Source organism: Acetobacter indonesiensis, assembly GCF_000963945.1.
Taxonomy (GTDB): Bacteria; Pseudomonadota; Alphaproteobacteria; order Acetobacterales; family Acetobacteraceae; genus Acetobacter; species Acetobacter indonesiensis.
The window spans coordinates 171,283-286,625 of record NZ_BAMW01000045.1; the positions used below are offsets into that span (position 1 = coordinate 171,283).

Consider the following 115,343-nt stretch of genomic DNA (forward strand, 5'->3'; position numbering starts at 1 on the left):
TCTTACGGCGTCCACTTCTTCACGCTTACGGTATTTCGCCGGGTCAGACATGGAGTGGCCACGGTAACGGTAAGTCATCATTTCAAGCAGATAAGGCCCCTTTCCTGCCCGACAATGGGCTACGGCTTCTTCTGCTGCTTCATGGACTGCGGCAATATCCATGCCATCCACCCTGCGACCAGGGACGCCCCAAGGTTCCCCATTGCGCCACAATTCATGGGAGGCTGAGGCACGCTCAATACTGGTGCCCATGCCGTAAAGGTTGTTCTCGATCACAAAAATGCAGGGCAATTTGTGCAGGGCCGCAAGGTTGAAGCTTTCGTAAACCTGTCCCTGATTGGCTGCACCGTCACCGAAGTAAGCGATGGAAACTTCGTCAGTGCCGCGATATTTATTGGCAAAAGCAAGGCCAATTCCTAAGGCTACCTGCGCACCAACAATTCCGTGGCCACCATAAAAATTCTTTTCACGGGAGAACATGTGCATGGAGCCGCCTTTCCCGTGGGAATAGCCGGTTGCACGTCCCGTGAGTTCAGCCATCACACCCCGGGCTGTCATGCCCGCGGCCAGCATCTGGCCGTGGTCGCGGTAGGAGGTAATGATTTTATCACCATCCTTAAGAGCCATCTGAATGCCGACCACAACGGCTTCCTGACCGATATAAAGATGGCAAAAGCCGCCAATCAGACCCATGCCGTAAAGCTGGCCTGCCTTTTCTTCAAACCGGCGAATAAGCACCATGTCCTGGTATGCTTGGAGGAACTGTTCACGGGTCAATGACGGCCCGTTACTGCCGGTTGTCTGAGCGTTGTTTGTACCCGCCTCCATGGGCTGTTCCTTTTATATCCTGAGTGTCTCAATGAAGGCCCGCATTGAGATCGTGAGCACAGTGTCACGATAATGCTGGCGGCTTATCAGCTATGCATTAATTTCGCGTGATCTGTTTGCCTACTGGGCGTCATAGTCTCCAGACTGCCCGCCGCTTTTGTGCAGTAGGCGGATTTCACAAATACGCATCCCCCGGTCAACGGCTTTGCACATGTCATACAATGTCAAAGCGGCGGCAGAGACTGCGGTCAACGCTTCCATCTCTACGCCAGTTGTCCCTGTTGTAACAACAGTAGCCGTGATCTCAATCGTGTCATCTGTGGGTTTGAGATCAACTTTGACACTGCTTAGTGCCAGCGGATGGCAGAGTGGAATAATATCTGATGTCTTTTTAGCAGCCATAATTGCGGCGATACGGGCCGTTGCCAGTACATCGCCTTTAGACGCTTCCCCCGAAACAATCATTTCCAGAGTTTCTGGGCGCATAGCCACAAAGCCGGTTGCCACGGCTTTACGTCTGGTAGCCTGTTTGTCAGAGACATCTACCATTCTGGCCTGCCCCGCCTCATCCAGATGGGTCAGGGTGGGAACGGCCGTCACCTCAAGAAAACCCGAGAAGAGCGCGAGCAGCCTTGCCGGGGTCAGGTTGGCGCAGAAGCGATTCGCCGACCAGAAAACCAGTGGCCCCAATTTCTGCCAGTTTCATGACGTCATCATGTGTTTTGATGCCGCTTTCAGAAACGATAATCCGATCAGGCGGTACCAATGGGGCTAGTTGTCTTGTTGTCTCAATATCAGTCTTTAACGTCTTGAGATTACGGTTATTTATCCCAATCAGGAACGTATCAAGGGCAAGCGCACGGTTAAGCTCTTCTTCATCATGAACTTCGACCAGCACATCCATATCCAGCCCTTTTGCGTGATCAACCAGCGCCAGAGCCTCTTCATCCTGCAAAACGCTCATAATCAGCAAAATGCAATCAGCACCTAAGATACGGCTTTCATAAACCTGCCAAGGGTCAAGAATGAAATCTTTGCGCAATACAGGCAGCGAGCAGGCTGCGCGTGCAATCTGCAAGTCTTCGTTTTGACCATGAAAGCAGGAGCTTTCTGTCAAGACAGATAAACAGGCCGCGCCCGCTTGCTCATAGCTGGCTGCTATTTTTGCGGGATCATAATCTTCACGCAAAATCCCGGCAGAAGGTGACGCCTTCTTTATTTCAGCAATCAGTCCGATACTGCGGTCTGCTGCCTTTTCCTTTAAAGCCCGGCTGAAGCCCCGAGGCGCATCTTTGCATTCCTGAGCTTTTGCTGTGATGTCCTTAAGCGGGAGCAAAGTAGAACGATGCTCGACCTCAACTCTTGTGCGTGCGCAGATGCGGGACAGAACGTCTGGCAGTTCCTCGGCATGGATGCAGGCATCAACGTCTGAAGTGCAAGAGGTGGACGGAGTGGATACTTCGTTCATGATCATCCTGTCATGTTTTCGGCATGCGTATCAGAAGATAATTTACGCAGATCATTGAGCACAGCCAGTGCTGTACCATCGTCAAGCGGGCGACTGACTTCGGCAATGCAGTTTTTTAACGCATGTGTGTCAATTTCTGTGCCCCGCACAATCGTCTTGCGCCCGGCGACATGCAGAGCACAAGCGGCATTAAGCAGCACTGTATCACGATAAGGCCCCGGCTCGCCATGAAGAAGAGCTTCAAGCGCCTGAGCGTTGAAAGAGGCGTCTCCCCCTTTGATGGCTGAAATAGGAGCGCTTTTCAGGCCTGCCATTTCTGCTTCAAGGATTAAGGCTTTGCGCGCGCCATTTTCAAGAGCTTCAATGCGGGTCGGCCCAGCCAGAGTAACTTCATCAATACCCTGCCCGCCAATTATGGGCAGGCCGCAGACAGCCCAGACACACTCAGATCCCAGTTTCGCCAAAACATCCACCATTGGCGCAAGCCAAGCAGGAGAGAACACACCAACCAACTGGCGTTTAACCCCAGCGGGATTCACCATAGGGCCGATCAGGTTAAAAAGCGTACGGATACCCAGCGCTTTTCTTACAGGAGCCGCGTGGCGCATGGCGGGGTGATGATGCGGTGCTGCCATGAAAACAAGGTTATGCGTTTTTAGCTGCTGTGAAAGTCTTGCTGGGTCACTGAAGAGTGGCACACCTAATGCAGACAAAACATCTGACGCACCTGCTTGCGATGAAACAGCCCGGTTACCATGCTTTGCGACTGGAATGCCAAGACCGGCAAGTACAAACGCCACCGCGGTAGAAACATTCAGCGTACCGTATTTATCGCCACCAGTGCCACAAACATCAATGGTATCAATTGGCGCTAAAGGGACTGGCAGCATGCGGCTGCGTAGCGCAATGACGGCACCTAAAAGTTCCTCAGTGCTTTCTCCGCGCACACGAAGCGCCATCAGAAAGGCAGCAATCAGTTCAGGGGGAATGCTGCCATCGACAATCGCTCCGAAGGCTTCTTCCGCTTCAGATGCTGTCAGTTTCTGACTATCGCTAAGTTTATGCAGAACAGCAGAGAAAAAGCTGGCCTGTTCACTTTTCGACGATAACTCTTTTTCTGACATCGATCAGGCAGCAGCTTTTTTCGCAGCCCATGTCCGAGACTGGGTTAGAAAATTGCGTATCAATTCATGCCCATATTCAGATGCGATGCTTTCCGGGTGGAATTGAACACCTGAGATTGGATAGTGCTTATGCCGGACACCCATGATGATACCATCTTCTGTCCATGCTGTAACATCTAGCACATCTGGAATACTTGACGGTTCAAGCGTCAGGCTATGGTAGCGGGTCGCGTTAAAAGGGCTTGGGATCCCGGAAAAAACGTCCGTATTATTATGGAACACGGGACTGATTTTACCATGCATAGGCATTGGTGCCCTGACAACGTCTGCACCAAAAACCTGCCCAATGGCCTGATGGCCCAGACAAACCCCGAATATAGGAATTTCACCGGCTGCTTTAGCAATCAGGTCGCAACAGACACCCGCTTCATTCGGAGAGCAGGGGCCGGGAGAAAGTACAATAGCATCCGGTTTAAGCGCTATAGCCTCTTGCGCTGTGAGGGCGTCATTCCGGCGGACGTCACAGACCTCGCCCAACTCGCCCAGATAATGCACGAGGTTGAACGTAAAGCTGTCATAATTGTCGATCAAAAGGATCATGATGATATGATGACCTTATGCTGCCTTCGGGTCAAATGCTGTAATAGGAAATATCACTTTTCCCCCTGCATGGCGTAATGAACGGCTTCCTCGGCCGCTCTGAAGACGGCGCGGGCTTTTTGCTGTGTTTCCGCATATTCGGCTTCAGGCACACTATCTGCCACAACGCCACATCCGGCCTGAACGTGCATCATGCCATCTTTGACAACGGCCATGCGTAAGCCGATGCAGGTATCCATGTCTCCGCCAGCCCCGAAATAACCAATACAACCGGCGTATGTTGCCCGTCTTGTACGCTCAACTTCGTCAATAATTTCCATAGCCCGGATTTTTGGAGCTCCCGTAAGGGTTCCGGCAGGAAACGCAGCAATCAGGGTGTCCAGCGCTTCCAGATCTGGTCGCACCATTCCTTCCACATTTGAGGAAATGTGCATGACGTGGCTAAACCGCTCAATGACAAAGCGTTCCGTCACCTGTACAGACCCCGGCTGGCAGACGCGGCCAACGTCATTGCGGCCCAGATCAATCAGCATCAGATGTTCTGCCAGTTCTTTTTGATCTGCCAGTAGTTCTTGCTCAAGACGTAAATCGTCTTCTGCGTCTTTTCCGCGTGGGCGTGTACCTGCCAATGGTCGAACCGTCATTTTTCCGTCACGGAGACGGACTAGAATTTCGGGTGAAGATCCGACCAGAGAAAAATCACCGAAATCGAGGTGGAACAGGAATGGCGCAGGGTTGATACGGCGCAAAGCACGATAGAGAGCGAGGGATGGCAGTGTGAATTTGGACGAAAAACGCTGGCTGGGCACAACCTGAAAGGCATCTCCGGCGGCGATATAGTCCTGAATTTTTTCGACTGCCGCGCAGAATTCAGGCTTGGTAAATGTCGAAGTTGGAGCCTGAAATGGCTCAGTCACGTTAGGGCGGGATACCGCGGCAGGAAGTGCACCATTGAGACATTCTCTGGCGCGAGCAAGGAGAGCTTGGGCTTCGTCCCATGCATTCCCTGCGTTCTGTTTAGCGTTAGGGCGGATTGGCGCGGCCAGAATCAGTTCGTCGCTTACCGTGTCGAAGACGGCAAACAGACGGGGCCGCATAAGAATGGCTTCTGGTAGCTCAAGGTCATCTTTTGGAGCATGGGGAAGCCGCTCCATCTGACGGACCATATCATACCCCAGATACCCGAAAAGACCGGCAATCATGGGCGGAAGCCCATCCGGAAGATCAAGCTTGGTGTCGCGGATCAGGGAGCGCAGGTTATCAAGGGCAGGCTCAGAAATAGTCTCTGCGCTGTGGGTAATATCTTCTGGCGCTGTGTTCAGCGTGACTGTGCCAGCATGGCAGATCCAGACCAAGTCGGGCTTGAGCGCAATAACAGAATAACGCCCACGGGAAACACCACCCTCTACACTCTCCAGCAGCAGTGTATGTCGACCGTTGTTTCCGTCAAAATTTGCCAGTTTCAGGTAAGCCGATACAGGCGTGAGTATATCAGCGGGCTCAATTGAGAAAACAACAGAGCCGTGCCCTTCGCTCCACAGGGCTTCACAGTCTTGACGGGATGGTGACGCAGCTAGTCTTGCTTGAATGCTCATTGGGCAGTGTTCCCGTCAAACCCTAGTGAAGAAAGGGTTGCTGTAACTGCGCGCTCGTTGATTGTGGGGGGCGTGCGTTTGGCCAAGGCATCGACATAGGAGGCTACCAGATCATCGCCTTCGGATTGAGAAAGAGCATCTTTCACGCGTTGAAATGCCACTGGGTCAGCTTGCGGGTCAGGTGTGAAGACCTTGGTAACAGTCGCCACAAAAAAGCTGTTGCCATCTTCGCTCATGATAGACTGGCCTGCTTTCATCTGCGGCAAATAGCTCATTAACTCAGTGGGAATGGACGCATTCGGCACGGAGCGAGAGAAAGATAGTCCCTTTGAAACTGGTGCGCCCCCCGCAACATTAGCAATCCCCCCTTTTTCACGGGCTGCCGTATAAAGCTGCGTCGCATGCTCGTCAGCAGCATGCTTCCGGGCCTCTGTCTGCCAAGCGGTAAGCACGTCGGCGTGAGCTTGCTCGAAGGAGCGCGGTGATTCTGGTGTGATGGCATCGACCTGGACAGCGTACCAGCTATTATCCGGCCCCTCTAACAGATTGGGTTGATTGCCTTTTTGCACGGAGAAAATTTTCTGGATAATCGCTTCACGCAGTTTTCCAGACGCTGGAAGTGGTGCTGGTTCTTTGTCTTGCGTGTAACCTTGTGCATCCAGAGTGCCAGCGGCTGCGGCAGCCCCAATATCCGTTGGGATAGAATCAAGACCACTCCCCGCAATGGCATCCTGCAAGCGGCGGCTGCGCTCGCTGACAACTGAGGGGGCCTTTGCTTTGCGGTACTGCTCCAGAATGTCCAGTTTTGCGACATCGAAAGGTGTGTCTTTGGGTGGAATAATTTTATTCACACGAAAGACGACCCAGCCTCCTTCGGTTTTTAAGGGCCCCTGAATCTGAGTAAGCGGTGCTGCGAAAATCGCTTTGCTAAGAATTTCCGACGGAATGGTAGAGGGGCGTGCGCCCGGCATATCAACAGCGGCACCGCCTTTTGATGCAGATTGCACCGCGTCCCAATCTGCCCCTTTTGTCCATTTATCAGCAACGGCGCGCGCCTCTGCCTCGGTTGCCATTGTAACAACCTGCACGTCGCGTGTTTCGGGAACGTGGTAGCGTGAACTTTCTTCGTCATAGACGCGCTTCAGGTCTTTATCGTCGACCATAATGGTATCAGCCACAGTGGTCGGAGAAAGGACAACGACGCGTGCATGACGAAATTCGGGAGAGCGAAACAGCCAAGGGTGGTTGGCATAAAACCGATGTAGTGTTGCGTCATCCGGTGTGGCAGGTGTCTGCTGGTCAACAAATGGAATACGCAGCAGATCAACCACGCGTGTCTGCAGACCGAAAGCAGAAAGCCGTGTAGCCATGGTGGTTGACGCACTGGCACCTTGAGCAACGGGCTGAAGAAGCGTGCGCGTTGTCAGGTCATCACGAATAAGATTGAGAAAACGCTGCTCGTTCATATCGCGTTCGCGCAGGCGTGCGTTGAAGACATTTCGATCAAACTGACCGTTAGCCCCTTTGAAATATGGAAGGGAAAATACTTCATCACGCACAGCAGAATCAGGCACATTTACATTCAAACGGCGCGCCGCTTCCATCAATTCAGCCTGCCCGATCAGGCGCTGAAGGATCTGATAGGCAACCTGTCTGCGCATTGCGGGCGGAATTTGTGACGCGTCAGAGACGCCCATCTGTTTGGTAATGGCTGGCATTTCTGATTGAAGCGCCTGAGCGAGATCAGATGAACTGATACGGCGCTGCCCAACCTTGGCAACAATGTCTGTTTCCGTACCCATGTAGCCCATGACATCCCCAACGCCCCACCCAATAAAAGCAAGGAAAATGGCGATAGCGGCCACGCGGCCAAGCCAGGATTCAACAAAGACACGACGCAGATAGGAAATCATGAAGCCAGGGATCCATAGGAGGCAGAACATCGCGCCGCAAAGTGCGCACGAACGCGGCACCATAAGCGTCCCGTTCGTTCTTGACCAGTCTGAGGATTAAAGCTTCAGGCGTGAAAGGTATGAGTCATATCTTGCCCCCAAGGGGGTGGGTATGGTTAAGCCTGTTGACATCAGCCGGATGGCGAAAAGCTGGCCAGCCTGAACAACAGGATGAAGGAAGCAGACATGAGCAGACAGATTATCGTCGGCAACTGGAAGATGAACGGCACAAGTCGTGATTCGCTGGCGCTTGTGCAGGCTCTTGTGGCGGGTGTTCCCGCCTCGGCGGCAGATGTCGTTGTGTGTCCGCCTTTTACGCAACTTGCCTTGTTGACGGATACGCTGAAGCCTTCAACCATCGCTCTTGGTGCACAGGACTGCCATAAAGACAGCGCTGGGGCGCATACAGGCGATATTTCCGCACCTATGCTGACTGACCTTGGCGTTTCTTACGTGGTTCTTGGCCATTCCGAACGGCGTCAGGAACACGGGGAGTTGGATGAAACCGTTCGAGAAAAAACGGTAGCCGCGATAAAAGCTGGGCTGACCCCGATTGTCTGTATTGGTGAAACTGAAGATCAACGCGAAAGCGGAGATCATTTCGATATCTTGGGGTGGCAGATCAAAGGATCACTGCCTGATGGTTTTGCCGGTATTCTTGCCTATGAACCGATTTGGGCCATTGGCACAGGTCGTGCCGCCACAACTGAAGAAATAGCAGAAACCATGACGTTCTTGCGTGAAGAACTGGTGCGTCAGTTTGGCGAGGCTGGAAAAAATATCAAAATTCTGTATGGTGGTTCCGTTAATGACAAGAACGCGGCTTCCATTCTTTCCATTACGGATGTAGCAGGGGCGCTTGTTGGGGGCGCAAGCCTGAAAGCAGAAGCGTTTCTATCCATTATCAGTGCGGCCTCGGCTGCCTGATTTCAGCATATTATCTGGAACACAACATGACCACAGCCCTGCTGATTCTGCATTTTTGCGTAACCATTGCTTTGATTGGCACTGTGCTTATCCAGCGTAGTGAAGGCGGTGGTCTGGGCATTGGAAACAGTCAGGGCATGGGTGCTTTCATGTCCGGCCGCGGAACGGCAAACCTGCTTACGCGTACCACTGCGGTTCTTGCCGGGCTTTTCATGCTTCTGTCTCTTGTCCTTGCTGTTCTTAATCGTGGTGCCGTGACTGGTGACGGGCATGACATTCTGGCGCAGCCGCCTGCCCCGACAGTGACAGCGCCAGCCCCGCCTCCAGCACCAGCGGCTTCTGCTCCGGCCCAGCCCGCTCCGCAGCCAGCTGCACCATCCAAGCCATAAAATGAATGATACTCTCTCCATTCCCGAAAGGATTGGAGGGAGAGCCTGCCCCTGCTCCTCCGGGCTTTTTAAAAGCTGCGGAGGATTTCGTGTGTCCATCTTTACCCACCCGGTCTTGTCCGTGTAGGAAGTCTGCCCATGACTCGTTTTGTATTTATCACCGGCGGTGTAGTGTCCTCTCTTGGGAAGGGTATCGCCTCAGCTGCTCTTGCTGCCCTCTTACAGGCGCGGGGCTACAAAGTTCGTCTCCGCAAGCTGGATCCGTATCTGAACGTTGATCCTGGCACGATGAGCCCCTACCAGCATGGTGAGGTTTTTGTCACGGATGACGGAGCGGAAACAGATCTTGACCTTGGGCATTATGAGCGCTTCACCGGTGTAAATGCCACCAAGGAAGACAATACAACCACGGGTAAAATCTATTCAGATGTGATCGCGCGTGAGCGGCGTGGTGACTATCTGGGCGGAACTGTACAGGTCATCCCACATATTACGGATGCCATTAAAGATATTGTGGTCGCCAACACGGATGATGTTGATTTCGTTCTGGTCGAGATTGGCGGTACTGTAGGCGATATTGAAAGCCTGCCTTTCCTTGAAGCCATTCGCCAGTTACGCAATGACCTTGGGCCAGCCAAGACAATGGTTGTGCACCTTACCCTGCTGCCGTGGATCCCATCTGCGGGTGAGTTGAAAACCAAGCCGACGCAGCACTCCGTTAAAGAACTTCAGAACGTTGGTATTCAGCCGCAAATTCTGCTGTGCCGCTGTGATCGCGCCATTCCCGATACAGAGCGCCGTAAAATTGCGAATTTCTGTAACGTGCGCCCAGAGGCTGTTATTGCAGCACGGGATGTGGACACCATTTACTCCTGCCCCCTCGCCTATCATGCGGAAGGAATGGATAACGAGGTCCTGCGGTATTTTGGTCTGCCTTTTGAATCTGAACCAGATCTGTCGGGCTGGAACAAAATTGTTGATGCTATTCGCCATCCAGATGGGGAAGTGCGGATTGCAGTGGTCGGCAAATACACAGCGCTACTGGATAGCTATAAATCTCTGAATGAAGCACTTCTGCATGGGGGCATTGCCCATCGCGTCAAGGTGACGCTAGATTGGGTTGAAGCCGAAGCTCTTGAAAAATCAGAAGCGGCACTTGATCGTCTTGCTGGGGCACATGGTATTCTGGTTCCAGGCGGGTTTGGTGAGCGTGGTTCTGAAGGCAAGATTGCTGCGATCCGGTATGCGCGTGAAAACGGCATTCCGTTTCTAGGGATCTGCTTCGGGATGCAAATGGCGGTGATTGAGTGTGCCCGTAATCTGGCCGATTTGCCGGATGCGTCTTCAACCGAATTTGGATTTACGAAGGAGCCGCTGGTTGGTCTGATGACGGAATGGGCGCGTGGTAACGAGCGTCTGCGTCGCAGTGAAAGTGGCGAACTTGGTGGCACCATGCGTCTTGGGTCTTATCCGGCCAGTCTGGTAGACGGTTCACGAGCCGCTGCAATTTACAATGCGACTTCCATCCGTGAGCGTCACCGTCACCGGTACGAAGTTAACATTCACTATCGTGAAAAGCTTGAAGGAGCAGGTCTGAAATTCTCCGGCCTGTCACCGGATGGTATTTTGCCAGAAGTTGTAGAATATCCAAATCATCCCTGGTTTGTGGCGGTTCAGTATCATCCGGAACTCAAGTCCCGCCCATTTGCGCCGCATCCGCTGTTTTCAGGCTTTGTGGGTGCAGCCCTTGAGAAAGCACGTCTTGTATGACTGTTAATGCTCATACCTTCCCACTGAAGACACTGACTATTGGCAACGATCAGCCATTTGTGCTGATCGCGGGGCCTTGTCAGATTGAATCTGCTGCTCATGCTATGGAAACAGCGGTAGCCCTGAAAGAGATCTGTCAGAATGCAGGTGTGGGGCTGATTTATAAAAGCTCCTACGACAAGGCCAACCGCACCAGTTTGTCCAGTGCACGTGGGGTGGGCATGGCACATGGTCTGGCTATTCTGGCCGACATCCGGGAAAAGCTCGACTTGCCCGTGCTAACCGATGTCCATTCTGCAGGCCAATGTGCTCCCGTGGCGGAAGCCGTTGATGTCTTGCAGATACCAGCGTTTCTCTGCCGGCAGACAGATTTACTTCTGGCTGCAGGAGAAACGGGCGCTGTCGTGAACGTCAAAAAAGGACAATTTCTGGCGCCGTGGGATATGCAGCATGTTGCTGCTAAAATTGCGTCCACCGGAAATCGGAAAATCATGCTGTGCGAGCGTGGGACCAGCTTTGGCTACAACACGCTGGTTAATGACATGCGTGGCCTGCCAATTATGGCGCAGACGGGTTATCCTGTCGTTTACGATGCAACACATTCCGTCCAGCAGCCGGGTGGCTTAGGAGGCTCGTCTGGCGGGCAGCGAGAGTTTGCTCCTATTCTGTCCCGTGCGGCATTGGCTGTTGGTGTGGCTTCTCTTTTCATTGAAACCCATCAAGACCCAGACAGCGCCCCAAGCGATGGGCCCAATATGCTGCCTATAAAAGCCCTTCCTGCACTTCTGGAGCAGTTTCGTCAGATTGATGCGCTTATCAAAGCCTAATCAGGCTGTAAGAAGATATCGTTTATTAAAAAAGGAGACTTTTAGCCTCCTTTTTTAATGTTCTATCAAGAATGTCGCGTCCGTCGTTATTTAGACATCCAGGTTCGCAACTTTCAGAGCATTCCCGACAATAAAGTCACGACGCGGCTCAACTACATCGCCCATTAGTGTGGTAAACACCTGTCCCGCTTCTTCCGCATCGCCAACTTTTACCTGCAAGAGGGTGCGCATTGCAGGGTCGAGAGTCGTTTCCCAAAGCTGGGCATCATTCATTTCGCCCAGACCTTTAAAGCGGTTGATGGCAAGCCCGCGCCGGCCTTGGGTCAACAGACGTGTATAAAGTTCGGATGGACCGGCAAGCGTTGTTTCCGTCGTTTCGTAACGAAGAACCACGCCCTTACTGAAGTCGTTCTGGAGTTTTTCAAGCTGGCTTGTCAGCCAGCGGGCATCATTACCGGACAAAGCCGCTGGTTCAATGCGATAGACTTCACCAACACCGCGGACATTCCGCGCAAGTTCCAGCCCATCTTCGCTGGCAACGGCTTTCCAGCCCCGTTCTGTTTCCGCAGATGCCTGATCCAGCCGTTTCTGAAGGTCTGGTACCAAGCTTTGAAGAAGCGGCAGATCAGAAGTTAAAGCCCCAGCTAGCGCTGCCTGCTCCACAACCCATTTGGGAACCTTGTTTGAAAGACGTCCAATAGACTGTGCTGCCTGTCTGATGAACGGTAGATCAGCTTCCAGATCTTCCGATGTAACCTGATGCCCGTCGCTGTAGACGAAGGTTGCGTTACTTAAGGCTTTATCAAGAAGATACTGTTCAAGTGCCGCATCATCTTTCAAATAACGCTCTTCATTCCCACGCTTGGCGCGGTAAAGCGGCGGCTGTGCAATGTAGAGATAACCGTTTTCAATGAGTTCCGGCATCTGACGGAAGAAAAACGTCAGAAGCAACGTGCGGATATGAGAGCCATCCACGTCAGCGTCAGTCATGATGACAATACGATGATAGCGCAGTTTCTGGAGCGAAAAGCCGCCTTGGTCGGCTTCTCCGCGGCCAATGCCAGTGCCAAGCGCTGTAATCAAGGTGCCGATTTCGGCAGATCCAAGCATACGGTCAAAGCGAGCGCGTTCGACGTTCAAAATCTTACCTTTAAGCGGCAAAATTGCCTGGAAACGTCTGTCCCTACCCTGCTTGGCTGTGCCTCCTGCCGAATCACCCTCAACGATAAAGATTTCAGCTTTGCTCGGATCACGTTCCTGACAATCTGCCAGTTTGCCCGGCAAAGAGGAAATATCCAGAACCCCTTTACGACGTGTCAGTTCTCGTGCCTTGCGAGCAGCTTCGCGAGCAGACGCTGCATCCAACACCTTGGAGACAACAATTTTTGCTTCTTTAGGATGCGTTTCAAACCAGTGGCCAATCATGTCGGCTGCAGCCGCATGCACCACAGGCTGAACTTCGGAAGAAACAAGCTTGTCTTTAGTCTGGGACGAGAATTTCGGGTCTGGAACTTTAACTGATAGAACGGCCGTCAGCCCTTCGCGCATGTCTTCGCCGACAAGGGATTGGGCATCTTTCTTGGCAATGCTTTCTGCATATTTACCAACAATACGGGTCAGAGCCTGCCGAAACCCTGCCAGATGAGCCCCACCATCACGCTGTGGGATATTGTTAGTGAAACAAAGCATCGTTTCGTGGAAGCTGTCGTTCCAAGTGAGTGCAAACTCAACCTTGATGCCGTTATCCTCATTTTCAAGACTACCTGTAATAGGTGGCGTCACCAGAGGAGTACGGGCACGATCCAGCCATTGAACAAAGGCTTCCAAACCGCCTTCATAATAGAATGTTTCTTCACGTTTTTCGTCTGAACGATGATCGCGCAAAACGATTTTCATCCCTGAATTCAGGAATGCGAGTTCGCGCAGACGACGCTCTAAAATTGTAAAATCAAAGTCGGTTTTGGGGAAAGTCTGATTGCTTGGTTTGAAGGTGACCTGCGTACCACGCTCATGATCAGAGGGGCCGACAACTTCCAGAGGCGCGTCTCGTTCACCATGCTGAAAACGAATGACGTGCTCGATACCACCGCGCCAAATACGCACTTCCATTTTTTCAGAAAGTGCGTTGACCACAGCCGCGCCAACGCCATGCAGACCGCCAGAAACCTTATAGGAATTCTGGTTGAATTTACCGCCTGCATGCAGCTTTGTCAGAACAACTTCTGCGGCACTGATCCCTTCTTCAGGGTGCATATCTGTCGGAATACCGCGCCCGTTGTCGCGCACCGTAACGCTACCATCGGCATTCAGGGTAACGACGCATTCAGATGCAAAACCGGCCTGAGCTTCATCAACAGCGTTATCAATAATTTCAAAGGCCATATGATGCAGGCCTGAGCCATCATCTGTATCGCCAATATACATACCAGGACGTTTTCTGACGGCATCAAGCCCCTTCAGAACGGAGATGGATGCGGCATCATATTCTTCTTCCATACCGGTCGATGGCGTGGGCTGAGAAACGTCAGTCATAAGAGATAGGTACTCCGGTGAAGAAAGAATAGAACCTGTTTGAATTGTTATACTCCGGCCATTCAGCCGAAGCCAGATTGGAAGAAAGCTTTTCTTACTTTATCGCAGAAAATCACCGTTTTTAAGCCCGATAAACTGGGCATTATTCCGTAAAAATCCAAACGGTGTGGCATCTGTTCCTGTGAGGATGACAGAGGTATCAAATGTTCTGACAGTTTCAAGGAAAGCAGTGCGTCTGGCTTCATCTAGATGGACCAGTGGTTCATCAAGCAGGAGGATAGGGGGCGTGTCACGATGATCTGTTACCAGTCGGGCATGTGCAAGAATTAGGCCAAGAAGCATGGATTTCTGTTGGCCCGTACTGGCTATTGATGCGCTTTGCCCTGTTGTGAAGTCAGATAACGCAAAATCGCTTTTATGCGTCCCAATGGTGGAGCGTCCTCTCTCCTTATCCACGGGTCTTGATAAAGCGAATTGTTCTTTTAACCAGTCTTCAACCCATAAGGCCGGGTGGTTTTCCAGTTCTCGCGTTATGCTGCACTCAAGGCGAATATTTGCAATTGGGAAATGCCCAGACTCATTTTGTGCAAATGTGCAGAGTTGCTGTGCCAAATCTGCACGTGCGGCGGCAATGGCAACAGCGTGTCGTGCCATTAAAACTTCAAGACCTGCAAGCCAACTCTGTTCGGAATAGCGCGTTTGAAGAAGCTTATTTCTTTGAGCCATAGCGCGATCATAAGCCATAAGCTGTTTGGCATGATTGGGCGTTACGGCCATGACCAGTCGGTCAAGGAAGCGCCGCCGGCCTGACGCGTTTTCGCTGAACAGGCGGTCCATTTGCGGGGTTATCCAAACAGCAGAGAGGTTATTATCCGTAGCGTCTCGATTGCGTATGGTTTTACCATTGAGCAAAACTATACGCCTGCTGCCGTCCGTTTCGGGGGTTACGCCTGTTGCTAAGTCAACAACATCGCCGTCGGGGGACGATATGCGGGCGGAAATCCCCCACTCTGCGGCTCCATTTTGCCCGAGAAGAGGAAGGGCTGCCCGGCGTAGACCTCGCCCTGGTGTCAGTAGCGAAATGGCTTCCAGTAAATTGGTTTTGCCGCTGCCATTTTCACCAGTAAGAACAACAAGGGGGTTTTCTGGCTCCCAGACAAGTCGTTCATAGTTACGGAAATGAGTAAGCGTAAGTTTCAGAAGACGGGGCATATTTGATTATGCTGCTTTTTTCAAAAGCGTCACCAAACATGCCTTTCTTTGGTTCTTCCGTATTTTTAGTCGATGCTTCAAAGCGTTAGAGCGTGTATTAAGGGCAAGGCGTTCTTTTACACGCGCATAGGCATCAGCACATATAAAGCTGATGGAGCATCGACATCCCGGACAATGGTTGGGGCTGCGCTATCAGAAAAAGCGAATTCGACATCTTTTTCAACCTGATCTGTGATGTCATTCAGGTAGCGTGCCTGAAACCCTATTTCCAATGGCTCTGAATCATAAGAAATACGATTATCGTCCAATTCTTCTTTGGCCATTCCTTGCTCAGGGCTGCTGGCTGAAAGTGTGAGCAGACCGGGTTCAAGAACAAGCTTAACCGGACGTGAACGTTCCTGACTAATGGCGGCGACACGTGCCACAGCATCGGAAAAGTCTTTTTTGCCGACACGGAGGATGCGTGTGTTATTTTTAGGAATAACGCGATCGTATTCTGGGAATGTGCCGTCAATCAGCTTGGACGTAAGCATAATGGAGCCAGCAGTGAACTGAACGCGTGTTTCAGACAGCGCTACTTCAATTTCTTCAGGTGCTTCGTCAATGAGTTTGCGCAATTCAGCAACCGTTTTGCGCGGAATGATAATTCCCGGCATAGACGCGGCACCGTCAGGCAGGTCAGTCTCTACGCGCGCAAGACGATGCCCGTCTGTTGCAACAGCTCGTAACAAGGGCGCGCCATCGGCCTCTGTTGAGTGAAAGTAGATCCCGTTCAGGTAATACCGGGTTTCTTCCGTAGAAATAGCAAAGCGAGTGCGATCAATTAGAGAGCGCAGAACACTCGATTTCACCTTGAAACGGCACGGCAGTTCCCCTGCCCCCATGGATGGAAAGTCATCCACGCTCAATACGTTCAGGCGGGTTGCATATCGGTCAGCACGTAGATGAAGCGGTGTATCACCCTCAGCTTGGTCCAGTTCAACCTGAACATTGTCGGGCAGTTTACGAACAATCTCATACAGAACTGACGCTGGTGCAGTGGTAGCCCCTTCCCGCGTAATGGTTGCGGGAATAACTTCGACAACTTCAATTTCCATGTCAGTCGCCTTCAGGCTTAACTGACCATCCGCCGCGTGAATAAGGACATTGGCGAGGATCGGGATCGTGTTGCGCTTTTCCGCCACACTCTGGATGTGCGCCAAAGCTTTGAGCAGTGTTGCGCGATCAGCCGAAAACTTCATCTCTGTCTCTTCCCTGCATACCTGCCCCCAGCGGGAATTCTCGGGAGGCGGACATATTCTTGCTGAAACCTATCAGCAGGCCTGATTCAGTCAATCCTACAGCCTGCAAATAGAAGCGGCAACTCTTAGAAAATATTGGACAATCAGCTTTCCAGCATCCGGCGCATCAGTTCCACGTCTTCTGCAAATGCCGCATCTCGCTCCATCAGTTCCGCTACACGAGAGACAGCATGCATTACTGTTGTGTGGTCACGGTTGCCAAATTTGCGTCCGATTTCAGGTAGGGAGCGACTTGTAAGCTGTTTGGCCAGATACATGGCAACCTGCCGAGGGCGAGCAACGGCACGTGCGCGGCGGGCAGAAGACATATCCGTCAGTCGGATATTCCAGTGTTCTGCCACTTTTTTCTGAATTTCTTCAATCGTGACGCGCCGGTCGTGTGCTTTCAGAATGTCATGAAGGACATCTTGGGTGGCTTCCAAGGTAACAGGCCGCCCAAACAAATTCGCATGAGCAATCAGCCTATTCAGTGCGCCTTCAAGCTCACGGACGTTAGACGTGATTTTATGAGCCAGAAATTCCAGTACCTTTGCAGGCACGACAACGCCAGATGCAGCTGCTTTTGCTTCCAAAATGGAGATACGCAGTTCAAAAGTTGTGGCGTGAATATCAGCAACCATACCGCACCCAAGGCGCGTGCGTAGCCTGTCTTCAAGGCCAGATAAATCAGAAGGCGATTTATCCGCCGAGACAACAATCTGGCGTCCTGCATCAACCAGAGCATTGAAGGTATGGAAGAATTCTTCCTGCGTGTTGTCTTTGCCGATCAGGAATTGCAGATCGTCAATCATCAACACATCAACCGAGCGAAGTTGCTCCTTGAATTCCATCGTCGACTGGGAACGAATGGCTGCAATAAAGCGGTACATGAACTTTTCAGCAGACATATAGGCAACAGAAACATTGCCTCGCTGAAGCAATTCGGCTCCGATTGCATGCATCAGGTGTGTTTTACCCAATCCAACACCGCCATAGAGAAACAGTGGGTTGAACCCCACGCTTGATGGCTTTTCCGCAACGCGTCGGGCGCATGCATAGGCAAATTCGTTTGGTTTCCCGACCACAAAAGTATCAAACGTGAAACGCGTATCAAGGGACGCGACAATATCGCTTTTGACCTCAGGAGTGGTGCGGCCAGTATCTTCAGGTTCTGAAGGAGTGTTCGCTGTTGCTGGTGTGGGATTTTCTTCAAGCAGTAGCGCGGTTGGGGCTGTTGGGTCGCCGGGACGGGCAACCTGAAGCTCAACGCGCCGAATGGATGAGACCTCCTGGTTCCATAATTCGCTCAGGCGGTCACCATACTGACTGCGGACCCAATCCCGCAGAAAACGGGTAGGCAGAAGCAGAGTGATTTCGTCGCCATCTACCGGGCCAAGAGCAATTTTGGTCAGCCAAGTACGATACTCGACCTCACCAACTTCTCCCTTAAGCTTTGAACAAATGCGTAACCACGATTCCTCGGTAGCCTTGCTGTCGTCCAGATGTGAGAAGGCGCTTTCATCATCGTCCACTCCGATTGTCATCTATGCTCCCGAGCGGTCATAACGCACAGTTTCCTATGCATGATTTACGATAACGGTTCCGCTTGTGCGAAAACCAGGCGGCCTTTTCCGGCAAATCTCATAGCCGCCATGAATGGCAACAGTACCGAATAACTGCAGGTTGTTTCTGCCTTGAGACTATCTGCCAGAAATAATGCAGTGGCGGCGGGCGGGCAACGAAAAATTATCGTCATTTTTCATCGCATCCGCAGTGCCAACTGAATGCCATAAAAAACAAAGCCGAATCATCTATCCGATGATTCGGCTTTGTTTGAACGTAAATTAAGGCAGCCGTTTACACGGCCTCCAGAACTCAGGCGCTAGCCAGAGCTTTTACGCGGGCAGAAAGGCGAGAAATCTTACGAGCAACCGTATTGTGGTGGATAACACCTTTGGTTGCAGCACGCTGGATTTCTGGCTGTGCTGCACGAAGGGCGGCACGTGCTTCTTCCTGATTGCCAGAAGCGATTGCGGTTTCAACCTTCTTGATGAAGGTGCGCATACGAGACTTGCGAGCAGTGTTACGAGCAGTCCGCTTAGCGGTCTGCCGGATGCGCTTACGCGCTGAAGCGATATTCGCCATGAGTTCTATTCTGTCCAGCACAAAAAATGAGCGGCGTCGCGGCGTAATGCCACGTCGGCCAAAAGAGTAGCGGTGCTGTAATCCACAGCAGTGTGTGCAGTCAAGTATCTTCCTGAATGCCAGCCTGAAAATTAAGCAATTTTCTGCCGTATTGGGCAGAAAAAGGTTGAGCGCCCGGCCTGTGTAATCTGCTCCACCCCAGTGCACCCTGGGTGTTTTGGGCAGTCGGGGCATGGTAAGCCTTTGCGGCCATATACGCGCCAGGCATGTTGAAAGTAACCAAGACCTCCTTCTGGCCTTACATAATCTTTAAGGCTTGAACCGCCAGCCGCAATGGCTTCTTCCAGGACAGTCTGAATGGCTTTGGTTAACAGCTTGATCTGCTGCTTTTTTAGAGATCCCGCTTCGCGCTCAGGATGGATGCCGGCACGATATAGTGCTTCGCACACATAGATATTGCCAAGACCAGCAACCACTTTCTGGTCAAGGAGCACCGTTTTTATAGAAGCGGATTTTTTAGCAAATGCCTTTTCCAGTGTGGTGGAGGAAAAAGCAGGCTCCAAGGGTTCTGGTCCCATCCCCTTTAGTAGCCGATAGGACTCTTCCTGCTCTGTCTCTACCAAATCGATCATGCCAAAGCGTCTGGGGTCGATGAAAGCACATCGTTTCCCGTCCTCGGTTACGAAAACGACATGCTCATGCGGTGCGGCCATCGCCGCAGAATCGAGTACGATGCGTCCAGACATCCCAAGATGAAGGACAATCGTTCGATCTCCCGATAAGCGAATGAGAATATATTTTCCCCGACGACGAAACCCGATGACGCGTCTGCCTGAGACCGATTGTGAAAAATCGGCAGGAATCCGCCATCGCAAATCGTCCCTGCGCACGATGACGTTCTGAATTATGTGGCCTTGCAGAGCAATCTGCATTCCACGCATCACGGTTTCTACTTCTGGGAGTTCCGGCATGAGTAAAAAGCAGGGTATAGGGTATGTCCATGACCGACAATAGCTTTGCGCCCTCCCGTGTTTCTTCCGCATCGCAGGCAGAAGAAACTGATTTCGGCTTCCGCTCCGTTCGGAAGGAAGAAAAGAAACCTCTTGTCCGTGCGGTGTTTGATAGCGTCGCAGGAAAATATGATGTCATGAACGACATTATGTCTCTCGGCATTCATCGTGTCTGGAAACGTATTTTCGTGACTGAACTGGGTCCTCAACCCGGTCTGTCTCTGCTTGATCTGGCTGGCGGCACGGGGGATATCACATTCGGGTGGCTCAATGGCGGCGGTGGCCCTGCTATCATGACAGATATCAATGCCAGCATGCTTTCGGTCGGACGTGACCGAGCTGTAAGCCGGGGATTTGTGTCTGACCTATCCTTTTGTGTGGTTGATGCGGAAGCTATTCCATTGAAAGACATGTCGGTTGATCGCGTATCCATCGCCTTTGGCTTGCGGAACTGCACAGATAAGTTAGCGGTTATTCGTGAAGCTAAGCGCGTTCTACGGCCGGGAGGCCGTTTTATGTGTCTGGAATTCTCGCGAGTTCAGGTCGCAGCGCTCGCCCCAATTTACGATGCATGGTCTTTCAAGGTGCTGCCAGCAATGGGCAATCTGGTTGCGAAAGACCGTGATAGCTATCAGTATCTGGCAGAAAGCATCCGTATGTTTCCAGATCAGGAAACCTTGGCCGACATGTTCCGTGAGGCAGGCCTGTCTCATGTGCGGTATCAGTCGCTTTCTGGCGGAATAGCGGCCATTCATTCCGGCTGGCGTCTGTAACAGCTTATGTCCGAGCAACCTCGTCGATCCGTTCTCCTGATTGTCAGCGGGAGCATTGCTGCCTTTAAGGTGCCGGAACTGATTCGGTTGCTTCTATCTGACCATATAGATGTCAGATGTCTTTTGACTAAAGGAGGGAGTGAGTTTGTCACCCCTCTGACGCTTCAGGCATTATCTGCTAAACCTGTGCACACTGACCTGTTCTCTCTGACTGATGAACAGGAAATGGGGCATATTGCCCTTTCGCGATCGGCTGATCTGATTCTCGTTTGTCCAGCCTCAGCCAATCTTCTGGCGAAAATGGCAGCCGGAATAGCAGATGATTTAGCAAGTACCGTTCTATTAGCGACCGATGCTCCGGTTATGATCGCACCGGCCATGAACGTGCGCATGTGGCAACATCCAGCAACACAGTCGAATGTTGATGTGCTCACTCAACGTGGTGTCAATCTTGTGGCACCTGTTGAAGGCGCGATGGCCTGTGGGGAGTTTGGTCCGGGTCGCATGGCAGAACCTGTGGACGTGCGTGATGCTGTTGTCAGTTTCTTCCGTCATAAACAGCAGAACGAGGGTGCTCTTGCGTTCAAGCGTATTGTCGTGACCGCAGGGCCGACGCATGAGCCCTTAGACCCAGTTCGATATCTGGCCAACCGTTCTTCTGGTCGGCAGGGCTATGCCATCGCAGAGGCGCTTGCAGACTTGGGGGCTTCCGTCACTCTGGTTACAGGCCCAACAGACCTTCGTTCGCCGGCGGGTGTGACGATAATCCGGTGTGAAACGGCTCGTGAAATGCAGGCTGCGGTGAGTCGTCTTGAAAATCTGGATGCCGCGATTTGCACTGCAGCAGTCGCGGATTGGCGACCAGCCACGGAAGCTGGCCAAAAAATGAAAAAGAAGGAGCGAAATGATGCCCCTGCTCCCCTCCCCCTTGTTGCGAACCCAGATATCCTGGCAGAGATCTCTAGTTCCGGCTCCAGCAGGCCAACTCTGGTAGTCGGATTTGCAGCCGAGACGGAAAATGTTGAAGATTACGCGCGGGCCAAGCGTCTTCGAAAAGGATGCGACTGGATTGTCGCGAATGATGTCAGCCCAGCAGCAAATGTTATGGGCGGGCACGAAAATCAGGTCATTCTTATAACGTCTGATAGCAGCGAGCATTGGCCGCGTCTGACGAAAGAGGATGTCGCCCGTAGGCTTGCCATGACCATTGCAGACTGGTTTTCTAGCAAGACAGAGTATTAGAAAAATGAATGGAGTAGTAGATGCCCGTATCTGACCCCCGGTCTTCCGGCCTGACAGTGCGGGTACAGCGGCTTGCTCATGCTCAGGATTTGCCGCTGCCCAGCTATGCGACTGCGGGAGCGGCCGGAATGGATCTGATTGCGGCGGTTCAAGAGTCGTTAACTCTTCATCCTGGTGGTCGTGCTTTGGTGCCAACCGGTTTACGTATAGCATTGCCACCTGGTTATGAATTACAGGTGCGGCCTCGTTCTGGTCTGGCATTTAAAAATGGTATTATTCTGCCGAATTCTCCCGGTACCATCGACGAAGATTATCGTGGGGAGGTCGGGGTCATCATGCTGAATGCAGGCGATCAGCCGTTTGTCATCACGCGGGGTATGCGTATTGCGCAGGCCGTTGTTGCCCCGGTTGAGCGTGTGTCGTGGGATGAGTGTGACGAACTGGACGAAACCGAGCGCGGAACCGGCGGTTTTGGTAGCACAGGTACCGGCCTGCCATGACATCGGGCCGACCAGAAGTCCCCTTTAGGCCACAGGCATCTTCTTATGCGCTCCCTTTACGACAGTTTAATGGGGTTGATGCATTTTTACTGGTGTGTGTCGTCGGTGTGGCTGTTCTGGTCGGCAATAGTTTGGGGCACATGCTTACTCCCCTTTCTGCGCCCAATAATGTTGCGCCTCTTAATTTGGATTTATTCAATCTTCCAGGGTACGCATTTCGGACGACATTGCGCATGTTTGCGGCTTTAGTCGCAGCCCTCGCTTTCACGTTCTGTTATGCGACATTAGCGGCAAAAAATCGTCTGGCAGGGCAGATTTTGATCCCTTTGCTGGATGTCTTGCAATCTGTTCCAATTCTCGGATTTCTGGCTTTTACAGTCACATTTTTCCTGGGGTTGTTTCCGGGACGAGTTCTGGGTGCTGAACTCGCTGCGATTTTCACAATTTTTACCAGTCAGGCCTGGAACATGGCTTTTGGCATGTTTCAAGGCTTAAGAAGCGTTCCAACCGAGTTGGAAGAAGCGGCGCAGTGCTATGGTTTGACCGGTTGGCAGAAGTTCTGGAGACTGGAAGTCCCATGTGCCATTCCCTCTCTTGTCTGGAATTCGATGATATCCATGTCAAGCGGTTGGTTCATGGTTGTCTATTCTGAGGCAATTACCGTTGGTCACACCCGTATTATGCTGCCGGGCATAGGATCTTATGTAGGTGTTGCGATCAGTGAGCAAAATATAACAGCGATAATGGCAGCGGTGGCTGCAATGCTGGTGGTTATTCTTGCTTACGATCAGATCCTTTTCCGTCCTTTAGTCGCGTGGTCTGCTCGTTTTCGGCTGGAGGCCTCCGAACTATCTGAAGGGGCACCTGAACCGTGGGTTCTCAGGCTTTTACGGCATACACGCTTTCTCAATATTATTAGTGAGAGTGTTTTGCGTGGTGCTCGCAAGTTTGCCTCTTTGCCTTTAGGACGACGTTTTGCTCCATTGCGAGTTGGACACTCTGGTAAGCAGTCGAAAACACGAATGTGGGTATGGCGCGGTTTCGCAGCGCTTTGTTTTATTGCGGCACTCGAACAGGCAGTAATGTATGCGGCTACCTCTTACACATTCCACCAGCTTTTACAGGTCGGCCTGCTAGGGGGTATGACGCTTCTGCGCGTGATTAGCATGCTAGTGCTTGCCTCAATACTATGGGTGCCAGTCGGCATCTGGTTAGGCTTGAATCCGTCTCGTGCGCGTCGGGCGCAGTTAATTGTTCAATATTGTGCTGCGTTTCCTGCTAATCTTTTCTATCCAATATTTGTCTGGGGAATTGTACATTTCCAGCTTGTACCTGATATCTGGCTTACACCCCTCATGATATTGGGCGCTCAGTGGTATATTTTATTTAACATCATCAATGGTGCGTCTTTATTTCCCGGTGCGCTGCTTGAGGTTGGGCGTAATTTCAACGTGCGCGGCTTTTTGTGGTGGCGGAAAATCATTTTGCCGGGTCTGGTTCCCTACTACCTAACAGGGTTACTGGCCGCCTCGGGTGGAGCATGGAATGCCTCCATTGCATCAGAAATGGTGCAGTGGGGAAGTGTAACGTTAAGAGCCCATGGACTAGGCGCTTATATTGCGCAAGCTACCATAGATGGCTCGACCAGTCAGGTGGCGTTAGGTGTTGTGATGATGTCCATGATTGTCATATTTATGAACATTTTCGTATGGCGTCCGTTATCCGATTACGCTTATCGGCGTCTGAAATTTAGCTGACAGGATCTGTCATATGACTTTACCCTCTCCTGAATTTCAGAACGCACTGCGTAGGCCTGTTCTGGTCGAAGCGCGGCATGTGTCCCAAGCCTATCACAAGGACAGCGCTGTCGATCTACAAGTTCTGGATGACGTTAATTTCTCCATTCATGCAGGCGAAATTGTTGGGCTGCTTGGTCGTTCCGGGTCGGGAAAATCGACATTACTTCGCATTCTGGCGGGCTTATTGTCGCCAACATCTGGCGAAGTCGTGTGGAAAGATCACCCTATTGAAGGGCCACAATCCGGCATTGCCATGGTCTTTCAGTCTTTCGCTCTTTTCCCATGGATGACCGTTGAAGAAAATGTGGCTCTGGGATTGGATGCTAAAGGTATTCAGGGTCAGGAACGTGATCGTCTAGTAGAAAATGCGATCAACCTGATTGGTTTGGGGGGGTACGAAAACGCGTGGCCGAAAGAACTGTCAGGCGGTATGCAACAGCGCGTCGGGTTGGCCCGAGCCCTAGTTGTACAACCTGATCTTTTGTTAATGGATGAACCGTTTTCTGCTTTGGATGTACTGACCGCTGAAAATCTACGCACTGATTTGGTTGAGTTGTGGTCAGAAAAGAAGCTACCTGTTCAGGGTATGCTGGTGGTGACGCATAATATTGAAGAAGCCGTCTTGATCTGCGATCGAATCATGATTTTTTCTTCTAATCCGGGCCGTATAGCCCATAACCTGACCGTACCGTTCGCTCATCCGCGCAATCGTGAAGATTTAGCCTTCCGTCAGTTTGTGGATCAAATCTACGCCCTTATGACGCAGAGGGCTCCGATAGTTTCTGAAGCAGATATGGCAATTGGTGTGAAACAGTCTAATTCCGGCACACCAGCTTTTATGGCGCTTCCCTCGGTTTCCATCACCATGATGATTGGCATGATGGAAGCACTTGCTGCGCCGCCATTAAATGGGCGCGCAGATCTGCCTATGTTGGCTGAAAAATTGCAGCTTGAGTTAGATGATCTCTTCCCACTGGGAGAGTCATTGGAGCTTTTGCGGCTGGCTGAGCTAGAAGATGGGGACATCATTCTAACCAATGAAGGTGTGCATTTCGTATTAAGTGACATGGATGAGCGTAAGGCGATTATGGGGCATGCGCTCATCCATAATGTGCCTTTGGTCAAAATGATCCGGAATGTGCTGGACGAGCGCCCGACTCATAGTACGTCAGCCGAACGATTTCGTGATGAAATGGGGGCAACTATGTCCCCCGATTATGCACGTCAAACGCTTCAGACAGTCGTTGGATGGGCCCGTTTTGCTGAACTGTTCGACTTTGATGAAGAAGGAGATCGCTTCTATCTTGAAGAAGATAATGCAGAATAAAGCGAATTTCTACGCTGCATAACGATCGGAGAAAAGCTTACGCATTTTTGCAACTTTTGGTGCAATGACAGCAGTGCAGTAACCCGTATTGGGGTTAAGCTCATAATAGTTATGATGCATTTGCTCTGCTGACCAAAATGCTGATAGCGGAGCAATTTCAGTAACTAATTTTCCATCCCATATATTGGCAGTTTCGATTTCTGACTTTACCTGAAGAGCGGCTGTTTTTTGCTGCCCATTCTCGTAAAAAATGACAGAACGATATTGTGTTCCAACGTCATTGCCTTGCCGATTGAGTGTTGTTGGATCATGCAAGGTAAAGAAAATTCTGAGAAGATCCTGATAGCTTATTACAGTAGGGTCGAAAGTGATCTGAACAACCTCGGCATGACCCGTATCACCTGAGCAAACCTGTTTGTAAGTCGGGTTTTCTGTATGGCCACCGGCATATCCTGGGACCATGGACAGGATTCCCTTCATGCCTTTTAAGGCTGCCTCCACGCACCAGAAGCATCCGCCACCAATGACTGCAACTTCGGACATTTTTCTTCTCCTGAAAGGTTAAAATCTCTTGCTGCGTGGTTGGCCGGAGCAAACTTACGCTACTCCGGCAAAATAATTTTTTAGCCTATCCGGGCAAGAGCTGCTTTCAATCGCTGACATTCCCCTTGCTGTGCCGTCAGGCGCTCATGCATCTCTTGCACGATTTCTGGTTTTGCGCGGGCAACAAAGTTTTCGTTCGACAGTTTTTTCTCTGTCTTGCTTACCTCATCTTCTGCTTTTGCTAAGTCTTTTTTCAGGCGATCCTGTTCTGCTTGAATGTCAATCAAACCTTCAAGCGGAATAATGACAGTTGCCTCATCAACCACAACCTGCGCGGAACCGCGAGGAACATCCCCTTCTAGTGCAGCAATATGAGACACACGCGCCATTCGGCCGATTGCCTCTTTCCAATTTTCCGCACGAGCAACTGTTTCAGGCGTAGCATCTTTCAGAAAAACGGGAGCCATTTGTGAAGGTGGTACGTTCATTTCTGAACGAACTGCCCGAATTTCCGAAATCAAACGAATAATCTGATCACATTCAGAACGTGCAGAAGATGCGTCAGCCAGGTTAACGGGGGTAGGCCATGTTTCGTTAATCAGGCTTCCTTCCGGTCCATAGCCAAAAGCATGCCACAGATCATCCGTCACAAACGGCATGACAGGCTGCAAGAGCCGTAGAATGACACCTAGAATATAGGCCGCCACCCCACGGATTTCCGCAGATTCTTCGGTATTGCTTGAAGCGAATACGGGTTTGGCGAATTCCAAGAACCAGTCACAGAAGCGATTCCACACAAACCGATAGCAAGTCAGTGCATAATCGTCGAAACGGTAAACTTCTAACGCGTTCGTTGCTTCCTGAATAGCGACAGACGCTTCCCCAATAATCCATCGGCCCAAGGCTGATTTCACGGTTGTTGGGTCAAAATCTTGCTGGGCTTTTACACCGTTCATTTCGCAAAAACGTGCAGCATTCCAGATTTTCGTAACGAATGCCCGGTAGTCTTCAACCTTTTTACGGCCGAGTTTGACGTCTCTTCCAATCCCTGTCAGTGCGCAAATGGTGAAACGCATAGCGTCCGCCCCATAGGCATCAATCAGTTCAAGCGGATCAATACCATTTCCTTTGCTCTTGGACATTTTCTGTCCACGTTCATCGCGGACCAATCCATGAATGAAAACATGCCGAAACGGCACATCTTTCATGAAATGCTGGCCCATCATAACCATCCGGGCAACCCAGAAAAAAATGATATCAAACCCTGTGACCAGCACATCGGTGGGATAGTATCGGTCAAGCTCTGGTGTTTTGTCTGGCCATCCCAACGTTGAGAATGGCCACAGGCCAGATGAAAACCACGTATCAAGAACGTCTTCGTCTTGAGTGAGTTGTTCCAGCTTCCCGTAATGTTTTTCGGCCTGTTGTTGAGCGTCTTCTTCATCGTGCGCAACAAACACATGACCATCGGGCCCATACCACGCAGGAATGCGGTGCCCCCACCATAACTGGCGGGAAATGCACCACGGTTGAATATCTCGCATCCATGCAAAAAACGTATTTTCCCACTGCTTGGGAACAAACGTTATTTTACCGCTGGTGACAGCTTCCACCGCTGGGCCTGCCAGTTTCCCTGCATCACAATACCATTGCGTTGTAAGCCGAGGTTCAATGACAGCTCCCCCACGTTCAGCATGAGGTACCTGATGGCGATGAGGTTCTATTTTTTCCAGATATCCGAGGGCTTCGAGTTCGGAAACAACTGCTTTCCGAGCATCTTCGCGTGACAGGCCGCCAAGGGACTTCACAAATTCTGGATAAGCCACCCCTTCAACGGCGACAAGTTCCCCTTGAACGTCGTCCAATGTAATGCGGGCTTCTTCATCAAGCACGGACAGCATTGGTAAGTTATGTCTGCGGCCAACTTCAAAATCGTTAAAGTCGTGTGCAGGAGTGATTTTAACTGCACCAGTGCCTTTTTCTGGGTCTGAATAAGAGTCTGCAACAATAGGAATCAGGCGGCCTGTCAGAGGAAGACGAACTGATTTACCAATAAGCCTCGAATAACGCTCGTCATCCGGATTTACCGCGACGGCAACGTCCCCCAGCATTGTTTCTGGACGCGTAGTGGCAACCGTAATGCTGGCGTCATCCATCCCATCTATAGGATAACGAATATACCACAGGCTGCCTGATACATCTTTACTTTCAACTTCAAGGTCGGAAATGGCCGATCTGAAAACAGGATCCCAGTTTACCAAGCGGCGATCACGATAGATCAAGCCTTCTTGATAAAGGGTTACAAAGACTTCCCTTACAGCCTTTGAAAGCCCTTCATCCATAGTGAAACGCTCACGCGGCCAGTCAAGGGAGGCGCCCAAGCGACGCAACTGACGGGTAATTTCACCACCTGACTCTTCTTTCCATTGCCAGACCCGTTTTGTAAATGCGTCTCGGCCTAGTTCCTGCCGTGTTACGTTCTCTTTGGTCAGAGCACGTTCCACAACCATTTGCGTAGCGATGCCAGCATGGTCAGTACCGGGTTGCCAAAGAGTGTCGAAACCGAGCATTCTTTTCCAACGTACTAAGGTGTCCTGCAGCGTCATGGTCAATGCATGACCCATATGAAGCGTACCGGTTACGTTAGGCGGCGGGATCATGATGGTGAAAGGTTTTTTCCCACTTTCAGGCTGAGCTGAAAAAGCGCGCTGGCTTTCCCACAGGGCATAAAGGCGCTTTTCAGTTTCAGCAGGTTCAAAAGTCTTATTCAGCATCATATCCAACCAGATAACGTAAAAAAGGCGGAAGGCATGCTATGCCCCCGCCCCAGCAGAGTCGAACAACCCTGCCTTGCATGCAGGAAATACAGGATCACTCTCTCCTTCCCAACTACCAGGATAATCAGGAAGGAAAAGATGAGAGGCTTAAAGGCCGCGTTGTGTAAGCCGCTCAACTTCCTTACGGACAGACGCCTGCACAATGCTGGCAAGGTTCGCATCCAGCCATTTTTTCAGGAAAACGCGGACTTCCTGACGCACAATATCTTCAACGGTCAGAGAACCTTCATGTGTGATAGCCACTTTTCTCTCCTCATGCTCTCTCAGGTATTTTTCCTGAAGGGTTTTCTGCAGAACGGCAAATGAATTTCCGGTGTCGGAGATTGTCTCGTCATTCAGCGGGATAGGCAGGGAACCGGACATGTTTTGAGCCTTTTCAATCAGTTCAATTTGTCTGAGGTCAGTAACAGACAGAACCTCGTTGTCATCGGCATGTTCTGACAAAGAGAGGGACGACAAGCCCCTGCCCCCATCAACACCTGCGGTTCCATCCAGGCCATCTGCATGACTGTCATGCTCATGATTTATTGACCCTGAACCGGCTTGCTGTCCAGCCCGAGTTTTATCGTCTGTAATAGCAAACGATATTTTCTGACTTTCCTGCGATGATGCGGTGTCCATCATTGCAGGAGAGAGAACTAAAACCGCATCATCTTCTTCAGGGGCGTCTGGCTCAGTCGTATGTTTCTTTTTATCGGGCAGTGATGAAGCCGGTTGCTCATTTTGTAGAATCTGCCTGATTGAAGACAGCACATCGGCAACTGATCGATCGCTACCGTCAGGGCTTTGAGATGATGCCATCAAGAAAATTCCTGTAAAAACAGCGTCAAAAAATTATCGACCCGGTTGATTGGTCGCGTAATCGTTTATACCCCATAGCCGGTCTTTCACAGCCTGATAATAAGCTTTGTCGTCATAAAGGGGAACATTAAGTTTGAGATCAGCAGCCGTCAGCCGCCCTACAGCCGATGCCACGTTGTAGGATGCCAGAACCATGTTACTAAGGCTTTGAACAAGCGCAACTTGAGCCTGGAGTAACGTCTCTTGCTGCTGCAGGACTTCTAGAGTCGTGCTGGTACCTACAATTGCTTGTCGCTCAACCCCATCCAGCGCGATGGTGCCTGCTCTGATAGCAGCGCGATTGCTGGATATTGCGGCTTGATAGGAAACCAACTTCTGCCAGTTTGAAACCGCGTCCTGCGCGGCTGTGCGTCGTTGAATATCAACCTGCCGGTGGGCAACTTGGACTTGCTGCTTGGCTTGCCTTACCGCTGCATATTCAGAGCCGCCCTGATAAACGGGAATGTTGAAGTTCAACATTGCATATTTATTTTCGTCGATCTGGTGATTTAGGCTCTGGTTGATTTGCCGGGTATAGGCGGCTGTCGCAGAAATTTTTGGCATGATGGCTGCAATTGCTACCGATACAGCATCTTTTTGCGAGGACTCAGTAAATAGGGCGTTAATGACGTCAGGGTTATTTCGAACAGCCATAGCTGCAGCAGTTTGTTCGTTTTTAACAGGAAGAACAAGAGGTTGCGGCGGAACAAGATTTGGTGGTGGGGCCATGCCCACAATTTGCATGTAGGTAGCCTGTGCCGTCTGCAATGTCCCTTCAGACTGCTGTCTTGCGGCCTTCGCCGTGGCGTAAGCTGATTCTGCCTGAGCAACGTCTGTACGCGTGATTTCGCCTACCCGGAAACGTTCATTGGTAGCGCGCAACTGCTGCTGCAGAACGCGTTCGTTATTAATGTTCAACTGTAGGAGTTGTTCATCCTCAATCACGCTGACGTAGGCGTTCACCACATTCTTGAAAACTTGCTGCTCAACAGAGATCAGGTTTGCGCGGGCTGCCATCACCTTATTGACAGCTTGGTGAGTTGAGGCAGTTGTTTTCCCCCCTGTATAAAGGGGCTGGTTAATAGTTACACCCGCAGTGTAACCGGGTGTATCATATTTTCTAAGATAGCCAGGTTGGTCAGCAGTGCCCTGATAATCATTAACCCCCTTATAGTAACTAAGGCCTACGTTCCCTGTTACAGTGGGGCGCCAGCCAGCCAAGGCTGTAGGCACTTGCTCGTCCGTTGCTCTCAGCGTGGCCCGAGCCTGCTGTAAAGTGGGATTGGTCAGATATGCAGACGCCAGAGCCTCTTGCAGGGTATGCGGTATAAAAGTCGGAGATCCACTGCCGTCATATTTCTGAGCCCAAGCTGTAGAACTGCATAGCAGGGCTGTCAGTCCTATGCTCACGCCGCAAATACGCTTCATGTGCGTCTCCTACTCAAATTACGCATCGTTTTTTAACCATGCACTACATGGCACGATGTGCTGTCTATTTCTATCATTATTCACGTTAAGGAAATACGAAACAGGTTTGCTGAAAAAATTAAAGTTTGAAATCATTAATTTGTTCGAAATTCGGCAATAAAGGTAGTGAGCAATCAAACAAATTTAATATAGAAAACACATCAATATTATTAAGATCAAGGGTGGCCAGAAAAGCTTTCCCTGTTGACGCTTGTATTGTCATTACACCTGCAAGCTGTCCATTTTTGCTTAATTGATGGATACAGAAATTGGGAATTTGATTAATCCCACCTTCAAAATAAATCAGATCAAAAGGAGCTGAACTTTCTGCTCCATCGTTTAAATCATTCTCTAGCCATTTTACTAATGGGGCATGGCGTGAACAGAACGACTTACCCATTTTGGAAATGCGACTATTGTTTTCCAAGGCAACCACTTGAGCACCAAGCTGTTGAAAGATGGCTGCTGAATAACCGGTAGCGGCCCCTACAACCAATATTTTTTTTGATAGCACCGGCAGGCATGCTTGTATGATCCGAGCAGTCAAGAGTGGCTGCGGCAAAAACCGGTTATCACCAAGTGGGATGGTGATGTCGGCATAGGCTGTAGAGCGTTGATTTAAAGGAATACATTCTTCCCTAGGAAGGGTGCGCATAATCTGTAAAAGTTGCGGGTCTGTGATTTCGGAAGGGCGAAGCTGATCATCAACCATGTAATTGCGTGCTTGTCGCAGGTCGGTCTCTTGGTAAGCATTCCGGCGATCCAAAAGGTCAGAATTCAACTGTTCTAAATTCATATTCTCCAAGCCTGCCTTCGTTCCGAGCCGTTGTAAAAGTAGCTTCATACTGCCTTTGCCGCTTTTGCCAGAATTAGGTGCAAGACACATCACACAACGTCTTGACCAACCCCTAAAGAGACGGCATAAGCTGCTCATCCCACCGGTCCGGTGGCAGAATGGTGATGTAGCGGACTGCAAATCCGCGTACGTGGGTTCGATTCCCGCCCGGACCTCCAAATCTCCTAAAAATTAAATCTTTACAGTGTCTTTTGACGCTAACCTATTCTGTAATGAAAATTTCAGAAAGCAGTGACTTAAGATGTATGCTTAAATCACTGCTTTCTGATTGCTATTTTTGTTTTGCGTCGATTTTGCTCAAGATAGCTTCTCTCGCGATGCGTGGGAGTAGTCTTTCCCAGACACGAAGAGCGCGGAATGGCCAAGGAAAAATATATTCCCGTTTGTTCTTCGCGATAGCGGTCATTATCAGTCGGGCCGCCTTCTCAGCCGGAACAAGAAATGGACGATCTCCTTCCAGGCGTTGACTCATAGGTGTATCAACAAAGCCTGGTGCTATCAGCGTTACCTGAATATTTTTTGGGCCCCATCCAAGTCGTGCCGCCTCGGCAAAGCGGGCGAGACCTGCTTTCGAGCTACTGTAGGATGGCGCAAATGGGAGTTCATAATATCCTGCCACAGACCCGATAAAGCTGATTTTACCGTGTTCGCGCGGAATCATCCGCTCTGCTGCAGCCGTGGCGAGTGCTACTGGCGTGGCATAATTGACCTGCGCAAGCTTCAAAGCGCTTTCCGGTCGTTCTGTAGCGCATCCTTCAGGCTGGATGTCTGATAGCCCTGCGCCCAAAATAATGAGATCAAGGGGATATTGGGTATCATCTTCATGGAACGCAGCCAGTGCAGCCTCGCCGTCTGTCAAGTCAATCTGGCGTGGCAGCACAATGGCTCCCTTTGAACAGCAGAAGGTTGAGAGTTGTTGCAAGCGCTCGGTATTTCGACCCCACAATATGAGGATGCGACCAGGTTTTGCGTAGCGTTTGGCAAGTTCTGCTCCGATTCCGCCTGTGGCACCTGTAATTAGAATCGAACGGAGTTCTGACCTGCCGATAGAGACCTCGTTCACACTTCCCCCTTTTCCATTTGGTCGGAATGATGCATCACCATCCGGTTTGAAGGCGCAGTTTATGGAGCACCGATGACTAACTCTGACCAGATTGTCGTATCCCCGGTTTCGGGTGCACGTCAGCTTGCGCTATTTATCCGCCTTCCCCGGCTTCTGTATAGCAATCTTCCCAGCTATGTTCCTCCATTGGATATGGAGCAGAAGAATATGCTTCATCCGAAGCGGTCACGTTTTTTTGATCACGGAAAAGCCTGTTATTTTCTGGCGTGGCGTAATGGCAAGCCTATTGGTCGAATCTCTGCGCAGGTTGATAGTCTTGCACTAGAGCAAGATGGTCCCCGTACGGGCTTTTTCGGTGCTTTAGATGCACTCGACACCCAATGCGTGAAGCCACTGCTGGACGCTGCAGAAACATGGCTCCGGTCACAGGGCATAGAACGTATCCGTGGGCCTTGGACCCTTAATCCACACGGCGAATCAGGCACGATGATTGAGGGGCAGATGGAAGCCCCCATGATCGGAACCGGATGGCATCCTGAAACACTGGGGCCTGCAATAGAACAGGCTGGCTTTGCAAAGGCCATGGACCTTCTCTCCTATAGTATGGAAGTAAGCCCCGTCGCCGAACAGGCCAATAGTGTGCCTGCAAATCTGCGTCAGCGATTAGGGGCTGTAAAAATAAGAGGTTTGCGGAAAAAGCATATAGCCGAAGACGCTGATATTCTTCGTGATATTTATAATGACGCATGGGCAGGTACTTGGGGTAATATCCCGATTACGCAGGCAGAAGTGCAATCGCTGCTTGCGTCTCTCAAGCCAGTTCTTAAACCTGAACAATATGTTCTGGTGGAGTTTAACGGGGAACCTGTGGCGATTGCCTTGGTTGTTCCCAATATTTTCGATATTTCAGGTGATCTAGGTGGAGCCCCCTCTCCTCTTGGGTGGATCAAACTAGGCTCTCGCATTCTCACGCACGATTTTCAGTCAGCACGTGTGATTCTGTTGGGGGTAAAAAAGAAGCTGGCAGGTACGGCTCTTAGCGCAATTGTACCAGCGCTTCTCATCGATGAACTGATGAAAAGAGGGCATACTCTGCCGTACCGGACCATCGAACTGGGGTGGGTTTTGGAAACCAACACAGGGATTCGCAACCTGATTGAAAGAATTGTGCCTCATCCCTACAAGCGTCACCGCATGTATGAGAAAACACTTTCCAACTGATGAAGCAGAAAGAAAAAACTGCTTTTCATCTGTGATTTTGTTTTTTGACGGGCTGTGAGATCTTTTTAGGAGCGACAAAATTAAATGTGGCTCCATCCTTTTTTCTGGAAAGTAAGAGGAGTTCCTCCGGCCTGAAGAACCCGAACCCCCTTATAATCTGAATGGAATCGACCAATCCGTGTGACCGGAACCTGCCCTAACACCGTTCCTAGTGAGCCAGTGTGTTCGAGATCGGCTTCATGTTCAGGGGGGACAGAAAAAAGAAGTTCATAGTCGTCTCCCCCTGTTAGGCACGTTTCAAGCCACTGAGGACCACAGTGGCGGGCTGCGGCAGAGAGAGGAACCTCTGCTGAAAAAATCTCAACACCGAGATCGTTTTGTCTCGCAAGGTGCTCTGCGTCTTGTAGGAGGCCGTCAGAGATATCCATGGCAGCAGATGCCAGCCCGTAGAGAGGGGCCCCGACGCGTGGCTGTGGCAATCGATACCGGGCACTAAGATATCCTGACGGATCAGACAGGTGCCCTTGCAGCGCCCTTAAGCCTAATGCACCGTCGCCAATCGTCCCCGTTACCCAGAGACCATCTCCTGCCTGAGCGCCAGTTCGCGTGATAGCCTGCCCAGGCAGAACTGACCCTATGATGGTCAGAGAGAGTACTAAAGGCCCCTTGGTCGACGTGGTGTCTCCGCCTAACAGACTAAGGGAAAAAAGCTTCTGATCCTCTTTAAGGCCTTTGCAGAACCCCTCGAACCATTCGTCTTCGAGGTTTTGCGGGCGGGCAAGCGTTAGAAGCCAGCCTTCAGGACGCGCACCCATCGCAGCAAGGTCTGAAAGATTACATCGTAAAAGTTTACGACCTATGGTCTCGGGCGGATCATTTGGTAGAAAATGAACATTTTCCACCATCGCGTCTGCTGCCACGACCAGCTCCCGCCCTGCTGGAGGCATAAAGACCGCAGCATCATCTGTCAGGGCCAGTGAGCCTGGCCCGGCAAGCTCTGAAAAATAATGGTGGATGAACTTGAATTCAGCAGGCAGATCAGTCAGCTGCGTCGCCCTTTTCCACCGGTGTTTCATCGGAGGCTGAGGCAAGACGTTTCATAACGGTGTCAAGCACACCGTTCACCAGCTTTGGTTCTTCGCCGGAGAAAAAGCCGTGCGCAATATCCATATATTCGTTGATAACAACGCTTGCAGGGACACTGCCTTCAAGCGCTTCCCCAATGGCTGCGGCAAACAGCGCTCGTAAAACAGGGTCTAGCCGTGCAACCGGCCATGTGGAGGGTAAGGTTGCGGCTAGCTGCTCCAGAATGGCACTGTTCCGTGATACAGCCTGTTTCACTATATCGGTGAATAGGTTGGTATCTGCCTCAGGAACGTAACCTTCTTCGAAAGAGTCGTTATTCAGGGTTGTTCCAAAGCGATGCACAAGAAACTGCTGCACAACAGTTTCTGCGCGGTCGTTATTCTGCTCAATCTGAAAAAGAGCCTGCACGGCCGCAACACGGGCCGCCGTACGCGGACGCTGTGCCCCTTTAAGTTCTGAATGGTCGTGCAGCTCTGTCATACCTAATATCTCTCCAGCTTGCCCTTTTGGGGGAGCGGGGTTTCATGACTTCTTTATGGCAAAAGGTCTAGTCTTTTTCCGTCTGCAGGGGAGCTGGAGCGTCCATTGCGGTCAGAATTTCGGAAAAATCTTTTGCCTCTGTGAAGTCTCTATACACGCTGGCAAAACGAACATAACCGACCGTATCGACATCTCGTAACACGTCCATTGCCAGCTCCCCAATGCGGGCAGAAGAAACCTCGGTTTCTCCTGATGCCTCAAGTTGGCGTACTAAGCCTGTTACAATCAGTTCGATTCTGCTTTCTGTCACCGGGCGTTTGCGTAACGCTATCCGAATTGAACGAACCAGCTTGTCTCGCTCAAACGGAGTTTTTCGTCCATCGGCTTTTACAACTGTCAAATCACGTAACTGAACACGCTCAACTGTGGTGAAGCGTTGCCCACAGGAAAGGCAGGCACGTCTACGTCTTATGGCCGAGCCTTCTTCATTCGGGCGGCTGTCTCTGACCTGGCTTTCAAGATTTCCGCAAAAAGGACAACGCATAGGGTGGTAGATCTCTTACAAATCTGACTGCCGAAGCAAAAGCTTGAACGGGGGTTGCTCTCCAGCTTAAACCCTGCGGTATAGTGCCTGCAACAAACAGAGTGACCTTTTTAGAATATACTTCTTCCAGATCAACCATCACGAGAGACATAATGAAAATTCGTCTACGTTCTGGCATCCTTTCACTTGCTCTCGGGGCCATACTGACTTGCGGGTCTGCTTGGGCGGAAGATCGAGATCCCGGGACATCAATTCCCGGCCAATCGGACGCGCAAAAAGATGTTCAGATTACCGATACCAGTATGGAACTGGTGCGTAATGCTGGCCGAATTTCAGTGGTTTATTTCACATTGCGCAACAATGGCGAAAACGCACACCTCGTTACCAGTGTGTCTTCTCCATCATGCAGAACGCTTGTTGGCCATCACTCTGATCAGGAGAGCACTGAAGGAACGCTCAATCTCTTTACGCATCTATCTCTGCCAGCAAAAACGACGCTGGTTTTCCCGCATGGTGGGTATCATCTGCTTTGTCTGGATACGGACAGTAATCTTGCTCCGGGAAAAGTGGCGACGTTTACGTTTTCGTTTTTGGGAGGATCGTCAAAGACTGTGAGTATCCCGATGGGAAATTCCCAACCAGTTGAATGAGGCGGTAGGTAAATCAGAGCCAATAAATGATGTGACCGAGAGAAAAACTTTCTCCGGTCACATCAATATGATTTAGCTATTGGATGGTGCAGTCAAAGTGCGTTTTACCGCCTGATGCCATCCTGCAATCATGGTGCGGCGCTGCTCATTTTCCATTGACGGTTCAAAAAGTGAGCCTCTTTCCCATTCAGCAGCAACAGTGGTCTGGCTATCCCACACACCAGTTGCCAGCCCAGCAAGGAAGCCTGCCCCAAGCGCTGTCGTTTCCACATTCTTGGGACGCTCTACCTTTGCCTGCAACATATCTGCCAGAAATTGGCAGAACCAGTCGTTTGCAGCCATGCCGCCATCTACGCGTAGAGCATCGGTCGTGCCACCGCCGTCCTGCATCATGGCTGTAACCAGATCAAGTGTCTGATATGCAACGGATTCCAGGGCTGCGCGCGCAATATGGGCAGCAGTGGCGTCAAGGGTGAGACCGCAGATAAGCCCGCGGGCGTCCGGGTCCCAATGGGGTGCGCCAAGACCAACAAAGCCCGGGACCATATAAACACCATGACTATGCGGAATACGGGTCGCCATATCGTCAGTTTGCGAGGCATGAGTAATCAGATGGAGCCCGTCACGCAGCCATTTAATGGCTGCGCCAGCCACAAAAATGGAGCCCTCCAAGGCATAGGTCGTCTGCCCGCCAATGCGATAGGCAATGGTTGTCAGCATTCGGTTCTTTGATGCGACAGGTTTTTCGCCCGTGTTCAGCAGTACAAAGCAACCGGTGCCATAGGTCGCCTTGGCCATACCTGGCGTAAAACAGGCTTGCCCTACAACTGCGGCCTGCTGATCCCCTGCCATGCCGGCAATCGGAATGGCGCGACCGTACAGGGACGTCTCTGTTTCCCCGAAAATTGTACTGTTATCTTTAACTTCGGGGAGAAGGGCTGCGGGAATTCGGAACAGGCGCAGCAGATCGTCATCCCACTTCTGACGATGGATATCGAACAGCAGAGTGCGGGCCGCATTTGTAATATCGGTTGCGTGAACTTTGCCGCCGGTCAGACGCCAGAGAATGAAGCTATCTATGGTGCCGAAAGCCAGCTTGCCCTGCTCTGCCTGCTCTCTTGCGCCAGTAACATTGTCCAGAATCCATGCCAGCTTTGTGGCAGAAAAATAAGGGTCTAGCAGCAGCCCAGTGCGTTCGCGCACTAAAGCCTCGGCACCTTCTTCACGCAGCTTCTGACATGTTGCGGCAGTCCGCCGATCTTGCCAGACAATCGCCCGGTGGATAGGTTTTCCCGTCGCGCGGTCCCACACTACAATGGTTTCTCGCTGATTTGTAATGCCAATGCCAGCGATCCGAGCCGGTCCACCGGCTTTTTCAATGGCCGCTTTCGACGTCGCCAGAACATCGTTCCAGATATCTTCGGGGCAGTGTTCTACCCATCCAGCGTTTGGGTAGTGCTGAGCAAATTCCTGCCGCGCGCTTGAAACCTCGTGAGCCTGCTGGTCAAACACGATTGAGCGAGTTGAGGTAGTGCCTTGGTCAATCGCCAGTACGTAGTCTTGCTTGCTCATCGAGGATTATCCTTCTTGATTGGAGCGGATTAGTCTTGTGTTTCGGCAGACGCACGAAGTGTGCGTGGCTTCGGCATAAAGGGTTTCAGCAGCCCTTGATAAAAGGCCGCCCCGACAACCCCGCCAATTAGCGGCCCTGCAATGGGCACCCACCAATAATTATTCGGAGACGGTAAAGCAGATTGTCCCCACCCCGCAAAATAACAGAACAAACGGGGACCAAAGTCACGGGCAGGATTAATGGCCCATGCTTCAAGATATCCTGCCGACCCACCAATCGTTGCAACAAGCAACCCAATGATGAGTGCGCCTGAATTCGCCTGCGGAGCCTGAGTATTGTATTCGCAGGTTACGGCAAAAATACCGAGCAGCAGCATGGCAGTAAGAATAATCTCATCGACAAATGCATGCATGGGCGTAACAAAATCACCGGGATGTGTGAAGAACACCCCTGCCCCGGCCCCATCATGCAGTCGGTCTAAATGGTTAACCGCAGCGTAATGGTCAATTACTGGAGAAAACAGCGTATAGACAATTACGGCCCCCAGGAAACCACCGATGACTTGGGCAACCCAATACGGCACGACTTTTTTCCATGAAAATCCACGGAAGCATGCCAAGGCCAGCGTGACGGCCGGGTTGGCGTGTGTACCGGAAACAGCGCCAGTAACATAAATGGCAACCGTGACTCCCAGCCCCCAGACAATGCAAACGCCCCAATAAGCCAGCTTATAAGGGCTTGGATCGTAGAGCGAATACATCGCTGCTACAGAATCCCCAAAAACAATAATGATGAAGACTGCCACGCATTCAGCAATCAATTCACCTACAAAGGCACGGTTCGTGCTTGTCATACTTCCCTCATCTTATTTTTCTTTTCAGGAAAGGATTGGCTTGTTTCGCAGGTATCAGCCAGCCTTCTGTTTTACATATTCTGCGACTTTTGCTCTTTCTACTTCGTTCAGATGCAGGCCGAGCTTGCTGCGACGCCACAACACGTCCTCAGCAGATCGCGCCCACTCACGCTGCATCAGATAGTCAACTTCACGCGTAGTGAGATCTCCGCCCAATACGTCTCCCATTTCTGCCAGATTATTGGCTTCCCCAATAATTTCATAGGCACGGCTGCCATAGTTTCTCAACAGGCGCCATGCAAGGGACTCTGGCAGCCATGTGGCTGCGCGCCGCAGGCGGGCTAGCGCGGCATCGAAGCCGCCGTCACCAATATCGCCACCTGGCAGCACCTCATTCGCTGTCCAGCTTGCCCCTGCCACAGCAGGAAGTACAGGAGCCAGTTTTTCAAGCGCGTGCTCGGCCAGCTTTCGGTAGGTGGTAATTTTTCCGCCAAAGATCGACAGGAGAGGTGCACCGTCCTGGGTATCGAGATCAAGTACGTAATCTCGTGTCACTGCGGACGCATTGGCCGAGGCATCATCGTAAAGTGGCCGGAGGCCAGCGTAGCTCCAGACAACGTCGCTTTCTTTGACTTCTGCCTTAAAGTAGCGATTCACACTTTCACAAAGATACGTCACTTCGTCAGGCGCAATCCCGACTTTACCCGGCGCTTCATTCCACGGAATGTCTGTAGTGCCGATCAGGGTAAAATTCTGTTCATATGGGATTGCGAAAACAATACGTTTGTCAGGGTTCTGGAAAATATAAGCCTGCGGCCCATCAAAGACCCGCGGCACAATAATGTGGCTTCCTTTAACCAATCGTACAGACTTTGAATTGGGAATTTTAAGTGTGTCAGCCAGCAAGCGTGCTACCCACGGGCCAGCCGCATTGACAAGAGCCTTTGCGTGGACCGTCTGTGTTTCGCCCGTTTCACGGTTTTCTATAACGGCATGCCACACACCATTGACACGTTCGGCCTTGATCAAGCGTGTTCGTGTCCGAACATCCGCTCCCCGTTCGGCTGCATCCATGGCATTCAGAACAACAAGACGGCTATCCTGAACCCAGCCATCTGAATAGACAAACCCTTTCGTATAGTCAGATTTCAGAGGTCGACCGGACGAATGGGTGCGGAAATCGACAGCGCGCGATTTCGGTAGGGTCATATTCGACGCAAGATGGTCGTATAAGAAGAGTCCTGCCCGAAGCATCCATGCGGGCCGAACAAGCTTTGAATGAGGCAGCACAAAACGCATGGGCCACATGATGTGGGGTGCCATTTTAAGCAGCCGCTCACGCTCTGTTAGCGCTTCCCGAACCAAGCGAAATTCATAATATTCAAGATAACGGAGACCGCCATGGATCAGCTTTGTGCTGGCAGAAGAAGTGTAACTTGCCAGATCATCCTGCTCGACCAGCAAGACAGATGCGCCACGCCCTGTTGCATCACGGGCAATCCCTGCACCGTTGACCCCTCCGCCAACAATAAGAAGGTCATATAGGCGCGCTGGGGAGGTTGTAGACTCTGACATTTTCTCTTCCGATACCACCAACTAGAAATCAGTTTGAATCTTCGTATCCGAAAACAAGAGCCAAAAACAATGGCCTTAATATGACTTTTTGTCGGGTATTAGTCTTTTTTGTTTTCTTTTCCGAAAAAGAATTACGTTTCAATGACATGCAAAGCCACGCCAGCTTTTTGCAAAATGGCTTTTATAGCTGCTGGAGGCTGCTGATCCGTAAAGAACGCACTTATCTCTGAGATATGGCCAACACGGGCCATGGGGCGGCGTTTGAATTTTGTGTGGTCAGCCAAAAGAAACACCGTGCGCGCGTTACGGATAATGGCCTGTGCGGCGGCAATTTCATCCACGTCAAAATCAAGCAAGGTACCATCTTCATCAATGCCACTGATGCCAATCACCCCGAAATCGGCCCGATACTGCTCTATCATGGCTGCTGCTGCTGGGCCGACAATGCCGCCATCACGTAACCTGACAGTGCCCCCGGTAATCACCAGATTACAGTCTGGTGCCGGAGCCAGAAGAGTCGCGACATGTATGTTGTTTGTAATAACGCGCAATGCGCGATGTGTGCGTAGTGATCGGGCGAAAGCTTCGGTTGTGGTGCCAATGTTGATAAAGAGAGACGCTCCATCAGGTATTGCTGTCGCTGCACCCTGACCAATTGCCTCTTTCTGTTTCAGATTCAGAATCTGACGGTCTGAATAAGCAATATTTTCCGCAGCCGAAATGGCAGAAGCGCCGCCGTGATGGCGGGCTATAATACCATCTGCGGCCATGCTGTTAACATCCCGTCGCACGGTCTGAACCGTGACGTTTAGCGCTTTTGCCAAATCTTCATTAGCCGCGTAGCCCTGTTGCTGCACGAACTGGAGAATACGGGCTCGTCTTTCTGATACTGAGGCCATTAATCGGAATTCTTTTCCTGAACTGAGGCTAAAATCTCTAAAACTGCTTCTCCGTAGCGTTCAAGTTTTGAGCGACCAACGCCTTTCACGTTTCCAAGCTCTTCCAGGCTAGCGGGCGACTGAAGCGCTATATCGCGCAGTGCTGCATCATGAAAAATGACATAGGGTGGAATTTCTTGTTCACGGGCTTCGTCCAGCCGCCATTTTCGCAAAGCCGCGAAGACGAGTTGTTTATCTTCGGGTAAATCGGACAACGTATCGCTTTTCCGTTCCCGATTAGCCGATCCTTTCTCCAACTCGGCGGTCGCATCTGCACGCAGTTGAATGGTTTCTTCCCCGCGAAGGATGGGGCGCGCCGCGTTCTGGTTTAAGGCAAGGCCACCGTATTGTCCGTCAGATCGCAAGGCCCCACGCGCAATCAGTTGCCGTGCAACGCTTCGCCAGAAATGCTCCGGCTTATCTTTGCCAATACCCCATACAGATAATATTTCATGCTGATTTCTGTCTGTGGCTTCCGTACGTTTACCCCGCAAAACAGCAATGACATGCAATGCACCGTATTTCTGCCCGGTACGATACACGGCCGAAAGAAACTTGCGGGCGGCCTCGGTTCCATCAAATGTGACGACGGGATGCCGACAGTTGTCACAGTGACCGCACGGTTTCTCCAGTGTTTCGCCAAAACTGTGGAGTAGAGCCTGTGTGCGGCAGCCTGTCGTTTCTGTAAGGGCGATCATGGCTTCAAGCCTGCTGCCCATAATGCGCTTTTCGGTGTCGGGCGCGTTTGACTGATCCAGCCAGTATCTGGCCCGCGCCATGTCCTCCCCGCCATACAGGAGAAGGGTATCAGATGACAGGCCGTCTCGCCCTGCCCGTCCAATCTGCTGATAATACGCTTCAGGTGACGCTGGCATATCGAGATGGATGACAGCCCTGACGTCTGGTCGATCTATCCCCATACCGAAGGCAACGGTAGCCACAATAACGATAGGTTCACCCGAACGGAAGCGAAGGAGTGCTGCTCGCTTTTCAAGGGGAGAAAGGCCGGCATGAAACGCCAATGCCGCCCAGCCTTTGTCCCGTAATGAGGCTGCAACGCGCTCTGTCCGGGCGCGGCTACCGCAATAAACAATGCAGGCTTCTTCCCGATGCCTTTCCAGAGCGATGACAAGTTGCCGCATTTCTGAGGCTTTGGGTAACGCAGCGATGTTCAGATTGGGGCGATGAAAACTGGAAAGCAACACCAGCGCATGAGGCATATCCAATGCTGTGAGAATATCATCACGTGTTCGTTGGTCTGCTGTCGCCGTAAGCGCAATGCGCGGGGTATTTGGAAAATAGCGAGGAAGAGCTGCAAGAGCCCGGTATTCGGGACGAAATTCATGTCCCCAAGCGGAAATACAATGGGCTTCATCAATTGCAATTACGGAAATGCGCTGCTGTGTCAGTTGTTCAAGCGTACCCTCTGACAAAAGTCGTTCAGGCGACACATACAAAATGTCGATTTTGCCAGCAGTAAGCTCCGTACGAATTCTGAAGGCGTCTTCGCTCTCCAATTCAGAATGAAGCGCTGCAGCGTTGATGCCAACCTGCCGTAGACTGGCCACTTGATCATCCATCAGGGCGATTAATGGCGAAACAACCAAGCCCATCCCCGCCCTACATAAGGCAGGAACCTGATAGCAGATACTTTTACCGCCACCCGTAGGCATTAAAACAAGCGTATCATCTCCGCGCATGATGCAGTCAACGGCCTGTACCTGAAGGCCACGAAAATCAGGATACCCAAAAACGGAATGCAGCACCTCTTGCGGGGTGCTGCCGACATACCGGTCTCGTCCTGTGAAGCCATTTTTTGGTAAGAGAGGCTTCTGCGTCAAATCAACGAGACTTTCTGCCATAAGATCAATCAGGGGCTAACCAGTTCGATTTCTACGCGACGTGAGCCAACAGCAGATGCTTCTGTAGTTGAAGGCGCGCGTGGTGTCTGACGAATGCGATCGCCCGAAACGCCATCATCATGCAATTGCTGTGCCACAAGCTTGGCACGTTGTACTGCCAGAAGAGAATCCGCAGACAGGTCGTTCCCTGCTGTTGCGTAGCCTTCAACCTGCACTACACGGGACGGGTGTCTTTGTGCCTTGGCGGAAACTTCAGAAATAACGCTACGTGCAGAGTCATCCAGTTCGACCGAACTGTTAGAGAAGAAGACAATATATTTGCGCGGCGGCTCTGTCGCGCATCCGGCAAGAAGAGAAAGGCCCAGAACTGGCAGCAGGCGACGCATGGTTTTAATCCTCGATTGGATTGGTTAAGATTTAACTTCATTCAAATATAAGCCTGCATAGACCAAAAATGTCTTGGCAGACTTATATTTGGTGCCCTTTGGCCGTCGTTCCGTCAACTACTGCTTAGGCTGTTGCTGCCGTGGCAATGCCGTTCGAGAGCCGATATATCCGGTCCAGACGTTCAACACCCGTTAACCGGTGTGCAATCAGAATAACAGTGCGCCCGTCTGCAACGGTATTCAGGGTTTGTAAAAACTCCTGCTCTGTTTGTGCATCCAAGCCGGTTGCAGGTTCATCCAGAATAAGAATTGGAGCCTGCGTTAACAAAGTCCTTGCCAATGCAATCCGGCGGCCCTGACCACCAGACAGTTTTATCCCGCCTTCCCCTAACCAGGTATCCAGTCCCTCGGGCAAATTCTTTACAACATTCGCAACTGCGGCATCGTCCAGCGCCTGCCAAAGTTGATCTTCTGTCGCATCAGGTTGACCCAAAAGGAGGTTGGCGCGAATTGTGTCGTCAAACAAATGCGTAGCCTGTGACAACCACGCCATTTTTTGTCTGAGTGACTCTGTGCGGATATCTGACAGAGGGATACCGCCCAAGGTGATGGTGCCTGCTTCTGGTGTTGCCGCTTTAAGCATAAGCGCAGCAAGACTTGATTTTCCGACACCGGACGGCCCTAAAAGAGCAACGCGAGCTCCGGCAGGAATATCTAACGTGAGATCACTAAACACGTAAGGTCTATCCACACTCCATCGAAACGCCAGATTTTGGACATGAATATGGGTATCTTCTGGCGCCTCAACCGTAGGAGTAGCGGAGCTCGTCAATCGTGTGTCCTGAGCGATTTCCACAACACGTTTGGCGGAGGCTCCCATTGCTCCGGCTTGCAATCCTGCACGAGTCAATGTTGCCGCGCTTTCAAATGCGGCAACGGTCAGGAAAAGAACTCCTACTCCCGCAATAGGCGTTACCTTGAAGAACCAGACGCCGGAGACAGCAAGCAGAATAAGAAAAATAGCAATTTGCCCGGATAGGAAAGCGGTCGCATTTGCAAACGCTGCCTTACGTGCAAGCCGCATTTGCCCCCTTAGCAACGTGGCATCCGCGGCCTGTACGCGTGCTAGTATGCGTCCTTCAGCGCCGAAAGCGCGGATTTCGCGCAGTCCGCCTACTAAATCGAGAACATTAATACGGAGGGAAGCCAAATTTTTAGTAAGTTGTTCGGCCTCCTGCCGCCCGGAGCGAGCAATTAGGTAGGGCAGAAAAAAAGCCGTGCAAGCAAAAAGCACCCCAATGCTGGCACCAAGCACGATGCTCTGTTTACAAAGCTGTATCAGAAGAATTGGGAGCGTCAGACAGGCACACGTAAAGGGAACCAGGATACGCAGATAAAGGCCATCCAGAGTTCCAATATCCGTTACCAACCGAGAAAGCATGTCCCCGGCGCGACGAAAGCCCAGTCCAGCGGCCGCACCATGTGCCAGAGACCGAAAAAACCAGACACGTAAATCAGCAAGAGCCCGGAACATGGCATCATGGGCAAAAAGTCGTTCAGCGTAGCGGAGAACAACCCGGCCTGCCCCCACCCAGCGTAACAGGGCTGTCGCAATGACGACTTCACCCAAGACAGTTCCTGCCAACCGCAGCCCTGAAAGTTGCATCAGAACGAGCGCCATGCACAGAGCAAGAAGTGCCAGCATAATCCCTATGACAAGCCGGGGGGCCTGTCGTCCCCAGAGCTTGAGGATGTGCAGAAGTGCTTGGCCGTTTGTGACTGAGGGAGACGTTTTGTGGAGTTCAGTCATTTACGCGGCTCCCTGTCGGCTGACAATCTGGCCATTCTGCAAATCAATCCGCCGACCATTGAACATATGAACCGCTGCCGAATGTGTGGCCAAAACCACCGTTTTGTTCAGCGCTAACCGTTGCAGGCTCTCGAACACACTTTTTTCTGTTGCTGGGTCCAAATGAGCGGTTGGTTCGTCAAGGAGAAGAACAGGAGCATTTTTTAAGTAAGCTCGCGCAATCGCAATACGTTGGGCTTGGCCTCCGGAAAGACCAAAGCCGCCTTCCCCAAGGTAGGTTTCAAGACCATGGGGTAGATCGGGTAGAAACTGGTCAACCGCAGCGGCTTTGACAGCTGCCATCAAAGCCACATCGTCGGCATCTGGATTGGCAAACAGGATATTTTCTTTCAATGATCCTGCAAAGAGAACCGGTTTTTGGCCAATCCACGAAATCATTTTAGACAAGGCATCCGGGACTATGGTTTCAAGCGGCGCTCCGTTAAAGAGGATTTTTCCACTATCGGGCTGTATGAAACCCAGCAGTAATTCCATGATGGTGGATTTACCGGACCCCGATGTGCCTGCCAGAATAAGAGTTTCCTGTGCTGGGACCGTAAAGGTGATGTTTTGCAAGGCTGGCCCGCGGGTGGCATCCCACGTAAAGCTTACATCATCAAACGAGATAGTAACCCCGTGCGCATTGACGGTTCTCGCCTCCTTCGGCGTGCTTGTCTGTTGCGCAACGGGAAGTTCCAAAATTGCTGTTGCTGCTCCCTGTGCGTGGGCTCGGTCTTGATAGGCAAGAGCCAAGGCGCGGAGTGGAGCAAAAAATTCCGGAATAACGAGCAAAACAAACAGCCCGCATGTCAGGGTATGGGATAATTGCTCACCGGAGCCATCAGGATGAAGCGCCAGTGCGATGCGACCGTTCAGAACGGCTACCAGAATAAGCGCCACCACCATTGCGCAATCAATGGACGCTGAAGATAGAAAGGCCACCCGTAACACTTTCATTGTGCGCTGACGGAGTTCATCTGCGGCCTGAGCAAGGCGCTGTGTCTCATCTTCTGTTCTGCCTGCCAGAACGATGGTGGCAATCCCTTTTACGCGGTCCAGAAATCTGGCCTGCAATCGTGTCATAGCCAGAAACTGGTTACGTGATGCAACAGCAGCCCCGATACCGAATAATGCCTGACCAAAAGGAACGGAAAGACCGCAGAGTGCCAGCACCAGACCGGAACGTGGCTGCACTATACAAACAGGCAATAGAATAAGTAACGGGCTTATAATCCAAGTGATGGAGGCAGGAATCCACCGGCCAAAAAAACCATCCAAGGCCTCTACCCTATCCACGGCGGTATTAGTCAAAGCTCCACTGTGAGATTGTCGTAGCAAGGCAGGACCACCTGTAAGGATAGATGCCAGAACACTGCCCCGCAGCTGTCGGCGCGCATCAATTCCAGCTTTGGCAGACGCTGTGTCCCCTAAAGCCATCATACCGGCCCTTAATAAGGCGAGCAGAAGAAAGCCGACGAGAGGCACTACTAGGGAAATAGAATGACTGGCGACTGTCGCATGAAGGTCAGTAAGCGCATAGCCTAAGATGCTGGCAATGCACCAAGCCTGCCCTACGCCCATCATGGAGGACAGAATATTGAAGACCACGACAGGACGGGCCGCACGACGCCCTAGTCGAGATTGTGTCCGCGTCCAGCCGCGTATCGCTACTTTTTCACCGCTCATGTTGTAGGCATTTATACTGGTCAGGGCGAGACGGAAACAGTTAAGCGCGCTGCCCCCCTACTGCAAACACGGCATAGCAGTGATTTCATACATACAAAGGGATGGGTAGCAGGAATAAATCAGTTTTTTTCGAGAGGAAACGTCAGGGTGTAATGGGTTCCGTTTTCACAGCTTTGCTGAAGATCAGCGTTAAGCTGGCGCGCAAACCCTTTAATAAGTTTTAAGCCAATGCCGTGTTGGTCTGCAAAAGCGCCCGGTTCAATTAAACACCCGATTCCATTGTCTCCGATTTTAAGTGTCGCAATGCCATTGGCCACGCTCAGATTTACGCTGATTGTACCAGCGCGTCCTTCTGGGAACGCATATTTAATGGAGTTTGTGACAATTTCTGTGACGATGAGTGCGAGTGGTACAGCCTGATCCGGATTCATTGAAAAATCGTCAGACATCACATTGACGCTTATGCGGCCTTCATCGCCTTCTCCTGCGATATGAACCGTTTGTTCGCAGAGTTCCTTAAGGAAAACAGCCATATTCAGGCTATCGAGCCGGTCTTCCGCATAGAGGGTACGGTGGAGTGTTGCCAAAGCCCTCACTCTATCGCGGGCAAGGGCAAACTCGGCTCTCACTTCAGGGTTTGAAATGCGGCTGGCCTGTAGATTTAAGAGGGAAGCAACAATCTGAAGGTTGTTTTTAACTCGATGGTGAATTTCGCGCATTAGGAGTTCCTGATGCGCCATGGCTTTCTTTAAGCGTGCCTCATGCCGGGAAAGTCGGCGTGTTGCCCGTGTAAACGCCTGCCCCAATCTTTGCAGTTCCAGAGGCATCGATCTGGTGATTCGGGCATCAAAAACACCCTCCATCTGCCATTTCTGAACGGAATAAGTCAGAAGCCTAAGTGGCCATACAAGTACAATGTTGGCAGCCAATGTGACGCCGACCAGTCCCAAAACCAGAAGGAACACCAAAGCCGAAATTTCAAGGATCATTGTCCTCAAAGCCCCTGCTTCACGAGGCGTGCGTTGAGTAGAGACCAGAATGTCGGCTCCGCCAGCAATCGCCCCAAGCGCATACCCGCCGCCGGGAGTGGGAAGTGAAACAACTGACCCTGCACTGGCTTCTAGACGCTTCTGCAACTCTGTTACGATATAGTTAGGTGGGGCAGTCCATTTACAATCAGTACAGACCGAACTTAGCGTTCCATCCTGATTAACAAGCCACGCTTGCATGGGGTTGCTTTCATCAGAAAAAGCCTGCCAACCTGCACTGCTCGCAAGATAAGCGGCCTTCCGGGAAAGTTGTAACACCCCCACCAGATACCCGTGGGTTTCCGGGATGGATAAGAACACCGCTGGAACGGTTATTCTTAGAAATGACCCGTTTGCATCTGCGGCCCCGTCCCTCTGAATGGCTTCGAGCAACGTACCTTGAAAAGAAGGCGGTGGGGTCGTCTCTCCTACTTTTTCACAATTACTTCCTTGGGGCGCGGTTGCCTGAATAGTTTCTCCGTCAGCACTGATGACGCCCAGATAACAGTAGCGTTGGCCGCTCATGGTTTCAGCGAGCTTAAGCGCGTGACCAATCTGGTCTGGGGTCAGACCCATACCGCCAATGGTTTCCAATGCGCTTCGAAGTCGGTCAGTGTCATGCCTGAATTGGAGATCAAGGCGAGAGATAGCGTTGGCAGCCCTTTGGGCACTGCCAACCATGAGTTCATTGTAATTGTGAATAGCCAACACTGACCCGATAGCGACTACAGGCACTGCCGAAAGGCAGATCAATAGACGCATTCTGGCACTGGTGGTGCTAAAAATATGCCCTAAACCCGAAAGGAGAGAACTGACGAAACCCCGAACAGGGTGTAAGCGTCGTTCTCCCTCTTTATCCGAGCCAGGCTTAGTCTCGACGGTCTTCTTCAATGAGCTTCAGCAGTTCTTCTGGTATAGGCTCGTTTGCCACGTCATCGAAAAGCTGGTGCAACCCTCGTTTAAGCCATAGGTCAAACGCCTGATCAGACGTTTTTTTGGGTTTCTTTGCTGGACTTTCATCCATGAATTTTTCCATCCGGTGGTGCATCAAAACGCCGCCCGACAGAAATGTCACGTTGCCCGTTGCTATAGCAAACATCTGACATGCCTACGCCTGTTAGCCAATCTTAATGCATGGGCTAATAAAGCCCATGTCACATCTTTCTTAAAGTCTGTTTGGAACAGTTTTTTCTTCAAGACGACGATCACTCTGCTGGCGCAGTGTGGATGCCTTGGCTTTCAGGCGGTCTTTGCCAACGTGTTCTTCACCAATCATCCAGGCTTCAAGTTGACGACGGGCACGGAAAACGCGGCTTTTTGCTGTGCCGACAGCACAACCGGCAACATCAGCCAGTTCCTGATAGCTCATGCCTTCCAGCACTCCCAGAACTAGAGCCTCCCGCTGATCGTCTGGCAGGCGTGCAAGCGCTGCATCCAAATCCTTCAACACAATACGGTCTTCGTGCGCGGCGTTCGTTGAAAGGAAAGATGCGGGCATATCGTCAATATCGGTGGTTTCCCGCTTCTTTCTCAGGTCTGAAATAAAGCGGTTACGGAGGATACGATGCATCCATGCCGGAAAGTTCGTGCCGGGAGCAAAGCTATCCTGAGCAGAAAGAGCATTGCATACGGCGTCCTGAACAAGATCTTCAGCGGCTGCACGGTTGCGGGTTAGTGCAAGAGCCTGAACACGCAGCTTTGGCAGAATGGCGATAACCTGATCGTGGAATGACATCGTCATGGGATTTTTTCCTTCACCTTATGCATTCTTGAAACAGGAATGGATGAGGGCAGGAAAAGGTTACAAAAAACTTTTAGAAAAATTATCACGAAAAAATGAGCAGATATTTTTCTATGCTTTTCCAGCGGCGGTCTGGGTTAGTTCCAACAACTGCGTTCTGGCACGGGAAACACGTGTTTTCATGGTTCCGACCGAAACGTTGCAGATAAGAGCAGCTTCTTCATACGTCATTTCCTGTGCACCGATCAGGACCAGAGATTCTCGTAGCAAAGGAGAAAGTTGCCATAAAAAATGGTCGAGATCTCTAATGGCTTCTCTATCGGGTGCAGACGGCTGATTCAGGCTTTCTGTTCTTGAGGCATAATGATCCAGAACCTCCTGCTCTTTCTTGCTTCGTCGTGCCTGTTCAAGAAAAAGATTACGCAGTATGGAAAATGTCCATGCTTTCAGATTGCTGCCTTGAGAGAACTGATCTGCCTTCGCCAATGCCTGAAGGATGGTTTCCTGCACCAAATCATCTGCCTGACTGGCATTTCGTGCCAGAAAACGTGCAAAAGCACGGAGCGCGGGCACTAATGCCAACAGGTCTTTCCGAAAATATGATGCATCGGCGCTACTGTCAGGCTGTTTATCGTGTTTCAGAACACTTATCCCCTTCCTGCACGCGATGGAGCATGTCATCGTTATGGCCCTGCGTGTTAACGTCCTTACTCCACGCGAAGGAGATTTGTCATGCCTGAGTCACAGCGCGCTGCTTTAATTCAAGCACTTCCTTACGGCAGACGCTATGCCCGTGCATTGACCCGCAGTCAGTCTCGCGGTGATCTTCTGGTTGCAGAAAGCCTTCGGACGCTTACCACCAGCCGCCCTACCGATAATCTTCCTGCGCTCTGTCGGCTTTATCAGGAAATTTCTAGGCACTTTACTGCGCAGACGGAGCATGTTCCGGCAGATGATACCAGTCTTTCTCTGGTGCAACGCCAGTTACTCTTGCTGCTGACACTGGAAGAAGTATCTCCTCCCATGGCAGCAAAAATTCTAGATCTTTCTGAAGCACAGGCAGCGCAGGAAACAGAAAGGGCCTATACTTTCTTGAAGACCGGCATCCAGACATCTGTGCTTATCATTGAAGATGAACCCATTATCGCAATGGATATTGAAGAGCTGGTTCTTCAATGTGGCCACAAAGTTGCGGGGGTTGCCCACACGCAGGAAGATGCAATCCGTATTGCACGCGAAACCCGTCCGGGTCTTATTCTTGCAGATATTAATCTGGGTGCTGGCGGTGACGGCATGCGGGCCGTTGCCGAGATTACCAAAACACATGATGCGCCTGTTATTTACGTAACGGCCTATCCGGAACGCCTTTTAACCGGCGAAACATCTGAACCCAGTTTCGTTATCACCAAACCGTTTGAGCCTTTGACACTGGCCGTAGCCACATATCAAGCCGTGAGCCGTTTCGATTTAGCGCGCCCCTGATTTCCAATATTGCAAGCAGTTTTTATAGGGCAGGAATAAGAATACACTCTTGCGTCTGCCGTTGCTGTGCCACAGAAACAGAACATGGCACTTCCTCCCCTTCTCCACCTTCAGGATATCTCTCTTACGCTCGGCGGCAGGCCTTTGCTTGATAAGGCCGGTTTTGCTGTGGCTGCGGGGGAACGGGTATGCCTTGTTGGGCGTAATGGCTCGGGTAAATCGACCCTCTTGAAAATTGCAGCCGGTGTTATCCAGCCCGATTCAGGGGCGGTCTTTTTACAACCGGGGGCTTCCTTGCGTTATCTGTCGCAGGAGCCAGACCTCTCCACACATGAAACGACAGCGGATTACGTCCTTGCCCAGATTACAGAGCCTGAAAATTCATGGCGGGCTGCCGCTATGCTGGATGCGCTTGGACTAACCGGGAAAGAGAAGACATCGCATCTTTCCGGTGGCGAAGGCCGTCGGTGCGCTATTGCTGGCGCTTTAGCTGCCGCACCTGACATTCTGTTACTTGATGAGCCAACCAACCATCTTGATATGCCAACCATCGAATGGTTGGAACGCGAACTTCTCAGTCTGAACTCAGCCATGCTGATGATCAGTCATGACCGGCGTCTTCTCTCAACGCTATCGCGCTCGGTCGTATGGCTTGATCGGGGCGTGACGCGACGGTTGGATCAAGGCTTCAGTCGCTTTGAGGAGTGGCGTGAAGAAGTTTTAGAGCAGGAAGAACGCGACGCGCACAAACTTGATCGCCAGATTGCGCGAGAAGAAGACTGGATGCGGTATGGTGTAACAGCGCGCCGAAAGCGAAATGTCAGGCGCGTTGGTGAACTTGCAGCACTTCGTGCCGCAAAAAAAGATGCTGTTCGGGCTACCGGCACCGTGACACTTAAAGCGCAGGATGCTGGCACATCAAGCAAACTGGTGGCCGTCGCAGAAAACGTCAGTAAATCGTGGGGTGAACGGACCATAGTTCGGGATCTGGATCTCAGGTTGCTCCGTGGCGATCGTCTGGCTATTGTGGGCGCAAATGGTGCCGGCAAAACAACCCTGCTTCGTTTACTGGTCGGACAAGATCAACCTGATAGTGGTTCAATCGCGCTTGGCCCGTCGCTTTCCATGGTCACATTAGATCAGCAACGCAAAGCTCTTGATCCTAACAAAACACTCTCTGACACCCTGACTGGAGGTGGTGGAGATATGGTTCAGGTTGGCGAAGAAAAGCGTCATGTAATTGGTTACATGAAAGATTTCCTGTTTCGCCCAGAACAGGCGCGCACTCCTGTCGGTGTCCTGTCTGGGGGAGAGCGAGGACGCTTAATGCTTGCGTGCGCCTTGGCACAACCGTCGAATCTTCTTGTGCTGGATGAACCAACGAACGACCTTGACCTGGAAACCTTGGATCTTTTGCAAGAGATGCTTGCCAGTTATCAGGGAACGGTACTGCTGGTTAGCCATGACCGTGATTTTCTTGATCGGGTTGCCACGTCTGTTCTCGCAACCGATGGTGGTGGCTTATGGTTGGAATATGCTGGTGGTTACAGCGATATGCTTGCCCAGAAAAAAGGAGGTATTGAAGCTGCAATCACCTCTGACCGGCCGGTTGTAAGAGCCCAAAAAACGTCGGAGACTGGAAGCTCAACAGGAAAAACCAGCAACAAGAAATTAAGTTATAAAGATCAATTCGCGCTTGATACATTACCAAAAGAAATTGCAAAACTTGAAAATAAGGCGAAAATTTTGCGAAACAGGCTTGCAGATGCAGATCTCTATGCCAAAGATCCAAAATCATTTGAAAAATATAGCGCCGAATTGCAAAAAATAGAGACTTCTATCGCAGAAGCTGAAGAGCAATGGCTTGAACTAGAAATGAAGCGCGAAGCACTGGCAACGGGTTGAAATTATACAAAATAGTGCCTTGCCAACCCCTCCCCTGTCGGTTAATACCACCCACACAAACCGGGTGCGTAGCTCAGCGGTAGAGCATCGCCTTCACACGGCGGGGGTCACAGGTTCAATCCCTGTCGCACCCACCACGATAAACGGCAGTTTTCTGCGGGTTTTGAGTGGTTTCCGGTTCTCTTTCTAAAGTCATATTGGTCCGATCCGGTAGGCAATAGTGCGCCTTGGGATATATGAACCTGTGCCAAATCCGTGCCACTTTTTGCGATTTATTCTCCCTTGTACCGTGCCCTCACCCGTAATATCCTCAGGAGGGTGTGGTCGTATTAACACGCCCATCAAAGAGAGGCATTTTACGGACGCTGGTTGCAAACGCCGCAGACCAAATATCCGGCAAAACTCCGCAAGCAAGGGCGAGCGAAGGAGCGTAATGCTAATTGAGAGGCAAGCGTGTCGTTACAGACCTGTGATAGTTCGCGCTATCAATTTCAGATCCCAATTGTTTCCAATTTGGAAATGGTTGGGAGAGGTAAGAAAGCTCAAGCTCAGCGCCATACCACAGGCAGTGGAAGCACATCGTTTTGCCGTTAAAATTATAACACTAACTCAGTTTGGTGCTAACGAAATAGCGTTTTGCTAACATCAAGCTGCGCCAATCCGACCGTAATCTGTTGCAAAAATGGCTGTGCGCAATACCTAACCAACAACTCTTAGTTATTGCACCGCGGCCCCAGCCAGAAACGCAGCGTTATCAGCCAGTAGTTGGGCAATAGTCGTTTATATTAAATAGCTTATGCTCGATATTAAAATCATAATACAAAACATGAAAACTCGCGACTTCTCATATTAAAATAAATATGCAACGCTTGATTAGGCAATAGCCTATTCTGCACTTTTTTGAGAGTGCTTTGACACAAGAGGCATTAACATGAAGCTTTATTTTGCACCTGGCGCTTGCTCGCTTGCGGCACATATCATGCTGAATGAGGTAGGGCTGTCGCATGAGCTTGAGAAAGTTAACCTCAAAGACAAAATAACGGCAGACGGACAGGACTTTAATCAAATTAATCCACGAGGGGCTGTGCCTGCTCTTGAGATTTCCTCTGGTGTGGTTTTGACACAAAATGTTGCTGTGCTGACATACATTGGTCAGAAATCAGAAAGTAAAGCGTTTAACCCAACGCCAGATAGCGTAGAGTTTTTTCGTCTGCTGGAAGCAATAGGTTTCTGTGAAGATGTGCATAGCACAATCGGACCATTATTTGCTTCCGATTTGCCGGATGTAACACGCGAAAGGCTGATTGGTCTGGTTGGTCGCCGCTTGTCTCAAGTAGAAGCGCTTTTGGAAAAAACTGGAAACGGTTATCTGCTGCCCGTTGGCTTTACACAGGCAGATGCTCTGATGGCGGTCATCGTTAATTGGACGGCACCGCTCAAGATCGATATTTCAGCGTACTCACTTACATCCGCATTACGTGACAACGTCTTTGCTCGGAACGCTGCTCAAAAGGCATTGAAGGAAGAAGGGCTAATTTAATAATCTAGCCGCGCCATTTTTAAACATTTTGATGGTGCAGGACTATCATAAGATCAAGACGTTTTTGCATATGAAAAAGCCTTCCCAATTTATCTTGGGAAGGCTTTTTTAGTCAGTCAGCAGTTGCTACCGTTGTTTCGGGATTAAGACGATAGCCTCCCCCCTCCGTGATGAGTAATGACGCGTTGGCCGGGTCGGGCTCAATTTTCTGGCGTAGACGATAAATGTGCGTTTCAAGAGTATGGGTCGTCACGGCAGCGTTATAGCCCCATACCTCGTTCAGCAGCACCTGACGCGGCACAGGCCGGGTGCCCGCCCGATAAAGAAACTTAAGAATGGCTGTTTCTTTTTCGGTCAGGCGGATGCGGCGGTTTTTTTGAGGTTCTTGTAGCAGCTTGGCTGACGGTCTGAATGTATATGGCCCAATGGTGAAAACAGCATCTTCACTATTTTCGAACAAGCGCAACTGTGCACGCAAACGCGCCAGTAGTTCTGCAATACGGAACGGCTTGGCGACATAGTCATTCGCCCCAGCATCCAGCCCGCGAACGATGTCAGCTTCATCATCTGAACCAGTCAGCATGATGATAGGCATGCGTAGCCCTTCCTTCCGCAGTTCTGCGCAAAAATCACGACCGTCACCGTCGGGGAGTGTGACGTCCAGCAGAATGGCGTCGAATCTGGAATCGGGCGCTTTCAGCTTTTCACGCGCCTCGGCAAGTGAGGATGCTTCCTGAACAATAAATTCCCCGTCAAGCTGCAATTGCTCAACGAGAGTCTGGCGAAGTATCCGGTCGTCATCAACAACCAATATCGGACGTGCACCCGTCATGGGGTTTTCATCTCCTTGTGTCAGCCTCTACTGTTTGGCTGTCTGAACTGTCTACTTTTACAAGCTTGTCACGATTCTGGGCTCAAACCAATAGTCTGAGCATGATACGCCAACTGCATGAAAAATCTACAAACAGGACACCTATTGATATGATGATACACGTTAAGCCCGATACATGCAGTGGTAGCCGCGCACAACTGCATTGCAGACACAAAACGATGAGCGCAATTCTAGGCAAAAGCGGTGTGACATATTCCAAGCAAGAGGGGGACAACGCCACACCCATTGGCAATTTTAGCTTGAGAAAGATTTTTTACCGGGCAGATCGAGTGGCAAAACCTCAATCGATTTTGCCGGTAGAACCTTTATGCCCTCAAGACGGTTGGTGCGATGACCCGGCCGACCCGCGCTATAATCAGCATGTCATCCTGCCCTATTCTGGCCGTCATGAGCAGCTTTGGCGCGAGGATCATGTTTACGATATCATTGTTGTTATTGGGTATAATGATCAGAAGCCTGAACCTTATCGCGGTTCAGCAATTTTCATGCACTTACAGCGCCCCGATCAAAACCCGACCGAAGGGTGCGTTGCCCTTACGGAGCAAGACCTTCGGTACGTTTTAAGCGAAGGGGCGGACAGTATCCAGATTCACGCACCAACCTGATGGGTATTGGGGTGTGAAAAATCCTCTTCAGAATAGTCTGGCGGAGTAAGCGCAATTACAATGAAACCGCTATCCAGTTGTGGCTGGCTAGCGTCTTCTGCTGAAACGACAGTAATTGAAATGCCGCTTTGTAGCACGAGGAACGGAAGAAGATTGCTGCTTTCATGCATGATGTTTTCGCGGTTTTCGGGCGTAACGTTTAGCGCGATAAAACGCCAGCCCTCGCGTACCAATGTTTCCAGAAGTGTGAAGTTCCAGGATGGCTCTCCAAGCACCTTGCCGCGCGCTTCTCGACTCAACCCCCGGTACTGATCCAGACGGGCAATGCCCGGGGAGACCTGATATACGCGCTGGCGACCGAAGTGTGGCGCAAGATGCGCGCAAACAAGACCATTATAAATTGCGTCCGGGGTCGAGCAGATCAGATAATCGGCAGGCCTTTCCTCGAGGCTCTCTGCTCCTTCTTCAGACAGAACTTCGGTCGCCAGAATAGGTACGCCAGCAGCCTGTGCCCGCAAAAGATCGGCAGAGGAGTTATCGACCAAAAGAACCGGTGCCCCCGCTTTATGAACGGCAATGGCCAGCTTGGTTGACCAGTCGCTTGCCCCCACAATGGCAAGAGCCGGTTCATCTGACAGCGTCAGCTTAAGCCTGCGGCCCAGAGGTCTAAGAGAGAACCCGTGTAGAATCATGGTGGATGCAATGACGGCAAAAACAGCAGGCATCACCTGCCCTGCCCCCGGATAGCCTGCATCCTGTAGCCGAATGCCCGCAATACCAGCGACCGCAGCTGCCACAATGCCGCGCGGGGCAATCCAGCCTACGAAAATGCGCTCTGCCCAACTCAGGTTGGATTTGGCGGTTGCCAGCAAAATACCAACCGGTCTGACAAGGAATAAAACAGCCAGTGTCAGTGCACCAATAGACCATGATAGATGTGTCAGTTCTTCGCGCTGAAGATCTGCGGCTAAGAGAACAAACAGGACAGAGACAATCAAAACAACCAGCGCTTCCTTCATGCGCTGTATTTCAGCCATGCCGGGAATACGAAGGTTGACCAAGGCCATACCAAATACGGTAGAGGCCATCAGGCCGGCACCATCCATAGCAAGCGTGCCCAGGACAAACAGCACCAGAGCAGATGTTGTCAGCACCGGAATTTTCAGGACTTCTGGCATCATATCCCGCACCCAGAGCCACCGCATTCCCCATGCTGCGCCAAAACCGAGGACCATCATCAAGCCAGCACTGGCCAGCATATGAGGCAGGATAAAACCAAAAAATGTTCCTGACCCTTCGTCCGGGCGCATAAGCAAGACTTCAAGAACCAGTGTGGCCAGAATTGCACCGACAGGGTCGTTAAGAATAGCTTCCCAGCGCAGAAACGCGGCTACTCTGGGTTGAAGCTTCGCATGACGCAAAAGCGGCAAAACGACTGTAGGGCCAGTAACAACAATAATGGCACCAAACAGAAAAGCTGGTCCCCATCCCATGCCACCGATGTAATGTGCGGCGGCACTACCCAAGATAAGGTTAATGGGTAAGGCAAAGAGCGTGAGTCTAACAACGCCCTCACCTGATTCCCGTAACTGCCGGAAATCGAGAGCCAGACCGCCCTCGAACACGATCATGGCAACAGCCAAGGAAACAAGAGGATGGAAAGCAGCGCCAATCATGGCTGACGGATGGAGAATTTCCAGGCCCGGCCCATAGAGCAATCCGAGGGTAAAAAGCAGTACAATAGCGGGCAAGCGAAAGCGCCAAGCAGTCCATTGAGCAAGCATACTGCCGCCCAATACGCAAAAAATGCAGAGGATTACGCTTTCGGTCATGACTATCCATCTTCTTGAGGCATGAAGGCTTGGAGCTTACGCAGTCCTTACCCTCATGACTTAAATACATGCTTTACATAGCGCATGCGAAGCCCAAGGAGGATACTCAAAAATATTTTCAGTTTAGCCGAGGTATTTAGGCGGTTACTGTTTCTGCTGTACGTTCCAGCATTGCTGCGAAAAACCCATCTGTTCCATTTTGTTTTGGAGTAAGTGAGAACATCTTAACACCCTTCATGCTTTCTGGCAGCGCAGGGCTGTCAGAAGCAACCAACTTAAATTCCGGGCGGCGTGCTAGAAAAGCTTCAACTTGATGCGTGTTTTCAGCGTTCAAAATCGAGCAGGTTGCGTAAACAAGTTTGCCGCCCGGCTTAACCAGAGACGCGGCTCGGTCCAGAATTTCAGCCTGCTTTACCAGTAATTCGTCCAGATCCTGTTGTGTTGTACGGAGCCGGGCATCGGGGTTGCGCCGCCATGTTCCGGTTCCACTGCAGGGGGCATCGACTAGAACCCGGTCAAACGAACCAGACCGTCTTTTTGCCCATTTATCGCCAGCCTGCAGCAAATGCTGTTCAACATTATGGACACCTGCACGACGCAGCCGCTTTACCGCTCCTTCAAGACGTTTTTCAGAAACGTCACAGGCGGCAATGTGTCCCTTGTTCTCCATCATCATTGCAATGGCGAGCGTCTTTCCGCCAGCACCAGCGCAATAATCTAGCACTCTGGTTTGAGGTGTTGCGCCAAGGATGGCAGCAACTAACTGGCTGCCTTCATCCTGAATCTCCACAATTCCTTCTTTGAAGGGAGAGGTGGAGGTAACGGGCTGGCGTCCATTTAAGCGCAGCCCCCAAGGAGACAAAGGGGTGGCAGCTGCGTGAAGCCCCTCACGTGCGAGTGCTTTCTGTGCTTCGGCGCGGGTCGTACGAAGCATGTTGACGCGCAGGTCAAGCGTTGCTGGCTCAGAAAGGGCCGCAAGCTCTTCCTCCAGCGCATCACCAAATGTCTCCTCAAGTTTTGGCAGAAGCCAGTCAGGCAGTTCAAGCTTAACGGCCTGCGGCATATTTTCGTCGAGAAGAGTTTTCCCTTCTAAAAACTTAATAATGTCCTGCTCAGGCCGCGTCAGCGCGCCGGGCGCAAAGCGTCCTTCTGCAAAAAGCGCTGCGATCTCTTGTGTGCTGACACCCTTGAAAATCAGGCTGGAGGCCGCCAGTAAACGGGGGCTCAGCACTGCTTTTTGCTGCTCAAGATGCCAGCCTAGTCTGCGCCATGCGCGCATAATGTCCCAGACCAGACCGGAGACTGCCCGACGGTCCCCTCCCCCAATGTAGCGCCGTTCACGGAAAAAGCTGTTCGCTACGGCATCTGCTGGCTTACGGGGGGCTGCCTCCATGGCAGTAAGAAGATCAATGGAGGCAGCAAATCGGGCAGAAGGTGTCATGATCTTTTTTCAGTCCCGACGGTAGTTCGGTGCTTCGCGCGTGATGGAGACATCATGCACATGGCTTTCACGCAGACCGGCACCCGTAATACGACGGAAGCGCGCACGTTCCTGCAATTCCTTCACTTCGCGGGAACCTGTATATCCCATTCCGGCTTTCAGGCCGCCCACTAATTGATGAATAACAGCAGCCATTGTCCCCTTATAAGGCACGCGGCCTTCGATCCCTTCAGGAACCAGCTTCAGGGAGTCCTTTACTTCCTGCTGGAAATAGCGGTCGGCAGATCCGCGTGCCATAGCGCCAAGGCTGCCCATGCCGCGGTAGGATTTGTAAGAGCGCCCCTGATAAAGGAACACTTCACCCGGAGCCTCTTCCGTGCCAGCCAGAAGTGAGCCAACCATCACGACGTCGGCTCCGGCCCCGATCGCTTTCACAATGTCACCCGATGTACGGACACCGCCATCAGCAATGGCCGGGATACCTTTTTCATGACAGGCAACAGACGTTTCAAGAACAGCCGAAAACTGCGGAACCCCTACACCGGCCACAATACGGGTGGTGCAGATAGAACCGGGGCCAATGCCCACTTTCACACAGTCAGCACCCGAGTTGATGAGGGCTTCAGCGGCTTCCGGCGTTGCAACATTTCCCGCAACAATCTGAATGCTGTTATCAAGCGCTTTCAATCGTTCAACAGCGCGCAGCACGCCTGATGAATGACCATGGGCGGTATCAACAACCAGAACATCCACCCCTGCCTCCACCAGCAATTTTGCGCGGCTAAAACCATCTTCCCCCACGCCAGTCGCCGCTGCACAGCGTAACCGACCAAGGCTGTCTTTGATGGCAAGCGGGTAAGCAACTGCTTTATCCATGTCCTTGACAGTAATAATGCCAACGCAGCGATCCGCTTCGTCCACAACCAGCAATTTTTCAATGCGGTGTTTATGCAGAAGCTGACGTGCCGTATCAGCATCCGCGCCGTCTCGCACTGTTACCAGACCATCACGCGTCATTAGCTCGGAGACACGCTGGGTAGGGTCAACAGCAAAGCGAACATCACGGTTGGTGAGAATGCCCACCAGTTTTTGGGATGCAGGCTCAACAACAGGCAGGCCGCTGATACCGTTGCGCTGCATGATTTCGCGCACTTCGGCCAGCGTCTGTTCTGGGCCGACGGTAACAGGATTAACAACCATCCCTGATTCAAAGCGCTTTACGCGTCTTACGTGTTCTGCTTGTTCTTCAGGGGAAAGATTTTTGTGAATGACGCCCAAGCCGCCCTGTTGCGCCATGGCGATAGCCATCTGATCTTCCGTCACGGTATCCATAGCGGCAGAAATCAGGGGGATGTTCAATTCAATGGAGCGTGTCAGACGCGTACGAACTGAGGTCTGGCTTGGAACCACCTCAGACGCGGCAGGAACTACCAGAACGTCATCAAACGCCAAGGCTTCAGTAACGCGGCTGTAGGGGGAAGAAGTCATACAACGGGAACCCTTGACTGGAGTGCGATTGGGTCACCCGATAGCAATGTCATGCCTCAGGTCACCTGACCATTGGCGCTTCCTCATATGGCGTTGGCATCATAAAGGCAAGAGATTTGGCACAAAATTGACACGTTTTTTCCGACTATAAACTGCCTTGAAAGGCTTGGTCAGCCTTACGGTGAAAGGCGACCCGTTTTCAAAGCACGACGAAAGGCGTCCAAGGTTTCGTCGCTGACGAAATGCTCCATTCCTTCCGCATCCATGCGGGCCGTCATGGAATCTATCCCCAGAGCCAGAAGAAATTCTTCAACGATCCGATGACGTGCCCTTACGGTTTCTGCCAGAGTTTCCCCTGCTTCTGTTAAGAAAACGCCGCGATAAGGTTTGCGTGTTACAAACCCTTCGACCTCTAACCTGCTGAGCATCTTGGCGACAGTAGGTTGAGAGACCCCTAATCTGTCAGCAATATCGACCTGTCGGGCCTCTCGTCCTTCGGCAATTAGATCGTCAATTAGTTCGACATAGTCTTCTATCAAAACATTCCGACGTGCCTCACGCGCATGGCGAAAGCCTTCACTTTGGCTTTCAACATCAGGCAGAACAGGCAGGCGCTGTTTCAACAGTAAGATCCTCGCATGTCATAAAAAGTCTTTGCTCAATGGCTGTCGCTATAGCTGAACCAGTCTATGAGGAAAAGCCGTACAGTCTTTAGCAGAAAAATGCCTGCGGATCGCCCATCTATTGAGAGGGTGATTTTTATAGCCTATTGCATATTTCTTTGTTTCTGCTTTATGGTTCTATGCAATATTTCACGATGAAGCTTTTTCTGTGCCATGATTAATCGTCAGGACCTTAATAATCGCTCCCGGCTCGGTGGCGTCTTTTCTGCGGCTAACGACGCTATAAGCTTACCTGAAGCCCATAGTTCAGTGCGTATCCCAGAAAGTGCGTCGAAGTTTCGACGGTTTCTGGCGTTTGTCGGCCCAGGCTATATGGTGTCGGTCGGTTATATGGACCCAGGAAACTGGGCGACCGATCTGGCTGGCGGCGCTCAATTCGGGTTTACGCTGCTGGCGGTTATTCTTATTTCAAATTTAATGGCCGTCTTGCTGCAATCTCTTGCGGCTAGGCTCGGCATCGCAACGGGCTATGATCTGGCTCAAGCGTGCCGCGCCTACTTTCCACGCGGCGTAAATCTTGTTCTATGGCTTGCCTGTGAAATCGCGATTATCGCTTGTGATCTAGCCGAGGTCATAGGAACAGCCATAGCTTTGCAGTTATTGTTCAATATCCCTCTGGTTCTGGGGGCGTGTCTTTCTGCTTTGGATGCTTTCCTGCTTCTTTTGCTTATGCGCTTAGGATTCCGGTGGCTCGAAGCATTTGTTATCGCTCTTTTAGGTATTATCGCAGCTTGCTTTGCCATACAGATTGTTGCAGCCGAGCCATCTGTCAGAGGTATTCTTGAAGGGTTTATCCCCTCTCCTGTCGTCCTGACCAATTCAGACATGCTTTACATTGCGATTGGTATCGTGGGGGCAACAGTAATGCCCCACAACCTTTATCTTCATTCTGCTTTGGTCCAGACAAGAAATTATGAACGGACCTTGGATGGAAAGCGGGAGGCGATTGCTTGGTCTACGCTTGATAGTACGATTGCGTTGACACTAGCTCTGTTTGTAAACGCTGCAATCCTTATTGTGGCTGCGTCTGCTTTCCATGGAACAGGTCATCAAGATGTCGCAGACATAAGCCAAGCCTACACTCTTATTTCTCCTCTTCTAGGATTGGGGATTGCATCTACTCTTTTTGCTGTGGCGCTGTTGGCTGCTGGCACAAATTCAACTGTGACTGGCACATTAGCAGGCCAGATTATTATGGAAGGCTTCCTGCATTTGCGCATGGCCCCATGGGCTCGTCGGTTATTGACGCGTGGACTTGCCATTGTGCCTGTAGTTTTTGTGACACTATTCTACGGAGCAAAGGGAACAGGGACCCTACTGGTTTTCAGTCAGATCATTTTATCCTTGCAACTTCCATTCGCTGTTATCCCACTGGTCTGGTTTGTTTCCAGCCGTCAGAAAATGGGCAAACTGGTTATATCACACATGACTTCTGTTGTGGCCTGGGGCGTTGCTGGTCTTATTCTTATTCTGAATTTCAAGCTTCTTTATGACACTCTTGTTGGATAGAAACGCTGTATCCTAGGGAAAATATACTCAACGCGGGAGCCTACAAAAAGCAAAATAAGCAACCTAAAATTTTTTGAGTTGAATATGAAACTAAGAAGCATTATCAGTTTGTTGCTCCGCTTTTGAGAGAAACAACAGGGCGGAAGTTTCAGGGTTGTTATTACGCATGAAATTTCTAACTGATTTACTGTATTATCAGGCGCATTCTGCAAAATGAGCCCTATTCTAAGTGCTTCCCTGGGATATGGCTGCGCATCGTTAGCTGCGGTCATAGTGTACTATAGTTCACCTAACCAACATTTGGTCATACCGCCTTTGCCGATTCGTTACAGTTCAGTTGCCGCAATTGGTTTGTTTTGTGCAGCCTATTTTTTATTGAATCCGCGACTGGGAGTTGCGCCTGACATATTTTGTTGTGTCATGGTCGCGATGGCAGTGTGGTCCTTATTGCCTGTCGTCTCTTCGTTTTTTCAGAAGAAATACAGGTCGGCCAAATGAAGCCAGCAGATAGATTCACTATTCAGGGGTGGATGGGAAAAGCATCGGCAGGTCTGGTCCTTGGCTATCTGCTGGCTATTGGTGTTTCAGGCATACTCTCTCGCCTGTCCCCCTTCCCGCCCGATATGGCTTCCGTTCAGTTGAATATGTGGTTGATTGCGCCCGTGTGGCTGGTGGTACTGTCCGCCTGCTTTTTGTTTCGGACAGTTTTACAAGCTTGGCTGTGGCTGGGGAGCCTGAGCGCTGTTTGTTTTCTTATCATTACTGTGGCTGGGCTATGACAATCCGCGCTGATCTTATCCGTCTTTATAAAGAAGTGCATACGTGGGTTGGCATTTGCAGTGGGCTATTCCTTTTTATTGCGTTTTATGCAGGGGCGATAACCATGTTCGCGCCAGCACTGGAACAATGGGAAGTCCCTGCTTCTGTCAAAGCAATGCCACTGAATGAGATTCCAGATCTGTTAAAAGTTGTCGCGGTCTCTCATCCAGAGATAAAAAATAATTACGACATTACTTTAATCGCTCAATCACCCGACTTTGCTTATCTGACATGGCAGAAAGGCGGCGGCCGACATCATGGAGCAGGCAACGGGCAGCGTTTTACAGCAAACGTTCTTCCTGATGGGTCATTAAAAATTACGCCCTTGGTTTCGACGCATGTTAGCCATTTTATTAATGTTTTACATCAACAGGTTGGATTGCCATTAAGCCGAGAATTCGCAATGCCTCTAATGGGTATTGTCGCATTATTGTATGGCCTAGCCCTCGTTTCCGGCGTCATCGCTTTCCTGCCTGGACTTCGTAAAAACATTTTTGCGGTCAGACCGGGTAAAAATAGAAAACGGCAATGGTTAGATATTCATAATGTTCTAGGTGTATTTAGCCTTCCGTTTCATTTGATTATGGCTCTTTCGTCTATCGTTTTTGCTTTTCACGATGTTTTTTATGCGACACAGAACGCTACTATTTATCATCATGCATTAAATAGAACATTTGCCACAGCCGCACCAAAATCTACCGTGCAGAAAAATAATGTTAGCATGATATCGCCGGTAGAAGCTCTAGGTCATGTGACTAGGCTATTTCCAGACTTTACGATCAAATCTCTAGCCCTTAAATCTGGCCGTGACGGGAGCAAATCTATCCAAGTCACAGGATTTAACGCCAAACATGTTATGCGGTCTCCAGAGGGTGGATTTTTAACACTCGACCCATATGATGGGCATGTTATCCAAACTGATTACATGCCCGGCGTGCAGTCAGTAAGGCTGGCGGTTATTACCAGTTTCTTTGCCCTCCATTTTGGAAGCTACGGTGGCTCACCCGTTATATGGGGATATTTTATCCTAGGTTTGGCTGGCGCGTTTCTTTTCTATTCAGGTAATTTGCTCTGGATAGAAAGTCGTAGGAAAAAAGCGGTGAAAAATCAAACCGTTGAGCAAAAGTGCTCAACAAAAATACTGGCAAGTTTGACTGTTGGTGTCTCATTAGGATGCATTATCGGCATATCATCCCTTTTATCTCTGGCCCGCTGGCTCGCTTTATATGGAACACATGCCGCATCTTGGGGGGGAAGTATTTATTATGCCCTTTTCCTTGCAGCTATAACGTGGAGTTTTATTCTAGGATCCGGAAAAAGCAGTTACCAGTTGTTGGCCGTTGCCAGCTTCACGACTGCATCCATTATATTTTATGACGTTTGTGCCTATGCCGGAATTATAAATTCTTCTGCAGAAACCGACTTAACTCTCCCGATTGATGCGCTCGCGCTGATGGGAGCATGCTGCTTCGCTTACTTTAGCTTACGTACATATCGTAAGATGCAGAATTTATCAGAAGACAGTGTCTGGAAACCACAATAAGGGAAAGGTTCCCAGACACCAAAAAAATATAAATCAGAATGTTATGTTATATCATTTTATTTATTCTAAATTTATATGTATGTTATCAGGAAAGAAAAAAGTTCAAGGGACCATTTTTCCGTGCCAATTTTCTATATTTTTCTGCGTGAAAATGCGTTTCTTCCCCTCGCGCTATTAACCACAGCAGTCTTGGTTTCACCCAGCATTTCGGTAGCAGAGACTTCCTTAGAAACTGATACTAAAAAGATTGAAGAACGTGAGGACAAAAAGAAGCGTCCTACGTCTCATCAACCAGAATATGTCACTGTAAATAGCCATATGACAGCCGATGGCACGACAGGTAATCCTGTTGGTGCAGGCTTAATGCCCAAGCAAACGATCGCCAAAAGCCAAAGTGGATTAACGCGTGATTTCATAGCGCGACAAAGCCCCACCCAAAGTTCAACCAGCCTTATATCAATGCTTCCAGGAGTTGTTTATTCGGCTAACGATCCGTTGGGTACAAATGATGATCAACAAGGATTATCTGTCCGAGGGCTGGATCAAACTGAAATTGGTTATCTTTTTGAAGGCATTCCAGCTGCCCCTCCCCTTTTTTTAATGCCTTACACATCTGCCAGTGTTGATAACGAAAATATTCGGTCCGTAACACTAACCCAAGGTTCGGCAGATTCAGCATCTCCTGTTTATAATGCCGTTGGCGGCCAACTAAGTGTGCAGTTAGCAAAGCCCAAAAAAACAGCAGGTGGCTTTCTAAATCTTTCTTATGGCTCATACACCCTTAATCGCGAATTTATCCGCCTAGACAGTGGCGAGCTGGGCCACTCCGGTATGACATCTTTTCTGTCATTTTCTTATAGAAATGCGAACCAGTGGCGTGGAGCAGGAAATAGCCCAAGATTTCACGTTGATAGCCGCATAGTAAAGGAGTGGGGCAATCAGAACACGGCTTCTTTTATCGCGACATTTAACAGGCAAAGGCAGTATTACCTTCGTGCTCCCAATATGTCTCAGTGGCAAACATACGGAACAAAATTTAATTATAGTGAACACTATAAGGAAGGGGATGCCAATTATTATTTATTTCAAGAAAATGCGCGATCTCAGATTTTTCTTTCTTCGCCACTTGATCTATTTTTAAGCCACAATCTTCAGTTTTCGTTAAAACCTTATTTTATTTACGTTTCTGGATATGACGGTTTTGGTACCAACTTAAGTGCAGAAGAAAGCTATCAAGGAAACCAGCCTGCGGGGCCTTTGCAGGCTTCGTCCGCAGCTAATGGTTCCATTACAGCAGTCGCAACGGATACATATAAACAAGCCCATTCCGGTGTCAGTGCTTCAGTAAGTTGGAAAACTAAGAAAAATACTCTTACAGGCGGCATCTGGTATTCCTACTATGATTTTTCAAATCCTTCTCGATATGTTGCAGCAAGCGAAGAAGGAAATGTTTCTAATATGAAGGGATATTATCCGATTTTAACAGCCTCTAATGAACCTTTGTCGTCATACAACTCTCACCTTGTACAACAGACCAACGCTTTATATATTCAGGACTCTCTTAGACTATTCTCTGACAAACTTATAATTTCTGGCGCATTCCGGGCAGTTATGGTCTCGCGTGAGGTAAGTAATTTACTACCGGGGGCCCGCTATAAAAATGGTGCAAGTTATTTTTCTCCTCAACCACAAATTGCACTAAGTTATCAGATCACAAAAAAACATCAGCTATTTATAAATGCAACGACTGGATTTCGCGCACCTTCTGGAATTTCAAATTATAATGATAGATTTAGTATATCTTCTGGAAAACAGACACGAAACGCAACCAGCGATACAAAACCAGAATATTCTATCGGAGAAGAAATAGGGTACAGATACTCTGGTGCAATAAGATTTTCATTTTCTGCATTCAACTATAATTTTACTAATAGACAAATTAATACAACAACCAGTCTTAATGGTGCATTAGTCTCTGAATCCATAAATGGCGGAGGCCAAACGGCACGAGGATTACAAGGAGAACTTGGAACACCAAAATGGCACAACTTGAGTGCTTATGCATCAGGTCAATACATACACGCTACAATAGATAACAATCTAAAGTCAGGAATAGATTATCTCCCCACTAAAGGAAAAAAAGCTATCCGCACACCCTCTCTATCCGGAAGTTTAGGGCTGTCCTACGATGACGGAAATTTATTCGGAATGGTCTCTGTCAATTATGTTGGGCCAACATATTCAACATTTATGAATGATGAGCGCCTAGCCAGCTTTACGACAACAAACATAACTGTTGGCTATCGCTTGAAAAAAATATCTTTTGCAAAAACACCCCAGATTCAATTGAACCTCCTCAATTTAGGTCAGTCTGGGTATTTGTCAGGCGTCAACAGTGTTTCTTTTAATGCAAAATCTGCCAAAGGAGTATTTGGCACAGCAATAACTGGTAAAGCCCCCACCTATTTTGTAGGCGGAGGCTTTGCCGGGGTTGTATCTCTCTCTACCGGCTTTTAGCCTTATCCAGATTGAGATCATAGAAATCCGACCCTAAAGTAAAACCAGTGAAGCCTATTTTTTAGATTTAGGATCAGGTTTGGGTGGCGGCCCTCTGTCTCCGGTTACGCCACTATGCGACGGTGGATCGCTCGCCGGAAAGCTGTCATCTAAGGCCTCATCCAACTTATCATCCTGAATTTCTTGCTTTTTTTCATGTTTTTTATCAGACATGATACACCTCATCTTGAAGATGAAAGAACACCACTTTCTGTATTTTTGTTCTATTGAAAGCGGATATTTATAAAACGCAAAAAGCACAAAAAATTTCCGTATGGAATTAATTTTTTTTGTGCTCCAAATAAGCTTAAATCAACAATTGCGCTAAACCGGGATAAAAATATCTATCGGAAAATACTCTGTGTCTTCTGGGATGTAAAGAGTGCCGGTTTCATCAATACTTACATTGTTCCATAATACCGAAACCCATTCATTTTTGTCTAAATTTTCAAAGCGAATGGTGTTCGTTAGGTAGTTTCTGCAACTTAAATTCATAGGATCAGGGGTTTTAACACTGCTATTAACGGGTGCCAAAATAAGAATTTCCTGTTTTTCATTTTTTCTTAAATAACTAATCAATTTCATTTCATTCTGATTAATGTTCTGAATAGGGATATATGACGATTGTTTGAATAATTTAGTATATTCTTTTCTTATATTCAACAGAGTTTTAATTAGAAACTGCTTTATGTTTCCGTCTTGCCAGTGTTGTGCAGTTTGCTCAAAACTTTCATCAATCAGTAAAGTTGCTTTTCGATCTTCATAATCGACAGGACGTCTATTATCTGGATCAACAAGGCTAAAATCCCATTTTTCCGTTCCCTGATAAATATCCGGGACGCCTGGCGCTGTTAATTTGAGGATTATCTGGGTTAATGAATTTATTGCCGCTATCGGTGCTATTTTGTCAAAAAATGAAGAGAAAGATGATAAAAAGTTCTTATCTTCTAAAATTCCATGTAAAAAATTTAAGCAAGATTTTTCATAATTAGCATCCGGATCTGCCCATGTTCCATGACGTTTGGCTTCCCGTATTGCTTTGATCTGCCACTCTGATACTCTTTTTTCTAAAGTATTCATCATTGTTATTTTTTCTAATGGCCAGACTCCGACAAGAGTTTGATACAAAATAAGTTCATCAACATCATCGGGAGCATAGTTAGTTTTATATTTTGTATTGCATTGTCTCCATTCATTAATTTTGTCATCCCACAATTCACTATGTGCAGAAAGAACCGCTAAACGTGCCCGACTATCTTCACCTCGTTTATGATCATGCGTTGCTGTAGCAAGCATCGCCATAGGTGTTTCCTGCTCCCGCCGTTTCATAGTATTATGAAACTCTTCAACAGAACTTGAAAAAACCTTCGGTTCTGTCCCCACATCGTTACGAGACAAAAGCCTTCCATACCGATAGAAAAGAGTATCCTCTATCGCTTTTGCAGTAAGAGGCGCGCTTAGATGCTCAAATGTTTGCGTTATCTGTTTTGTTTCGGCGTTTATAGGGTTGGATATTTGCGTCACTATCCAACTGAGTAATGGATGAAATCGTGAAGGCAAGTCTTTTTTTGCAGTTTCTATTGCTTGTTCAAGAAATGTATTCTGACTTTTATATTCGGTTTTGACGCGAATATTTTCTGCGTCATCAGAGGCATAGGTACGGTAGATATAAAGATGTCCTAACAAAGACTTTAGCGTTTCGCTTACATCTTTCTTAGTATAATCACGCTGATAAAAATCTTTTCCGGCATATTCGTAAAGTAATGCGACAATTTTATTTGTCGACCCCAAAAGAAGCGTTTCCGCTATTTCATTTTTTACGCGTATGCTTTCTTTTTCGTATCCCTTCCATAATGGGCAGCAATCTTTCCAGATATTGTCTAATGTCTCTTCCCCATCTGGATGATGCAGTAGCAGATTCACTTGATCCAGAAAATCATATCCTGTTGTTCCGTCTGTTTTCCAATTAGCTGGCAACTTTTCGTGGCGCGCTAGAATTTTTTCAATGTAAAGGATATCTCCTTTCAAGGCATCTATTGGTCGTCTATTTTTGCGCTGGTCCATTTCTTTTTTTAGCCAGTTACAATACTGGTCAGGCTGCGTTAAACCATCAACATGGTCAACTCTGAACCCATCAACCAAACCCTGTTCATAAAGCAAAAATGCATAGTGATGCACAGCCTGGAATACAGGCCTGTTCTCAACTTTCAAGGCGACAAGTTCTGTAATATTAAAAAAGCGACGCCAATTGACAGTTTCATCTGCACAACGCCAGCATGCGAGCCGATAATGTTGCTTTTCAAGTAAAGTGTGAAGTCTTTTTTTTCCTGAATCTGTCTTATTATTATAGTAATTTAAGGTTTCTGTTACATCAGGGGAAGTGGATAATTTCTGATTGACGGGAAAGCGATGATCATAATGACTAATAAAAAACTCTTTTTTTTCAGTGTCATAGATTAATTCAATAAGCCCATTTTCCAACGCGTCTCCATACGGTCTATCAAGGAAAGGTAAAAGAACGGTGTTTTCAGGCGTGTGGTCAGCAGTAGACCAATCAATATCAAAAAAATCAGCATACTGAGAAGTGCGCCCATTTTTGAGAACATCATCCCACCAGATATTTCCTGGCCCGACAGCCATGTGATTGGGAACGATATCAAGTATTATTCCCATATGTCGGCTACGTAGCTTTGCTACAAGCTTGCGAAGTGCTTTTTCTCCCCCACGTTCTTCACTAATTTTGTTATAGTTGAGGGTGTCATATCCATGCATCGACCCAGGGCGTGCTGTGAAGAGGGGGGAAAGGTAAAGATGGCTTATGCCAAGAGCATCATAATAATCAACGTGTTCATAAGCGTCATATAAGGTGAAATCTTTATGTATCTGTAAACGCATTGTCGCTCGAACAGTATTCATTTTTTGCCTCGTGCGATTTTTAGAGTTTCAATACGATTAGTTACATTTTTATATTGAAGAGTTTGATCTACCTGTACGGGGTAGCGGTGTCGCCAGTTAGGGTAAGACGCCTGATTGCCTGGTACATTCGGCTGGTCTTCAACACCAAGCAGGTCTTCCATGGGCAAAAGTGCTAGTGGGCCGGATGCTTGTCCAACGCTTTTGATTGCCGCATCAACAACTGTCTGAGCACCATCGGATGTTATTGGCGGCATTTCTGATATGATATTGTCAGAAGTAGACTGAAACATAGCCCAGAGAGCAGCTCGGTCAGAGTGTCGTTTTTCGCGGCAGGTCGTGTCATTGGGAAGATCCGCTCCCATCCACCATCCTGCCACGGTTGGCAGATCGTGTGTGGATGTCATTGCAATTCCGTTATCGGACCATTTTATGGGGGAGAGAAACTGCTCCTTGTCTTTTTTTTCAAACCACATGACATTCATGCCCCAGATACGACGCTCCGCCATTCTGGCTCTAAACCCTTTAGGGACTGTTCCAAGGTCTTCACCAATAACCACTCCCTTGGCCCTAAAAGACTCAAGAGCAAGAAGGTTCTTCAAGTCTTTTTGCGGCATACTAAGATAGGTCCCGTCACTGGAGTTTCCTCCATCAGGAACAATCCAAATCCGTTCCAACCCCATTACATGGTCAAACCGTATGCCGCCGCCAGCTTGGAAGCCGCTGCGAAGCATCGCTATGAATGCATCATAGCCTGTGCGTTTCAATGCACGCGGAGAAAAGGTTGTCAGCCCCCAGTTCTGGCCTTGGGGGGCTAGCAAATCAGGCGGTGCCCCAATGGACGCGCCAATAAGGAAACTATCCTGGTTTGCCCAACATTCAGCCCCAGATGGAGAGAGACCAACAGCGATGTCTGAAATTAGGCCAACAGACATGCTGCTGGTTTTTGCAGCAGAGGCTGCCTCTTTCAAACTTTTAGCTGTTATCCATTGTAAAAAAAGCCAGTAGTAAACTTCTTTCTGGTGTGCTTTCGCAAAATGCTGAACTTCTGGAGTGCTGGGTTTTTTATAAGGTGGTCCCCATGATCGCCAGTTATCACCTCGCGGGCCTCGCAAAAGTTGGTGAGCCTGCAGAGCTTCAAATATTGCGTGGTTACGTAATGCATCGCCTCCGGCGGCTATAAACTCAACAAATTCAGGCGGCAAAGAAGACGCTATATGTTTATCATATAATGCACGCAGTAATTTCAGTTTCAGGGTTCCTGCTTTTTCCCAGTCAATCAGTTTTTCTTTTTGCATTCTTTCAAATGCTACAGCCCAGTCGGAATGCTGCCGGGAAACGCTGTGGATTAACTGCCTAGAGAAACAGACTTCCAAATTTGCCAACAAAGGATTGAAATATCGGCGGCTTGACGGAGAGTAAGGGCTGCATTGTTCAGGATGTAACGGAGATAATGCGTGAATTGGGCTTATCATGAGGGCATCGGCACCAGCATTTCCTATGGAAAGCGCTAGGTCTACAACGCAACCCAGATGTCCAAAACCACCATCATCCTTTTGTCTTAATGCCGGGATCTGTACAGAGGTTCCCCACGCCTTCTGGTTGGCTGTTCGTGCTTTCAAATCCTCACAATGGGTGGGAGCCACTGCCAGCTTTATTGTGTGATGACCGTATTCAAGAATGTGATAGCCTGGAGTATTACAGATTGGACTTAGTAAAAGTCCAGCCTTGTCATGCTTTAGCTTTCCCTCTTGTTTGCTACCATCTTCTTTCTGCAAAACATATGAAGCGGTATTACCATTCTGAAAAGGTAAGGTAACAGCCTCTCCAACCTGTGCAATAATCAACGGGGAAGGACGAGAGGATGTGTTCCCCTCAATAGTATTAAGCAGTGCCTGCAGTACATCAGGGTCAGTTTTATGACTTTTTCCATTGGCATCCTGCCATGTTACGGCTAACCCTGCTTGCCGGGCTGCCGCATGCAGATTGGTTAACGTCGTCATGTTTCCGCACCTTCTCTCAACGTTGCGATTAAGGTTGACGGGGGTATTCGCGTATTTACATCGTGCAAAGATGTATTAGAGCGATAAAGCACAATGCCCTGATAGCCTGACTTCAGTTCTATCGAGCTATTTGTAAAATTTACAAGCAACTCGAGAATACGATCATCCCCCATTTTCCACGAAACAGAAAAAGCCCCTATCCCCCAAATGTGGGACGATAATGCTTTGCATCCAGCAAGCCGCGGACAAATATGTTCCGCTCGAACTGAAAGCAACTCACGGGTTTGTTCGTATAGTTCTGTGTAAGGTTTTTCGCGTTTCTCTTTCCAATTTATGCAGGACATCTGAAATGTATTGGGACTTCCAGGATCAGGTATTTTGTCAGCTTCAGCAATATTGTTAAAAGACTTGAAAGACGCCATTTCTTTTCGTCTTCCCTCTCTCACAATTTTATTTAATTCTTCACTATGACTGACAAAATAAAGGAACGGTGTTTTAGTTCCCCACTCATCTCCCATAAAAATCATGGGAATATGTGGACAAAGAAAAAGAAGGCTTCTCGCGACAGAAAGTTGGTTTTCATCTACCAGTGAGGTTAAGCGGTCTCCAAAGGCGCGATTACCAATCTGGTCGTGATTCTGAAGAAAAAATATGAACGACGTTGGTGAAAGATCCGATGAAACCTGACCTCTTTCACGCCCCGTTGAAGGCATTTTTTCTCCCTGATAGACAAATCCTTGTTCTAGAGACTTCACCAAAGAAGCGGTCGGGTCGTTCAGGAAATTCTGATAGTAACCCTCACTCTCCCCAGTCAAAAGCACATGCAGGGCATTATGGGCATCATCATTCCATTGAGCTGAGTAGACTTCTCTCAATAAATCTGCATCATTATTTTCATTTTCTAAAATAAGATGAATATAGCGTTCAGGGCTGCACTGTGCTCGTATTTTATCTTTTAAGCTACGAAGCCATGATTGAGGAAAAATCGCATGTACAGCGTCTAGTCTCAAACCATCAAATTTATAAACGTTTAGCCAATAAAGAGCATTATCAACAAAGTAATCCTGAACAGAAGGAAGGGTGAAATCTATTGCCTGCCCCCACGGTGTTTGACGATCAGTTCTAAAAAATTCCGGAATGTATTGGGACAGAATATTTCCTTCTGGACCAAAATGATTATAGACAACATCAAGAAAAACCATGATGCGCCGCCCATGGGCGGCATCTATCAGGCGTTTTAAATCATCGGGGGTTCCATAGCTGGACTCTGGTGCATATGGAAACACACCATCATACCCCCAATTTCTGTTGCCGGGAAATTCAGCAAGCGGCATGAGCTCTATGGCTGTAACGCCAAGTTCTGCTAGCTGGTCCAACTGCTGAATAATGGCCTCATACCCGCCAGCCGCCCCAACATGTAATTCGTAAATTACTGTTTCTTCCCATGGTCGTCCGCGCCAATGAAGGGCTCGCCAAGAATAAGAGTTATGATCAATAACCTCGCTTGGCCCATGTACATCCTCGGGTTGAAAGGCGGAGGCTGGGTCAGGAAGGAAATCACCATGGGGCGTTTGGTAAACGTAGCGAGAACCCGGAGCACATTGAAGAGAAATCTCATGCCAACCACAGCCGCTTTTATCAAGCTGAACGGGTGGAGCCTCATTCAGCTTGATATGCAGCTCGGTATAATGCGGAGCCCATATCCTAAAGCGCGTTAAACCATCTTGAGTGTGCCAGGCTCCCCACGTCGGCGGAGAATAGGCTGACTGTGTCATGATCCTCTCCCCTCCAGATTTTCTTCTTGGGATTGGGGCTGGAAAGCCAATAAAACTATAGAATGAGCGCCGACTTCATATTTGGTCATGGATTGCGCCAAGCTTTCTTCATTACGTTCAGGCGTGGCGCTATCAACAATAAACCGCCACTTCCCGCTAGGTTCCGGCAGAACGAAGGTACAGGGCTCGCTGCTTGCATTAAGCATAAGCAAAGTGATGTCCTTGTCGCTGTCTCTCAGGGTTGCACGGCGGAGCGCCAAGACGCGTCCCTCGCTATCCTCCCATTCCTCCACGCTCAAGACAGTGCCATGCGGGCTAAACCACCCGATATCATGTACACCGGGGCTTATTTCGTTGTGTCCATGAAAGTATCGTCCTCGTCGGACAGAAACATGGGTCCGCCTTATGGCCATCAGGCGAGAAACAAAGTCGACCATCTCCTTGCCACGAGGTGTATCCAGTAGAGACCAATCAAGCCATGTTAACGGACTATCCTGACAATAGGCATTATTGTTCCCACTCTGGGTTTGGCCGAACTCGTCTCCCGCCAAAATCATGGGAGTGCCTTGAGAGAGAAATAGCGTTGCGAGCATCGCCCTGCGAATTTTGTCCCGCACATCGACTATATCGGGATTATCAGTTTCGCCTTCTTCCCCCCAGTTGAAACTGTAATTTCCGCTATGGCCGTCCTGCCCGCCTTCACCGTTTGCTTCGTTGTGGCGGTCGTTAAAGCTGACTGTATCCATAAGAGTAAAGCCGTCATGGGACGTCAGAAAATTGACCGAACTCCACGGACGCCTTCCACTATGTTCAAATTTATCCCCTGATCCACTCAGACGGGCAGCGATCTGACCTCTTTGCCCTTCATCCCCTTTCCAGAACCGACGGGCTGTATCGCGGTATACGTCATTCCATTCTACAAAGCCTGGTGGATGATTTCCGGTCTGATACCCTCCGGGGCCAGGGTCCCACGGTTCGGCAATCAGTTTGAGTGTCGAAAGCAGTGGATCTTGACGTAGCACGTCAAAAAATCCCGACCGTGCATCAAAACCATAATCCTCTCGACCAAGGCTGGTGCAGAGATCAAATCGGAACCCATCAATATGAAAAGTCTCTGCCCAGTAACGAAGGGAGTCCGTGACCATTTGCAAAACACGCGGGTGGGACAGATTTAAAATATTTCCGCAGCCGGTGTCATTAATGCAGCATCTTAAATTATCGGGGGCTAGACGATAGTAATTGGCGTTATCCAAACCACGATAGCATAGGGTTGGGCCAAGTTCACTGCCTTCAGCCGTATGGTTATAGACAACATCTAAAACCACTTCTATTCCGGCTGCATGTAAAATGCGAACAAGCATGCAAAGATCTGTTGCTGATCCGTTGGCGATATACCCGGCATAGGGCACAAAAAAAGAAATACTGTTGTAGCCCCAGTAATTAACCAGTCCTTTTTCTTCCAAATATCTGTCGGTAAGAAAAGCGGGCACCGGCATAAGTTCTAATGTCGTTACGCCAAGGTTTTTTAAGTACGTGACAAACCAGTTTTCGCAAAGGGCCGCAAATGTACCCCGTTTGGAAATTGGTACATCCGAACGCAACATGGATAATCCCCGCGTATGGGCTTCCATGATCACTGTTTGTTCCCACGGCACACGGGGGCGCTTGTCATCCCCCCAGTCAAACGCATGGTGCGTCACAACGCTGCGGGGCATATAAGGCGCACTATCACGCCTGTCTTGTGTTAAGTCTGCTCGGGCCGCATTGATACGATAACCAAAAAGGGCATCTGTCCAGGTAAGCCGGCCAGTCATTCCTCTGGCATACGGGTCTAACAGGAGTTTGTGCGGGTTAAAGCGATGCCCTTGCATGGGTTCATAAGGGCCAAATGCTCTGTAGCCATACAGCATTCCCGGTTTTGCACCTGGCAGATAACCGTGCCAGATTTCGTCCGTATATTCTGGCAGTCTGTAACGTCGCGCTTCTTTCCGTGACGACGGGTCAAAAACACATAATTCAATACGCTGAGCATTGGCTGAAAACACAGCAAAATTTACGCCATTTCCGTCCCACGTAGCCCCCAATGGATAAGGGTTTCCGGGCTGTAGGGTATCGGTCCAAATTGTCATGGTTTGTACCCTGTTGGCTTGAGGTAAATCACGCTCAATGGTGGCAAATGGAGGACACAGGACTGGTCATATCCGTGCGATGAAATAGGCTGGGTCATACAGCCCCCAGCGTTTCCCTCCCCGCCTCCACCGTAATCATGGGCATCCGTATTCAGGTATTCCGCCCACCAGCCATCTTGTGGAACACCTACCCGATAATCAGACCGAGCCACGGGCGTCATGTTGCAGATTACAAGGACGGGCGTGTCATCATCGCCATAGCGGAACCACGCGAAAACGCTGTTTTCCGTGTCATTTCCAATCACCCAGATAAACCCGTCCAGTCGTGTGTCTCTTTGATGCATCGCGGGTAACTCTCGATGCAAACGGTTCAGATCCCGGACCAGCGTGTGCATTCCCCGGCCCCACTGCGTGTCGAGCATGCGCCATGCCAGTTCTCCGTGAGGATTCCATTCCTCCCACTGCGCAAGTTCGGCCCCCATGAAAATGAGTTTCTTGCCCGGATGCGCCCACATAAATGCCAGATAGGCTCTTAACCCTGCATAACGTGTCCCGCCTTCCCCAGGCATGCGGGACAAGAGCGAGCCCTTTCCATGCACAACTTCATCATGAGACAGTGGAAGAATAAATTTTTCTGAAAAAGCATAATGAAGCCCAAACAGAATATTATCGTGATGGTATCGTCGCCAGATAGGGTCTCGGCCTACATAGGAAAGGGTGTCATGCATCCACCCCATATTCCATTTGTAATCGAAGCCCAGGCCACCATTCTGGGTTTTGTGCGTAACCCCCGGCCATGCCGTTGATTCTTCTGCAATCATGAGTGAATGCGGCGCATATGTTTTGACCGCATCATTCAGTTCACGCAGAAAGCCAACAGCTTCGAGGTTTTCACGCCCACCATACTGGTTTGGCACCCAATCGTCGCCGGGGCGGCTATAGTCGCGGTAAAGCATGGATGCCACAGCATCCACGCGTAAGCCGTCAATATGATAACGATTTAGCCACATCAAAGCGCTGGCAATCAGAAAGCCACGCACCTCGTTCCTGCCGACATTGTAAATCAGCGTATCCCAATCTGGGTGTAATCCTTCTTTGGGGTCCATGTGCTCGAACAGGCAAGTACCATCGAAGCAGGCAAGCCCATGCAAATCGCTTGGAAAATGAGCAGGAACCCAGTCGAGAATAACGCCTAGCCCTGCCTGATGACAGGCGTCAATAAAGGATGCTAGTTGTCGCGGGCTACCCTGTCGGGCCATGGGGGCAAATAAACCAAGCGGCTGATACCCCCATGATCCGTCAAAGGGGTGAGACATTACGGGCATAAGTTCAATGTGGGTGAAGCCCAGATCAGCCACGTAAGGAATAAGGGTGTCTTTCAGTTCATCCCACGTCAGAACTTGCGTGCCATCTCCACCCGGTCGACGCCATGAACCCACATGACATTCATAAATGCTTAAAGGTGCACTTTCTGTGTGTCTTCTCGCCCGTTGTTCAATCCAATGCTGATCGGTCCACTTAAAAGGAGTTGGATCGGCTATTACAGACGCTGTTGCTGGCGGTACTTCGGACGCGAGTGCAAACGGATCAGCATGTAATGGCAGGCGGCTACCGTCCGGGCCAGTCATATCGTATTTATAACGTGAGCCCGGACCGATACCGGGAATAAATAATTCCCATATTCCTGCATCATGTCGAAACCGCATTGGGTGCCTGCGGGTGTTCCACAGGTTAAAATCCCCAACAACAGAAACACTTCCTGCATTGGGGGCCCAGACAGCGAAGCGAACACCGGGAATATCATCGACCGTGGTGACCTGAGCTCCCATCATGCTCGCAAGGTCACGATGCTTGCCCTCGGCAAAAAGATGCAGATCATGGGCGCTTAACAATGGACCGAATGAATAAGGGTCGGCACACTCCTCCCACCCGTCAGCCCAGCCTATGCGCAATTTATAGAGTGCGTTTGCGGGAATTCTGGCTTCATACAAACCGGCTTGTGCCACGCACCGCATGGCTTGTTCGCGTTGAATACCCGTCCGTGTCCATCGTACCAGCCTCACTTCACGGGCATCGGGCATGAAAACGCGAATTACATCGGATCGCCCCGCTTTATGGCGCCCTAGGAGAGAGAATGGATCACGACAGGAACCAGTCAAAAGCTTTTCAAGCTGGCCCTGCGTGATATCAGAAAGGTCGGACGGAGCCGTTGGCGGCGTCATCAGCAGGAAACCGATCTATCTGGGCCACCATTATAGGGTGGGCATCTAGCAATGATGCGTTGCCGGGACAGGGCGCGACCATGGAAAGGCAAGACTTCAGCTTCTTCAGGGCGATATTTGGTCACCAGTTTACGAAACAAAGTTGCATATTGGGCAGCCGGACGCTGCCATGATACATCCTGAAGAGAACCATTGCGTTGTAGCTGAGACCACAATGCGTTGTCAGAAAACACGTCACAGACGCGTTGCATGATCTCAATAATGGCCTTTGAACCGTGAGGTTCGAACACAAAACCCGTAGCACATCCGGCGGATAGAGCGGCGGCATTTGCATCAATAATGGTGTCCGCTAACCCCCCAACACGGGAGACGACCGGCACAGCGCCGTACCGCAATGCGTAAAGCTGGGTGAGACCACAGGGTTCAAACCGAGAAGGCACAAAAATAACGTCTGCCGAGGCCTGGGTTCTGTGCCCAAGGGGCTCACTATATTGCAGGTTGCAAGCAAAACGACCGGGAAAACGACGCGCAAGATTTCCAAGCTGACGTTCAATCTGTTGGTCGCCACCACCCACTACCACACATTGTAGCGATTTATTCTGCTGCATAAGTGTGGGCATGGCTTCAGCCAACAGATCAATACCCTTTTGATCCGTCAGGCGGCTGACAACACCAATTAGAAGCGCGTCAGCATCACGCGCCAAGCCAAACTCCGCCTGAAAAGCCGCTTTGTTAGACCGCCGCGTGAGGATATGGCCGGATTTATAAGGAAAGTGGATGTCTTTATCTGTAGCGGGGTTCCACACAGATGTATCAACCCCGTTCAGAATACCGCTAAGGCATGATCGTTTGTCGTACAACAAGCCCTCTAAGCCCATACCATAGCCCGGGGTTTGGATTTCACGGGCATAGCTGGGAGAAACCGCGACAAGCCATTTTGCGTAATAAAGTCCGGCTTTAAGAAAACCGATATCTCCATGAAACTCGACGCCCTCACGATCAAAAGATTCTGGAGGAAGACCAAAATTTGATAATTCCGAGACGCTAAACCGTCCTTGAAATGCAATATTATGAAGGGTTTGTACAACCGGAGGCGTTTGGCCAGCCTCAAAATGCAAATAAGCCGCCGTCAAACCGGCAGGCCAGTCATGTGCAAGCACAAGATCGGGGCGATAGCTCGAAACGGCACCACAGGCAATCCGTGCTGCAATACGCGATAGCAGCGCAAAGCGCAGACCGTTATCTTCCCAAGAAAGTCCTCCCTGATTCATGTAGGGGCTACCGGGTCTTAAATAAAAATCGGGATAATCAATAATAAAAAGGAAAGCTCCATTAATTAAGGCTTGATGGATTTTGACTTTGTGACCTAGTTCTTCAAGGTCAATAGTATCACCAACAACTGTACCCTCTTTCAAAGCAGCCATAACAGCAGGATAACCCGGCAGAAGTGTTTTTACCCTAATTCCTTCCGGTTCTAATGCCGCGGGCAGTGCTCCTGTCACGTCCCCTAATCCTCCGGTCTTAACCAAAGGAAAAAATTCTGATGCAACGGATAAAACATCCAGTTCCATTTTATTTTGAAAAATCTGCTGCATCGTCTTAACCTTTCTCGGTTATCGACAGAAGGTTTTCTTTGTTTCCAGTAAACGCAGGTATGAGGCCGAGAGTCAGGGGGTCACGAAAATGTTATAATTGCCTTTATTTTGCTCCATAAAAGCACGCAAACTACCATAATTTATATTTGGTGCGTTGCGGGAAATAAAAAAGACCTACAGGCAGGAACATTTTTTTCAGCAAGCCGTTCGCTTCAAAGTAAGAAATTCTTACTTTCCATAGCGGGGGCAATATTATGCGGCAGGCAGGACAGTCTCAATTTAGAGAACTTCCCTTATTAATTGAAGATTACGCCCTGATCGGCAACTGTCGCACCGCTGCGCTCATTGGGAAAGACGGTGCAATCGATTGGCTATGCGTTCCGCGCTTTGATAGTGCGGCCTGTTTGGCTGCCATTTTGGGTACAGCCCAGAATGGCAGCTGGAAACTGGAGCCAGAAGAGCCTCTCATTTCAAGTAAACGAACCTATCGTAAAGATACCCTTATTCTGGAAACAACCCTTATTACCAGTTCTGGTGAGGTGGTTATTACCGACGTAATGCCGAAAAGAAACGGTGACACCGCTATTATTCGGCAGGTTAAAGGGGTACGCGGAAAAGTTCGGATGCGTTTTCATCTGCGCTTGCGCTTAGACTACGGCATGACCGTTCCTTGGGTCACACACCTACCCGACGAAGAAGGTATTCGCGCTATTGCCGGGCCAGATCAGATTATTATCCGTTCAAGCGTTCCTCTCCATAGTGAGGGAATGAATACAGTTTGCTATTTTGAAGTATCAGAAGGACAAAATGAAGTTTTTGTTCTTCAGCACGCGCCGTCGCACATGCCTGTTACGCCCTCGTTTGACCCTTATGTCGAATTGGCTGAAACAGAGGCATGGTGGCAGGATTGGTCAGCCCACTGCACATATAAGGGGCCATGGCGAGACGCTGTTGTACGCTCTCTTATTGTACTCAAAGCTCTGACATATGCACCGACAGGCGGAATTGTCGCAGCCCCGACCACGTCTCTTCCAGAAGATCTGGGAGGTATCCGAAACTGGGATTACCGTTATTGCTGGTTACGAGATGCGGCGCTGACATTATCCGCTCTGATCTCTTGCGGGTATTATGAAGAAGCACAGGCGTGGAATGACTGGCTACATCGGAGTATTGCCGGGGATGCTGGCCAGACCCAGATTATGTATGGTGTAAGTGGAGAGCGAATTTTACGCGAATGGAATATTGATAATCTGCCCGGTTACCATAATGCCAAACCGGTCCGTATCGGAAACGGCGCAGCAGATCAGATTCAGCTCGATATTTACGGAATTATGGCGCACGTCGCCCAGCTTGGGCGTAATGCAGGTTTAACTCGATCCCCTACCTCATGGGCGTTACAGATTAACTTACTGAATCACCTGGAAAAAATATGGAAAGAGCCAGATCACGGTATCTGGGAGGTCCGGGGTGGAACGCGCCATTTTGTTCATTCGAAAGTCATGGCGTGGCTGGCATTTGATTGTGCGTTAAACGACATGGCGCGTTATAATCTGGAAGGTCCCGCCGAGAAGTGGGAGGCAACGCGACAGGCGCTCCATGCAGATATCTGTAGTTATGGGTTCAATGTAGAAATGGGGTGCTTTGTGCAATATTATGGTGCGTCAGAAGTGGATGCATCTCTTTTATTGCTCCCACTAGTCGGCTTTCTACCCATTTCTGACCCCAGAATACAAAAAACCATTAAAGTTATAGAAGAAAAACTTCTGAAAAATGGTTTTCTTCATCGCTATGAAACTGAAGGAAATGTAGATGGTCTGAATTCAGAAGAAGGTGCTTTTTTGGCCTGTTCGTTCTGGTTGGCTGATGTTTATGCGCTTGACGGTCGTAAAGAAGCTGCCACAGCATTATTTGAGCGGCTTCTAAGCATTAGAAATGATGTTGGTCTTCTGGCCGAAGAATATGAAACGCACAAACATATACAGCTTGGCAATTTTCCACAGGGCTTTTCGCACCTCGCACTCATTCACACAGCATTAATCTTATCTGACACGCTTGAAGACTAAAGGGGCCGCCCGTCAGACACGCATTTCTGATAGATAAACGTGAAAGACACGCCTTCGCTCAGTTGATTAGCGGCGCTTGGGCTGGCATGGTGCAAAGGTTGCGCTTGGGTTTGTAATTGGGCCGTATTCTAAGTCTTTGTTCCCAATCCATGTGTCTCCACTGACCCATATAGGCGGCCCTTATTTCATATGACCACTACTCCCCGGCGTTTTGCTTTGCGTGATGGCACATGGCCTTTGCATCAGAAACTAGACGCGCTTATTGGCCCTTTGACCGATCTTCAGGCTTATCGTCGTTATCTGGTTAGCGTTGGGCAGTTGCGCATGGGGGTTGAGGCATCGCTATCACCAATACAATGGCCATCTTTTTTCGAAAATTGGCGGCCTACCTTTCTTAGCGCCCCGTTACAAGCTGATATGCATGACTTGCAGGTGTCCTGTAAAAATCATGCCACTATTAAGTCCCCCGGCAGTGTCTCTGAATTGCTGGGGATGCTATATGTCCTAGAGGGCTCGGCTTTAGGTGCCAGAATTTTAGTAAAGCAAGCTACGTCTCTCAATTTAACACCCTCATTTGGTGCCCGTCATCTTGCCGTACAGACGGATGTTTCCAACGCATCTTGGCAAACATTTTTAGCTCTGCTGGAAAAGGCTCCTGCTTTTGACGCTCAAGCTGCGATTACCAGTGCGTCAAATGTTTTTTCTTTTGCCGTGAACGAAGTAATGTTCATAGATCACACCGCAGGCATACAGTAATGGTCGAATTTGGTCAGGCTGACCTGAGAAGCTGCGATAGAGAGCCCATCCATATACCGGGAAGTATTCAGCCTCATGGCTGTCTCTTTACCTGTGATCGAGACACTTTTATTGTTCGACGCGTTTCAAAAAATATTTGCGAGTTCCTCAAAACAGAAAATATAACACCTGGAATATTGTTGAATGAATGCTTCTCTTCAAAAGTCATTCACGAAATCCGTAATGCGCTTACGAATAGCCTGTCGTTAAAGCGCCCGTCCTATCTCTTTGGTGTCGAATTTTCGCCTGAATGTATTTGTGACTTATCTGTTCATGTTTCAGACAACGAAGTCATAGTCGAGTGTGAGCCAGCTGGTTCACCAGAGATAAGTCGTCAGTCATTAAGTCATTTACGGATTATGCTTGATCGTATCCGTAATCAGTCAGATATGCAAAAGCTGTTTGACTCTGTGGCACGCCTTTTGCGCGGCATGCTTCATTATGATCGGGTGATGGTGTATCGATTTGACCCTGACTGGTCAGGTAAGGTCGTGGCTGAAGCCCGCTCTCCCGTGCTGGAAAGTTTTCTGGGGCAGCATTTCCCAAGTGCGGACATTCCTGCGCAAGCACGTGAATTGTATCGTCGAGCTCTTATTCGAACGATTGGAGACGTCGGTTATACGCCTGTACCTTTAGATGAGTTACCGGGCTCTCCCCCTCTCGACATGTCTTTTTCCCAATTACGGAGCGTTTCCCCCATTCATTGTGAGTATCTGACAAATATGGGCGTTGGAGCGTCCATGTCGGTCTCCTTGATTGTCGATGGTGAATTATGGGGCATGATCGCCTGTCATAATTACTCCCCAAAAACGCTTTCTTTGGCTGAACGCGCTGTTGTGAAGATGTTTGGCGAGTTCGTGGCGCTGCGTATTGTCGTACTGCTGCGTACGAACCGTTTGCTTGTAACCCAACGTACGCATGCGCTCATTGAAAATTTTTTAAGAGATTCCGTCTCCATGACGGACATGCCCTCTTATCTGCGTGCCAGAATAGCCGATTTGGAACCATTGGTTCCTTGTGATGGTCTGGCGATCTGGGTTGATTCTGAATGGACACAGTTTGGTGTTGCTCCATCTGCTGAGCATGCGGAACATTTGATAGAGTCCGCCCAAAAATTGGCTGGAAGCCATATCTGGCACACCCCTCATCTGTGCGAGACGTTTGATTGGGGGAAAACCCTATTGCCAGATGTTGCCGGGGTTATGATTATCCCGATTTCCCCACAGCCGGGTGATTATCTGTTTCTATTCAGAAAAGAAATTATCCAAACATTGAACTGGGGTGGTGATCCCAAAAAAACGTATAGTAGCGGCCTGCATGGTCCACGCCTGACCCCCAGAACAAGTTTTGCCATTTGGAAAGAGCAGGTTCAGGAACACTCCTATCCCTGGACAACGGATGACATGGAGGCCGCAGGCCTGCTGCGTTCTGCGTTGATTGAGGTCATGGGCGCTTACCACCAGCAACAGCTTAAGGAACGATCAGAAGCGGATATTCGGCAACGGATGCTGAATGAAGAACTCAGCCATCGGGTAAAAAACATTCTGGCTGTCGTGCAGTCGCTTATGGCGCGTCCCGTCCCCAAGGATCGCACAATGCAGGAGCATTTTACGGTTCTGAAGGCGCGTATCAATGCGTTGGCGCGTGCTCATGATCAGGTTGTGCGGGCTGATGGCGGCGGCCTTCTTAGACCGTTAGTTGAAGCTGAACTTGAACCTTACAGGCTTGAATCTGGTACAGTGTCGCTTGTTGGCCCCGACCTCTGGCTTACGGGCCGTGCTCTTTCTGTCATAGCTTTGGTTATTCATGAGCTTGCGACAAATGCGGTAAAATATGGGTCATTATCCCGTCGTGAGGGGCGTATTTATGTCGAGTGGAAACTTGATGAAGATGCAAACGAATGGGTGCTGACATGGCAGGAACTCGGGGGCCCTCCTGTTGCTGCATCAACCCGAAAGGGTTTCGGATCTGTCTTGATCGATCGCGCTATTCCGCATGAATTAAATGGTCGTGCGAAATGTGAATTTCGAACCGAAGGCCTTTTCATTCGTCTTAGTCTTCCAAGGCATCATGCAGAACTCGTTGTGAAGGAGGCAATCAGCATGCGGAATGTAGAAACAGAAACGAGCGGTTTAACAACAGACAGCAAGCTAACCAGTTCTTCTGTGCTGATTGTTGAAGACCAACTTCTTATTGCGATGGATATTGAGCAAGCATTGACTGAAAACGGTGTGGATACCATCCGCACAGTGTCATCTGTTTATGAAGGACTTCAGGCCATAAACAAGCAGAAACCAGATATTGCGTTACTTGACTTCAACTTGGGCGATGAAACCTCTGTCGAAATTGCCAGTAAGCTTAAAGAGAAAAATATCCCGTTTCTGTTCGCCACAGGATACGCTGACCGTACAATGATACCGCCTGAATTTCAGTCTGTTCCTGTTGTGCGTAAGCCGTATGCAGTACAGACTGTCATTCATGAGATGGAAAAGTTACTCGCTCACGCTTAGGCGGGTAAATAAGGTCAAACTTTATCAGGAATTCTGACCTTATTTATTTCACTGACAAATATCAGGTGTTATGTGGCGAAATGGTCTGAAAGCCATATGTGCGGTAAGATGGCGTAACACGGCCATTTTCTACCTGCACAACCATATACCCCTCGGGTGTGCCCAGACGGGTTCCATGCCACCAGTTACCGGAAACGGCTCCGCCGGTAATATAGGGCACACCATGCCACTGGACTGTTTCTAGAACGTGGGTGTGCCCCTGAAAGACGGCCAGAACATTATATTGGTCAAAAAGATCGACAACTTCCCAAGCATTGATTACCCGAATACCCATATGTTTGGGCGCTTGCTTGGGCGGCGCATCGTAGTCTTCCATGGCCGTTACTAACGGGATGTGGACAGACACGATAACGGGGGTGCCTACTGGCATATGCTCCAGATCCTGACGCAACCAGTTCAATTGAGCTTCGTTTATACGCCCTTCGTAGGAGTGATCGTCAGTAATTCCGATTGAATCCAAAACAATAAAGTGAACCCCTTTATGGTCAAAAGAATAATACGTTGGCCCAAATCTGTCCTGATAGAATTTTTTTCCATAAAGCGGGTCAGAAGCGAGAACATCGCTCTCGTTATAAATTCCCATACAGTCATGATTACCGATGGTATTATAAACCGGAAGATGCAGTGTTTGTGCTGTTTCTGTATAAAGATCCCGTAAAGCAAGAGAGCGTGCCCGTGATACTTTCATGGAATCATAGACGTGATCTCCCCCATGCAGAGCAAAATCAGCCTTTTCCTTGCTCGCTTGGACGAAGCAATCGTGACATCCAACGGCAGCATTTAACTCAGGTTCAATATGAGTATCCGTTATAAACAGAAAATTAAATGGCTCATGCGGTTTCAGTGGTGGTCGTTGAGGCGCTAATGCAAATGCGGGTCTTTGGCTAAAGGTTGTTGCCGTAACCAGCCCCGCCACACCAGAGTTGCGAAGAAAAGATCGTCTTGAAAAATGCTTTATCATGGCGCTCTGGTGCTGTTTGTAGGGATTATTTTTTACAGTAGAATAAGCATAACAGAGCACAATTCTTAGAAAATGAAATTTTTATGAAATAAGAATGGAAATCATGAATGGAGAAATTTCAAATAGACTTCATCCTTAATTATATAGGCTGTTTATTTGAGGCATTATCAAGAATCCCATCCTATCTTATCCGCTACTCGTCCCCATGCAATCCGGCCCGCAACCCCCATTTTCCATGCAAAATGTCCTGCAATAGGCTTCACTGACGTGGTCGGAAATAAGGGAGCCTCCTGCCCCATTATAGAATGAGCTATATTCTTTCCCATCACAGTTGCCATAGCAACGCCACGCCCATTGTACCCCACGCATGCGATCAGTCCGGGCTCTGGTTCATGCCAGTGTGGATAGTGGTCAAGGGTCACTGCTAATTGGCCATTCCAACCATGGCTCCACCCTACAGTTTTCAAGGCGGGCCATAAATGAAGGGCTCTTTGCATTAAATAAGGAAAAGCCGAGGCACCATTTAGAGCGTGGGAGTAAGATCTTCCTCCCATCAGAAGGCGTCTTTGCGTGTCAACACGATAATATGTGGTGATCTGACCAAGCTCATAAAGCACTTCATGTTGGTTCAATATCTGTTCGGCCAGACCATCCGGCAACGGGGTGCTGGCCACAATACCGCTGAAGACGGGCACAACAGATCTACGCAATTTATCCCAACTGTGGTCGGTATAGCCATTTGTTGCAAAAACAACCTGTTCTGCAACAACTACGCCATCATGCGTCTGCACATGCCATTTATTGTTCTCTCGTTTGAAGGAAAGCACGCGTGTCTCACCGTAAAGCAAAGCGCCAGCCTGTACCGCAGCCTGTGCAAGACCCCGTGTATAAGACAAAGGATCAAGTTGTCCCCCTCGCCTGTCTAACATCCCGGCGGAATAGGTTGAATTCCCCGTGCGGGCCTGCATTTCATCAGGCTCCAACCACTCAACCGGCCAACCGCGAGCTAGACATTCTTCGGTAAGTTTACGTAGAGCGGGTAATTGAGCTGGAGCCGTAGCCGCACGGATTGTCCCACCATTTTGCGCATCACACTGAATGTTATGTTTCTGGATAAGATCAAAAACAACGGCGGGTGCATTCCATGCTGCTTCAACCAGTTTTGGGCCTAGAATAGGCCCAAAATCCTTTTCAACATCAGAGGGTAATGGTTTTAACCCGGGATTAACCTGCCCGCCATTGCGTCCTGATGCTCCCCAACCTGGCTGTTGGGCTTCTAAAACCACCGTAGATCGACCACTCTCTGCAAGATGAAGAGCCATTGAAAGACCCGTTATGCCGCCACCAATAATAACAACATCTGCATGCTTTTCTCCCCTTAATGAAGGGTAGGCAGTGCCCGGACCATTATCAGCAGCATACAGGCTACCAATCCTTCTCATTCTGCGGCACCAAAACCGATAATTGCTTTGATTTCCAGAAAGTCAGTTAGCCCAAAGTCACTGCATTCCCGACCGTTTCCAGATTGGCCGTATCCACCAAATGGTGCTGCCACAGTCCACGCGGCTCCATTGATATTTACATTCCCGGCCCGCAGACGGCGCGCAACAGAGCGGGCATGCGTCAAATCACCAGATTGAACATAGGCAGCCAAACCGTAAGGCGTATCGTTGGCAATCGCGATGGCATGGTTTTCGTCATCATATGCTAAAATTGACAGGACCGGCCCAAATATTTCTTCACGCGAAATAGTCATTTGCGGTTCGACATTGCCAAATACTGTCGGCTTTACATAATATCCGGTCTCAAGCCCCTCAGGTTTCCCTAAGCCACCAGTCACGAGTGTTGCGCCCTCTTCAATCCCTTTACTTATAAGGGCCTGAATGCGTTCAAACTGAATGTTGCTGACGACTGGGCCAAGTTGCGTGTTTTCATCCGTGGGGGAACCAAGTTTAAACGTTTCAGCCATTTCCTTCGCAATGGCCATGGCCTGTTCCATTTTTTCACGCGGTACAAGCATACGAGTGGGCGCATCACAAGACTGTCCGGAATTACTGAAGCAGCCTTTAACACCCCGCTTTACGGCATCTTCAAAATCAGCATCAGGAAGAATAATGTTTGGTGACTTTCCTCCAAGTTCCTGATGCACTCGTTTGATCGTATCAGCCGCTAATTTAGCAACCGCTGCACCGGCTCGTGTTGACCCTGTAATTGACACCATATCAATATCAGGGTGACGGGCTATTGCTTCACCAACCCCAGGTCCGTCACCATTTACCATATTATAGACACCGGCGGGTAACCCTGCTTCGTCAATAATTTCGCTAAAAACTAAAGCGCTAAGCGGTGCAACTTCGCTTGGTTTCATAACAAGAGTACATCCAGCGGCCAATGCAGGTGCCACTTTGCACATGATCTGGTTCATCGGCCAGTTCCACGGCGTTATCAGCCCCGCAATCCCTACTGGCTCCCGCGTGATGAGCATATCTCCCCGTGGCTCATCAAACACGTAACGCTTCAACGTAGAGATCATTTCTTCCAGATGAGCCATGCCTGCCCAAGTCTGACTGTCCCGTGCACGGGCAATCGGTGAGCCCATTTCCAAAGAAATTGCCTGAGCCATATCTTCTGAGCGTTTTTTATAGACTGTCAGAATACGTTCCAACATGGACAGGCGTTCTTCGCGTGAGGTAATGGACCACGCAGGAAATGCTTTCCGTGCCGATGCTACAGCTCTGTTCACATCTTCAGCGTTTCCAAGCGCAATAGTGGCGCAGACCGTTTCAGTAGCCGGGTTGATGACATCCAATGTTGCCGTGCTAACTGGCGCAATCCATTTTCCATCATAATAAAACTGCAAAGCATGTGACATGGTAAGTCTTTTCCTCATAAAAAAATATTGGGATCGACCATACGATAATTTGTTGCGATAGTGATGCGAACAACAAGGACTGAAGAAGAATGACAGCTTTGATTCTGGCGCAGGCTGCGCTTTGGGGCACGGTGCTTTTGACTGTCGCTGTGGTACTGTTGTTGCTTCAACGGGTTAGAGCATTGTATCGCAAAATTGCGCCTTTGGGGGCGTTGTCGCCAGTTCAGCCGACCACCAGCATGCTGGACACCCATAATCTGGTCACGCTTGCTGGAAACGAAATCAGTATTGGCGGGACCAGAGGAAACGGACGAAAGCTGCTTCTTCTGTTTGTCTCTGGAACGTGCCTCGTGTCGCAGAAAATGGCCTCGATCACGCAGGATTTCTGTAAACGGGAAAACCTCGACCTGTTTTTTGTCGGCGATGATACCCCGGCCGCTCAACAAGCCGCTTTGCATACTTTGGGAATTGAAGCGTCCAGCATGATCAATACCACCAGTATTGGTAAAATCCTGGGGGTTGATCGGGTTCCTTTTGCCGTATTGCTTGCCGCTGACGGGACGGTTGAAGCGCGCGGGCTTGTTAATAACCGAGAACACCTGGAAAGCTTGTTGAGCGTCATGGAAACCGGGCATAGCTCTATTCAGTCCTACCTTGACGCCCATCCTCATGCTCTTTCACCCTCTTAACGGGGGCATTGCGCTGCGGCGCGCGATAGAACTTCGGCCCGTAACGCCAGCAGATTAGTCGTGGTTATAGGCTGAGCCCGTAGGGTATGTATCTCTGCTGCTGTAAACGGTTTCGTGCCAGCAGGTGTGCTCTTTCCGCCCATACGGAAAAGAACAAAATTCATGACATCCGCTAGCTCCTGATCATCACGGATCAAGGACATGGAAACCCCGGGAACACGCCCAATATAAGCCCTGCCCTCTGTCGAGCACGTAAACGTACCTACATGATCGCGGAGTAACGGAACGAAGGTTCGTGTCGATATCCCCTCAATACCATGGCACCCGCCGCAGTGAGTAAGGTAGTTGGTTGTTGCGTGGTCAAGGAGAGCCGCATCTGATGTGCAGGGGAAAACCCCGCACACCAAAGCTGTAAGACCTGTTAGTGCCCGTTTTTTTAACAAGCACGCTAGGGGTGATAGTTGGGAGAAAATAGTCTTACGGAATAGGATGTGCAGCATTCAAAGCATTCCGTTCAGCCTGTATTTCTGAACCTTTTTTCGGAGTTGAACGTGCCGCTTTAATGTCATCCGCTGTGATGGTCGGTGTCGGCTTGCTGTCGCTCAGGGAAGCCACGTAAGTCAGAACGGCAGCAATGTCATCATCAGACAGGGCTTTCAGTGACGGCATGAAACCGGCATAGCTGACACCGCCAGCCTGAATGGGGCCGTGCAGTCCATTGAGGACAACATCTGCCAGATATTTTTTCCCTTCCGGGGTCGCTGCAATTTTATCAATCCGGCCTTTCAGCACTGGAAACTGGCCTGGCATCCCTGCCCCACCGGCCTGATGGCAGACAGAGCAGTTGGCGTTATAGACCGCAGCACCATCTGATGCTGCATTGGCAGAGCCCGCCAGAACCTGGGCTACAGCCGCTACGCCAGCAAGAAGAAGAAGGCTACGTTTAATCATGATGCATTTCCAACAATTACAGATGTAGAACAATTATAGATTAGCGCACCTGTGCCAAAACACCAGATGATATCGTTATTCGCCTGCGGTCGATAACTTGGTTGATCACCTTCTGTGCCAAGGCACATGGGCTGGCTACACGCATCCTGCCCACAACAATCTCGATACGCAACAAGGTAGGATTGGCCATCACCGGGGTTAAAACACGTCCCAATCCAAGACGTTGGGGAGGGACTTGTACCCGGCGGGCAGCTATGAACACCCCCGCCGCAAGACGCGCAGAGATAGCCATCAATGGCGCAATAACGCCAGTAGTTGCAGGCTGTAGGGTCTTTCGTTTGCGCCTCAGCAGCGAAAGGCGTCGGTGCTTTGAATTTCGGTGCTGGTTTTGAAGGTGTCGCGGCAGATGCCCGCATGACAGGTAACGTCGGCACCAATGCGCCGAATGTTGCCCAAGCGCCTGCACGCCCCAGCAGGCTACGCCGAGAACTGCGACTGGCGACATGCCTTGTCAGACGTTCGACTGCACGATCAAGTAGATTGCGTGACTGCGATTCTTTTTCACCACTCGTGTTTGCACGCGCAGACACATCAGACAGCAGCATGGAGTGACTCCTTTATTTGGGGTAAGCGTGCCTGCGGCAGCGTAGCAACAAGAGTTTCAATTTCGCGGCGGTTACTGGCGACATCCCGTGCAGTAATTACACCGTCTTGGCTTAGCACTACTATGGTCGGAAGACGGCCAATTTGCATCAGCAACAGCAACTCATTACTGATTAAAAGCGGCACGCCATTCAGTGCAGTCCGGTTAGCCATAGCCACAAGAGCAGCAACCTCTCCCTCACCAACGAGAACAAGATCAATGTTGTTTGCCTGTGTAACAGATTGAGCAAACGGCAATGCGCGTTTGCATACTGGACAATCTGCAGACACAAACATTAGCAGCATAGGTCTGCCACCAGGGTTCGTCCCACCAATGCGGAAGGGGGTATCCTGCACAGTTCGGGCTGTAAGCTGGGGAATAGCTTGCCCAACCTGTAAGCCAGCCAGGACAGGTTGTAACCCTATAGGAGCCAACCGTTCGTGCAGTACACCTATTTGGCGTGCCAACACAAAAACAGCCAGACCTAATGCCAGAATACAAACTGTTAGAAAAAGGGTTGAGACAGTCAGAACTGTAAGCATCAGCCCCGAACCTCGTTACCAGTAAGGGAGATTGTCGCGACAGAAAGCAGAAGAAGGGTAACACCAACCAACAAGCCTTCAGCGCACAATATGAGTGATGTGGGCTGTCCGCACAATCCAACCATGAAAACCAGAAACGCCAGAAAAATGTTACGGCCTACTGACGCCCACGACAGATGGCTTTCAACGCCGGGAATACATCCGCAAGCCAGATTAGAACGGCCCCGCCCAACATTGATCCCCATTGCTACAGCGAAAAGCAGGAGTAAGGTCGCCGACACACACCCAGCAAAGGCTGCTGCGGCACCAGAAAACAGCCAAATGCCTAACACACATTCAACTATAATGATGGAATAAGCAGCCGGGAATGCCGCACCAAGCGGTAAAAGCCGATACGCTGCAATATCTGATGCAAATTTGGGTACATCAGCCGCTTTTCCTAGGCCAGTGAATAAAAACAATGCGCCAAAAGCACCACTGCCTATTGCCCCACCCATTTGTAACGGAAGGCTTTGCATCCTCATTCACCCAAGGCAACGGTAAAATAAAGATCATCACCCAAGTGCGGCATCTTATGAATCTGCTTGCCGGTTTTCATGTCCCAAATGAACAAATCGCCAGCATTATCATTGGTGAAAAGCAGTGGCTTGTCATCTTGTGTAACCCCAACCATGCTTGCTGGAACAGGCAGCTTGATACGGCGGATTAGTTTATGACTAGCTGTATCAAGTTCCCAAATTTCAGTGCCGGGCTTTTTATGCGTCCAGAATGTACCTTCATGCATGAGTACAAACAAATGGCCGCTCGCATAATGAAGCGCGGATAATTGCCACCCGCCAGGACGCCATGTTTTGGCAAAGGGGGCTTCCGCTGCGGGCGCTTTTTTCATGCCTGCGGCTTCCTGTATGGACCATGCAGGTTCAATTTTACTGTCGGCAGAAAGCGCTGTCGGATAAACAAGGCCACTATAGGAGATAAACCATGTCTTTCCATCGGAACGACGTGTGGGGCTATGTTCAAAAACGGCGTCTTTTTCAGGGTCAAAAAAAGGCTTGGTATGGGTGACATCTGCCTTGCCGGATTTCAGACTGACGTTGGCCAGACCACCATCCGCACAGATTGACGTGAAACCGTCATTCCCCCAAGGGTAAGCAAGCGCACACCCAGGCAGATCGACAGTCTGGCTGACTTTGTGTGTCGCTGTGTCAATGACATGCACAGCATTGGTTGGCACCATGGAAAAAATATAGACCCTGCTGCCATCCTGATTAATAGCGAGATCATTTTTCTTGGGTGTAACCAAGGCTCGACCGGGCAAAACCTCATCATTCGTAATTGTTAACGTCTGCGGATCATAGGCGGGAAGAAGATCAAGTCGATCTCCCCGATTACCACGAGACCAAACTGTTTCGGCAACGTAGAAGGCCCGCCCTTTGGGGTCTTGAACCACGTTGGCATTATAGGCTGCCTGTACCATTCCCAGCAGTTTGCCTTGATCAGCATCGACAACGTAAATTCGACCATCTTTGGCATGTGTGCCTGCTGTATCCTGCACCAGAATACGATGCGGCGTTACAGGAGAAAGCTTGATAATATCGCTTTCTTCCTCCTGCACTACAGGTTCATCTGCCCACGCTTTAACTGAGGCCACAGAGGACGCCCCGAGGGCCAGCACACCCAGCATAAGAGCCGCCTTGCCGGAGCGAAAAGCTGTGGAATAACGCATAAAGTCAAACTCCTTGCCTAATAGGGCAGATAAACAAGCGGACCGGCCACTGTGTTGAAAAAAGTGTTTCATTCTTTGAAGCCGGATGCAACGCCATTGATACGAAGTTTTATCAATCCGCCCAAAGTAATCAAAATCAGCGCAACAACACCTGTTGCCAGCTCGTTCCGTGTTTCAGGTTTGATCACCATTGCCAGCAACGCACCAGCAAGAAGCAGCAATGCCAACCACCCTTTCCATGCGGCTGTCTGATAGAGTTTCAGGCGGGCGCAGACAATCATCATATTGTAAAACATGATGAATGCGCCGGTGGTCGCAACCAGAAAAGCAAAAACAATACCCGGCGAAAAGATAGCCGTTGCTGATACCAAAAGAGCAACCCCGGCACTGGCCAGTACAGCACGACGGGGTAAATGAGCATTGGGTGCCATGGCGCACAGTATAGAGGGAGCATCGCCTCGTTGCGCCATTTCATAAACAACACGCGACGTCGCATACAGCCCTGAATTGAGGGTAGAGAGCGTGGCTGATAAAATAACAATGCTCATACCCATACTGGCATAGGGAATATGAAATTGATCAAGAACCATAAGGAAGGGCGAAAAGCCCCGCACATTCTCTGACCATGGAAAAAGACACAGCACGAGAAGGATAGACGTCAGGTAAAAAACCAGTAGTCGAAGTGCAACTGTACGAGTTATTTTTGCAATATTCTGATCAGGATTTTCTGATTCCAGTGCAGCAATAGTCGCAATCTCGCTGCCGGTCATGGAAAAGAGAACGGTGGGAATGGCTGCCAGAAAAGCAATGCCTCCCAAAGGCAAAAATCCGCCATGCCCGAAAATATTATCATGAACAGGAATGGGATGTGTGCCCAACAAATAGCACCCAACACCGACGAATAGACAGATTGCTGCAACCTTAATCATGGCAAACCAGTATTCAAATTCACCATAATTTCTGACGGATAGCAGATTGATACCTGTCATAATGCTCAGGATAATAATCTCAATAACGCTATATGGAAGAGGAACGTAAGGTACCAAAAGGGAAGCAGAGGCAATGACTTCAACACCCAAAGTGGTAACCCATACTACCCAGTAAACCCATCCAGCCACAAAGCCGGGTAAAGGCCCCAGAGCATATCTGATCTGGCTGATAAAAGATCCTCGGCCAGGCGCATGCAACGCAATATCACGAAGCATCATATTCACCAGAAAGACGATAAGGCCGGACAGAACGTATGAAAGCAGAACGCTGGGGCCAGCGGTCAGAATTGCGCCGGACGACCCAATAAACAGCCCCGCGCCAATGACCCCTCCAAGAGAAATCATGGTAATGTGTCGAGGACGCAAACTTTGTGCAAGTTGCGGGTTTTTCGGATCAATAGCTTCGATACCAGAGGGGGGCAGTATCGTAGATTGATTACGATGCCCTGTCACAGGGTACTAGCCCCTGGTGTTGCGGACACAAACGGGAAGGTCTGTCGTGCCAACAACTCCGTGACCGCTCGATGGGCTTGCTCAAAAGCCGCATCCGTATGTGGACTGGCACCAGAATCAGAATTGGCGATTGCAATCCGCCCAAAAGGTTTACGCGCCTTTACGCATGGACGTTCCGATGTTTCAGTAAAAACCCAATCAAGAGGGTCGTAAAGGCTATTGTAAGTGTAGGCATATCCATGCGGCCAACGGTTAACCGTAATCGCGGCAATATCGGTATCTGCATTAAAACCGCCACTACCAAGGATACGCTGCAACTGCTGCCGCACTTCTTGTTCAAACTGTTCAAAAGTAAGGCCTAACAAAATGGCTCTACCCGCGCGATGCTGATCCCGTTTTGAAAGCCCCGGCACCCCGAAGGTTTTTATCAGCCGCACAACAATCGGAGCGCTAGGGTCTGTCGGCGCTTTCAATTTTCCCAATGATACCGGTTCTGCCAGTTGAACTTCCTCAAAAAACATTCCCGGACATAAAATCTCTGACACTCCGAGTTGCTTGAAAGCCTGCCAGTTTTTTATAGCAACATTCACATAGGCGATTGGCCCCTTCACAGCGTAACCGAGCGCATCCTTCTGGTCTTTTGGTAAGCTGGGGACCATGTATGGAATAATCATATTCCAGCAGGCCAAAACCACTTGGCGACCTTTAACTTTGCTCAACTGTTTGGGAGAAGCGTCCCCGGCCGGAGCGCATATCACAGAGACTGTTTCGGCTTGATCGACTGGCCCATCATGGCTGACGTTCAGGGCAAGAGTGCTGAGGCGAATGCGAACAGGTTGTTCTTTCTGGTCCAGCTTTGTGTAATTGAAATCTGCCAGCCCCATATCATCTTGTGAACGGGCGTTGGTGGCATCGGGAATTAAATGAGACACAAGAAGACGGGCGAGCGTTGCATTTCCATCTGGGAAATGAACGGTTTTTTCTGAATCTTTTTGCCGACCATGCTGCCCGCCCTGAAGGTCTGACAAGAGACCCTCTGGTATTTCACCCAAGCCTAAGCCAGAAAACCCCGGATAACCCATGATCCACGCAAAAAGAGCAGGTAGAGCATCTGCCCCAACACAAAATACGCCTGAACCAGATTTCTGGAAGATAGCCACCGCAGAGGCGTCAATTTGTGCAATTTTCTTAAGATAGTCGGTATAGGAAATACTGGCTAATTTTCTCTTTTTCTCGGCAACATTCAGGGCTGGCATATAATCGGGTTGGGCGTGGCCAATAAGTCTTACGAGATCATTTTTGGCTTTTTCTGAAAGCGGCGCTTTTTGAAGGGCTGAGGCAGACAGAAACCGCCAAGACTGCTCCTGACCTGATCCCCGTTTGGGCATTAGGTAATCATGACCCCATGTTTCTTTATTAAAGAACAGTCCGGATTTAAGGCCGAGGTTTTCGTAAGCTTTTTCTGTTTTTGTATTTTCTTTTTCATAGGTGTTAAGATCGATACCTATGTCAGATAAAATGATTGAGGCCCATTGGTTATACCGTTGAGGCGATTCAATCTCCAAGGTGCCGCCATTTAGAACCAGTTCATGACCATCAACTGAAAACTGGTTTCTCTTGGCATGGCCGCCAAAATCATCATGATTTTCTATGATAAGAACGGTCTTATCTACCCCCGCATATTTGCGGAAAAAATGTGCAGCCGCTAGTCCGCTTAAACCGCCACCGACGACAACCAAGTCATAAACTTCGCCAGTGTCCTGTATGTTTTTTGTGTGTAGGACGTGATCTCTTAAAGCGTGTGCGGCTTCAAAAGCACCGGGATGGCTTCCACGCATACCAGTAAGCATTGGGGGCAGCACGCTTGGATTTGTTACGGAAGGCGCTGCCGAAGCCACATGGGCTTCGGTAGAGGCCATCGCTATAGCTGATAGCAACACTCCACCAACAAAATCACGGCGCGTAATCGACGCTGTTTCTAAAGTTTCTGGACGCTTGCTATCAGCCATAGATTTAAAACTCCGCGCTAACCGTTCCAAAGAACTCACGGACAGCACCACGTTCGAGCGACTGATAATCTCCTGACATAGGGTTCCCGTTCTGGCCCATCATGGAAATATATTTTGAATTAAAGAGGTTGTAGACATTGAAATCGACAGAAAGATTTTTAGCAAACCCGACTTTGCCGAAATTATACCGTGCACCGGTGCTTGCCAGCCAGTAACCGGGCACGGATGTGTCGTTCACATAACTGAAGTAACGCTTAGAGTAATAATGCACATCAAAATGCGTTTCCAATCCTTTCCAGCGATAGGAAAGATTGGCTTTATACATAAATTGAGGGAAATTTACGATCTTCTTCCCTTTTGTATAATAAATACCGTCAGATGTTGTTATATTTCCACCGTAAGTTGAATGGTTGTAGCTAACGCTATTATAGATAGCTAATCCCTTGATTGGTGTCAGCGTTACCGCCGCATCCACACCGTTGGTGTGTACAGTTGTTGGTACAACTGTATTCACAGGTGCCAGGATTGTGCCTTCTGTTGCAGTCTGAAGACGATTTCTCGCATCAGCATGATAGCCGGCAAGGCTCGCCTGAATCAGCTTGTCCGTGTAGCGATAGCCAACAGCGTAAACCCAGTCTTTTTCTGGAGAGAGGTTTTTCTGTAGCTTACGGAACGTATCCTGATCCTGCACGGACCATGGGGACTGGCCAACACCGTTTGCGGTAACCTGATAGGTGCGCATATTTTCAGCGAGATCGAAATAAAACTCATGATGCTGAAGAAAACGATAACTTGCCCCCACATGCGGCAAAAATGCGCTGGCCGCCGTCATACCACCGTTGGGCAGAGCATCTACCCCAGTGTAATCCGGATTATTGTAGTTTGCACCACCTGACGTTGTTGCCAGCATGGATTTAAACCCTGCCGTAATACGCAAATTGGTTATTGGCCGCCAAGTATCCTGCAAATGGTATGTGAAGTTGTTTGTGCGCCAGCTAAAGCCATACCCCTGCCTGAAAGCCGCACCATACACATTATACGGACCAACAGTTTTAAGCGGAGCCCCCTGCCCTAGCAGCGGTTCATTGTACCAAAACAACCCCGCGTCCTGATTGTTATTTTCATACCAGACGCCGGTATCAATGTTGTGATTGGCAATCTTGTAAAGAAAACTGGTGGTAAAACCATAACGCTCCTGCCGGTTCTGCCAGACTTCTTCTGAAAGTGGAGCACCCGTTCCCTCAGAAGGCACAGATGCATCCGAGTAAGTGTAATACCCTGTCTGGCTGGTACCGTAGAGCGTTGAACGCCACCGTAGATTATCTGTCAGCGCCAGATCAAAATTCAGGCCGCCTGTATAATCAACTTCGTGTTGGCCGCCGTCATACAGGTAGGGAGAGTCACCATTGGCGTCAATTGCATCTGTCGTTGGTAGAGAAATATTGCCTGCAGCGTAATTATAAGCCAACCCATAATTGGGATAGAGATGTGGAGTGCGCCATCCCAGACCATCCAGCATGGCGAGGGACGTATCCCAGTATCCCCATTCCTGCAGGTCGCTCCAGTTGAAGAACGCCTTCATGACGCTTTCATTACCAATGGGTTGAACAAGTTTTGCATCGACCTGCTGCTGAAACTGCGATCCTCCGCCAGCCCAAAGTCCCTCGTCTGACCGGGAATAAGCTGTCATAAACTTGGTGCCGGTGTTATTCAGCTTGCCACTGTCTAGACGTGCGTAGGTCCGGTAAGAGCTATAGCTGCCAAACCCCTGTGAAACCTTGCCACCCAACTTGTCCTTTGGGTCCCCGGTTTCAAACTGCATAGTGCCACCCAGCGTGGATGTTGAAGGCACAGCCACGCCACCAGGGCCTTCCGAAACAATGGTACGCTCAATATCATCTGAAATGGCGGCCTGAACGACGTTATAGCCGTTTGTGCTCTGATAGGTCATATCATTCAAGGGGATGCCATCAAGCGTGGCACCAAGCTGATCCATAAAGAAGCCGCGCACATAAATGCTGGCCCCCCAGATATCCAGCCCCATCGGGTCAGTTGAACTGAAACTGACACCTGGCAACCGATCGACAGCTTTCAGAACAGATGTGCCCGGGGTGAACTGTTCCATAACGGCTTTTGAAACCACATTATCAGCACCACGCGACACACTTCGATGCGAACTGACCTCCAAAGCCTCGCTGCCACCCTGAACAGGGCCATGTTCACGGTGGCGGGCAACCGGAGCCGTCCTTGCTGGAGAGCGAGACGGTGCCCGCGTTCCCGCATGCCTTGGGCCGGGAGCCACATGCAGACTACGTGTAGGATGCACACCATGATGTGGCAAAGTATTGGACGATGTTGCAGCACTGTTCGTTGCTGCCTGCACGCCGTCGGGAACAAACATGGCGGGCACTGTCAAAGCTGAAAATGACAATACACAGCGAAGAGGCAGTTTGCGGCACGCAGCGGCCAAGTCTGCGGGTTTTGTTATTCTGCTCACTTATGTTTCTTCCACTTTTGAAAGCCTGGCGGCAGGGTTGAGACGTTATCGCATGTACTAAAGGGTGACGTTATGAAAGAAGGGTGCGGATCAATCAGGTAGGTAGTGGCCGTTATTGTAAGCCAGTGACAACCTTTGTTGTTACACAGATACAAAACAGTATGGTTGCTGATGAAACCCTACACACCCCGCCAGAAACGTTTCATTTTCATCATGATATGAAGGATAATCCGACATCGCAACAGTTTTGTGAGTTTTTTTCTTCCGGCAGGAATGGTCGGGGCATTCGATAGAGTGTTTACGATAGAAAACACTTAAAACAGCACCGGAGCGGAGAGAAACGCTGTGTGTCAGAAATTTATTATTTGCTCTTGGCAGTAGCATTTCATTACGATTAAATAATATAAAGGAGCAATGAGAGGTAATTTTATATGGATCTGGGTGGCACATTATATGCCTTGCGCACACAGCGCGGTCTGTCACAACGAGAGCTTGCGCGGCGATGTGGCGTAGCGAATGGCACAATTTCTCTTATTGAATCAAACGCAATCAACCCGTCAGTCGGGCTTTTACGTCAGATAGTAAATGCGCTCCCCATGAATTTGTCTGAATTTTTTGCATTTGAACATATTGAGGAGCGGAAGCTTTTTTACCGTGCTGAAGAATTGAGGGAGATTGGCGGAAAAGGAATTTCTTATCGCCAGATTGGCACCAATCTGAACGGGCGCGCCCTCCAAATACTTAATGAGGTTTACGAGCCCAGAACAGATACCGGGAAAGCCATGCTTCACCATACCGGAGAAGAGGGTGGCATTATAATTAGTGGTGAAATCGAAGTTACAGTTGCAGATCAACGAACCATTCTTGGTGCAGGAGACGCCTACTACTTTGATAGCAACTTACCGCACCGGTTCCGAAATATTGGAAAAGAACCTTGCCATATTGTCAGTGCCGCAACGCCCCCTACTTTTTAAACTCCGCGGAAGACACGTCCGTCAGCTTGCCACCAAAATGAGCAATGACATAGTTAGACACAGCCGCAAGTTCGTCTGGAGTATACGCCCTTGTAAAACTTGGCATGGACACTTTTCCATGCTCCGTCATCAGGGACGAGCCAGAAAGTAGAACCTGTATTAGATTGTGAGCTTCGGGGTCTGATACACTATGAGCCCCCGCCAATGTCGCCCAGTCAGACTGCCTTCCCTGCCCATCCATTAAATGGCAACCAGAACATGCTTGGGCAAACAATTTTTGTCCTCTTGCGTGTTCCTCAGTGTCAACCTGAGAGGGCGGCGCAGGCATCACTTGCGCAATCGGGCCGCTTGCTTGCGGCGGTATACTCCGTAAATAGGTAATTATTGCCCCTATATCCTCTGGTGTCATGAACCGGAGACCATGTTCGACAGCCTCCGCCATTGGCCCTGAAGCTGGCCCTTTTCTCTTGGCATATCCGGTCGAGAGATAGGATTTCAGTTGAGCGTCACTCCATCCTGCCAATCCATGTTGCCGATCGGATGTCAGATTGTAAGCATACCAGCCCATTTGCACTGTGCCAGCATACGCTTTTTTGCTCAATCCGTATGTAATGGTACGCGGTGTATGGCATTGGCTGCAATGACCAAGTGCTTCCGTCAGATAGGCTCCACGGTTCCACTCGGCAGATTTATCCGCCGCAGGTACAAACCGTTTGTTTTCATTATTTAACCAATTCCAGAAAACGAGGCTCCAGCGTTGGTTGAAAGGAAAGGAGAGCTTGTTTTCAGGCGCTTCAATCTTACGTGGGGTAAGCGTGAAAAGATAAGATTTGATGGCAAGAGCATCTTTGTCATTTAACAAAGTATAAGCAGTGTAAGGCATGACGGGATAGAGATGCTTGCCGCCCTTCCCTACGCCTTCACGAAGCATTTTCAACCATTCGGTATCCGTATATTGTCCAATGCCCGTCTGTTTATCTGGCGTAATATTGCTGGCGAAAATGGTACCAAAAGGTAAAGTAAAAGGCCGCCCCCCTGTTAACTCACTGCTGTTGGGCGCTGTGTGACAGCCAGCACAATCCGCAGCCCGGAACAGATATTCGCCCCGTTTGATTGTTTCCTCTGTGGATGCAGGGAGAGTGCCATCTTGTGCATCGGCATAAGAAGAACAGAGCGCAGAAAAAATGCAGAAAACAGCGAACGACTTAAGGTAATGGGGCCACATCAAACCTTCTCCGTCCCAAACTGTTTTGCAAAGGGAATACGCTTTAGCCGTTTTCCCTTTGCTGCAAAAAGAGCATTTGCCAAAGCCGGGGCTGCGGCAACAGTTCCGACTTCCCCAATCCCGCCAATTTCGGCTTCAGGATCTGGCACGAGATGCACACGGATATCAGGAGCCTCCGGCAGCCGCATCATGCGATAATTATGAAAATTTGTTTGCTCGACTTGTCCATTTTTCAGTGTGATTTCGTTGTATAACGCCATTGTCAGACCAAAAATCAGGCCGCCCTGCACCTGCGCCACGACCCCATCTGGAAAAACAATTGGTCCGCAATCAATAGCACTATCAACGCGAACAAGAGTAATTTCCCCATTTTTGCTAACTGCAGCCTCAAGAACAGTTGCTGCCCATGTCTGAAATGAATAATGCAAAGCGACGCCCAAGCCGTGCCCCTCGGGACGCTTCCTGCTCCATTCTGCCTGCTTTGCAACTTCGTCTAAAACTTTAAGGGCACGCGGTTGCTGCTTAGCTAGCTTTTTTCGGAACGCCAGTGGGTCTTGCCCTGATTGATGCGCGAGATCATCAATCATACTTTCCACAACAAAAACATTGTGCGTCGGGCCGACCCCACGCCACCATAGGGTTGTAACCGCGTCTGGCTCGTCCCTGACAAACTCAACCAACTGGTTTGGTATGGCATAAGGAGTAACAGCAGCCCCCTCTACGGCATCAGGGTCAAGACCCTTTTGCATTCCCTCAGGATACCACCGTGCAGTAACAGCAGACCCTGTTGTACGATGGTGCCATGCGCTGATAAGACCTTCTTTATCTAGGCCCGCAGAAATTTTATCGTAGTAATAAGGTCTAAACTGATCTTGGGTAATGTCTTCTTCACGCGTCCAAATTAGTTTGACGGGATAAGCCACTTGCTTTGCAAACCTGGCAGCCTGTCCAATTGAATTGGAGTCAAGTCTTCGTCCAAACCCCCCACCAATCAGATGATTATGCACCGCAATGCTTTCAGGCTTTAACCCGGTTGCATCAGCTACTTCTTGCCGCGCACGACCGGGAACCTGAGTGCCAACCCATACATCCGCACCATCGGGCCGGATATGAAGGGTGGTGTTTATTGGTTCCAATGCTGCATGAGCAAGAAAAGGCAATTCATACGTAGAATCAATACGAATATGACTGTTTTTTAAGCTTTGTTCAGTATTGCCCGTTGAAACTGCTGTCACACCAGGCTTTTCTGATGCGCGCTTCATTCTTGCAATAATATCGACAGTAGATGTCTTGGCATTGGGGCCGAAATCCCATTGTGGAGCAGAGGCTTCCAAACCTTTAATTGCAGCCCACATATGGTCCCCAATAACGGCAATGGCGTCATGCAGCGTTAAAATCTCAACCACACCTGAAACAGCCATACCAGCCGCCCGATCATACCCTGTCAGGCGGCCACCTTTTACAGGGCACGCCATAATGCGCCCAATTTTCATTCCCGGGATCTGAACATCTATCCCGAATTGAGCACTTCCATTCGTCTTGGCTTTCGTATCCAAGCGGCGTGGATTGGTGCCAATGACTGTAAAGTTTTCGGCTGATTTAAGCGTCACTTTGGTTGGCACGCTCTGCCGACCAGCGTCTTCAACCAAAGCACCATAAGTTAACACGCGACCAGTTGCCTCATGAAAAACCTGACCACGTTTTGCGGCACACTCAGATACTGGGACACCCCATTTTTGTGCAGCGGCAGCAATCAGCATCATACGCGCTGAGGCACCAGCCTCTCGCAAAGGGATCCAACTATCACGAGTGGAAGAGGATCCACCTGTTTCTTCCTCTCCCGCCACAGCATCAATATAAGCCGGGTCTACGGGGGCCGCCTCAATAGATATCTGGTCAAGCCCGACTTCAAGCTCTTCCGCCAACAGCATTGAAATGCCGGTATAAATACCCTGTCCCATCTCTGCATGACGCATTATCAGCGTTATGCTGTTTTGCGTCGTAATCCGTATGAACGCGTTGGGCTTAAAAATTGTGCCGGTTGCAATGTCCTGCGCGTTTGTTGCTTTTATCAGGGGTAATCCCGGCACGAAAAGCGATAAAAGATACCCACTTCCGCCAGTGACGGCCGCCGCCAATACAGTGCGACGACGAGCCAGCAGACCTGATCCTGCGCGTGTTTTTGGTTTTTTAGTTATCATGGCTGGAGGCCCGGTGAATAGCTTTACGGATACGCACATAGGTGCCACAGCGGCAGATATTTCCGGCCATTGCGTTATCTATTTCTTCGTCAGTCGGATGGGCTATTTTTTGTAACAAGGCTGTCGCAGCCATGATCTGACCAGACTGACAATAACCACATTGAATCACTTCTTCATCCAGCCACGCTTGCTGCACTTTTGAGCCGATTTCAGTGTGCTCGATAGCTTCTATGGTTGTAATATCGTGGCCTGCGGCATCTGTAACGGTTAGAAGGCATGATCGCACCGGGTTTCCGTCCATATGCACAGTGCATGCCCCACATTGCGCAACACCACAGCCATATTTTGTGCCTGTAAGACCGAGTATATCTCTCAAAATCCAGAGTAGCGGCATATCTGGTTGGACATCTACACTATGTGTGACACCGTTGATTTTAAGCTCAAAATCCATAAAAACTCAGCCTTGGGGCGTTGAAAATTTTCGTTACGCAAGCATATACTAAATCGTAATGACGTTGAAGACGTTGAAAACTATATCAATCTTACTTTGGTGAAATATTTTTATTTTCTATCCAGTAAAAACGATTTTCTGTCTATATTTTCGTAGATATAAACAAAAAAGAAAGATTTTTATCTTATCGGGTAACGTTAAGAAAAGCGGCCGTGCAGATACACAGCCACTTCACTCGTTTTTATATTAAAGATCTCCTGTCAGAAATTGCGCGCGCCCTAGTCCAAAGCTCCAGTGTTCGTCAGAATTCTGCACGATAGAGACCATCAGATCTGAAGCAGCAAGACCACAATCTTGTTCAAGATTTTCTGCCAGAATCTTATAGAAGTCAGCAATCTGCTCTTTTGATCGCGGACGAGAGACAACTTGCAATAACACGACTTTATCCGTTCTAGGGATATTTAGGCCTGTATCTTCTATAATCATATGAGTCTGATCATGTTCCGAAACTAACTGATACCTATCCCGCTCCGGCACTTTAAATGCTTGAAGCATTGCTTGATGTGCTGAATCAAGAAGGCTGCGTATTTCAGTTGCACTTCGGCTACCTTTGATAATATGAAAATGCAGAAGAGGCACAAAAAATTCCTTTCAAGTAATTATCAACAGTCTGGAAGCCTTGTAGGCCGGGTTATAAACCGTAAGCAAAGAAATTACCCTTGGTTTAAGTTCATTTATTGTCAGGACGATGCCTACATTGAATGACATAATATATCCCTAACGATACACAGCCAAGCAACCGTAACGATTTTTCCTAGAAAACCTGTTCATATAATTTTAGAGCATCATTTTCAGAAACGTCTACTGGATTGTTCTGTAAAAGACGCGTTTGCTTCATGGCGTCTTTAGCCAAAACAGGGAGCATATCTTCAGCTACGTGCACGTCACGCAAGCATCGGGGAGTACCACTTCGCTCAAGAAGACTGACAATAAATTCTATAAAATCAGTTGCCTGTTCCCTAATGTCCCGTTTTTTCTCAAGCCCTACAGCCTCACCTAACTCGGCATATAAACGGTAGGCGTGGTCGAAATTAAATCGCAGAACAGGCTCAAGCATAAGAGCATTAGAGATGCCATGGGGTACATGATAATGACCACCTAGAGGATAAGCTAATGCATGTACTGCCGCCACCGGAGAATTGGCAAAAGCTTGTCCTGCCAACGTCGCTCCTAGCAACATATTTTCTCGGGCGGATTGATCCTCGCCATCACGACAAGCTTTTATCAGACTTCCACACAGAAGACGCAGTGCTTCACGGGCAAGAGCATCAGAAAGGGGGTTTTTCTTATGTCTACTGGTATAAGCCTCTATTGCATGAACCATAGCATCAATGCCGGTAGCGGCAGTATGGATTTTAGGAAGGCCTATCGTTAATTGAGCATCAAGAAGCACAATATCTGCATAGAGTTGATGAGCAACAACGCCCATTTTTGTTGTCGCGCCTGTTGTGATAATTGAGATATTGGTAACTTCAGAGCCTGTTCCCGCTGTTGTGGGCACAAGAACAAGAGGTGTACGGTCACCTTTCACATTGCCAATGCCATAGATCCCTGAAAGTTCTTGATCGCCTTTAAGGAGAACGGCAACGAGTTTGGCAACATCCAGTGATGATCCACCCCCCACACCAAGAACACAGTCAATTTCTGCTTTTTTGGCAAAATCTACGCATTCTAGAAGGACCGTTTCGGATGGATCTGCACTCACCCTATCAAAAATATGCACATTGAATTTGTTATCTTCTAAGGATTGGATAGCATACTGGAGTATTCCGGCCTTTCTAATTCCTGCATCTGTAACAATAAGTATATTTTTTTCATTAAATTTATCAGAACATATTTTTGCGATATGTTTAGAAGCACCCCATTCCATATGTACGCATGGGACGGTTTGGAAAACAAATTGCATTGGCTGTATACTTCTTCTTTTTATTTTTACCGGTTAAGGAGGCCTCGAATTGAAGCCCCCTTAAGTAAAGGCTATATTATTTTATACGTTATTTATAGTCGCTTTTGTTGGTATAAGGCACGCGTTCGTGGCGCGACGGCGCACACTTCGTGGTAAAAGTTCTCTCAGCATGCTCATGGTCGCATCTTCTGAAAGCCCAGTCTGATCAGAAATAGACGTCAGCTCAGATGGGATGAAAAACTGCCTAATTTCCTCTTCGGTGGCTGGCGGAGCCTTGTCGGTTGCTTGCCAATAGCGAATAACATCAATCATCCCAGCCGCACTAGCTCTTTCTTCAAGCTTACTGGGATGATCTGGCTGAGGAACTGGGCCCAGAATATCGTTGATGACAGATAGCAACCCAGATTCATCCTGCTTTGCGAACGTAAGAAAATCTCCGACCTGGGTCGCTGCAGATGTGATGTGGTCTTTTATCTTCATGATCATGGCCTCACACTATTAGGAAGCATCCCATTCAGACTTTATCTTAAAGATTGCTAAAGTCTGAAACAGAAGCCTTAACCCGGTAGCGGCTTCCAGTTTTTACCTTGTTTTAACAAGGCCTTCTTAGTGCTGGACTGCTACCTCTAGACAGTAAACAGCCAGCTACCGTTTAAGTTGCACTGTATCTACCAAACACACGTTTTTGTGCTGCATCAGCAGCGTCCTCATATAAGCAACGCAAAAATGCTTTTTTTGCTTTTGTGAGAATGTTCCGCCTCCAATATATTCAGCGTGAAGGGATCGGTATTGCCGTCTTCGAGCCCATACACACCCAGCTATGGTGCTGGAGGTGGTTTCCTAACGGTTAAAAACGACACACCATACCAGTTTTGTCTTATATTTATTTGTTTTCCAAACATATCTTGCAGGGGATATAGAGTATGTCTTTGGGGCGCTCTCGTGCTTTTCGCTTGTTTTCTTGTCTGTCTCGCAGACAGCGCCTCTTTACTCTTTCCAGTCTTGCAAGTGCAGCCTCACTCTGCGCTTCAGTTTCTGCTGGACAGGCGGCAACGCAGGTAAAATCTGCTCAGCCTCATGTCCGGCACAGCACAAAATCGGCCAGCACTGTTCCTGTGCGTGCCAAACGTCTCTCTGGCCCCATGCAAGCGAAAGGAGAGGAGGACATTCTTGTCGGTTCTCATCGTCAGGAACTCAATGGCGGCGGCGGCATGATGCGACGTGAAACAGCGCCTCATGCCGTTCAGACTGTTACAAAAGCTTATATTAATATGCGTAGCCCTACCTCTACTGCGCTAGATCTCGTTAAAAATCTTCCGAGTTTGAACATCATGGCTCCTGACAGTTCGGGTATGCAGGGTGGTCAAATCCAGTCTCGAGGGCTGACAGATCTTGATATGGCGCTGATGGTTGATGGTGCTCCTGCAGCAGCAGCCAAATATATGACTGAGGACATTGATTCCGAAAACCTTGAAGAAGTCAGTGTGACCCCCGGAAGTGCTGCGCGAGACTTACCTGTAATGTCTGCGGCCGGGGGCGTCATGAATTCCCGCACCCATGTTCCATCCAACAAGTTTGGTGGCATGGTCGATTTTTCATATGGTACCAACAACCTATCGCGCGAGTTCATTCGCCTTGATTCAGGCGAAATTGGCCACTCTGGCGTGAAGAGCTTCTTCTCTTTCTCAAATACTCATGCTCGTAGCTGGATGGGCTCAGGTATCAATCAGCGTAAACATATTGATTTTGGTTTAAGAAAAGACTGGGATAATGGCTCCAATGCGCATCTTTTCCTGTCGTGGAATTCAGAAGATTTCGTTATTGATAACTACCCTACTGAACAGCAGTTTCTAAATTATAAGCATAATGGGATTGGCTGGGGACGTTCGTCTCATCCCAATAATGTTAATTACTGGAAGAACAACAATGATCATTGGAATCAGGTTTTTTTAACTGCGCCTATTCATATTGTTTTGCCGAAAAAACTCACGTTTGATCTTCAGCCATATTTCAGCTTTGGCCAAGGGTGGGACGCAGCACCAGGCGGCGTGGAGACAGATGCCAGCGGTGCACAACGCAATATGACGTCCTATTTTAATGAACATGGGGCACGCCAAGTCGGGGCCACCGCAAAGCTTGGCTATGACATAGACCGTCATAACCATATTTCGCTTGGATATTGGTACGAAAACAACGTGACAGACCGTAATTACCCTTCAGGCTATACAAGAGAAGATGGAGCGGCTCCGGGGCCGAGTAATGCAAATTACCTTATTTCAAAAGGAGACCGTCAGACTGCTGGGTATGAAATTCATTCGTTATTTATTCAAGATACTGCACACTATTTACATGACCGGTTACAGATTAATGCGGGTTTCAAGTTTGTAATGGCAAATACCTGGAACAAAGATTACTACGGAAGCCAAGGAAACAATCGCACGGCTCCCCTTCCCCAGTTGTCTATCAGCTATAATATAGATAATCAGAATCAGGTTTATATCAATGCCGAGGGTGATTACCGTCAACCAAGCACGAATGATCTCGGCTGGCTTTATACCAGTATGCCAATTCCTAAAAACCAATATTCTATTAAAGAAGAAATTGGATACCGTTATCACAACAAGTATCTAATGATTGATATGTCTTTCTTCAATTATAATGTAACTAACCGCATTGTAGATCAGTATTTAGGAATGAACAGCTTCCGTCCATTTTCTATTGGCAATCAAACCATGCGTGGTTTTGACTTCATGATTGCAGGGCGTGAAATTCACGGCTTTAGCCCCTATGCTTCAGTCGAATATCTTCATGCGACACAAGATAGCAACGTTTTTGACCCATATCAGCAAATTATGCTGCATTCCAAAGGCACGCAGGCTGTTATGGCTCCAAGAATTATTGCCAATTTTGGTCTGACTTACACCTATAAAGGGTTCTTTGCGAATGGTGCGGTTCATTATACCGGACCACAGTCTGTAAGCGTCGCTAATGACCAACGCATTCCCGGTTATGTAACGAACTCTCTTTCTCTCGGGTATCATTTCAAGCCATTTGGGTTCCTCAAATCACCGACGTTCAAGCTTAATTTTACAAACCTAACCGGGTCTATTGTTCGCACAGGGGCTATGGGGGCCGTTTACAGTGCTAAAGATAGCAGTACCGTATATAGCGGCAGTTCTCCAGCATATACCGGCTATGGTAACTCATTCATGGTTGAGCCACGTTTTTCAATGACAGGAACGATTTCAACCTCATTCTAACGGAATTAGCATCTGTAAAATTTTCTATTTCTGAACACATAAAGGTCACTGACTGATTATTTGGCTGTTGGTGGCCTTTTCGGTTTTCGTTTCCAAGCGTATTTTGATGTGATCATTGGTCAATAAGGTTTTCTTATGCAGCCTGCTACTGAAAAGACGCTCACAGAAGTAACGCTTCTTTCTGATGCCTATGAACGCGCTCTTGCTGAGAATGATCTAGAAGCTCTGGATTGTTTTTTTTACAATGGAGCGGAAACCGTTCGGTATGGTGTGGGTGAAAACCTATATGGCGCGGATGAAATTGCGGCATTTCGCCGCGCCCGACGTGGTGGGTCTCCGCCACGGACTGTCATTAGGCGTGTGATTACCTTGTTGGGGAACAACGCTGCTGTGATTAGCTTGGAATTCAAACGCGACAATTCATCTCGGATAGGACGTCAGCAGCAGACATGGTATCGCTCGTCCCAAGGATGGAAGATTGTTGCGGCTCATGTCTCTCTTATGGCTGAACAATCTGAAGCTGTACACCCAGCACCTTAACGAGGCGTCTACTAAATTTCTTTATGCTGCATGAAGCAGCTTTTCTACAATTTCTGCAGCGACCAGTGCTGCAATAATTTCTGGGCGCTTATCTCGTATATTCCGGTCTCCTATGGGGCAGATAAATGATTTTATCTGCTCCTCAGATAATCCGATTTCTCTAAAACTATTTTCAAACCGCCGTCTTTTGGTTTTAGAGCCAATCAATCCAATATAAGCAAAATCATTTCGTTCCAGTGCTGCTGCGACAATCAATGCGTCAAGGGAATGGTTGGGCGTTAACACAAGTAAGCCTGAACCTTGGGGAGCAAGTGTCAATTCGTGTTCCCAGTCAGATGTAACGCGCACTTCCACCCTTGACGGAACAGTGCCAAACTCATCTTGCCGAGGATCAACCCATACCAGCTTCAACGGCAACGGTGCCAACGCATAAGCCAAGGCCCGTCCCACATGCCCAGCACCAAATAGAAACACTGTTTTACGGGACTCTTCGTCTCTGCAAAGCTGCTGCTTCAGCGTTTCAATCATAGGCAGATTTGATCGGGTAATTTTTATTTTTGCCCGTCCCCCGCAACACTGATTTGTACCGTTTCCAAGAACAAACTCATGAAACTCTACATCTTTATCAGAACGCAGCAGACCTCGTGCATACTGTAAACAGTCCCACTCCAGCGTTCCGCCCCCAACTGTGCCGGCCTGCCAGGTTTCCCCTACAAGCATGAAAGTGCCAGCTTCCCGCGGTGTGGACCCCCGCGTCTCTGTCAATTGAACACACGCAAAATCCGCGGAATGCGGTGTCCAGTCAGCTAGAACGGACGAAATAGAACGCACGGGCACATAGCTTCAGAAATTATGATCGGGCTTTTGAGCAGTTAATTTTTCGGCTGTGCGCAAAATACACTCTGGTGTTGCCGGTGCATCAAGCTTCGGGCAAATTTTATAATCTGCTATACTGGCTAGAGCATCTGAAATCGCCTGTAGCACGGCTACACCATGCACAAAAGGTGGTTCTCCTACCGCTTTTGAACGGAAAATCGTTTCTTCTTTGTTTGGGCTTTGTTTTAGTAATTGTACGTTAAAAATCCGCGGGCGATCAGAACATGCAGGTATTTTATAGGTACTTGGTGCGTGGGTTCGCAACTGCCCTTTATCGTCCCACACAAGTTCCTCCATTGTCAGCCAACCAGCGCCCTGAACAAATCCCCCTTCAATCTGGCCAATATCAATCGCGGGATTAAGTGATTGACCCGCATCATGCAGGATATCCACACGCTCAATCCGTGTTTCACCAGTCAATAAATCAATCGCCACTTCCGCGCATGCTGCCCCATACGCAAAATAATAAAAAGGTCGACCTCGGCCCGTATTCGGATTCCATGAGATTTTGGGGGTTTTATAAAACCCGTTTGCAGATAACGAGACACGATCAAAATAAGCTGCTTTGGTTAGTTCTGGAAAAGAGACCACCTTATCGCCGACATGTACTCCATCAGGCAGAAAACGAACTTGCTCTTGGTTTACATTCCAATGTTTAGAGGCAAACTCTTCAAGCCGACCTTTAATTTTAGTAACGGCATCCAAAACCGCCATGCCATTCAAATCAGCACCACTTGATGCCGCAGTTGCGGATGTGTTTGGCACTTTTCCTGTAGTTGTTGCCGTAATTCTTACTCTGTCTTCAGCTAGGCCGAATTCACGCATGGCAATCTGCACCATTTTTGTATGGAGCCCTTGCCCCATTTCAGTGCCACCATGATTCACCTGCACCGACCCATCAGTGTAAACATGCACCAGTGCGCCAGCCTGATTATAATGCGTTGCTGTAAAGGAAATACCGAACTTTACTGGCGTCAGAGCAATGCCACGCTTTATGTAAGGGCTGTGTTTGTTTCTTTCCCTCACAGCGCTCCGACGCTGGCGATAATCACATCTCTTTGCCAGTTCAGTCATAATATCAGCAGCGATAGAGTCCTCAACTGTCATATGATAGGGGGTTATGTCCCGTGCGCCTGTACCATATGTATTGCGCACTCTGATATCTAATGGGTCCAGGCCCGTAGCAAACGCAATTTCTTCAATAACTCTTTCCGCTGCCACAATGCCCTGCGGCCCACCAAACCCGCGATAAGCGGTATTAGATTGCGTATTGGTTTTTAATGGTTCTGAACGGAACCTGACATCAGGATAAAAATAGGCGTTATCTGCATGAAACAATGCCCGATCGATGACAGGACCTGACAAGTCAGCAGACCAGCCACATCGGGCAGCAAGAGTCATGTCAACCGCGAGAATATCGCCCTTATCAGTGAAGCCAACGTCATAATCAATCACAAAATCATGCCGTTTACCGGTCATGAGCATATCGTCATCACGATCAAGACGGATTTTGGCGGCGCGACCGGTCAGGTTTGCAGCAAGTGCAGCCAAGCATGCTGGTGTATTTGCCTGCGTTTCCTTGCCGCCAAATCCACCGCCCATACGACGGACCTCAACGGTGACAAGATTGCTTGGCCTATCCAGCACATGCGCTACCATGTGCTGTGTTTCAGTGGGGTGCTGCGTTGAAGACCAGATACGCATCTCGCCTTCTTCACCCGGCTGTGCCAGAGCCGCCTGCCCTTCCAGATAAAAATGCTCCTGCCCACCAATTGTAATACGCCCGTTGAGCCGACGTGGGGCTTCCGCAAGACCTTTATCCACATCCCCCCGCTTCATTTCGAGCGGTCTCCAAACAAGTTCAGAACCGGCAGCGCGGGCTTGTGCAATATTGAGAACCGCAGGGAGGTCTTCGTATTCAATTTCCGCCAGCCTGGCAGCTTTTCGCGCAATACTTCTGTTTTCCGCAATCACAGCAAAAATAGGCTGACCGTAATAAAAAACCTCATCTTCAGCCAGAAGGGGCTCATCATCCTTGCCAACAGGGCTGACCTGATTATGCCCCGGAACGTCACGGTGCGTTAGAACCCCAATCACACCGGGCAGAGCTTTGACGGCATCCAGATTCAGAGAAATAATCCGTGCATGCGCTTTCGTGCTCAAACCCGGGACAACATGCACCAGTCCCTGCGGTTCAGGGAGGTCATCAATATATGTTGCTGAACCTGAAACATGCATTCTTGCACTTTCATGCTTCAGGCTTTTGGTCGCTCCGCCCTTCACTACAGGCAGGTGCGGCTGATCGTTTTCTGGTTTCTTTAAGCTAATGGACACATCAGACATATGCTTTGTCTTTCCACCCAGCTAACCGCGTTTCAACAATTGTTGGTGTTGCAGTTTCCGCAAAAAACCGGGTCAGTAGATTGGCTGCAACCTGCCGTCGGTACCATTCAGTGCTTCGCACGTCAGAAAGGGGCGTAAAATCAGTCTGAATGGCTTCCCTTGCTTCTTCAAGTGTTGCTTTATCCCAAGGTTTTCCCAAAATAGCAGCTTCAGTCGCATAAGCTCGTTTAGGCGTAGCAGCCATACCCCCAAACGCAATACGAATATGGGTAACAATGCCGTCGCCATTACACGTCATGGCAAAAACACCCAACAATGCTGAAATATCCTGATCAAACCGCTTTGATATTTTATAAGCCCTATAAAGCAGATTTTTATCTGGTTTGGGAATAACCAGAGCCTCTATGAACTCCTCAGGCTGCCTATCCTGTTTTCCA

93 protein-coding genes, 2 tRNA genes and 1 pseudogene (2 of these 96 only partly in view) are annotated in these 115,343 nt (G+C 49.4%); 29 read left to right on the plus strand and 67 right to left on the minus strand.

What is annotated here, in order from left to right:
• The 7 genes from pdhA to Abin_RS11115 all read right to left on the minus strand — a co-directional run.
• Window positions 1-828 carry the 5' portion of a pyruvate dehydrogenase (acetyl-transferring) E1 component subunit alpha gene (pdhA, locus tag Abin_RS11085; RefSeq protein WP_048846854.1) on the minus strand. 183 nt of this gene lie to the left of the window's left edge, so 828 of the gene's 1,011 nt are visible here — the first part of the coding sequence; its start codon is at window positions 826-828; the stop codon falls past the left edge of the window.
• 120 nt (window positions 829-948) lie between these two features.
• Entirely contained in the window at window positions 949-1,428 is a 480-nt protein-coding gene (gene moaC, locus Abin_RS11090; protein WP_255319270.1) for a cyclic pyranopterin monophosphate synthase MoaC, read from the minus strand.
• A 1-nt stretch (window position 1,429) separates the two neighbouring features.
• On the minus strand, window positions 1,430-2,296 hold the full coding sequence (trpC, locus tag Abin_RS11095; RefSeq protein WP_048846856.1) for an indole-3-glycerol phosphate synthase TrpC: 867 nt from the start codon (window positions 2,294-2,296) through the stop codon (window positions 1,430-1,432).
• Window positions 2,297-2,298: 2 nt separating this feature from the next.
• Entirely contained in the window at window positions 2,299-3,420 is a 1,122-nt protein-coding gene (gene trpD, locus Abin_RS11100; RefSeq protein ID WP_048846859.1) for an anthranilate phosphoribosyltransferase, read from the minus strand.
• A 3-nt stretch (window positions 3,421-3,423) separates the two neighbouring features.
• Entirely contained in the window at window positions 3,424-4,020 is a 597-nt protein-coding gene (locus Abin_RS11105; RefSeq protein ID WP_048846861.1) for an anthranilate synthase component II, read from the minus strand.
• A 53-nt stretch (window positions 4,021-4,073) separates the two neighbouring features.
• Complete coding sequence (gene trpE, locus Abin_RS11110) at window positions 4,074-5,615, minus strand: anthranilate synthase component I (RefSeq protein WP_048846862.1); 1,542 nt, start codon at window positions 5,613-5,615, stop codon at window positions 4,074-4,076.
• A complete protein-coding gene (locus tag Abin_RS11115; RefSeq protein WP_048846865.1) occupies window positions 5,612-7,528 on the minus strand; it encodes a peptidyl-prolyl cis-trans isomerase in 1,917 nt (638 codons plus the stop codon). Before Abin_RS11115 ends, trpE begins: the two co-directional genes overlap by 4 nt.
• A gap of 225 nt (window positions 7,529-7,753) precedes the next feature.
• Between Abin_RS11115 and tpiA the strand changes: the two genes are divergently transcribed.
• The 4 genes from tpiA (at window position 7,754) to kdsA (ending at window position 11,480) form a co-directional block, all read left to right on the plus strand.
• Window positions 7,754-8,494, plus strand: a complete 741-nt coding sequence (gene tpiA, locus Abin_RS11120; RefSeq protein WP_048846867.1) for a triose-phosphate isomerase — start codon at window positions 7,754-7,756, stop codon at window positions 8,492-8,494.
• Window positions 8,495-8,520: 26 nt separating this feature from the next.
• Entirely contained in the window at window positions 8,521-8,883 is a 363-nt protein-coding gene (gene secG, locus Abin_RS11125) for a preprotein translocase subunit SecG (protein ID WP_048846869.1), read from the plus strand.
• Window positions 8,884-9,021: 138 nt separating this feature from the next.
• Complete coding sequence (locus Abin_RS11130) at window positions 9,022-10,653, plus strand: CTP synthase (RefSeq protein WP_048846871.1); 1,632 nt, start codon at window positions 9,022-9,024, stop codon at window positions 10,651-10,653.
• On the plus strand, window positions 10,650-11,480 hold the full coding sequence (gene kdsA, locus Abin_RS11135; protein WP_048846873.1) for a 3-deoxy-8-phosphooctulonate synthase: 831 nt from the start codon (window positions 10,650-10,652) through the stop codon (window positions 11,478-11,480). The genes Abin_RS11130 and kdsA overlap by 4 nt, the downstream gene beginning before the upstream one ends.
• Window positions 11,481-11,570: 90 nt before the next feature.
• Here kdsA and gyrB read toward each other — a convergent pair whose 3' ends face one another.
• The 6 genes from gyrB to mutM form a co-directional block, all read right to left on the minus strand.
• Window positions 11,571-14,012 carry a DNA topoisomerase (ATP-hydrolyzing) subunit B gene (gene gyrB / locus Abin_RS11140; RefSeq protein WP_048846874.1) on the minus strand — a complete coding sequence of 814 codons (2,442 nt, stop codon included), beginning with the start codon at window positions 14,010-14,012 and terminating at the stop codon, window positions 11,571-11,573.
• Between the two features lie 99 nt (window positions 14,013-14,111).
• Window positions 14,112-15,224: a DNA replication/repair protein RecF gene (recF, locus tag Abin_RS11145; RefSeq protein ID WP_048846877.1), complete on the minus strand. Its 1,113-nt coding sequence runs from the start codon at window positions 15,222-15,224 to the stop codon at window positions 14,112-14,114.
• Between the two features lie 116 nt (window positions 15,225-15,340).
• Window positions 15,341-16,465: a DNA polymerase III subunit beta gene (dnaN, locus tag Abin_RS11150; protein ID WP_048846879.1), complete on the minus strand. Its 1,125-nt coding sequence runs from the start codon at window positions 16,463-16,465 to the stop codon at window positions 15,341-15,343.
• Between the two features lie 143 nt (window positions 16,466-16,608).
• The gene (gene dnaA, locus Abin_RS11155; RefSeq protein ID WP_143217146.1) at window positions 16,609-18,048 is read right to left on the minus strand and encodes a chromosomal replication initiator protein DnaA; all 1,440 of its coding nucleotides are present in this window, start codon (window positions 18,046-18,048) and stop codon (window positions 16,609-16,611) included.
• A 331-nt stretch (window positions 18,049-18,379) separates the two neighbouring features.
• Window positions 18,380-18,649, minus strand: a complete 270-nt coding sequence (gene rpsT, locus Abin_RS11160; RefSeq protein ID WP_048846881.1) for a 30S ribosomal protein S20 — start codon at window positions 18,647-18,649, stop codon at window positions 18,380-18,382.
• Window positions 18,650-18,780: 131 nt separating this feature from the next.
• Window positions 18,781-19,620, minus strand: coding sequence for a bifunctional DNA-formamidopyrimidine glycosylase/DNA-(apurinic or apyrimidinic site) lyase (gene mutM, locus Abin_RS11165; protein ID WP_048846884.1), 840 nt, complete (start codon window positions 19,618-19,620; stop codon window positions 18,781-18,783).
• A 29-nt stretch (window positions 19,621-19,649) separates the two neighbouring features.
• On the opposite strand from mutM, the gene Abin_RS11170 reads away from it, so the two are divergent.
• From Abin_RS11170 to Abin_RS11190, 5 genes are read left to right on the plus strand one after another with little or no spacing between them, the layout of a single operon-like run.
• The gene (locus tag Abin_RS11170; protein WP_048847098.1) at window positions 19,650-20,432 is read left to right on the plus strand and encodes a class I SAM-dependent methyltransferase; all 783 of its coding nucleotides are present in this window, start codon (window positions 19,650-19,652) and stop codon (window positions 20,430-20,432) included.
• Window positions 20,433-20,438: 6 nt separating this feature from the next.
• On the plus strand, window positions 20,439-21,674 hold the full coding sequence (gene coaBC / locus Abin_RS11175) for a bifunctional phosphopantothenoylcysteine decarboxylase/phosphopantothenate--cysteine ligase CoaBC (protein WP_048846886.1): 1,236 nt from the start codon (window positions 20,439-20,441) through the stop codon (window positions 21,672-21,674).
• 20 nt (window positions 21,675-21,694) lie between these two features.
• Entirely contained in the window at window positions 21,695-22,174 is a 480-nt protein-coding gene (gene dut, locus Abin_RS11180) for a dUTP diphosphatase (RefSeq protein ID WP_048846888.1), read from the plus strand.
• Window positions 22,171-23,931: an ABC transporter permease gene (locus tag Abin_RS11185; protein WP_048846890.1), complete on the plus strand. Its 1,761-nt coding sequence runs from the start codon at window positions 22,171-22,173 to the stop codon at window positions 23,929-23,931. Before dut ends, Abin_RS11185 begins: the two co-directional genes overlap by 4 nt.
• Window positions 23,932-23,944: 13 nt before the next feature.
• Entirely contained in the window at window positions 23,945-25,300 is a 1,356-nt protein-coding gene (locus Abin_RS11190) for an ABC transporter ATP-binding protein (RefSeq protein ID WP_084593596.1), read from the plus strand.
• Window positions 25,301-25,309: 9 nt separating this feature from the next.
• On the opposite strand, the gene msrA is transcribed toward Abin_RS11190, so the two are convergent.
• The 5 genes from msrA to Abin_RS11215 all read right to left on the minus strand — a co-directional run bounded on the left by msrA (window position 25,310) and on the right by Abin_RS11215 (window position 31,873).
• On the minus strand, window positions 25,310-25,843 hold the full coding sequence (gene msrA, locus Abin_RS11195; protein ID WP_048846892.1) for a peptide-methionine (S)-S-oxide reductase MsrA: 534 nt from the start codon (window positions 25,841-25,843) through the stop codon (window positions 25,310-25,312).
• An 80-nt stretch (window positions 25,844-25,923) separates the two neighbouring features.
• Window positions 25,924-28,617 (minus strand): valine--tRNA ligase, encoded by a 2,694-nt coding sequence (locus tag Abin_RS11200; RefSeq protein ID WP_048847103.1) that lies wholly within the window; start codon window positions 28,615-28,617, stop codon window positions 25,924-25,926.
• A gap of 150 nt (window positions 28,618-28,767) precedes the next feature.
• Window positions 28,768-29,481: a DUF2497 domain-containing protein gene (locus tag Abin_RS11205; protein ID WP_048846894.1), complete on the minus strand. Its 714-nt coding sequence runs from the start codon at window positions 29,479-29,481 to the stop codon at window positions 28,768-28,770.
• A gap of 33 nt (window positions 29,482-29,514) precedes the next feature.
• Entirely contained in the window at window positions 29,515-30,948 is a 1,434-nt protein-coding gene (locus Abin_RS11210; RefSeq protein WP_048846896.1) for a TolC family outer membrane protein, read from the minus strand.
• A gap of 118 nt (window positions 30,949-31,066) precedes the next feature.
• Window positions 31,067-31,873 carry a protein-L-isoaspartate O-methyltransferase family protein gene (locus Abin_RS11215; protein WP_255319281.1) on the minus strand — a complete coding sequence of 269 codons (807 nt, stop codon included), beginning with the start codon at window positions 31,871-31,873 and terminating at the stop codon, window positions 31,067-31,069.
• A 54-nt stretch (window positions 31,874-31,927) separates the two neighbouring features.
• On the opposite strand from Abin_RS11215, the gene Abin_RS11220 reads away from it, so the two are divergent.
• Window positions 31,928-32,001: transfer RNA gene (locus Abin_RS11220), tRNA-Cys, on the plus strand.
• A 113-nt stretch (window positions 32,002-32,114) separates the two neighbouring features.
• Here Abin_RS11220 and Abin_RS11225 read toward each other — a convergent pair.
• Entirely contained in the window at window positions 32,115-32,906 is a 792-nt protein-coding gene (locus Abin_RS11225) for an SDR family NAD(P)-dependent oxidoreductase (protein ID WP_255319272.1), read from the minus strand.
• A 72-nt stretch (window positions 32,907-32,978) separates the two neighbouring features.
• Here Abin_RS11225 and Abin_RS11230 point away from each other — a divergent pair, with 72 nt between their 5' ends.
• The gene (locus Abin_RS11230; RefSeq protein ID WP_048846901.1) at window positions 32,979-34,127 is read left to right on the plus strand and encodes a hypothetical protein; all 1,149 of its coding nucleotides are present in this window, start codon (window positions 32,979-32,981) and stop codon (window positions 34,125-34,127) included.
• Window positions 34,128-34,207: 80 nt separating this feature from the next.
• Here the strand turns inward: Abin_RS11230 and thiL are convergent, their stop codons facing one another.
• The 3 genes from thiL to nrdR form a co-directional block, all read right to left on the minus strand.
• Window positions 34,208-35,203 (minus strand): thiamine-phosphate kinase, encoded by a 996-nt coding sequence (gene thiL, locus Abin_RS11235; protein WP_048846903.1) that lies wholly within the window; start codon window positions 35,201-35,203, stop codon window positions 34,208-34,210.
• Window positions 35,166-35,693 (minus strand): transcription antitermination factor NusB, encoded by a 528-nt coding sequence (gene nusB / locus Abin_RS11240; RefSeq protein WP_048846905.1) that lies wholly within the window; start codon window positions 35,691-35,693, stop codon window positions 35,166-35,168. Before nusB ends, thiL begins: the two co-directional genes overlap by 38 nt.
• A gap of 67 nt (window positions 35,694-35,760) precedes the next feature.
• The gene (nrdR, locus tag Abin_RS11245) at window positions 35,761-36,237 is read right to left on the minus strand and encodes a transcriptional regulator NrdR (protein ID WP_048846907.1); all 477 of its coding nucleotides are present in this window, start codon (window positions 36,235-36,237) and stop codon (window positions 35,761-35,763) included.
• Between the two features lie 152 nt (window positions 36,238-36,389).
• Between nrdR and Abin_RS11250 the strand changes: the two genes are divergently transcribed.
• Window positions 36,390-36,887 carry a copper chaperone PCu(A)C gene (locus tag Abin_RS11250; protein ID WP_048846909.1) on the plus strand — a complete coding sequence of 166 codons (498 nt, stop codon included), beginning with the start codon at window positions 36,390-36,392 and terminating at the stop codon, window positions 36,885-36,887.
• A 72-nt stretch (window positions 36,888-36,959) separates the two neighbouring features.
• On the opposite strand, the gene glpK is transcribed toward Abin_RS11250, so the two are convergent.
• From glpK to Abin_RS11310, 12 genes are all read right to left on the minus strand, one after another.
• Window positions 36,960-38,459 carry a glycerol kinase GlpK gene (gene glpK, locus Abin_RS11255; protein WP_048846910.1) on the minus strand — a complete coding sequence of 500 codons (1,500 nt, stop codon included), beginning with the start codon at window positions 38,457-38,459 and terminating at the stop codon, window positions 36,960-36,962.
• 29 nt (window positions 38,460-38,488) lie between these two features.
• Window positions 38,489-39,313 carry an MIP/aquaporin family protein gene (locus Abin_RS11260; RefSeq protein WP_048846912.1) on the minus strand — a complete coding sequence of 275 codons (825 nt, stop codon included), beginning with the start codon at window positions 39,311-39,313 and terminating at the stop codon, window positions 38,489-38,491.
• A gap of 54 nt (window positions 39,314-39,367) precedes the next feature.
• The gene (gene glpD / locus Abin_RS11265) at window positions 39,368-40,888 is read right to left on the minus strand and encodes a glycerol-3-phosphate dehydrogenase (protein WP_048846915.1); all 1,521 of its coding nucleotides are present in this window, start codon (window positions 40,886-40,888) and stop codon (window positions 39,368-39,370) included.
• 131 nt (window positions 40,889-41,019) lie between these two features.
• Window positions 41,020-41,787: a DeoR/GlpR family DNA-binding transcription regulator gene (locus Abin_RS11270; protein WP_048846917.1), complete on the minus strand. Its 768-nt coding sequence runs from the start codon at window positions 41,785-41,787 to the stop codon at window positions 41,020-41,022.
• On the minus strand, window positions 41,787-43,688 hold the full coding sequence (recQ, locus tag Abin_RS11275; RefSeq protein ID WP_084593597.1) for a DNA helicase RecQ: 1,902 nt from the start codon (window positions 43,686-43,688) through the stop codon (window positions 41,787-41,789). The genes Abin_RS11270 and recQ overlap by 1 nt, the downstream gene beginning before the upstream one ends.
• A gap of 8 nt (window positions 43,689-43,696) precedes the next feature.
• Entirely contained in the window at window positions 43,697-44,074 is a 378-nt protein-coding gene (locus Abin_RS11280; protein WP_048846921.1) for an OmpA family protein, read from the minus strand.
• Between the two features lie 124 nt (window positions 44,075-44,198).
• The gene (gene cydC, locus Abin_RS11285; protein WP_048846923.1) at window positions 44,199-45,884 is read right to left on the minus strand and encodes a thiol reductant ABC exporter subunit CydC; all 1,686 of its coding nucleotides are present in this window, start codon (window positions 45,882-45,884) and stop codon (window positions 44,199-44,201) included.
• On the minus strand, window positions 45,885-47,609 hold the full coding sequence (gene cydD, locus Abin_RS11290) for a thiol reductant ABC exporter subunit CydD (RefSeq protein ID WP_048846925.1): 1,725 nt from the start codon (window positions 47,607-47,609) through the stop codon (window positions 45,885-45,887).
• A gap of 119 nt (window positions 47,610-47,728) precedes the next feature.
• Window positions 47,729-49,399 (minus strand): sensor histidine kinase, encoded by a 1,671-nt coding sequence (locus Abin_RS11295; RefSeq protein WP_048846927.1) that lies wholly within the window; start codon window positions 49,397-49,399, stop codon window positions 47,729-47,731.
• 106 nt (window positions 49,400-49,505) lie between these two features.
• The gene (locus Abin_RS11300) at window positions 49,506-49,661 is read right to left on the minus strand and encodes a NepR family anti-sigma factor (RefSeq protein ID WP_237595925.1); all 156 of its coding nucleotides are present in this window, start codon (window positions 49,659-49,661) and stop codon (window positions 49,506-49,508) included.
• 141 nt (window positions 49,662-49,802) lie between these two features.
• Window positions 49,803-50,378: a sigma-70 family RNA polymerase sigma factor gene (locus Abin_RS11305; protein WP_048846929.1), complete on the minus strand. Its 576-nt coding sequence runs from the start codon at window positions 50,376-50,378 to the stop codon at window positions 49,803-49,805.
• A gap of 111 nt (window positions 50,379-50,489) precedes the next feature.
• Complete coding sequence (locus Abin_RS11310) at window positions 50,490-51,059, minus strand: sigma-70 family RNA polymerase sigma factor (protein WP_244894923.1); 570 nt, start codon at window positions 51,057-51,059, stop codon at window positions 50,490-50,492.
• Window positions 51,060-51,110: 51 nt separating this feature from the next.
• Between Abin_RS11310 and Abin_RS11315 the strand changes: the two genes are divergently transcribed.
• The 4 genes from Abin_RS11315 (at window position 51,111) to Abin_RS11330 (ending at window position 55,305) form a co-directional block, all read left to right on the plus strand.
• On the plus strand, window positions 51,111-51,860 hold the full coding sequence (locus Abin_RS11315) for a PhyR family response regulator anti-anti-sigma factor (RefSeq protein WP_048846931.1): 750 nt from the start codon (window positions 51,111-51,113) through the stop codon (window positions 51,858-51,860).
• A gap of 84 nt (window positions 51,861-51,944) precedes the next feature.
• The gene (locus tag Abin_RS11320; RefSeq protein WP_048846933.1) at window positions 51,945-53,765 is read left to right on the plus strand and encodes an ABC-F family ATP-binding cassette domain-containing protein; all 1,821 of its coding nucleotides are present in this window, start codon (window positions 51,945-51,947) and stop codon (window positions 53,763-53,765) included.
• Window positions 53,766-53,827: 62 nt separating this feature from the next.
• Window positions 53,828-53,902, plus strand: a tRNA-Val gene (locus Abin_RS11325).
• 794 nt (window positions 53,903-54,696) lie between these two features.
• Window positions 54,697-55,305, plus strand: coding sequence for a glutathione S-transferase N-terminal domain-containing protein (locus Abin_RS11330; protein WP_048846937.1), 609 nt, complete (start codon window positions 54,697-54,699; stop codon window positions 55,303-55,305).
• A gap of 112 nt (window positions 55,306-55,417) precedes the next feature.
• Here the strand turns inward: Abin_RS11330 and Abin_RS11335 are convergent, their stop codons facing one another.
• A complete protein-coding gene (locus tag Abin_RS11335) occupies window positions 55,418-56,137 on the minus strand; it encodes a response regulator transcription factor (RefSeq protein WP_048846938.1) in 720 nt (239 codons plus the stop codon).
• A 149-nt stretch (window positions 56,138-56,286) separates the two neighbouring features.
• On the opposite strand from Abin_RS11335, the gene Abin_RS11340 reads away from it, so the two are divergent.
• Window positions 56,287-56,802, plus strand: a complete 516-nt coding sequence (locus tag Abin_RS11340; RefSeq protein WP_084593598.1) for a L,D-transpeptidase family protein — start codon at window positions 56,287-56,289, stop codon at window positions 56,800-56,802.
• Here the strand turns inward: Abin_RS11340 and Abin_RS11345 are convergent.
• From Abin_RS11345 to mntR, 4 genes are all read right to left on the minus strand, one after another.
• The gene (locus Abin_RS11345; RefSeq protein WP_048846940.1) at window positions 56,787-58,634 is read right to left on the minus strand and encodes a cation:proton antiporter; all 1,848 of its coding nucleotides are present in this window, start codon (window positions 58,632-58,634) and stop codon (window positions 56,787-56,789) included. The two genes, Abin_RS11340 and Abin_RS11345, sit on opposite strands and share 16 nt — an antisense overlap.
• A gap of 136 nt (window positions 58,635-58,770) precedes the next feature.
• On the minus strand, window positions 58,771-60,075 hold the full coding sequence (locus tag Abin_RS11350; protein ID WP_048846942.1) for an RsmB/NOP family class I SAM-dependent RNA methyltransferase: 1,305 nt from the start codon (window positions 60,073-60,075) through the stop codon (window positions 58,771-58,773).
• A gap of 9 nt (window positions 60,076-60,084) precedes the next feature.
• Window positions 60,085-61,563 carry an IMP dehydrogenase gene (gene guaB, locus Abin_RS11355; protein WP_048846944.1) on the minus strand — a complete coding sequence of 493 codons (1,479 nt, stop codon included), beginning with the start codon at window positions 61,561-61,563 and terminating at the stop codon, window positions 60,085-60,087.
• A gap of 176 nt (window positions 61,564-61,739) precedes the next feature.
• Window positions 61,740-62,186, minus strand: coding sequence for a manganese-binding transcriptional regulator MntR (gene mntR, locus Abin_RS11360; protein ID WP_255319273.1), 447 nt, complete (start codon window positions 62,184-62,186; stop codon window positions 61,740-61,742).
• Between the two features lie 213 nt (window positions 62,187-62,399).
• Here mntR and Abin_RS11365 point away from each other — a divergent pair, with 213 nt between their 5' ends.
• The 4 genes from Abin_RS11365 to Abin_RS11380 all read left to right on the plus strand — a co-directional run bounded on the left by Abin_RS11365 (window position 62,400) and on the right by Abin_RS11380 (window position 68,634).
• Window positions 62,400-63,755, plus strand: coding sequence for an Nramp family divalent metal transporter (locus Abin_RS11365; protein WP_048846948.1), 1,356 nt, complete (start codon window positions 62,400-62,402; stop codon window positions 63,753-63,755).
• Between the two features lie 437 nt (window positions 63,756-64,192).
• Complete coding sequence (locus Abin_RS11370; RefSeq protein ID WP_255319274.1) at window positions 64,193-64,534, plus strand: hypothetical protein; 342 nt, start codon at window positions 64,193-64,195, stop codon at window positions 64,532-64,534.
• Complete coding sequence (locus Abin_RS11375) at window positions 64,531-66,117, plus strand: PepSY-associated TM helix domain-containing protein (RefSeq protein WP_048846952.1); 1,587 nt, start codon at window positions 64,531-64,533, stop codon at window positions 66,115-66,117. Before Abin_RS11370 ends, Abin_RS11375 begins: the two co-directional genes overlap by 4 nt.
• 120 nt (window positions 66,118-66,237) lie before the next feature.
• Complete coding sequence (locus Abin_RS11380; RefSeq protein ID WP_052948215.1) at window positions 66,238-68,634, plus strand: TonB-dependent receptor; 2,397 nt, start codon at window positions 66,238-66,240, stop codon at window positions 68,632-68,634.
• Between the two features lie 54 nt (window positions 68,635-68,688).
• Here Abin_RS11380 and Abin_RS11385 read toward each other — a convergent pair whose 3' ends face one another.
• The 7 genes from Abin_RS11385 to glgA form a co-directional block, all read right to left on the minus strand.
• The gene (locus Abin_RS11385; RefSeq protein ID WP_170237848.1) at window positions 68,689-68,847 is read right to left on the minus strand and encodes a hypothetical protein; all 159 of its coding nucleotides are present in this window, start codon (window positions 68,845-68,847) and stop codon (window positions 68,689-68,691) included.
• Window positions 68,848-68,997: 150 nt separating this feature from the next.
• Complete coding sequence (treY, locus tag Abin_RS11390; protein ID WP_084593600.1) at window positions 68,998-71,589, minus strand: malto-oligosyltrehalose synthase; 2,592 nt, start codon at window positions 71,587-71,589, stop codon at window positions 68,998-69,000.
• The gene (gene malQ / locus Abin_RS11395) at window positions 71,586-73,589 is read right to left on the minus strand and encodes a 4-alpha-glucanotransferase (RefSeq protein ID WP_048846956.1); all 2,004 of its coding nucleotides are present in this window, start codon (window positions 73,587-73,589) and stop codon (window positions 71,586-71,588) included. The genes treY and malQ overlap by 4 nt, the downstream gene beginning before the upstream one ends.
• Window positions 73,586-75,364 carry a malto-oligosyltrehalose trehalohydrolase gene (gene treZ / locus Abin_RS11400; protein ID WP_048846957.1) on the minus strand — a complete coding sequence of 593 codons (1,779 nt, stop codon included), beginning with the start codon at window positions 75,362-75,364 and terminating at the stop codon, window positions 73,586-73,588. Before treZ ends, malQ begins: the two co-directional genes overlap by 4 nt.
• Entirely contained in the window at window positions 75,361-77,493 is a 2,133-nt protein-coding gene (gene glgX, locus Abin_RS11405) for a glycogen debranching protein GlgX (RefSeq protein WP_048846960.1), read from the minus strand. The genes treZ and glgX overlap by 4 nt, the downstream gene beginning before the upstream one ends.
• Window positions 77,490-79,715 (minus strand): 1,4-alpha-glucan branching protein GlgB, encoded by a 2,226-nt coding sequence (glgB, locus tag Abin_RS11410; RefSeq protein WP_048846961.1) that lies wholly within the window; start codon window positions 79,713-79,715, stop codon window positions 77,490-77,492. The genes glgX and glgB overlap by 4 nt, the downstream gene beginning before the upstream one ends.
• Complete coding sequence (gene glgA / locus Abin_RS11415) at window positions 79,715-81,310, minus strand: glycogen synthase GlgA (RefSeq protein WP_048846963.1); 1,596 nt, start codon at window positions 81,308-81,310, stop codon at window positions 79,715-79,717. Before glgA ends, glgB begins: the two co-directional genes overlap by 1 nt.
• Window positions 81,311-81,564: 254 nt before the next feature.
• Here glgA and Abin_RS11420 point away from each other — a divergent pair, with 254 nt between their 5' ends.
• The 4 genes and pseudogenes from Abin_RS11420 (at window position 81,565) to Abin_RS11430 (ending at window position 86,678) form a co-directional block, all read left to right on the plus strand.
• On the plus strand, window positions 81,565-83,373 hold the full coding sequence (locus Abin_RS11420; protein ID WP_048846965.1) for a glycoside hydrolase family 15 protein: 1,809 nt from the start codon (window positions 81,565-81,567) through the stop codon (window positions 83,371-83,373).
• Between the two features lie 189 nt (window positions 83,374-83,562).
• Window positions 83,563-84,129 carry a biliverdin-producing heme oxygenase gene (locus Abin_RS11425; RefSeq protein ID WP_048846966.1) on the plus strand — a complete coding sequence of 189 codons (567 nt, stop codon included), beginning with the start codon at window positions 83,563-83,565 and terminating at the stop codon, window positions 84,127-84,129.
• Window positions 84,129-84,470 (plus strand): annotated as a pseudogene (locus Abin_RS16180) (hypothetical protein); the annotation flags it as partial. The gene Abin_RS11425 and the pseudogene Abin_RS16180, both read left to right, overlap by 1 nt.
• 57 nt (window positions 84,471-84,527) lie before the next feature.
• Window positions 84,528-86,678, plus strand: coding sequence for an HWE histidine kinase domain-containing protein (locus Abin_RS11430; protein WP_048846968.1), 2,151 nt, complete (start codon window positions 84,528-84,530; stop codon window positions 86,676-86,678).
• Window positions 86,679-86,739: 61 nt separating this feature from the next.
• On the opposite strand, the gene Abin_RS11435 is transcribed toward Abin_RS11430, so the two are convergent.
• From Abin_RS11435 to Abin_RS11445, 3 genes are all read right to left on the minus strand, one after another.
• Window positions 86,740-87,699, minus strand: coding sequence for a metallophosphoesterase family protein (locus Abin_RS11435; RefSeq protein ID WP_048846970.1), 960 nt, complete (start codon window positions 87,697-87,699; stop codon window positions 86,740-86,742).
• 167 nt (window positions 87,700-87,866) lie between these two features.
• A complete protein-coding gene (locus Abin_RS11440; RefSeq protein WP_048846971.1) occupies window positions 87,867-89,141 on the minus strand; it encodes an NAD(P)/FAD-dependent oxidoreductase in 1,275 nt (424 codons plus the stop codon).
• Window positions 89,138-90,571 carry an aldehyde dehydrogenase family protein gene (locus Abin_RS11445; protein WP_084593602.1) on the minus strand — a complete coding sequence of 478 codons (1,434 nt, stop codon included), beginning with the start codon at window positions 90,569-90,571 and terminating at the stop codon, window positions 89,138-89,140. Before Abin_RS11445 ends, Abin_RS11440 begins: the two co-directional genes overlap by 4 nt.
• A gap of 89 nt (window positions 90,572-90,660) precedes the next feature.
• On the opposite strand from Abin_RS11445, the gene Abin_RS11450 reads away from it, so the two are divergent.
• Entirely contained in the window at window positions 90,661-91,260 is a 600-nt protein-coding gene (locus Abin_RS11450; protein ID WP_048846972.1) for a thioredoxin domain-containing protein, read from the plus strand.
• On the opposite strand, the gene Abin_RS15895 is transcribed toward Abin_RS11450, so the two are convergent.
• From Abin_RS15895 to Abin_RS11495, 9 genes are all read right to left on the minus strand, one after another.
• Window positions 91,257-91,424, minus strand: coding sequence for a hypothetical protein (locus Abin_RS15895; RefSeq protein WP_255319275.1), 168 nt, complete (start codon window positions 91,422-91,424; stop codon window positions 91,257-91,259). The genes Abin_RS11450 and Abin_RS15895 overlap by 4 nt on opposite strands.
• 313 nt (window positions 91,425-91,737) lie before the next feature.
• On the minus strand, window positions 91,738-92,211 hold the full coding sequence (locus Abin_RS11460; RefSeq protein ID WP_048846974.1) for a c-type cytochrome: 474 nt from the start codon (window positions 92,209-92,211) through the stop codon (window positions 91,738-91,740).
• Window positions 92,208-92,816 carry a methylamine dehydrogenase (amicyanin) small subunit gene (gene mauA, locus Abin_RS11465; protein WP_048846975.1) on the minus strand — a complete coding sequence of 203 codons (609 nt, stop codon included), beginning with the start codon at window positions 92,814-92,816 and terminating at the stop codon, window positions 92,208-92,210. The genes Abin_RS11460 and mauA overlap by 4 nt, the downstream gene beginning before the upstream one ends.
• Window positions 92,803-93,396 carry a redoxin family protein gene (locus tag Abin_RS11470; protein WP_048846976.1) on the minus strand — a complete coding sequence of 198 codons (594 nt, stop codon included), beginning with the start codon at window positions 93,394-93,396 and terminating at the stop codon, window positions 92,803-92,805. Before Abin_RS11470 ends, mauA begins: the two co-directional genes overlap by 14 nt.
• Window positions 93,396-93,914: a MauE/DoxX family redox-associated membrane protein gene (locus Abin_RS11475; RefSeq protein ID WP_048846977.1), complete on the minus strand. Its 519-nt coding sequence runs from the start codon at window positions 93,912-93,914 to the stop codon at window positions 93,396-93,398. Before Abin_RS11475 ends, Abin_RS11470 begins: the two co-directional genes overlap by 1 nt.
• Before the next feature lie 2 nt (window positions 93,915-93,916).
• Complete coding sequence (locus Abin_RS11480) at window positions 93,917-95,122, minus strand: amine dehydrogenase large subunit (protein ID WP_052948216.1); 1,206 nt, start codon at window positions 95,120-95,122, stop codon at window positions 93,917-93,919.
• Between the two features lie 68 nt (window positions 95,123-95,190).
• Window positions 95,191-96,564 (minus strand): amino acid permease, encoded by a 1,374-nt coding sequence (locus Abin_RS11485; RefSeq protein ID WP_255319276.1) that lies wholly within the window; start codon window positions 96,562-96,564, stop codon window positions 95,191-95,193.
• Window positions 96,561-98,573, minus strand: a complete 2,013-nt coding sequence (locus Abin_RS11490; RefSeq protein ID WP_048846981.1) for a flavin monoamine oxidase family protein — start codon at window positions 98,571-98,573, stop codon at window positions 96,561-96,563. Before Abin_RS11490 ends, Abin_RS11485 begins: the two co-directional genes overlap by 4 nt.
• Before the next feature lie 4 nt (window positions 98,574-98,577).
• Window positions 98,578-100,974: a TonB-dependent receptor gene (locus tag Abin_RS11495; protein ID WP_255319277.1), complete on the minus strand. Its 2,397-nt coding sequence runs from the start codon at window positions 100,972-100,974 to the stop codon at window positions 98,578-98,580.
• Between the two features lie 527 nt (window positions 100,975-101,501).
• On the opposite strand from Abin_RS11495, the gene Abin_RS11500 reads away from it, so the two are divergent.
• Entirely contained in the window at window positions 101,502-102,044 is a 543-nt protein-coding gene (locus Abin_RS11500; protein WP_048846983.1) for a cupin domain-containing protein, read from the plus strand.
• Here Abin_RS11500 and Abin_RS11505 read toward each other — a convergent pair.
• The 6 genes from Abin_RS11505 to Abin_RS11530 form a co-directional block, all read right to left on the minus strand.
• Window positions 102,034-103,269, minus strand: a complete 1,236-nt coding sequence (locus tag Abin_RS11505; RefSeq protein WP_048846985.1) for a c-type cytochrome — start codon at window positions 103,267-103,269, stop codon at window positions 102,034-102,036. The genes Abin_RS11500 and Abin_RS11505 overlap by 11 nt on opposite strands.
• Complete coding sequence (locus Abin_RS11510; protein WP_084593603.1) at window positions 103,269-105,470, minus strand: xanthine dehydrogenase family protein molybdopterin-binding subunit; 2,202 nt, start codon at window positions 105,468-105,470, stop codon at window positions 103,269-103,271. The genes Abin_RS11505 and Abin_RS11510 overlap by 1 nt, the downstream gene beginning before the upstream one ends.
• The gene (locus Abin_RS11515) at window positions 105,460-105,921 is read right to left on the minus strand and encodes a (2Fe-2S)-binding protein (RefSeq protein WP_048846987.1); all 462 of its coding nucleotides are present in this window, start codon (window positions 105,919-105,921) and stop codon (window positions 105,460-105,462) included. Before Abin_RS11515 ends, Abin_RS11510 begins: the two co-directional genes overlap by 11 nt.
• A gap of 246 nt (window positions 105,922-106,167) precedes the next feature.
• Window positions 106,168-106,560, minus strand: coding sequence for a tautomerase family protein (locus Abin_RS11520; RefSeq protein ID WP_048846989.1), 393 nt, complete (start codon window positions 106,558-106,560; stop codon window positions 106,168-106,170).
• Window positions 106,561-106,735: 175 nt separating this feature from the next.
• A complete protein-coding gene (locus Abin_RS11525) occupies window positions 106,736-107,887 on the minus strand; it encodes an iron-containing alcohol dehydrogenase (protein ID WP_048846991.1) in 1,152 nt (383 codons plus the stop codon).
• Between the two features lie 81 nt (window positions 107,888-107,968).
• Window positions 107,969-108,367 (minus strand): hypothetical protein, encoded by a 399-nt coding sequence (locus Abin_RS11530; protein WP_048846993.1) that lies wholly within the window; start codon window positions 108,365-108,367, stop codon window positions 107,969-107,971.
• A 443-nt stretch (window positions 108,368-108,810) separates the two neighbouring features.
• On the opposite strand from Abin_RS11530, the gene Abin_RS11535 reads away from it, so the two are divergent.
• Window positions 108,811-111,147, plus strand: coding sequence for a TonB-dependent receptor (locus Abin_RS11535; RefSeq protein ID WP_048846995.1), 2,337 nt, complete (start codon window positions 108,811-108,813; stop codon window positions 111,145-111,147).
• A 135-nt stretch (window positions 111,148-111,282) separates the two neighbouring features.
• Entirely contained in the window at window positions 111,283-111,687 is a 405-nt protein-coding gene (gene hpxZ, locus Abin_RS11540) for an oxalurate catabolism protein HpxZ (protein WP_048846996.1), read from the plus strand.
• 21 nt (window positions 111,688-111,708) lie between these two features.
• Here the strand turns inward: hpxZ and xdhC are convergent, their stop codons facing one another.
• The 3 genes in view from xdhC to xdhA are tightly spaced (at most 12 nt apart) and all read right to left on the minus strand, a layout consistent with a single transcriptional unit that may run on beyond the window.
• Window positions 111,709-112,518, minus strand: coding sequence for a xanthine dehydrogenase accessory protein XdhC (gene xdhC, locus Abin_RS11545; protein WP_048847124.1), 810 nt, complete (start codon window positions 112,516-112,518; stop codon window positions 111,709-111,711).
• Between the two features lie 12 nt (window positions 112,519-112,530).
• A complete protein-coding gene (gene xdhB / locus Abin_RS11550) occupies window positions 112,531-114,906 on the minus strand; it encodes a xanthine dehydrogenase molybdopterin binding subunit (RefSeq protein WP_048846998.1) in 2,376 nt (791 codons plus the stop codon).
• Window positions 114,899-115,343, minus strand: the end of a protein-coding gene (gene xdhA, locus Abin_RS11555) for a xanthine dehydrogenase small subunit (protein WP_048847000.1). 1,028 nt of this gene lie beyond the right edge of the window; only the last 445 of its 1,473 coding nucleotides appear in the window; its start codon lies beyond the right edge, outside the window — the gene reads right to left on this strand; its stop codon occupies window positions 114,899-114,901. Before xdhA ends, xdhB begins: the two co-directional genes overlap by 8 nt.

Coding starts and splice junctions, on each gene's coding strand:
- trpC (WP_048846856.1), bottom strand. CDS start 2,296: ATGAACGAAGTATCCACTCCGTCCACCTCTTGCACTTCAGACGTTGAT.
- trpD (WP_048846859.1), bottom strand. CDS start 3,420: ATGTCAGAAAAAGAGTTATCGTCGAAAAGTGAACAGGCCAGCTTTTTC.
- Abin_RS11105 (WP_048846861.1), bottom strand. CDS start 4,020: ATGATCCTTTTGATCGACAATTATGACAGCTTTACGTTCAACCTCGTG.
- trpE (WP_048846862.1), bottom strand. CDS start 5,615: ATGAGCATTCAAGCAAGACTAGCTGCGTCACCATCCCGTCAAGACTGT.
- Abin_RS11115 (WP_048846865.1), bottom strand. CDS start 7,528: ATGATTTCCTATCTGCGTCGTGTCTTTGTTGAATCCTGGCTTGGCCGC.
- tpiA (WP_048846867.1), top strand. CDS start 7,754: ATGAGCAGACAGATTATCGTCGGCAACTGGAAGATGAACGGCACAAGT.
- secG (WP_048846869.1), top strand. CDS start 8,521: ATGACCACAGCCCTGCTGATTCTGCATTTTTGCGTAACCATTGCTTTG.
- Abin_RS11130 (WP_048846871.1), top strand. CDS start 9,022: ATGACTCGTTTTGTATTTATCACCGGCGGTGTAGTGTCCTCTCTTGGG.
- kdsA (WP_048846873.1), top strand. CDS start 10,650: ATGACTGTTAATGCTCATACCTTCCCACTGAAGACACTGACTATTGGC.
- gyrB (WP_048846874.1), bottom strand. CDS start 14,012: ATGACTGACGTTTCTCAGCCCACGCCATCGACCGGTATGGAAGAAGAA.
- recF (WP_048846877.1), bottom strand. CDS start 15,224: ATGCCCCGTCTTCTGAAACTTACGCTTACTCATTTCCGTAACTATGAA.
- dnaN (WP_048846879.1), bottom strand. CDS start 16,465: ATGAAGTTTTCGGCTGATCGCGCAACACTGCTCAAAGCTTTGGCGCAC.
- dnaA (WP_143217146.1), bottom strand. CDS start 18,048: ATGACAATCGGAGTGGACGATGATGAAAGCGCCTTCTCACATCTGGAC.
- rpsT (WP_048846881.1), bottom strand. CDS start 18,649: ATGGCGAATATCGCTTCAGCGCGTAAGCGCATCCGGCAGACCGCTAAG.
- mutM (WP_048846884.1), bottom strand. CDS start 19,620: ATGCCGGAACTCCCAGAAGTAGAAACCGTGATGCGTGGAATGCAGATT.
- Abin_RS11170 (WP_048847098.1), top strand. CDS start 19,650: ATGACCGACAATAGCTTTGCGCCCTCCCGTGTTTCTTCCGCATCGCAG.
- coaBC (WP_048846886.1), top strand. CDS start 20,439: ATGTCCGAGCAACCTCGTCGATCCGTTCTCCTGATTGTCAGCGGGAGC.
- dut (WP_048846888.1), top strand. CDS start 21,695: ATGCCCGTATCTGACCCCCGGTCTTCCGGCCTGACAGTGCGGGTACAG.
- Abin_RS11185 (WP_048846890.1), top strand. CDS start 22,171: ATGACATCGGGCCGACCAGAAGTCCCCTTTAGGCCACAGGCATCTTCT.
- Abin_RS11190 (WP_084593596.1), top strand. CDS start 23,945: ATGACTTTACCCTCTCCTGAATTTCAGAACGCACTGCGTAGGCCTGTT.
- msrA (WP_048846892.1), bottom strand. CDS start 25,843: ATGTCCGAAGTTGCAGTCATTGGTGGCGGATGCTTCTGGTGCGTGGAG.
- Abin_RS11200 (WP_048847103.1), bottom strand. CDS start 28,617: ATGCTGAATAAGACTTTTGAACCTGCTGAAACTGAAAAGCGCCTTTAT.
- Abin_RS11205 (WP_048846894.1), bottom strand. CDS start 29,481: ATGGCATCATCTCAAAGCCCTGACGGTAGCGATCGATCAGTTGCCGAT.
- Abin_RS11210 (WP_048846896.1), bottom strand. CDS start 30,948: ATGAAGCGTATTTGCGGCGTGAGCATAGGACTGACAGCCCTGCTATGC.
- Abin_RS11215 (WP_255319281.1), bottom strand. CDS start 31,873: ATGTGTCTTGCACCTAATTCTGGCAAAAGCGGCAAAGGCAGTATGAAG.
- Abin_RS11230 (WP_048846901.1), top strand. CDS start 32,979: ATGACTAACTCTGACCAGATTGTCGTATCCCCGGTTTCGGGTGCACGT.
- thiL (WP_048846903.1), bottom strand. CDS start 35,203: ATGAAACACCGGTGGAAAAGGGCGACGCAGCTGACTGATCTGCCTGCT.
- nusB (WP_048846905.1), bottom strand. CDS start 35,693: ATGACAGAGCTGCACGACCATTCAGAACTTAAAGGGGCACAGCGTCCG.
- nrdR (WP_048846907.1), bottom strand. CDS start 36,237: ATGCGTTGTCCTTTTTGCGGAAATCTTGAAAGCCAGGTCAGAGACAGC.
- Abin_RS11250 (WP_048846909.1), top strand. CDS start 36,390: ATGAAAATTCGTCTACGTTCTGGCATCCTTTCACTTGCTCTCGGGGCC.
- glpK (WP_048846910.1), bottom strand. CDS start 38,459: ATGAGCAAGCAAGACTACGTACTGGCGATTGACCAAGGCACTACCTCA.
- Abin_RS11260 (WP_048846912.1), bottom strand. CDS start 39,313: ATGACAAGCACGAACCGTGCCTTTGTAGGTGAATTGATTGCTGAATGC.
- glpD (WP_048846915.1), bottom strand. CDS start 40,888: ATGTCAGAGTCTACAACCTCCCCAGCGCGCCTATATGACCTTCTTATT.
- Abin_RS11270 (WP_048846917.1), bottom strand. CDS start 41,787: ATGGCCTCAGTATCAGAAAGACGAGCCCGTATTCTCCAGTTCGTGCAG.
- recQ (WP_084593597.1), bottom strand. CDS start 43,688: ATGGCAGAAAGTCTCGTTGATTTGACGCAGAAGCCTCTCTTACCAAAA.
- Abin_RS11280 (WP_048846921.1), bottom strand. CDS start 44,074: ATGCGTCGCCTGCTGCCAGTTCTGGGCCTTTCTCTTCTTGCCGGATGC.
- cydC (WP_048846923.1), bottom strand. CDS start 45,884: ATGACTGAACTCCACAAAACGTCTCCCTCAGTCACAAACGGCCAAGCA.
- cydD (WP_048846925.1), bottom strand. CDS start 47,609: ATGAGCGGTGAAAAAGTAGCGATACGCGGCTGGACGCGGACACAATCT.
- Abin_RS11295 (WP_048846927.1), bottom strand. CDS start 49,399: ATGCGTCTATTGATCTGCCTTTCGGCAGTGCCTGTAGTCGCTATCGGG.
- Abin_RS11300 (WP_237595925.1), bottom strand. CDS start 49,661: ATGGATGAAAGTCCAGCAAAGAAACCCAAAAAAACGTCTGATCAGGCG.
- Abin_RS11305 (WP_048846929.1), bottom strand. CDS start 50,378: ATGACGATGTCATTCCACGATCAGGTTATCGCCATTCTGCCAAAGCTG.
- Abin_RS11310 (WP_244894923.1), bottom strand. CDS start 51,059: ATGACATGCTCCATCGCGTGCAGGAAGGGGATAAGTGTTCTGAAACAC.
- Abin_RS11315 (WP_048846931.1), top strand. CDS start 51,111: ATGCCTGAGTCACAGCGCGCTGCTTTAATTCAAGCACTTCCTTACGGC.
- Abin_RS11320 (WP_048846933.1), top strand. CDS start 51,945: ATGGCACTTCCTCCCCTTCTCCACCTTCAGGATATCTCTCTTACGCTC.
- Abin_RS11330 (WP_048846937.1), top strand. CDS start 54,697: ATGAAGCTTTATTTTGCACCTGGCGCTTGCTCGCTTGCGGCACATATC.
- Abin_RS11335 (WP_048846938.1), bottom strand. CDS start 56,137: ATGACGGGTGCACGTCCGATATTGGTTGTTGATGACGACCGGATACTT.
- Abin_RS11340 (WP_084593598.1), top strand. CDS start 56,287: ATGATGATACACGTTAAGCCCGATACATGCAGTGGTAGCCGCGCACAA.
- Abin_RS11345 (WP_048846940.1), bottom strand. CDS start 58,634: ATGACCGAAAGCGTAATCCTCTGCATTTTTTGCGTATTGGGCGGCAGT.
- Abin_RS11350 (WP_048846942.1), bottom strand. CDS start 60,075: ATGACACCTTCTGCCCGATTTGCTGCCTCCATTGATCTTCTTACTGCC.
- guaB (WP_048846944.1), bottom strand. CDS start 61,563: ATGACTTCTTCCCCCTACAGCCGCGTTACTGAAGCCTTGGCGTTTGAT.
- Abin_RS11365 (WP_048846948.1), top strand. CDS start 62,400: ATGATTAATCGTCAGGACCTTAATAATCGCTCCCGGCTCGGTGGCGTC.
- Abin_RS11375 (WP_048846952.1), top strand. CDS start 64,531: ATGACAATCCGCGCTGATCTTATCCGTCTTTATAAAGAAGTGCATACG.
- Abin_RS11385 (WP_170237848.1), bottom strand. CDS start 68,847: ATGTCTGATAAAAAACATGAAAAAAAGCAAGAAATTCAGGATGATAAG.
- treY (WP_084593600.1), bottom strand. CDS start 71,589: ATGAATACTGTTCGAGCGACAATGCGTTTACAGATACATAAAGATTTC.
- malQ (WP_048846956.1), bottom strand. CDS start 73,589: ATGACGACGTTAACCAATCTGCATGCGGCAGCCCGGCAAGCAGGGTTA.
- treZ (WP_048846957.1), bottom strand. CDS start 75,364: ATGACACAGTCAGCCTATTCTCCGCCGACGTGGGGAGCCTGGCACACT.
- glgX (WP_048846960.1), bottom strand. CDS start 77,493: ATGACAATTTGGACCGATACCCTACAGCCCGGAAACCCTTATCCATTG.
- glgB (WP_048846961.1), bottom strand. CDS start 79,715: ATGACGCCGCCAACGGCTCCGTCCGACCTTTCTGATATCACGCAGGGC.
- glgA (WP_048846963.1), bottom strand. CDS start 81,310: ATGCAGCAGATTTTTCAAAATAAAATGGAACTGGATGTTTTATCCGTT.
- Abin_RS11420 (WP_048846965.1), top strand. CDS start 81,565: ATGCGGCAGGCAGGACAGTCTCAATTTAGAGAACTTCCCTTATTAATT.
- Abin_RS11425 (WP_048846966.1), top strand. CDS start 83,563: ATGACCACTACTCCCCGGCGTTTTGCTTTGCGTGATGGCACATGGCCT.
- Abin_RS11430 (WP_048846968.1), top strand. CDS start 84,528: ATGCTTGATCGTATCCGTAATCAGTCAGATATGCAAAAGCTGTTTGAC.
- Abin_RS11435 (WP_048846970.1), bottom strand. CDS start 87,699: ATGATAAAGCATTTTTCAAGACGATCTTTTCTTCGCAACTCTGGTGTG.
- Abin_RS11440 (WP_048846971.1), bottom strand. CDS start 89,141: ATGAGAAGGATTGGTAGCCTGTATGCTGCTGATAATGGTCCGGGCACT.
- Abin_RS11445 (WP_084593602.1), bottom strand. CDS start 90,571: ATGTCACATGCTTTGCAGTTTTATTATGATGGAAAATGGATTGCGCCA.
- Abin_RS11450 (WP_048846972.1), top strand. CDS start 90,661: ATGACAGCTTTGATTCTGGCGCAGGCTGCGCTTTGGGGCACGGTGCTT.
- Abin_RS15895 (WP_255319275.1), bottom strand. CDS start 91,424: ATGAATTTTGTTCTTTTCCGTATGGGCGGAAAGAGCACACCTGCTGGC.
- Abin_RS11460 (WP_048846974.1), bottom strand. CDS start 92,211: ATGATTAAACGTAGCCTTCTTCTTCTTGCTGGCGTAGCGGCTGTAGCC.
- mauA (WP_048846975.1), bottom strand. CDS start 92,816: ATGCTGCTGTCTGATGTGTCTGCGCGTGCAAACACGAGTGGTGAAAAA.
- Abin_RS11470 (WP_048846976.1), bottom strand. CDS start 93,396: ATGCTTACAGTTCTGACTGTCTCAACCCTTTTTCTAACAGTTTGTATT.
- Abin_RS11475 (WP_048846977.1), bottom strand. CDS start 93,914: ATGCAAAGCCTTCCGTTACAAATGGGTGGGGCAATAGGCAGTGGTGCT.
- Abin_RS11480 (WP_052948216.1), bottom strand. CDS start 95,122: ATGCGTTATTCCACAGCTTTTCGCTCCGGCAAGGCGGCTCTTATGCTG.
- Abin_RS11490 (WP_048846981.1), bottom strand. CDS start 98,573: ATGGCTGATAGCAAGCGTCCAGAAACTTTAGAAACAGCGTCGATTACG.
- Abin_RS11495 (WP_255319277.1), bottom strand. CDS start 100,974: ATGTTTGTTCCCGACGGCGTGCAGGCAGCAACGAACAGTGCTGCAACA.
- Abin_RS11500 (WP_048846983.1), top strand. CDS start 101,502: ATGGATCTGGGTGGCACATTATATGCCTTGCGCACACAGCGCGGTCTG.
- Abin_RS11505 (WP_048846985.1), bottom strand. CDS start 103,269: ATGTGGCCCCATTACCTTAAGTCGTTCGCTGTTTTCTGCATTTTTTCT.
- Abin_RS11510 (WP_084593603.1), bottom strand. CDS start 105,470: ATGATAACTAAAAAACCAAAAACACGCGCAGGATCAGGTCTGCTGGCT.
- Abin_RS11515 (WP_048846987.1), bottom strand. CDS start 105,921: ATGGATTTTGAGCTTAAAATCAACGGTGTCACACATAGTGTAGATGTC.
- Abin_RS11525 (WP_048846991.1), bottom strand. CDS start 107,887: ATGCAATTTGTTTTCCAAACCGTCCCATGCGTACATATGGAATGGGGT.
- Abin_RS11530 (WP_048846993.1), bottom strand. CDS start 108,367: ATGAAGATAAAAGACCACATCACATCTGCAGCGACCCAGGTCGGAGAT.
- Abin_RS11535 (WP_048846995.1), top strand. CDS start 108,811: ATGTCTTTGGGGCGCTCTCGTGCTTTTCGCTTGTTTTCTTGTCTGTCT.
- hpxZ (WP_048846996.1), top strand. CDS start 111,283: ATGCAGCCTGCTACTGAAAAGACGCTCACAGAAGTAACGCTTCTTTCT.
- xdhB (WP_048846998.1), bottom strand. CDS start 114,906: ATGTCTGATGTGTCCATTAGCTTAAAGAAACCAGAAAACGATCAGCCG.